Origin of the sequence: Brevibacterium sanguinis (genome assembly GCF_003315415.1) — a bacterium.
In the GTDB taxonomy this organism is placed as follows: domain Bacteria; phylum Actinomycetota; class Actinomycetes; order Actinomycetales; family Brevibacteriaceae; genus Brevibacterium; species Brevibacterium celere_A.
Genome location: NZ_QNSB01000012.1, coordinates 1 through 115,343 on the forward strand (window position 1 = coordinate 1; position 115,343 = coordinate 115,343).

Here is a 115,343-nt window from a genome sequence, read left to right on the forward strand (position 1 = left end):
CATTGTTTTCAAACAAACACGCTATTGGATTCTCAAACCACAAACACACACCCAAACCCACCACAGTGAACCTGCAGCTACCCGGGGGTGTCGGTCATCATTGGTGTTCCCTCCCCGCAACCGGTGGTGACCGGTGTTTACCCTGGTCACACCTGGTGGAAACGATCCGTGACCGGCCCGTTTCCTGCGAGGCGAACGAGATATAACTCTAGACCAGCCCAACCCCACCACGCAACTCCAAACCGACAATTCCACCGTGACCCCCACCACAGGTCGGATTCGACCCTGCTCGAGGGCCCACGACGGCCGCCGGCGAGCCGCCTCCCGTCCCCTCAGGAACTGGTGATGGCCAGTTCGGGAGCCGCCTCGGCGAGGCCCCGTGACTGCACGCAGTCGGGGCAGAGTGGCTGGCGGCCGTTGGCCGTGCACTCCTCACAGCGCAGATACTGCTTTCGGCACTCCGCGTTCTCGCAGTTGACGAAGAGCGGAGTGTTCGCGTCGCAGGAGGCGCAATGGCCGATCGATTCGACGCCGTCCCCGAATTCGACGTGCATGCGCTTGTCGAAGACGTAGAGGGAACCGTCCCAGTACCCGGAGCTGCCGAAGGTCTCTCCGTAGCGGACGATCCCGCCGTCGAGTTGGTAGACCTCTTCGAACCCCCGGTTCTTCATGAGAACGGAGAGGACCTCGCAGCGGATGCCTCCGGTGCAGTAGGTGACGACCGGTTTGTCCTTGAGGTCGTCGTACTTGCCCGATTCGATCTCGGCGATGAAGTCCCTGGTCGTCTCGGTGTCGGGAACGATGGCGTTGCGGAACTTTCCGATCTGGGCCTCCATCGCGTTGCGTCCGTCGAAGAAGACGACGTCGTCGCCGCGTTCGTCGAGGAGCTTGTGGAGGGCGCCGGGCTTGAGATGGGTGCCGCCGCCTTCGACGCCGTTCTCGGTGACCGTGATCTCGTCGGGCGTTCCGAACGTGACGAGTTCGGGGCGGACCTTGACGCTCAGGCGGGGAAAGTCGTCGCCCTCGCCGTTCGACCACTTGATGTCGGCCTTCTTGAACGGCGCGTACGATTTGGTCGCGCGCACGTACTGCTTGACGTCGTCGATGTCTCCGCCGATCGTCGCGTTGATGCCGTCCTTGGAGATGATCACGCGTCCTTTGAGACCAAGACTGTCGGCGAGGGTGTGCTGCCAGAGTCTGATCGCCTCGGGATCGGGCAATGGGGTGAAGACATAGAAGAGAACGATCTTGGGAGTTGCCATGCCCGCATTCTAATCAGCGGGCCTCCACCCCTCCCCCAGGAACCCGGCACCGTCCCCCTCGCCCGCCGACCGAGGCGGATGCACGCACCGCGGCGCAGGTCCGTCGGGTGACCCCGGCTAAGATTGGTTCCGACTGCCATGTCTTGAGAAAGGGCCGCCAGAGGATATGTCGAGCAACTCCGTGCAGGATGCCACCGCGAATTCGAAAAAGGTCAAGGAGACCGTCGAATACGCCGCCGCGAATCCCGATGTGGACCAGCCCTACGCCGAACTCGGACTGAAGGCCGACGAGTACACGCGCATCCGGGAGATCCTCGGGCGCCGCCCCACCTCGGCGGAGTTGGCGATGTACTCGGTCATGTGGTCCGAGCACTGCTCCTACAAGTCCTCGAAGGTCCACCTGCGCAAGTTCGGTGAGAAGGTCACCGAGGACATGAAGAAGCACCTGCTGGTGGGAATCGGCGAGAATGCCGGAGTCGTCGACATCGGCGACGGCTGGGCCGTGACCTTCAAGGTGGAGTCCCACAACCACCCCAGCTACGTCGAGCCCCACCAAGGAGCGGCCACCGGTGTGGGCGGAATCGTGCGCGACATCATCTCCATGGGAGCACGTCCCGTCGCCGTCATGGATCAGCTGCGCTTCGGCGCGGTCGATCATCCGGACACCTCGCGCGTGCTCCACGGCGTCGTCTCCGGCATCAGCCAGTACGGCAACTCGCTCGGCCTGCCCAACATCGGCGGCGAGACCGTCTTCGACTCGGTCTACCAGGGCAATCCGCTGGTCAACGCGCTGGCCGTGGGCGTCCTCCGCCACGAGGACATTCGGCTGGCCAATGCGTCGGGCAAGGGCAACAAGGTCGTGCTCTTCGGCGCCCGGACCGGTGGGGACGGGATCGGCGGAGCGTCGATCCTCGCCTCGGAGTCCTTCGACGACACGAAACCCTCGAAGCGCCCCGCCGTGCAGGTCGGCGACCCATTCGCGGAGAAGGTCCTCATCGAATGCTGCCTCGAGCTCTTCCACGCCGGCGTCGTCGAGGGCATCCAGGACCTCGGCGCGGCCGGCATCAGCTGCGCCACGAGCGAGCTCGCCTCCAACGGTGACGGCGGGATGCACATCGCCCTCGACGACGTGCTCCTGCGCGATGAGACCCTGACCCCTGAGGAGATCCTCATGTCGGAGTCGCAGGAACGGATGATGGCCGTGGTCCGCCCGGATCGCCTCGACGACTTCTTGGCGATCGTCGGCAAGTGGGACGTGGAGACCTCGGTCCTCGGTGAGGTCACCGACACCGGGCGCCTGATCATCGAATGGCACGGCGATGTCATCGTCGACGTGCCGCCGCGGTCGGTCGCCCACGACGGTCCCGTCTACGAGCGTCCGATGGTCGTGCCGTCATGGACCACCGAGGTGGCTGCCAACACCGTCGACCATGCGGGCCTGGTCAAGCCCAAGGACGACCTCGAGCTGCGGGCCACGGTGCTCCAACTCGCGGGATCGGCGAACCTCGCCTCGAAGGAATGGATCACCTCCCAGTACGACAAGTACGTCCAGGGCAACACGGCGATGGGGTTCCCCGACGACGCCGGAGTCGTCCGCGTCGACGAGGAGACCGGGCTCGGAGTCGCCATCGCCACCGACGCCAACGGCCGCTACTGCTACCTCGATCCCGCCCGCGGCGCCCAGCTGGCGCTGGCCGAGGCCTACCGCAACGTCGCCGCCTCGGGCGCGATCCCCCGTGCCGTCACCGACTGCCTCAACTTCGGCTCGCCGGAGGACCCGGAGATCATGTGGCAGTTCGCGCGTGCCGTCGAAGGCCTCGCCGAGGCGTGCCAGGACCTCGGCGTGCCCGTGACCGGCGGCAATGTGTCCCTCTACAACCAGACCGGCGGAGTGGCCATCCACCCGACGCCGGTCGTCGGGGTCCTCGGCGTCTTCGACGACGTCACCCGCGCCACCCCGAGCGGCTGGAAGGAGCCCGGGCAGACGATCTACCTCCTCGGCACCACGGACGACGAGCTCGACGGCTCGGCGTGGGCCGATGTCTCGGCCGGTCACCTCGGCGGGGTTCCTCCCCAGTACAAGCCGGAGGCCGAGAAGGAGCTGGCCGAGATCCTCATCAACGCCTCCCGCGACGGCATGGTCGACGCCGCTCACGACCTGTCCGAAGGCGGACTGTCCCAGGCGCTCGTCGAGTCGTGCCTGCGCTATGGCACCGGTGCACGTGTGTGGCTGAGCGAACTGTGCGAGCGCGATGGCGTCGATGTGTTCACGGCCCTGTTCTCCGAGTCGACGGCACGGGCGATCGTGGCCGTGCCCCGGTCGGAGGAGGTCCGCTTCAAGGACATGTGCACCGCGCGGAACTTCCCGTTCATCCGCATCGGCATGACCGACACCGGCGAGGACGAGGCGAGCCTCGAGATCGTCGACCACTTCCGCCTCCCGCTGAGCGAACTCGCCGAGGTGCATCAGGGCACCCTGCCCAAGCACTTCGGCTGAGCTGCGGTATCGGCTGAGCCCCGGCATCGGCCGAGGCGCGGCACGGCTGAGCTGCGGCATCAGCTGAGTGTCGTTGCAGCCGAGGCGCCGCTTCAGCCGAGCCCCGCCATCGCATGAAAGGGCCGCCTCTTCACTCGAAGGGGCGGCCCTTTCTGCTGCGTGCGGCGTGTCACCCTCTGCCACGCACGGCGCCGGATTCTGCCGCACGCGGCCGCTGCCGCGAAAAGTCTCAGCCCGGCCCGAACCTCGTCGCGGCGGGTGCTCCGGGGTCGGAGGCGGAGACCGCTACGGCGGCACCGGGACGCGAGCCGAGCAGATGGAGCAGGCCGAGCGCGGCGAAGACGAGGAGCAGGGACAGGATCTGCGTGACCGGGACCATGGCCGGATAGAGGACGTGGATCGTGGTGAAGGCGAACTGCGTGAGCACCACGATCCCGGCGGAGACGATCGCCGCGCCGACCGCGATGAGGTGGAGCCACCACTTCCGGTTGCGGGTGACGTTCCAGGCGATGAGCACGCCGGAGACGATGACGATCGAGTTGACGACCTGGACGATCTGCTGCGCCCGCACGGCGAATTCGACGTCGAAGGTGGATCCGTAGAGCAGGCCGGGGATGAGCATCGGAACGACCAGGGCGTAGATGCTGGTCACAGCGAACACTGCCCCTCCGACGATCCGTCGTGTCCATGAGGTGCCCTTGACCAGCAGCAGCCCCGCGATGCCGAGGAGCAGCGCGACGAGTCCCACCGACATGGAGACGGCCCCGACGATCGACGAGCCGGCGGCTCCGAGCGAGGTGTAGAGGAGCGGGACCATGACCAGGCCCGGAATCGCACCGATGACCTGGGAACTCCAGAAGAGCGCCCGCGCGGGCCATCCCGGATGCGGGGACCTCCGCCGAGGCGGGTGGCCGGGATTCCACTCGTGCGGCCGAGGCGGCTGGGAGGGATTCCAGTCCTGCCCCCGAGACGCGTGGGCCGGATGCTGCTCCTGCCTCCGCGGCGGGTGGGGCGGATTCCACTCCTGACCGTACTGCTGCTGGTGGGGCGACCGGTTCTGATCGTCCGGCCGTCCAGGTCCGCGCTGACCCGATGGCTGCTGGTAGCTCATCGGCCCACTCTATCCAGATTCGACCGAGCCGCCCATCCCCACGCACCATGACCCTCGATGACGATCGTGACCCGGGATGACACGCCTCGGACCCGCGGAAGAGCCGATGTGATTGCCTGAAGGTCGGCCCCAGGCCGAATCGGCCCTCCCGGGTCGGCCTTTCCCGGGCCGCACCGACCCACGAACCGAAGGAGTCCTCCTTGGCAACGATCCGCACCTCGCACGCCGGTTCCCTGCCCCGCACGCCCGAGCTCATCGCCGCCAACAAGGCCAAGCAGGCGCAGAACACCGCGAGACTCGCCGGGCAGACCGTCACCGAGGCGGACTCGAAGGAGTACGACGACCTCCTCCGGGCCAGCGTCGTCGACCTCGTCCAGCGGCAGAAGGACCTCGGCATCTCGCTCCCCAACGATGGTGAATACGGCCATGCCATGGCCTCCGACTTCGACTACGGCGCGTGGTGGCACTACTCCTTCGCCCGCACCGGCGGGCTCGAGCTCCACGACGTCAACCTCTGGGAGATCCCCGCCAACCGATCGACGCCCGGCAGCATCGTCCTCACGAGCTTCCCCGATCGGCGTGACCGCAACCTGTTCCCCGGCGTCTACGCCGATCCGCACGCCGGCGCGGACACCGGTCATCAGCCCCAGTTCCCCAAGGCGACCGGCCCCATCAGCTACACCGGCCACGACCAGGTCGCGGCCGACATCGCCAACCTCAAGGCCGGGCTCGCGGCAGCCGGCTACGACGAGCGCGACGGCTACATCAACGCCCTGTCCCCCGGCTCGGCCTCCCGCATCGCCAACGAGCACTACGCCACGGAGGAGGAGTTCATCTGGGCCTGGGCGGACGTCCTCCGCGAGGAGTACCTCGCCATCACCGAGGCGGGTCTGACCGTCCAGGTCGACGACCCATCATTGGCGGAGAACTTCGATCAGATCAATCCCGAACCCTCGTTCGACGACTACCGGGCATTCACGCAGATCCGCATCGACGCCCTCAACCACGCCCTGCGCGGCATCGACCCCGCTCAGGTCCGGATCCACACGTGCTGGGGCTCCTGGCACGGACCGCACGTCACCGACCTGCCGTTCAAGGAGATCGTCGACCAGGTCCTCACGATCAACGCCGCCGGAATCACCTTCGAGGCGGCCAACGTCCGACACGAACACGAATGGCGGATCTGGGAGGACACGACCCTGCCCGAGGGCAAGTACCTCATCCCCGGCATCGTCTCCCATGCGACGAACGTCGTCGAGCATCCGGAGCTCGTCGCGGACAGGATCGAACGGTTCGCGAATCTCGTCGGTCCCGAGAACGTCGTCGCCTCCACCGACTGCGGCCTGGGCGGCCGGGTCCATCCGGAGATCGCCGTGGCGAAGCTGCAGTCACTGATTCAGGGCGCCGAGATCGCCGGCCGCCGACTCTGACGTCGCTCGCTTCCACGCCGCCCACTCCCGCGTCCCAGATCTCCGCGCCTGAGAATCCCGCGTCTCACACGCCTGGTCCGAGAATGCCGCGTCTCACACGCCTGGTCCGAGCTCCTCCTCGAAGCAGTCGGCCAGTGTCGGGTGGGCGAACTGGTATCCGGTCTCCTCGAGCCTCTCGGGGCGCACCGACTGGTCGGCGAGCGCGAGTTCGCGGGTGCCGTCGCGGCCGAGCACCAGATCGGAGACGAACCCGGGGGTCGGGATCCTCGCCGGTCGGTGGAGGTAGTCGGCGAGCGCCTCGGAGAACTCCCTCTGCGTGACCAGGTGGGGAGCGACGACGTTGACCGGTCCGCGGACGTAGTCGGTGAGGACGGCGTGGACGTAGGCCCGGGCCGCATCGTCGAGGGACACCCACGCGAGATTCTGGTCGTCACTGCCCAGGCGTCCTCCCGCCCCCGCCAGGTGCAGGGGCGCCTGTATCCGGAGGAACCCGCCGAGCGTGGTGAGGACGATGCCCGAGCGCATCGACACGCGCCGGACGCCGAACTCCTCCGCTCTCGAGGCGACGGCCTCCCACTCCCGGCAGAGGTCGGCGAGGAACCCGGTTCCCGGCGGAGCGGTCTCGTCGAGGGGCTGTTCCGAGCGTTCGCCGTAGATGCCCACCGTCGAGGCGCACACGAACACCTTCGGCCGCTTCTCCTCGGGCAGCTGGCGCATCGTCTCCACGAGCAGCGTCGTCGAGTCGATGCGTGAGGACCAGATCTCCTCCTTCGCCTTCTTCGTGAACCGTGTGGAGAACGATCGCCCGCCGAGGTGGACGACGGCATCCGCCCACGCGAGGTCGCGCGGGTTGATGATCCCGAGATCCGGCTTCCACGGGGCCTCGTAGTCGTGCTTCTTGCCCGTGCGGACGAGGAGGCGGACGAAGTGCCCCGCGGAGGAGAACAGGGCGGCGACCTGCCGGCCGACCAGTCCGCTCGCTCCCGCGATGAGGATGTGCAGCCCCTTCTTCCGCGTGACCAGCGGGGCGTTCATGCGCTCGAGGAACGCGAAGTCCATGAGCATCCGCTTCTCCCTGGCGTCGAACATCGCCTCGAGGTAGCGGACCATGGTCCGGTCGACCGAGTCGAAGCCCTGCGGGACCATCGAGAACTCGATGCGATCGTCGATCCTCGTGCCTCCGGCCATGGAGGAGAACTCATGCGTGTGCTTCCACTGGCTGACCGGGCCCTTCCGCAGCTCGTCGACGAACGAGAACCGGGTCGGGCCCTCGGAGTGGACCGCGGTGAAGGGCCGGCGGATGAGACCGTAGCTGCCGGGCAGGCTGGCCTTCACCTCGGCGACGGATCCCGGGGAGATCGGCGGGTAGCTCTCCTCGACGACCTCCTGGGCCCAATGCGGGGACAGACGGGTGAGCGCGCCGGGCTGCGAATGCCATTGGAACGTGGTCTCGGCGGAGAGCGGGACCTCCGACGTCCTCTCGAACACTGTCATGATTCAACTGTAGATCCCTTTGTGACCCGTGGCACCCTCGTTTCACCCTCGAGCCCCAGGTCGCCGCGACAATTCATCTTGCCGCCTCGGCGCCCCGGGTCGAGTGAGGCTGGCACCCGCGGATCGCCCGGCGCACGTGCACCGGTCCGCCGCCTCGGCGCCCGTGGTCCGAGTGCTCGGAACAGTCCTCAGTTGAGCAGGGCCCGGTCGCCGAGCGAGGCGCCCTTGAGCTTGGAGAACTCGCCGAGGAGCGTCTTCACCGTGAGATTCTGCTTCTCCTGGGCGGTCGCCTCGTAGATGATCCGTCCCTCGTGCATCATGATGAGCCGGTTGCCCAGGGCGATCGCCTGTTCCATGTTGTGGGTGACCATGAGGGTGGTCAGTCCGCCGGTGGCGACGATCTTCTCCGTGAGCGAGGTGACGAGTGCGGCTCGCTGCGGGTCGAGGGCGGCGGTGTGCTCGTCGAGGAGGAGGATCCGCGGCTGGGTGAAGCCGGCCATGAGCAGGCTCAGCGCCTGGCGCTGCCCGCCCGAGAGCAGACCGACCTTCGTCTTCAGCCGGTTCTCCAGGCCGAGCTCCAGGGTCGCGAGCTCCTCGCGGAAGTGCTCCCTGCGCACCGAGGTGGTCCCCCGGCCCAGCCCGCGCGACTTCCCGCGGCGCAGCGCCAGGGACAGGTTCTGCTCGATCGTCAGGTCCGGCGCGGTCCCGGCCATGGGGTCCTGGAACACCCGGCCGAGGTAGCGGGCGCGCTTGTGCTCGGGCATCCGCGACACCTCGGCGCCGTCGATCGCGATCGATCCGGAGTCGATGCCCAGGCGCCCGGAGATCGTGTTGAGCAGGGTCGACTTGCCTGCCCCGTTCGAGCCGATGACGGTGACGAAGTCGGATTCGTCGAGTTCGAGCGAGAGGTCCTGCAGCGCCTTGCGTTCGTTGACGGTGCCGGGGAAGAAGGTCTTGGAGATGGAGTCGATTCTCAGCATGGCCCTCAGCCCTTCGCCGTCGGAGTCGAGGCCTGCGTCCCCGCGGGGACGCTCGGCACGTGGTCGGGGACGTCCGTCGTGCCGTCGGGCACCTGCGCCGGTGCCCGGTTGCCCCGGCCGCGCAGGGACGGGATCCGTCTGAGGAATCCCCACCGCGGCAGGAGCAGGGCGATGACGACGAGGAGCGCGGTCGTCAGCTTCATGTCATTGGTGTCCAGCCCTGCCCGGAGGGCGAGGAAGATGATGAACCGGTAGATGACGGACCCGAGCAGGGCGCCGAGGCTGGCCATGACGATGTTGCGGTCGCCGAACACCGCCTGCCCGAGGATCACCGAGGCGAGGCCGACGAGGATGAGTCCGATGCCCATGCTGATGTCGGAGAACCCCTGGTACTGGGCGACGAGGGCGCCGCACAGGGCGACGAACCCGTTCGACAGGGCCAGGGTGAGCATCGTCGTGTTGTCCGTGTTGACGCCGAGGCTGCGGATCATCTGCCGGTTGTTGCCCGTCGCCTGGATCGACAGGCCCAGATCGGTGGTGAGGAACCAGTCGATCGCGAACTTCAGCGCCAGGGTGAAGGCGAGGAGGATCGCGATCGACACCCAGGTTCCCAGGAGCATGTTCTCCCGCAGCGGGGTGAACACGGTCTCCTCCCGCAGCAGCGGCAGGTTCGCCTTGCCCATGATCCGCAGGTTGATCGACCACAGGCCGATCATCGTGAGGATCCCGGCGAGCAGTCCGTCGATGCCGCCCTTGGTGTGGAGCAGCCCGGTGATGTACCCGGCGATGAGGCCCGCGCCGATGGCCGCCAGGGTCGCGACGAAGGGATTGGCCCCGGCGATGATGAGGGACGCCGCGGTGGCCCCTCCGGTCGTGAAGCTTCCGTCGACGGTGAGGTCGGGGAAGTTGAGGACCTTGAAGGTCAGGTAGACCCCGAGGGCCATCGCGGCGTAGATGAGACCGAGCTCGAGCGCTCCGAACATGGGTTTCCGATCAGGTGGTGGGTGAGCTGTTCAGTCGAGCCTGCGTCACTCGATGACGGTGTCGGCCTCGTCGAGGATCTCCTGCGGGATCTCGACGCCCTGGCGCTTCGCCGCTTCCGGGTTGACGACGAGCTCGAGCTCGGAGCTCGTCTCGACGGGCATGTCGGCCGGCTTCTCCCCGTCCTGGAGGATGCGCAGGGCCATCTCGGCGGTCTGCTCGCCGAGCTTCGTGTAGTTGATGCCGCGGGTGATCGCCGCACCCTGTTCGACCTGGCCGGCCTCCGAGCCGACGAGCAGTGCCTTGTTCTTCTCCGCCGCCTGCACCATCGTCGACACGGCCGAGACGACGTTGTTGTCGGTGGGCACGTAGTAGGCGTCGACGTCGCCGAGGGAGTTGACCGCCTGACCGAGCTCACCGGAGTTGGCGATCGTCGCCTCCTTGATCTCCACGCCGAGGCCCTTCGCCGCCTCCTTGGCCAGGTCGACCTGGACCTGCGAGTTGACCTCGCCGGAGCTGTAGACGATGCCGACGGTCTTCGCGTCGGGGCGCAGGTCCTTGACCAGCTGCAGCTGATCGGCGACGGGGTTGAGGTCGGAGGTGCCGGTGACGTTGCCGCCGGGCGCGTCGTTGGAGGCGACGAGTCCGGCCTCCTCGGCGTCGGTGACGGCGGTGAAGAGAACCGGGATGTTCGTGATCGCCTGGGCCGCGGCCTGCGCGGCGGGGGTGGCGACGGCGAGGACGAGGTCGAGGTCCTGGTTCGCGAAGTTCTGCGCGATCGAGGTCGCGTTGGCCTGCTCGCCCTGGGCGTTCTGCACGTCCCATTCGACGGTCACGCCCTCGTCCTCGAACTTCTTCTGGAATCCGGCAGCGGCGGCGTCGAGCGCGGGGTGCTGGACGAGCTGGGAGACGCCGATCGCGTAGGAATCGCCTCCCTCGCCACCGCCGCTCCCACCCGAGCCACCCGAGCAGGCCGAGACCGCCACCACCGAGCTGATGGCCACGACTGCCGTGGCCAGATTCTTCAGACGCATGATTCTCCCTTGAAAGGACTCCGGGCCCGACCAGTCCGTTCTGGATTTCGTGACCTGGACGACAACGATCGTTATGCTATCCCACTGTATGCGGCGGCACTCAAAGCTGTGAGCAACCGCACGTTTTGGGGACAGCCGTCCTTTCTGCCCTGATCACGCGGACGAGCGTCCGCTCAGGGTTCGACCTCGACCTCCGACCGTCCGAGGACGTCGAGGATCCAGGCGAAGTCGAACGCCGTCTCCCGCCACGAGTCGTAGCGTCCCGAGACTCCTCCGTGGCCGGCGCTCATCTCGGTCCTCAGCAGCGCCTCGGCGCCGACCTCACGCAGCCTCGCGACCCATTTCGCGGGTTCGACGTAGAGGACCCGGGTGTCGTTGAGCGAGGTCACGGCAAGGATCTTCGGGTGGTCCGCCTCGGCGACGTTCTCGTACGGGGAGTACGAGCACATGTACTCGTACACCTCGGCGTCGTGGAGGGGGTCGCCCCACTCCTCCCATTCGATGACCGTCAGCGGCAGCTCCGGCATGAGGATCGAGGTGAGCGCGTCGACGAAGGGCACGTGGGCGCTGATCCCGGCGAACAGATCCGGGGCCATGTTCGCCACCGCGCCCATGAGCAGTCCGCCGGCCGACCCACCGGTCGCGACGAGCCGGTCGGGCCGGGTCCAGTCCTCGTCGACGAGATGGCGGGCGGCGGCGATGAAATCGGTGAAGGTGTTGCGCTTGGCCAGCGTCTTGCCCTGGTCGTACCAGTGCCGGCCCATCTCCCCTCCCCCGCGCACGTGGGCGATCGCGAAGACGACCCCGCGGTCGAGCAGGGAGAGGCGGGAGACGGAGAAGTGCGGGTCCATGCTCATCTCGTAGGAGCCGTAGCCGTAGAGCACGAGCGGGGCGGGCCGGCCAGGGGTGACGAGGTCGGAGCGGTGGACGAGCGAGATCGGGATCCGCGTCCCGTCCTCGGCGCTCGCCCATTCGAGGGTCTCGGTGTAGCGGCCGAGGTCGACGGATCCGAGCACGGGCTGGCGCTTGAGGACGGTGTCGGTGCCGTCGGCGACGCTGTGCTGATAGATCACCGACGGCGTCGACATCGAGGTGAAGAGGACCCGGATGCCGGTCTGCTCGAACTCCGGGTTCCCGGCCAGGGACAGTGTGCCGGTCTCGCGGTCGAACGGGAGCTCGTGGAGCACGGAGAAGGGTGCGGAGGGGGCCCGGTGGTCGAGTTCGACGACGCCGACCCGGGCGAAGCCGCCGCGGCGGTAGCTCAGGGCGAGGAACCCGGCGAAGGCGTCGATGTCCTCGATCCGCAGTCCCTCGACCTGGGCGAGGACCGAGCGGCCGCCGGGTCCGCTCGGGTTCGCGGCCGGCACGTCGACGAGGTCGAAGTCGGGCCGGGTGCGGTTGTGGACGATGAGGAACCGGTCCTCCCCGGCGATGACGGCGTGCTCGACGGAGTACTCGACGCCGTCGACGCGCGGCCACACCTCCTGCGGTTCGGCCTCGAGGTCGCTCGCGTCGATGTTCCAGAAGCCCGTGGTCGTCTTGGAGCCGGTGACGATGAAGAGGAACCTGTCCGAGCGGGAGAAGCCGGCGCCGACGAAGAACCGTTCGTCGGGCTCGTGGAAGACGCACACGTCCTCGCCGCTGTCGGTGCCGACGACGTGGCGCCACACCTTCTCCGGCCGCCAGGCCTCGTCGATCGTCGTGTAGAAGACGTACCGGCCGCTCGGGTCGAGGCTCGCCCCGGCGAACGTGTTCTCGATCGTGTCGGGGAGGTCCTCGCCCGTGCTCAGGTCCCGCAGCCGCAGCGTGTAGCGTTCGTCGCCGGCGTGGTCGACGCCGTAGAGGAGGTAGCGGCCGTCGGCGGACAGGGAGAACGAGCCGAGTGAGAAGAAGTCGTGGCCGGCCGCGGCGGCATTGGAGTCGAAGACGACCTCCTCGCCGGGCAGCTCCTCCTCGCCGATCTCCGGCGGGGTCCAGTCGTCATCGCCCCGGATCGGCACGCGCACGCTGATGCCGTAGTCGAGTCCCGCCTTCGTCCGGGAGAAGTACCAGTAGTCCCCGCGCCGGTTCGGCACCGACATGTCGGTCTCCTTGATGCGGGTCCTGATCTCGGTGAAGATCGCCGTGCGCAGCTCCTCGAGGTGGGCCGTCCGCGCCTCGGTCCAGGCGTTCTCCGCCTCAAGGTGGGCGATGACCTCCGGGGACTCCTTGTCGCGCATCCACTCGTAGTCGTCGATGAACGTGTGCCCGTGGTGGGTGCGCTCGTGCGGGATCTTCTTCGCCACCGGCGCCGAGGTGGTCGCCTCGGCGGTGTCCGGGGTCGGGGAGTCAGCGGGATTCCGGGGAGCAGTCATGGTCCCAGATTAGTCACGATCCTCCCCGCGGGGCGGGTGGCACCGGTGGGAGGACGGCGGTGACGAGTACTGTGTGGGCATCGGGAGGCAGCCTGTCGAGGAGGGTCGGGTGGGTTCTCGAATGGCCGATGCGCACCCGCCCCAGCGTGCACAGAATGCGCAGAAGTCGCAGAATGGGCAGAACGCACTCAGTGCGCACAATTGCGCGCCGTGACGCGGACCACCATAGAGTTGAACGGATACCACGTTTGTCTTCGATGGCGAAGGAAGGAAGTTTGGTCAATGACGAACCACTCCTCTGATCACACACATGACTCGAGCGGCCAGGATCCGGGAATGTCGCGGCGGCTGTTCGGCAAGGTCGCGTACGGCGTGGTCGCGGTGGCCGCGATCGGCGCCGCGACCGGCTTCTCCATCCGCTCCGCCTCGGCGAAGGGCGACCTGGCGACCAACCTGACGATCATCGCCCCGGCCGGCGCCGGCGGCGGCTGGGACGGGTTCGCCCGCGAGACCCAGCAGGCCATGCGCGTCAACCGCTTCGCCAACAACGCGCAGGTCGTCAACATCCCCGGCGCCGGCGGGACCATCGGCCTGGGCAAGTTCTCGACGATGGGCGGCCAGCCTGACAACATCCTCGCCACCGGCACCGCGATGGTCGGCGGGATCGCGCTCAACAAGTCGCCCGTCGGGTTCTCCGACACGACACTGCTGGCACGGGTGGCCGAGGACTACGACGTCCTCATCGCCGACGCCGACTCCCCGTACGACACGCTCGAGGACGTCATGACGGCGTGGAAGAAGGATCCGGAGGGCTTCGTGTGGACGGGAGGTTCGGCCGGGTCGGTCGATCACCTCGTCATCGCGCAGCTCGCCCAGCAGGCGGGCATCCCGGGATCGTCGATCACCTACATCCCGAAGTCGGGCGGCGGCGAGGCGATCCAGACCCTGCTCTCGGGCACGACGGACTTCGCGTCGACCGGCTACAACGAGGTCTCCGACCAGATCGAGGCGGGACGCGTCAAGGCCATCGGCGTGGCCGCCCCCAACCGCATCGAGGGCACCGACATCCCGACGATGTCCGAGCAGGGCTACGAGGTGACGCTGACGAACTGGCGCGGCTACCTCGGCGTCCCCGGGCTGAGCGAGGAGGACACGGCGACGCTCATCGATCTGCTGAAGAAGACCCGGGACAGCGCGGAGTGGAAGGACGCGCTCTCGCGCAACAACTGGACCGATGTGTGGCTGACCGGGCCGGAGTTCGCCGATTTCGTCGACGAGGACACCGCCCGCATCGAGGCACTGCTGAAGGAGCTGGGACTATGAGCACGCCGGTGAAGGCACACAATCCGAACCGCCCCGATCACCTCGGCGCGGGAACCTGGTGGCAGGGACGGTCCGGTCTGCTGGTGCCGCTGATCATGGCGGCGTTCTCCACCTATCTCCTCGTCGGGCTGCTGACGATGGAGGTCCCCGAGGACGTCGACCGTCCGGGTCCGCAGTTCTTCCCGGCGATCATCATGGTCGCCGGGTACGTGCTCGCGATCCTGCTCGCGATCGCCTATGCCCGCAATCCCGAGCCCGTCCACGTCGACGATCCCATCCCCGCCGAGGTGGAGGAGGACGTCGCGTTCTCCACCCCGGCGACCGCTGTGGTGTCGTCGTCGCGGCTGGCCCCGCACGAGGAGGACGAACCGCCGGCCGATCGGCAGGCGATCGCCGAGGCGCGCGCCGAGGACGTCCACCACAAGACGCACAGCGACTTCGTGTCCCTGGCGTGGGGTGCCGGCGGATTCGCCGCCTTCGCCCTGATCCTCGAGTTCGCCGGCTGGATCATCGCCGCCGCACTCCTGTTCTGGTGCGTGGCCCGGTCGATGGGCTCGACCAAGCCGCTGTTCGACCTCACCCTGGCGCTGACGTTCTCATCGGTCGTCTACCTCGCGTTCGCGGTGCTGCTCGGGCTCAACCTGCCCTCGGGAATCCTGGGAGGTGGATTCTGACATGGATGCTCTCCTGTCCCTCTTCGAGGGCTTCACTCATGCCGTGACGCCGATGAACCTGCTGTGGGTCGTCGTCGGCTGCTTCCTCGGCACCGCGGTCGGCGTGCTGCCGGGCCTCGGATCGTCGATGGCCGTGGCCCTGCTGCTGCCGATGACGTTCGCCCTCGACCCCACGGCGGCGTTCATCATGTTCGCCGGCGTCTACTTCGGCGGTCTCTTCGGTGACTCGACGATGGCGATCCTCATGAACACGCCGGGCCAGGCCTCGGCGATCGCCTCGACGTTCGAGGGCCACAAGATGGCGCGCAACGGGCGGGCCCCGCAAGCCCTGGCCACGGCGGCGATCGGCGCGTTCATCGGCGGGTTCATCTCGTGCTTCCTCGTCGTCTTCGTCGCTCCGGCGCTGGCCGACCTGTCGGCGAACTTCGGCCCGGCCGAGTTCTTCGCCCTGGCGGTCTTCGCGTTCGTCGCGACCTCCTCGGTGGTCGCCGACTCCGTGCTCAAGGGCCTCGTCGCCCTCGTGCTCGGGATCGGGATCTCGGTCATCGGCATCGACTCGGTGTCGGGCACCGAACGGTTCACCTTCGGTGCGCCCGAGCTCTTCGACGGCGTCTCGCTGGTCACCGTGACTGTGGGCCTGCTGGCCCTGGGCGAGGTGTTCTTCATCGCCTCGCGCATCCGCCGTGAGGCTCAGGACAACACGATCAGCGCCTCGGGCCGCCCGTACCTCAGCGGCAGGGAGTTCCGCGAGGCGCTGCCGGCGTGGCTGCGCGGCACCGCGATCGGTCTGCCCTTCGGCGTCATCCCGGTCGGCGGTGCGGACGTCCCGACGTTCATGTCGTACGGTCTCGAGCGCCGGCTCGACGCCAAGCGCAAGGATCCGCAGTTCGGCAAGGGCGCGATCCGCGGTCTGGCCGGCCCCGAGTCCGCGGGCAGCGCGACGACGGGCATCGCGATGGGGGCGCTGCTGGCGCTGGGTCTGCCGATCTCGGCGACCGCGGCGATCATGCTCGCGGCGTTCCGCCAGTACGGTCTGCAGCCGGGACCGCTGCTCTTCGACCGGTCCCCCGAGCTCGTCTGGGGTCTGCTGGCGAGCTTCTTCCTCGCGATGATCGTCCTGCTGGCGATCAACCTGCCGTTCGCTCCCCTGTGGGCGAAGCTGCTGAAGATCCCCGAGCCGTACCTCTACGGCGGCATCGCCGTGTTCTGCGGACTGGGCATCTACGCGACGTCGGCATCCCAGTTCGAGCTGTTCATCCTGCTCGGCATCGGCATCATGAGCTTCGTGCTCAAGCGCTACGGGGTGCCGCTGGCGCCGCTGATGATCGGCATGGTCCTCGGACCCCTGGCCGAGACGAGTCTGCGCGATGCGCTCATCGCCAACGACGGGAACTGGCTGACGCTAGTGTCCTCGCCGATCACGATCGTGCTCTACCTGCTGCTCATCGGCGCCCTGGTCTACACGGGCATCGGCCGTGTGCTGGCCCGGCGTCGGCAGCGCGACGAGTTCGCGACCCGGCCCCGTGAGTCGAGCCTCCCGAAGCCGTGAGCGAGGGTCTGAGGTTCAAGCTGAGGTTCAAAGGTTCTCGGGTTCAGACCGAGGTTCTGAAGTCCAGGCTGAGGTTCTGGCTGAACTTCTGACAGGGCACGACAGCGATCGCCGAGGCGGTCCCGGAGATTCCGGGGTCCGCCTCGGCGATCGTCGTATTCGGCTCGACTTGCTCTGAATGGCTCGAGTAGTACCCGGCGTGGCTCGACCTGCTCTGGACGGCACGGTTTGCAGAACGCATGGCTGGAGTGTCGTCAATTGGCAAACTGTGGAAACTGAGCCAGTTGACGAAGCTCCAGCCACTTCTCCGGGCGCCGACGCCACGACCGGTCTCAGAGGATTGAGCCGGCTGTCGCGGCGTTGCGTGTCCCCGTCAGCGGACTCCGCCGGCGACGTCGAGGATCGTTCCGTTGACGTAGCTCGCCTCGGTGCTCACAAGCCACTCGACGGCGGCCGCGATCTCGTCCGGCTCGGCCGGCCGGCCCATCGGCGAGCGCCGTCCGGCCTCCTCGGCACGATTCGGTCGTCCTGCCCGGGTGTGGATCGTCGTGTTCGTCGTTCCCGGATTGACCGCGTTGACCCGGATGCCCAGCGGCGCAGCCTCCACAGCCAGTCCGGTCGTCAGTGCATTCACTCCGGCCTTGGCCGCCGCGTACCACACGTACTCGCCCGGCGACCCGATCTTCGCGGCCACGGAGGAGACGTTGACGATGCTGCGAGGCAGCCCGTCGGCCTCCTGCCACCGGCACATCGCCTCCCGGCACAGGCGGATCGTCGCGGTGAGGTTGACGTCGATGACCGTGCGGATCGTCTCGTCGCTGGCCTCGCTCAGGGGGCTGATCGCCCCCGTGGTTCCGGCATTGTTGACGAGGGTGGTGGGAGTGCCGAGTCGGGCCGCCGCATCGAAGATCCCGGCCGGGGCATCGTCGGCCGTGATGTCGCACTTCAGCGGTTCGACGGCGACGTCCGCAGTCGCGCACCGCGTAGCAGTCTCCTCGGCGCCGCGGTCGTCCGCACTGTAGACGAGCAAGACGTGGTGGCCGGCCCGCGCAAGCCTGCGGACGATGTCGGCGCCGATCCCCCGGCTGCCGCCCGTGACGATGGCTGTCGATCCCATGGTGCTCCTCTGCTCGGTCACTGCACTCCCCTGTCCATTCACTGCGCTCCTCTGTCCATTCACTGCGCCTCTCCGCACTGCCCACTTCAGCATCGGCCCCATCGTAGGCGTCGGCCATCGTAGGCGCTGGCCCATCGTGGGCGCCGGTCTCCTCGACCGGGCCTCTCGACAGTCGACCACGCCCGAGTCCGACTCGTCGCGATCCACTTCGCGAAAGTGGATCCCCGTTCCGCCCGCGTCGGGTGTCGGCCGAACCTCGAGCCTACGGCCAGCGATCGCGCTCCCGCGACCAGCAACTGTCACAACTGCGACCGGCAATCGTCCTGCGACCGGCAATCGTCCCGCGACCGGCAACCGTCACTTCCGCAACCGGCAATCATCCCTCCCGCGACAAGCGTTCTTCCTTCCCGCTCAGACCACCTCGAGCCCACGCGGTTCCGTGTGGCCGACGGCACCACTTCCGGTCAGCTGTGCCCATGTCGCCGCCAGGGTGCGCACACCCTCGTCGAGGTCGGCGATCGGGGAGGTGAAGGGCAGGCGGATGAACCTCTCGAAGGCTCCGTCGATCGAGAACTTCGGCCCCGCGACCAGCGACAGTCCGTGTGCCTCGCACAGGCTGGTCAGTGCCGAGCTCAGTGGGCGATCGAGCTGAGCCCACAGTGACAGCCCGCCTGTCGGCAAGGGCACCGTCCATTGCGACAGATTCTCGGCAAGCAGCCGACTGAGCGCGGTGCGGTGAGCGAGGAGGAGCTCGCGGCGCTGATCGAGCAGCCGGGGCAGGACGGCGAGGATCTGCTCCGCGAGCAGCTGCTCCATCTGCGGGGTGCCGAGGTCGCCGGCCGGTCGGGCCTGGATGAGCTGCCGGATCACCGAGGTGCTCGCCCGGATCCACCCGAGCCGCAGCCCGCCCCAGATCGATTTGCTCAGCGAGCCGAGAGTGACCACTCCGGCACCGCTCGTCGGCGATCGCCGCAGCGCATGACGGGCGAAGGGTCCGTCGTCCCAACCCCGGTCGATGTCGAGATCGGCGGTGGTCTCATCGATGATCAGGGTCGTGCCGACGCCATGAGCCGCCTCGGCGATGGCTCTCCGCTCCTCTGCGGGCATGGACGAGCCGGTGGGGTTGTGGAAGTCGGGTGCCAGGTAGGCCACGGCAGGGCGCGTCGTCTTCAGGAGATCGAGGAGGTGGTCGACGTCCCACCCGGCGCTGGTCACGGGGGTCGTGACGAGTCTTGCTCCCGCCCGCCGGAGCGCATCGCACGCGTGCGGGTAGGTGGGGGCTTCGATGAGCGCGAGGTCACCGCGCGAGATGAGCGTATGGGCGAGCAGCGCGATGGCATGCTGGCCGCCCATCGTCACCATGATCTGCTCGGGCGTCGTGGGGAGTCCACGTGCGGAGTACCTGGCGGCGAGCGCGCTGCGCAGTGCGAGTCGCCCCTGCAGGTCGAATCCCGGACCGTCGAGGGCCGCGGCGAACGGCACCGAGGCGAAGAGGTCCTTGAGTCCCTCGACCGGCGGCGGCACGGCCCGGGCGAAGTCGATCATCCGGCCGGCTCTCCCACTGCCGGTCGCCTCGGGGAGCGAGGCGATGCTGCCGGAGCCCTGGCGGCTGACGAGGAAGCCTGCTTCGCGCAGACTCTGGTAGGCGGCGACGACGGTCGTCCGGCTCCGCGCCGACTGTGCCGCGAGTTCCCGTTCGGACGGCAGTCGGGTTCCCACGGGAATCCTGCCGTCGAGGATGAGCAGTCGGATGCGCTCGGCGATGACCCGGTAGACGGGCCGATCGGGGTCGAGTTCCCCGATGAGGCCGAGGAGGGTGCGAGCAGAGAGGCGGGAGCTGCCCATGAGTCCAATGTAACCGAAGTGGCCCTGTACCACGCCGCCGTCTTCGCGATTGGATTGCCTCCACCGCACAGCGAACGAGTGAGCGCGGCATGACGAGGAGTGAGAGCAGCATGGGGACGAATCAGAGCCGGATGAGACCGGCGACCGGCACCGTGAGCCCCGGGACCGCGACCCCGACGGTCGGGTTCATCGGCTTGGGGCTCATGGGCTCGGCGATGGCGGCGAACCTTGCGCGGTCCGTTCCGCTCATGGTGTGGAATCGGTCCCCGTCTCCCGCCGAGGCGCTCGCACAGATGGGTGCGCATGTGGCCCCGACTGCGGGCGCTGTCATCGAGTCCTGCCGCGTCGTCTTCCTCATGCTCTCCGACGAGGCCGCCGTCGACGCGGTGCTCCCCCGCGACGGGTCCCTCGACCTGCGCGGCCGCATCATCGTGCTCATGAGCACCGTGTCCCATGAGTACTCGCGGATCCTGGGGGCAGAGGTCGAGCGCCGAGGCGGTTCCTACGTCGAGGCTCCCGTCTCCGGATCCCGGGAACCGGCCGAACGCGGTGACCTCATCGCCATGGCAGCGGGAGACCGCCCAGTCCTCGACGAGGTCGAGCCTCATCTGCGCGCGATGTGTCGTTCCGTGGTCCGCTGCGGGCAGGTCCCGGGAGCGCTGGCGATGAAGCTGGCGGTCAACACGTTCCTCATCACCGTCGTCACCGGTCTGGCCGAAGCCTTCCACTTCGCCGAGGAGAACGGCCTCGACACCGGGCTGCTGCGCGAGATCCTCGACGCCGGTCCGATGTCCTCGGTCGTGTCGAGGGCCAAGAGCGAGAAGCTCGTGCACGGCGATTGGACTGCCCAAGCCGCGATTCCGGACGTGCGCAAGAACTGTCGACTCATCGTCGACCAGGCCCGGCGGTCCGGGCACGCTTCTCCGCTCATGGACGTATGCGAGCGACTGTTCGCGGAGACCGAGGCGTCCGGCCACGGCGGGGACGACATGGCCGCGGTGATCACAGCCATCCGGGCACGCACCCACCACGCTTCCCCGGCCCCTGGTTCCGGCAAGGGAAGCTTGGGACGATGAGCACAGCAGCGGCGAGACGGGCGATGGGGCAGGGATGATGGACGAGCAGTCGACAAAGCATTCAACCGGGGCAGAGGGAACACTCGTCCCAGCGGGAGGTGTGGGGCTCGTCACTGGAGAGGGCCGAGCTGCCCTCCATCACGTCGGCGCGGCAGTCGCCTCGACGCTCGCGCTCACCGCCGACGAGCTCGCACGCATCGCACCGCCCACGGGGCTGCCCATCTGGACGTCGAACCTGAGGGTGGGCGAACTCGCCGTCGACAGCGTCGCCCTCGCGTCCCTGGCGATGACTCTCGTGGCCGAGGACCGAAAAGCCACCGGCGGCCGTGATCACCGCGTCCGCGTCGACGCCTCGCGGGTCCAGGCGTCGTTCGGCAGTCACTTGGTCCTGCGCATCGACGGTGAACCGCCCGCGGTGTGGGCTCCGCTGTCCGGGTTCTGGCAGGCATCGGATGGCTGGGTGCGCACGCACGGGAACTATCCGCACCATGCGCGCCGAATCCTGATCCTGCTCGGGCTTCCCGACGATGCCGAGAAGTTCGCCGTTGCCGACGCCATCCGCGCGTGGCCGGCGCTGGAGCTGGAAGAGCAGGCCGCGCGCTCGGGAGCTCTGGCACTCGCGGTCCGCGACATCGAGGAATGGCACCGACACCCGCAGTTCGCGCACATCGGGTCGGCCCCCGTGCTGGGGTTCGCCACCCACGCGGGTGCCGAACCTCGGTCCTGGAAGAACGAAGGGCCGCGACCATGGAAGAGAGGCAGACCGCAACCGTGGAGGACCACCGGGTCGCTTCCCCTGTCCGGGGTTCGCGTCCTCGATCTCACCCGGGTCATCGCCGGTCCCGTCGCGACGCGGGATCTCGCTCTGGCCGGAGCCGAGGTACTGCGCATCGACAGTCCGGATCTCCCGGAGCCCGAGTGGCAGCACTTCGACACCGGGCAGGGCAAGAGTACGACGTTGCTCGATCTGCGCGACCGCGGTAACAGGGAGGTGTTCGAGCGTCTGCTCGAGGACGCGGATGTCGTCGTCCATGGTTACCGACCCTCTACACTGGCGGCGTTCGGACTCGACCCGGAGGAGCTCCTCGAGAGGCATCCCGGTCTGGTCGTCGCTCAGCTCTCGGCGTGGGGCACCGAGGGCCCGTGGGGCCGACGCCGAGGGTTCGACAGCCTCGTCCAGGCCGCGTGCGGGATCGCCGTGGCCGAGAGCGACGACGGCGGCCAAACCCCGGGTGCGCTGCCCGTCCAGGCTCTCGACCACTCGTCCGGACACTTCCTCGCCGCGGCCATCGCCACGGCGCTGCGCCGACAGCGAGCCCACGGTGGATCGTTCGCCGTGAGCATCAGCCTCGCCCGCATCGGCCACGAGCTCCTGGCGGCCGGATCCGCTGTTGCCTGGTCAGGTCCGGACCACCCGAACGAGCCGGGACAGCCCACCGCTCTCCCGAGCACGGTGGTCCCGGTGGCAACGACCGCCGGGACCACGGTGTCGGTCGAATGTGCCCCTCCGGTCCTCGACTTCCCGGGCGCTCCCACCGACTATCCGACGCCGCTCCACCCCTGGGGTTCCGACCCCGCGGCGTGGAGCGACGACGGTCTGGACTGAGGGCTCAGGAACGGGTGACCTCGGCCTCACGGTCGACCGCCTCGGCGACGGCATCCGTCTTCGACGCACGCCCCGCACCCTTGAGCCCGAACGCGGTGAGGATCGCGGCGAGGAGGACGACTCCGGTCGCGACTCCGGCAGAGACCTGCACGCCGTGCTCGAAGGCGACGGTCGCGGCATCGGCGATCCTCGTCGCCGCCGCGGAGCCCAGTGTCTGCGTGTGCTCGAGGGCGGCGCCGAGGGTCTCGAACTCGCTCTTCTGGGCATCGGACCCGATGAGCGAGGTGAGGTGCCCGCGGTAGGTCATGGTCGCCAGTCCGCCGAGGACGGCGGTGCCGATGACCGAACCCACCTCGTAGGCGGTCTCCGAGATCGCCGAGGCGGCTCCCGCCTTCTCCCGTGGGACCGCGGCGATGATGAGGTCGTTGGTGATCACCTCGGCAGTGCCGATGCCCGCTCCGAGGAGGACGAACGAGACCGCCATCCCGATCACCGAGTGCTCGGGGTTGAAGGCGACGATGCCGAGGCCGATCGCGTTGAGCACGAGGGCGCACGGGACGACCACGCGCGGCCGCAGGCGGGCGACGATCGGGACGGCCAGGTAGCCGGAGACGACGGAGACGACGAGCCCGGGGACCAGGACGAGGGCGGCCTCGACCGGGGACAGACCGAGCACCAGCTGGAGCATCTGGGTGCCGAAGTAGAGGAACCCGGCCATGCCCATGACGCTGAGCAGGTTCGAGGTCACCGCCGAGGTGAAGACCTTGTTCGCGAACAGCCGGACGTCGAGCATCGGGGTCGCCGAGGCGAGCTGGCGCAGCGCGAAGCTTGCTCCCGCGACGACGGCGACGCTGATCGATGCCCAGAAGAGGAGGTCGGCGCCGTCGGCCATCGCGTGCTTGATCGCGAACACGAAGGGGGCCAGGGTCAGCATCGAGAGCACGATGGAGGCGGGGTCGACCGGGCCCGGGTTCGGGTCGCGGGACTCCGGGAGGAGCAGCATGGCCGCGGGGATGAACACGGCGATGAGCGGGAGATTGATGAAGAAGACCGAGCTCCAGTGGAAGTGCTCGAGCAGCAGTCCCCCGACGATGGGGCCCAGCGCCGCGCCGCCGCTGAACATCGCCGCCCAGGTCGCGATCGCGATCTGCCGGTCCTTGGCGTCGTGGAAGATGTTGCGGATGAGCGAGAGCGTCGAGGGCATGAGCGTCGCGCCAAAGATGCCGAGCAGCGCGCGGGCGAGGATGAGCATCTCCGCCGAGGTGGAGAACGCCGCGAGCAGGGACGCGAGCCCGAAGCCGACCGCTCCGATGATGAGGAGCTTGCGGCGTCCGAAGCGGTCGCCGATGCTGCCCATCGCGACGAGGAGACCCGCCAGCATGAGCGCGTAGATGTCGACGATCCAGAGGAGTTGGGTTCCGGTGGGATGCAGCCCGGTGCTGATTGCCGGTATTGCGAATCCCAAGACGGTGTTGTCGATCGAAATCAGCAGAACAGGAATCATCAGCACAGCCAGGCCAGCCCATTCGCGCCGGCCGGCGCGCAGTCGTGGTGTCTGTGTTGTGTGCATGCCGATTACTATACCGTCTAGACGGTACAGTTGGGAAGTCCGGGTGGGCTTCCCGCGTGATTGCCCAGGGAAGTTTCAGCTAGGCTCTGCGATATGGTCCGCAAGTCCACCGACACCAAAGAGAAGCTCCTCGACGCGTTCGAGACCCTGCTCGAACAGCACGGCACCACGGGGGCGACTCTCGACGCGGTGGCGGCGGAGGCGGGAGTGTCCAAAGGTGGACTCCTCTACCATTTCGGCTCGAAGGCCGAACTCGTCAAGGGCAGCCTCGACCGGCTCCGGGTCCTCGTCGATGAGGACATCGAGAAGATGAAGGCCGCCGAGGCGGGCCCGCACATCTTCTACCTCGAGACCTCGGCGGAGATCGGCACTCCCCTCGACCGCAGCCTGGTCGCCGCGAGCCGGCTGTCGCATGAGTACGAGGAGGCGCGCGAGACGCTTCGGGACACGAGAAATGCATGGCTCGAAGTCCTCAACGACCACCTCGACGACATCGACCTGGCTCAGACCATCCAGCTCATCGGCGATGGCCTCTACACCAAGGAGAGCGTGGGCCTGTCCGCCGAGGAGGCCCTGACCCACGCGAAGAAAGTGCTGGCCCGGCTGGGGCTGTAGGGGCGTTCGCCGACAAGGGCTTGACAATCAGTGTGACGTTTGTTTCGATTCTTCGCTCAAAATCGAAACAAACGCCACACGAATTGGTTAACCGTCGTGGGCCGACAGGCTCAACGCCTCAGTACTCGATGACGCTGCTGATGCTTCGGTCCGACGGGACGTCCTAGTGGATGCTGATCACGCACCGACTCGGTCGGAGATGCCGGCCAGGGTGTCCGTATAGGCACCCGGCGCTGTGATCAGGGGGTCGAATCCGCGGTCGATGTACGCCTGGTGCTCGACCCCGAGCTGCGCAGCAGGGATCCAGTCGTGCCAGAGGTGGGCGGACACGTGCAGCAGGTCCGACGGTTTGGCATCGAGCTGGTCGAACAGATACCTGAATGCCGCCTTATGAGGCTTGTATGCCTGCGCCTGCTCGGCGGTGAGGACGCGGTACAGCTCCACGCCCAGCCTATCCGAGTTCTTTCTCACCAGACGATCGCAGTGATTCGTGAGCACCACCAGGGGGTACTTGGCGGCGAGCCTCTGCAGCGGCTCGACGACGTCATCGTGTGGTCCCCACGAGCTCAGCGCGTCGATGAGCCTGTCGACATCGGACTGCCTGAACTCGATGCGCCACTCATTGCAGGACAGCTGCCAGGCGTCGCGGATGATGACGGGGTAGTCCCGGTATCGTCCGATGATCTCGTTCTCGCGGTGGTTCCGGAAGGTCACGACGAATTTCTCGGCGTCCTCGGACGACAGCCGATCAGCGACCAGATTCAGCGCTTCGGCCGTCCATTCCAGTTTGATGAGCGTCCCCATCATGTCGAAGGTGATGAATTTGGGTGTCAGGGTCTCAGTCATGTGCCTGCTCCATTCGTGGGTGGGTGCGGGAGTCAATCGGGGAGAAGATGATCGATTTCGGCGCGCTCAGCTCCTGCATCGCGAACTTCACACCTTCGCGTCCGACTCCGGAGCGACCGAAGCTGCCGAAGGGCATCGAGTCGATGCGGAAGTCCGAGGACTCGTTGATGAGGACCGTCCCGACCCTGAGCCTGTCGGCCAGGGACAGGCAGAGGCCGATGTCGGCGCTGAACACACCGACCTGCATCGGCTGTCCCCCGGAGTGGATGCGATCGGGCAGAGTCCTCCAGTCGTCGAAGGCCCCGATGGTCATGACGGGAGCGAAGCACTCCTCCCGGAACACGGACATGGTCTCGTCGACGGAAGTGAGAATCGTGGGGTCGACGAACCTCCCTCTGGCCACTCCCCCGGTTCGCACCTCTGCCCCCTGCCGTTCCGCCTCGGCGATTCGCTCGAGGAAGGAACGCACCGCGGCGTCACTGACCATCGGTCCCACCTCGGTGCGGGGGTTGAACTTTGTCCCCACCTTCAGCCGTTCGGTCTGGCGCAGCGCCAGCGGGATCACGGCGTCGATGATCGACTCGTGCACGTAGACCCGTTGGACGGAGATGCAGTTCTGTCCCGCCGCGCTGAAGGCGCCGGCGACGCAGGCCCTGACGGCGGCGTCGATGTCCGCATCCGCGGCGACGACCACAGCATTGTTGCCGCCGAGTTCCAGCAGCACCTTCCGCCCGTTCGCCTGGGCTGAGATCGAATTTCCGACTTTCTCCCCGCCGGTGAATGTCAGCACGTCGACTCCGTCGTGCTCGACCAGGGCCCGGCCGGTCGTCGAGTCGCCGGGAAGGACGGCCAACCTACCTTCCGGCACCCCCGATCTGTGCAGGATCATGGCGAGCAGGAGTGCGCTGAAGGGCGTCTGTTCGGCGGGTTTGACGATCACGGAGTTCCCGGCCGCCAGGGCCGGCCCGATCTTGTGGGCGACAAGGTTGAGCGGATCGTTGAAGGGGGTGATGGCGGCGACGACTCCCAGCGGGTAGCGTTCGAAGTACCCGCTGCGTCGGCTGCCTCGTGCCGTCGAGGACAGGTTGAGCGTCTCCCCCGTGTGGGTGTCGATGGCGCGCGCCGACAGTTTCAGTGTGTGCACCGCCCGCTGCACCTCTTGGCGAGCCTCGGTGATCGTCTTGATCCCCTCGGCCGCGAGAATGAGTGCCGCGTCGTCATTGAGTGCCTCGAGCTCCGACGCCGCATCGAGCAGCGCCTCCTGCCTCTGCCAAGGCTCCCACGGGGAGTCGAGGGACTGTCGCGCGCGCTCCACCGCGGAGGCGACCCCGGCAGACGAGACGTTGTCGACCGTGCCGATGAGCTGTCCGGTCTCGACCTCGCGGACGTGGAGCGGGGAGGTGACCTGGGTGATGTCTCCGCCGATGAAGGCCCCGCCCGGGATCAGACTGCTGATGGAGTCCGCAACCGCACGGACGACCTCTGTGCCCGCGTCGAGTTCTGCTGTCAACATCGTCATCCATCCTTATCTGACCGTGTCGATGACCTTGGCGGCGCCACCGATGAACGGCAGGAACCAGGGCCAGCCGAAGTGGCCCGGCACGGCCGGGAACGCGAGATCGTCCCAGAGATTGCGGTCGGTCTCCCCGAGGATCAGGCGGGCCATCTCCCGTCCGTTGTGAGCGGCCATCTGGACCCCGTGGCCGCTGTAGCCGATCGAGTAGTGGATTCCGTCCCGCTTCCCCGAATGGACCATCTGATCCATCATGAGATCAACCAGACCTCCCCAGCAGTAGTCGATCCGGGCCTGGCGGAGGTACGGGAAGACCTCGGAGATCGCCTGCTTGAGGATCTGGGCGCTCTTGACATCCGAGCGAGGATTGGACATCGCGAACCGCGCCCGACCTCCGAACAGCAGCCGGTCGTCCGGGGTGATCCTGAAGTAATAGGTGAGCATCTTCGAATCGGAAGCCTGGCGCCTGTTCGGCAGGATCCGGTTGACCTGGTCCTCGCTGAGGGGTTCGGTCACGACGATGAAGCTGCCGACGGGAATCACCCGGCGCTGAAGCCAGCCGAAGGGCTGCTGCGTGTAGCCGCTGGTGCCGACGAGCACCTCTGTGGCCGAAACCTTTCCCCGTGTCGTCTGGATGATCCTCTGCGGGGAGTTCTTCCCCTCGATGCTGACGACCTCGGCGTCCTCGCACACGACCACCCCGGCTGCCACGGCGGCGTGGAGGAGACCGTTGACGAACTTCTGCGGATGCAGTCCGGCTCCGCGCGGGTCGACCATGCCGCCCTGGTAGGCGGTCGATCCGAGTTCGGTCTGGATCGAGTCCTTGTCGAGGACCGTCAGCTCTGGGTAGCCGGGGATCTCTCTCAGCAGCTCCGCCGTCTTCTCGAGACTCGCCTGGTGGGAGGGACGGTAGGCCAGTGACAGCTTTCCGTGGCGTTCGAAGTCGCAGTCGATCGAGTACTCGTCGACGAGTTCTTCGATCGTGTTGATGGCGCGGTCGTATTCGAGGAACATCTCGAAGGCGCGGTCCTTGCCGTACCTCTGGACCGCCGAGCCCAGGCCGACGGCCAGTCCCGTGGTCGCCATCCCGCCGTTGCGTCCCGATGCTCCCCAGCCGATGGTGTTCTTCTCGAGAAGAGCGACGGACGCCCCCTTCTTCGCCAGTTCCAGCGCGGCCGACAGGCCGGTGAAGCCCCCGCCGACGACAGCGATGTCAACCCTCGGCGGCACTGGCGTACGGCGGAAGTCGTCGACCGCCGTCGCTGTGTCATGCCAGTAGCTGATGAGCTTCATCAGATGCCCAGCATCGAGTTGACCTCGTCCAGCGAGGACACGGTGTGGTAGTTGTAGGCGCGCGCATGCGGGTCGAATCCGCGGTCGAGATAGACCTTGTTGACGAAGCCGAGATCTTCTGCCGGCATCAGGTCGTACCTGGTGTGGGAGGACACGTGGAGGAAGTCCTCCGGTCGGGCGCCGAGGGTGTCGAGCATGTATTCGAAAGCCTGGTACCGCGGCTTGTAAGCCTGTGCCTGCTCCGCGGTCAGCACCGCGTGGAAGTCGGCACCGAGGTGCTGAACAGACTTATCGAGGTGGTAGTCGTCGGCATTGGAGAGGATGACCAGCCGATAGTTCTTGCCCATCGACGTCAGAGGTTCGACGATTCCGTCATTGGCGCCCCAGGAGGCGACTGCCTCACCGAGCTTCTCCCCGGCCCCGGGAGTGGATTCGATCCCGAATCGTCGGCACGCCCGGTCGTAGGAGTTCTGCAGAAGGGTGTTGTACGGAAGGTAGTCCCCGAGGACCGCGTCATACCGGTACTTGCTGAAGTAGTACGTGAACCTGGAGAACTGCTCGTCGTCGAGCTGCCCTGCGGTGAGCTCCCGGGCGGTGTCATTCATCTGCCAGTTGATCAGGGTGCCGTAGTTGTCGAACGAGACGAATTCGGGACGGATCTGGAACTGAGCCACTTCTTCCTCCATGGATGAGCGCCGTCAATGAGTGATCTGGCTCACTGAAAACCAGTGATTGTGGTGAGCGTAGCAGCGGATTCCCAGGATGTCGACCGTCGCCGGTCGCCTGTTGACATGTGGTCTGCGTCACTTTAGGCTGACTCCATCGCCCGTCACGAGGAATGGTGGAACCCACGATGTTCGAAGCCGAGCTCAATCGCGAAACGGTTGGACAACAGGTCGTCCAATCTCTGCGCAATGCGATCATCACCGGAGCCCTGGGTGAAGGGGAGACGCTGACGGAATCGGCGCTGTCGAAGCAGCTGGGAACCTCCCGCTCGCCGATCCGGGAGGCGATGCAGCAGCTGCGCAGGGAGGGACTCATCGTCTCCGGCCCGAACCGCACCATGGTCGTCGTCTCACTCGACGCCGAGGATGTGGAGGAGCTCTACGAGTACCGCCTCGTGCTCGAGCGCTTCGCCATCGGGAAGGTCTGCCGGATGAGTCCGGACGATCGCGGAGAGGTCGTGACCCGGCTGGAGAAGGTCCTCGAGGAGATGCGCTCGGCGATCGCCGCCGGCGACGACTTCGCTATCTCCACGGTGGACCTCGCCTTCCACAACACGTTGATCGAGGCCGGACGAAACCGGCGACTGAGCCAGACCTATCGCGGTCTCAGCGTCGAGTTCAAGATGCTCATCAATCGCCTCGAGACCTACCGACCGTCGGGCGAAGAGCTCATCGATGACCACCGGGCGTTCGTGGACGCGATCAGGGACGGTGACGAAGTCCGTGCCGCAGCTCTCATCGAAGCGCACCTTCGCTCGGCCGCCGACAACCTCAGGCAGTCGAGCGTCGACGCTACCGTCACGAGCTGACTACTCGCAGTCAAGTCAAGGAGGAACACAATGAAGTGCAGGACTCTGCTGATCGGTGCCATCTCGCTCGGATTGGTCGCTGGTCTCACGGCATGCGATCCCGAGGCCGATGCGACCAAGAAGGACAACGGGGACTCCCAGCAGCTCGCCGACGACGCGATGGACGAGTCTGATGTCGAAGTTGATGAGGAAGCGGTAGCCCTGCTCCCCGACGAAGTCAAGGAACGCGGGACGCTGAGATCCGCCCTTGACCTCCACTACCCTCCGACGAGCTTCAAGAATGCGGGAAGCAATGAGGCGCTGGGCTTCAACCCCGACTTCACCCGCCTGCTCGGTGCTCGGCTCGGACTCGACGTGGAGTTCAGCAACGTCACCTTCGACACCATCATCACCGGTATCGAGGCAGGCAGATACGACATCAGTGCGCACAACTTCACCGCGACCCCCGAACGCCTGGAAGCAGTCGACATGGTGAGCTACTGGAATTCCGGGTCCTCGCTGGTGGTGCTAGCCGGCAATCCCGAGAACCTTGACGCCAACGACCTCTCGCTGTGCGGGAAGACGGTGGCCGTGCATAAGGGCAGCACCCAGGCCGACAAGCATCTGCCCGACATCAATGACAAATGCGAAGAGGCCGGTGAACCACCGGTCGACGATGTGCTCCTGCCCGAGGTCCAGAGCTCGCTGACCCAGCTGGTGTCCAAGCGAATCGATGCGGTGTTCGCAGACACGCCCCAGCTCGCCTGGGCGGCCGCTGAGCAGCCCGATGAGTTCGAGCTCCTCAACCCGCAGTACAAGAAGAAGGACGGGAACAACGTCGTCTCCCTCGCGCTGCCCAAGGATTCGGAGCTCACCGAGGCGGTCGAAGTCGCTACCCGCAACCTCGTGGGCACCGAGGACTACACCGAAGCGCTGTCGAGGTGGGGGCTGGAATCAGGAGCGATCGACCCCTCCGAAGTCGCGAAGCAGTGATTCCCGATGCCGACTCAACAGGTGAACTCCATGGCCCAGCATCCCGCTGACCTCGCGGAGTCGATCAACAAACCGAGAATCACGCGCAAGACCAAGACCGAGAAGACCGCGTGGGTCGTCCTCGCCGTCGTCGCGGTCGTGATCGCGCACACCCTGATCTCCAACCCGAACTTCGAATGGGCCACGGTAGGGCGCTACTTCTTCGGCTTCCCCGTCCTCAAAGGCCTTCTCCTCACCATCATCCTGACCATCGTCTCGATGGCACTAGGCACGCTGATCGGTCTGGTGCTCGCGGTGCTCAAGATCATGAACATCACCCCGATCACGATTCTCGTCGACCTTTATCTGACGTTCTTCCGCGGGACCCCGATTCTGGTCCAGCTTATCTTCTGGTTCAACATCGCCGCACTGTTCCCCGACCTGTTCCTGGGGATTCCGTTCACGGGCATCGGCTGGGAGATCAACGTCAATGCGATTATGACTCCCCTGGTCGCCGCGGTGATCGGGTTGTCGCTCAACGAAGGGGCCTACACCGCGGAGAACATCCGCGGTGGCTTCCTCTCGGTGGGCAAGGGTCAGCTCGAGGCGGCCGACTCCCTCGGCTTCAGCGAATGGACCAAGATCACCCGGATCATCATTCCGCAGTCGCTGCCGACCATCATCCCGGCCACGGGCAACCGACTGATCGGGATGTTCAAGGAGACGACCCTGGTCAGCGTGCTCGGTGTGGCGGACCTGCTGCAGAGCGTGCAGCTCATCTATTCGCGCAACTACGAAACCATTCCCCTGCTCATCGTCGCCTGCCTGTGGTACCTCATCATCACACTCGCCCTGAGCTATCCCCAGAAGAAGATCGAGGACCGGTATTCGAAGCACAAGAACTCCGGCGGCAAAGTGACAGCGACCAGCGAAGGGGTGAAGCTCGGATGATCAGCGACACGGCAGTGGAGGGTGACACGGCAGTGGAGACTCAGAGGGGCCTGGTCGAGATCTACTCGACGACCAAGTCCTTCCACGGCAACACCGTGCTCAAGGATGTCTCGATGTACGTGAAGCCCGGTAGCGTCACCGCGCTCATCGGTCCCAGCGGGTCGGGGAAGTCGACGCTGCTGCGATGCATCAATGGACTCGAGCCGATCGACTCCGGAGTTCTCAAGGTCAATGGGGAGCATGTGGGCGTGGTCGAGCGCAGCGATGGCTTCTACTCGCTCAACCGGAAGAAGCGCGCGCTCCAACGGGTCACCGTCGGACTGGTGTTCCAACACTTCAACCTCTTCGATAACTTCACGGCACTGGAGAACGTCGCTATTGCTCCGATACAGGTGCTCAAGCGGTCGAAGTCCGAGGCATACAAGACGGCTCGCAGTTATCTGGATCGCGTCGGCATGCTTGAGCGGGCAGACCACTACCCTTCGCAACTCTCCGGCGGTCAGCAGCAGCGGGTCGCAATCGCCCGGTGCATGACGATGAAGCCCGATGTGCTGCTCTTCGATGAGCCGACCAGCGCTCTCGATCCGGAGCTCGTCGGCGAGGTGCTCGATGTGATCCGCAAGGTCTCGGCTTCGGGGAAGACCATGGTCCTGTCAACCCACGAGATCGGATTCGCCCGACAGATCGCCGATCAGGTGGTGTTCCTCGACGAGGGTCGGGTCTGCGAGGCGGGTCCGGTCGAGCAGGTCCTCGACGATCCACGGGAGCCGCGGACGCAGAAGTTTCTGGAGAGGGTGTTCGGATGAGCGGGGACGCGGACATCGTCGTCATCGGCGGCGGGACGATGGGGGCGATGATCACCTGGCGGCTGAGCGCCCGCGGATTCGATGTGACCTGCCTCGAGGCCCACGGCATCGCCCATTCCCGCAGTGCGGTCGCTGGTGACTCCCGGCTGTTCAGGAGATCGTATCGAGGAACGACGCCGCTGTCTCCGGTCCTCGCCGCCGCCGAGGAGCAATGGACGATGCTCAACGCCGAGGCCGGCGAAGAGGTCTTCGTTCAGAACGGTGGGCTCTATCTCGGTCAAGCGGACGGACTCTACCTGCGGGAGCTGAGGGACTGCTGCGAGCGCGACGGGCTCGACTACGTGATGCTCACGCCGACCGAGATCCGGCGGCGCTACCCACAGCATCGGGTCGGTGACCATGAGGCTGCACTCCTCGAGCCCACCGCCGGGTTCATCCGGACGGAGAGAGCGGTCCATTCGGCAGTCCGGGTGGCTCGCGCGAACGGGGCATCGGTCGTTGTCAACTCAGCGGTGCTCGAGATCGAGGAGACCACATCGGGAGTCAGAGTCATCCTCCAGAATGGTGAGATCCGAGCCGGGAGAGCAGTGATCGCGGCGGGAGTCGGCTCGAGCCCACTGCTGCCCGAGGATCTGCGCGAGTCGCTCCACATCCGCCGCATCTTCCTCAGCTGGTTCCCGGTGGTCGACCCCGAGGCCTACCGGCCGTCGAACTTCCCGATCTTCGTCCACATCGACGGCAACTACACGGCCTATGGGGCACCCTCGCTTGACGGTTCGATGTTCAAGGCGACTCTCGACGACCGCGGAGCACCGGTCGAGGATTTCCCCGATCACCGGTACACGATGACCGCGCAGGAGATTGCGGACTCCGAGGTCACAGCGGCCCGGTTCTTCAACGGAATCCACCCCCAGGTCTCGCGACAGGAATGTCTGGCCGATCTCTACACGGCCGACAGGCAGGCCATCGTCGGACGTGTGCCCGGCGCCTCACGCACCCATGTCGCCACCGGCTTCTCGGGAACCGGATTCAAGATGTCGGCCGGGGTCGGAGAGCTCCTGGCGCGGTCGATCGAGGAGGACGCGGACGATGTCCTTCCGGATTTCTGGAGCCCGGCGCGCTTCGGCCCGGAAGCCGGGCATCAGCTCGCTCCGCAGTAACGGCCTGATCCGCGTGTTCGGAACGCCTCAGTACTCAATGACACTGCGGATACCTCGGCCCTGACGCATCTCCTCGAAGGCCTCGTTGACCTCGTCGACGGCGATCCTATCGGTGATCATCGAGTCGAGGTCGATGAGGCCTTCCATGTAGAGGTCGATGATCTTCGGGAAGTCGATCGACTGGCGGCTCGACCCGTAATTGGAGCCGATGAGGCGCTTCTCCTGGTCGCTCATGACGAAGGGGTCGATCGAGATCTTCACTCCGTCGGCCACCTGCCCCACGACCACCGCCGTGCCGCCACGGCGAACCGCTTCGTAGCAGGCTTCGATCGTGAACGGCAGCCCGATCGCTTCGAACGCGTAGTCGACTCCGCGTCCACCCGTGAGCCAGCGGACCGCGTCGACGAGGTCGTTCTCCTTGCTGTTGATGGTGTGGGTGGCACCGAACTTCTGCCCGAGTTCGAGCTTGTCCTCGCTGATGTCGGCGACGATGATCTGTCTCGCCCCGGCCAGGCGCGCGCCCTGGACGACGTTGAGGCCCACTCCCCCGCATCCGACGACTAGCACGGTGCTGCCCGGTTCCACCTGGGCGGTGTTCACCACTGCGCCGATCCCGGTGGTCACCGCGCAACCGACGAGGGCAGCCTGGGCTAGCGGGGCGTCCTTGCGGATCTTGATCGCGGCCGATGCGGGCACCATCGCATGGTCACCGAACGAGCCGACCGCGAGGAAGCTCTTGACCTCCTCGTCACCGGAACTCAGTCGAGGCTTGCCATCGAAGAACACGTGCTTGTATGCCGTTTCATTCGCCAACTGGCACAGGACGGGGCGGCCGGAGACGCAGAATTCGCATCTCTGGCAGGAGGGAGTCCACGACAGGATGACGTGATCGTCAACTTCGAGGTCACTGACCTCCGAACCGACAGCGGTGATGGTTCCGGCTCCTTCATGCCCGAGTACCAGCGGCGCGGGGGTGTCCCACTCGCCGTCGAGGGCGTGAAGATCACTGTGGCAGACTCCCGATGCAGCGAGCCTGACGAGGACCTCGTTCGGGCCAGGCGCGGCCGGGATGCTCAGGTCCTGGATCTCCAGAGGCTGGTTGGGCCCGGTGAAGACGGCGGCCCTGACGTCGACGGTTCTCATGTATGTGGTCCTTTCGAGGTTTCAGCGGAGGTGAACTCATGGAATGCCCGGACGAGGCTCAGGATGCGGTCGACCTCTCCGGGCGGAAACGCGGTCGCTTTGAAGACGGGCGGGATCAGCACCCAGACGAACGACCCTCCCATCGGCGTGAGGTGGAGGACCCGGCGGCCCGCCTCGGCGACGACTTGGGCGGAGAGCAGATCGATCCCGCGCAGGTGATCCCGAACGATGGAGTTGAGGTCTGCGAGAGCCGTAGGGTCCATCGCCGAGGTGGAGGCACCGGTCGAAGTCGTCACGAAACCAGGTCCATCCTTTCCTCTGTAAGAGACTTCAATCCCTGCGGGGACCGCGCTTCCGGCCGGGAGATTGGTCGTGATCCTCAGGTTGTAGACGCGGGAGAAGATGTAGTTTCCGCTCTCGTATTCGAAGACGAGTTCGGTGTCGTCGGCAGTGGCGACTCTCATCCGGGCCCGGCCTCGGTCTGTGATCTCCCCGAACTGACCGGCGACGAGGGCGAGCGCCTGCCGTGCCCGTTCGACGATCGGCCCGTCGCCATCGAGTGTGTTCCTGCATCTCGAATTCTTCATGACCGGGCCTCTCCACGGTCGCGGGTGGCCGGCGGTGTCGGTGCGGGCGGGTACTCGCCCTCGAGATCTTCGGAGCGTTCGACGATGTTGGATTGAGTCTGGTCGAGATCAGTGGGAGTGAACAGCGGCAGCCGGTTGAGCTTGAGCCACACGATCCCGAACAGGGCGATCGCGGCGATGATCACGGCGGCAGTTCCCCAGACGACGAGGCGTGCTTCGAGCTCGGGGACGATGAAGACGATGAGGTAGACGCAGGAGAGGATGCCGATGACCTGCGGCACCGGGTAGAGGGGCGTTCTGAAGGGCCTCTTCGCGTCAGGGTACCGGCGGCGCAGGACGAGGACATCGACCTGGGCGATGATGTAGCTGAGCAGCCAGGTGGTGCAGGCGATGCTGACGAGCTGAATGATGAGTTCGATGCCGCCCTCGGAGATGGTCGAGTACACCAGGACGGCTGCCATACATCCGGCGGTGACGAGCATTCCCGTCCATGGAACCCGCGACCTCTTGCTCACCTTCGCCAGCCACTTCGGCAGCAGACCTTCGTTGGCCAGACCGTAGAGCATGCGCGGGATCGCCGCGAGATAGGAATTGCCGGTGGAGAACGATGCGAGGATTGTCACGACCGTCATGATGAAGCCTCCGGCGGCGCCGAAGATCGCGGTCGCGCCGACGACATGAGGGATGGAGGACGCGGCCATCTCGCCGAGGTCGGCGTAGTGTGTCGCACCCCAGCCGAAGAGGACATCGACGACGAAGATCGTGGCGACTCCGACGACCATCGCCAGCGGGATGTTCTTCCAAGGGCGGTGCACCTCTTCGGCGAGGGGTGCGACGAACTCCATGCCGATGTAGAGCCAGATGGCCACGGCCCCCATCGATGCGAGGGTTCCCCAGTCGGTGTTGAGGATCGGATTGTCAACGGTCGGCTGGTGCGAGAGACCGAGGAGCCCGGCGATGCCCATGATCGCAAGGATTCCCATCATGCCGAACACGATAGGGATCTGGACTCGAGCGAAGATGTCGACGCCGGAGATGTTGAGGACGAGCAGGATGATGAGCAGCCCGAAGGAGAACGCCGGCGCAGGGAATCCGGTGAGGGATTCGAAGGAATCTCCAGCGACGAGGAGCTGCGTCCCGCCATCCGCGGAGACGAGGACGAGGTAACCGCCGAGGACCGCGATGATCGCCATCAGGCGGCCCAGTGCCGGAAGAGTGTACTCGCCGACCATTCCACCTCCGGGCAGCATGGAGGCGAGCTCGCCATAGGAGATCGCGACCATGGTGATGATGACCAGTCCGACGAAGGCGGGGATCGCGAATGCGAGACCCCCAATGCCGAATCCGTTCCCGAGGGACACCATCGCCGTGCCCGACACGACCAGACCGGTCGAGGCGGCATAGGCGGCTCCGAAGCCGAGGCTTCGCTTCAATTTCGTCATCGTTGTGCTCCTTTGCCCGTGATGCGCAATTGCGCCGAAGTCGAATCTAATCCCGGGAGCCGTACACCGAACAGCGACAGATTGTCCGAATCAGCACTCTCGCCCGACACTTTGTCAAGCCACAGCTGTTGCGACCCTCTCGTTCTGTCGAACCAGAGGGTCGAACATGGACAAAGCGTCGACGTTGCACTCCAGTCAGGCGCCTGCTCAGTGTCGACCCGCGTTCAGAGCCGCGGGTTAGTGCCGTCGCTGCGATCCGACGATTCAGGCCGGTGGTAGCGCAGGGCGAGGACCAGATCGGCGCGGACTTGGAAGTCGTCGAGGTCCGACCCCGTCAGCTGGGCGATCTTCTCAAGCCGTGACATCAGAGTGTGCCGGTGCACCCCGAGCGCCCGAGCCGCAGTCTGGAGGCGGCCGTGGTTCTCCAACCACACTCGCAGGGTGGTGATCAGTTCGCTATTGCCGGTTCGGTCGAAACGCTCCAGCGGCGCGAGGACCCGCCGTGCGACATGAGTGGCGTCGGTGGCGTCGATGAGGTCGGCGACACCGTCCTGCCAGATACCAGAGAAGGGGATGGACCCTGTCCGGCCGGTTCTGATCCCGAACTCCGCTGCCTTCTTCGCCTCCTCGAGTGCGAGTTCGAGCCCGTCCCATCGATCGCATCTCGACCGGCCGATGACCAGATCAAAGGGTTCCAGCTGTGCGATGACGTGTTCGACGCTATCGGCCTGGACGAGGATCGCGAGATCGTTCTGGTACTGGGCGTAGAACACGGGCACCTCGTCGTCGGCGCTCATCGATTCGAGCCTTGGCAGGATCCGCGTCACCTCGTACTGCCGCGAGATTCCGACCATGGCGACCATCGGAGGAACCGGGAGCGGGCCCCACACGCTTTCGAGGATGTGCCGGGTCATGCCGATATTGCCCGAGAGCAGCAGCTGGAGCAGCGCCTGTCGGAGGGTGGTGTGGAGGGAAGCGAGCGCCTGGTTCTGCTCGAGGGACACGCTCACCAACGCGAGCACGCTGGAGAGCACATTGCGGGATACGTCGTCGAAGCCCTCACTCAAGGTGAGGACGAGAACTCCCGTCGGGTCGGTCGATTCGCCGAGCATCTGGACGATCGCCTCGACTTCATCGCTCACCTGTGCGGTGCAGAAGCGGAGCTGCTCGTGTAGGGCCTTCCTCACGACCGGGGCGATGTCGCCTTCTCCCACCCGCGGGCCCCTCGGAGCTTCGACGGTGATCACCGCGTGACCGAGCGAATCGAAGAGCGACACTCCGCATCCGAGTTGCCGGGCCGTCTCGCGCAGGGTCGCGTTGAGCCCGTCACGCCGGGTTGCGGCATGAGCGATCGCCTTCTGGGCGCGCAGGGAGCGCGTCTGCCGCTCGCTCTGGTCACGTTGGACGAGCCGGGCCGCTTCCTGGAGAAGGTCCATGAACGAGATCTCGTAGGGTACGTCGAAGAGGATCAGGCCGTGCTTGCTGCAGGCCTTCACGAGAGGACGGGGCACACCGCGGTGGACGACGTCGCTGCCGAATCCGATCCCGATGACCCCGTGGGCGGCAACGAGTGCCGCGTAGTCGTCATAGATCCTCTCGAGCTTGTCGGCCGGGACGCGCACCTCGGACATGGACGGCTTGACGGGGTCGGTGAGCGGGAACTGCCAACCGAGAGTGAGGATGACTTCGGCCGGGCCGAGGAAGGGCGTCGGGTCGATCAGGTCGGTCGCGTGCAGCCACTCGAATTCGTGATCGAGGGCGGCTTCGGCCGCAGACTCCTCGCCGGGATCGACGACGAGTCGAAGATCGAGCGAGGGGTTCTCGAGAAGTTTCCGGAGGCTGAGGCTCACAGCTCGATGGTACCGCCGTGGTGAGGCCGGCCCCGATCGATGTCATTCCGGTTCACCCCTCCGCAGGAATCACAGTCCCAGCATCGCGTTGACCTCGTCGAGGGACTTAACCGTGAGGTAGTTGTAGGCGCGGGCATGCGGGTCGAAACCGCGGTCGAGGTACACCTTGTTGACGAAACCGAGGTCATCGGCCGGCATGACGTCGTAACGGGTGTGCGAGGAGACGTGGAGGAAATCCTCCGGCCGCGCACCCAGCGTGTCGAGCATGTACTCGAACGCCTGGTAGCGCGGCTTGTACGCCTGCGCCTGCTCGGCCGTGAGGACAGCGTGGAATTCGGCGCCGAGGCGCGGGACCGAACTGTTCAAGTGCCGGTCGTCCCCGTTGGACAAGATGACCAACTTGTAGTTCTTCCCCATCGTCGTCAGCGGCTCGACGATCCCGTCGTGGGCACCCCAGGAGGCGACCGCCTCGCCGAGGATGGCGCCGGCATCCGTCCTCGATTCGATCCCGTGACGCTGACACGCGCGATCGAAGGAGTTCTGCAGGATGTCGTCGTACGGCAGGTAGTCACCCAGAACCGCGTCGTAACGATACTTGCGGAAGGTGGCGGTGAACGCGGCGAACTGCGCGTCGTCGAGCTGTCCACGCGTCAGCTCCCGAGCCGTGTCGTTCATGTGCCAGCTGATGAGAGTCCCGTAGTTGTCGAAGGACACGTACTCCGGTCGGATCTGGAACTGAGCCATCTCTTCTCCTCTGTGAGCTGCTCTTCGCTCGTCGGTGCAGGACTGAGGGTATGAGAATCTCATACTCATCACGCCTCGGCGGCTGCTCCCGCAAGCTGAGACCGCAAGCTCCCCTCGCCAGCTGGCGTCCCGATAGTTCGATCACTCGAACTCCTTTAACGCAGCGTGCCCCACCGGTTCTCCGGTGGGGCACGCTGCGATCGCCGTCCGGTCAGCGACTGTCACTCACTGCAATCCACGATTGATTCTCACTCGCCGTGGGGTACGACGACGGCCCGGCCGGAGAGTTCGCCGGCTTGCAGCTTGCGGTAGGCCTCCAGCCCGTCGTCGAGGCTGTAGCGCTCGATCTCCGGCATGATCTGCCCGGCCTTGTACATGTCGACGACCTCGTGGAGATCCTCGATGGTTCCCCAGTACGTGTTCGTCAGGGTCGATTCGTACGGGGTGGTGAAGAATGACCACTCGTAGCTGCCGCCGGCGATGCCGACGATGGTGCACCGGCCCATCCGCCCCATCGATCCGGCGGCCACTGCAACAGTGGGACCGGCTCCGACGAAGTCGAATGCTGCGTCCACGCCCTTTCCGCCGGTGATCTCACGGATGCGCTCAACCTGGCCGGCCCCTCCCTCGACGGTGATCGCGCCGAGCTCGGCGGCCTTGGCCATCGCCTCGGGCTTCATGTCGGTGGCGATGATCGTCGCACCGGTCAGGGCGCGCAGGATCTGCACGGCGATCTGCCCAAGTCCGCCGAGGCCGATGACCAGTGCATAGCGGCCGCCGCCGTTGAGGTTCGGCAGAGAGTTCTTGATCGCGTGATAGGGCGTCAGCGCGGCATCGGACAATGGTGCGGCCGCGATCGGGTCGGCGTCGCCGAGCGGGACGAGATTGCGCACGGGCACGGTGACGTATTCGGCCATCCCACCGTCGCGGCCCAGCCCGATGCCCAAGTAGGGGTTGGTGGCCGCGTTCTCGCAGTAGGTGTCCTGACCGCGAGAACAGGCGCGGCACTTGCCACAGCCGATCGGACCGTAGACGAGGTAGGCGCCGCCCTTCTCGAATCCGGTGACGCCGGGTCCGACGTCCTCGATCCATCCGGAATTCTCGTGCCCGAGGATGAATGGCGGCGGAATAGCTCCCGGCCCGTCCTTGTCGAACTCGTTGTAGACGGCGACGTCGGAATGGCAGGCCCCCGCGCCGGCGACCTTGAGCAGGACTTCCCCTGGACCCGGAGTCGGTTTCTCGACCTCTTTGAGGGTGGGGAACGTCTTGAAGTCTTCGAACACGATCGCTTTCATGAAGTGATCTCCTCTCGTGGAAATCTGCGGCGGGCAAACCCCGTCGCTCACTTCAGGCTAGTCCTCTGCGATCCATGCGTCACGGCGAATATGACACGTTCCACACCGCCGCGGCCTCATCACCCCGACCGCCGCCGCGGCACCGAACTACTCCGACGGCCCGCCCGTCAGTCCAGCAGGTCGTGGCACACGATCGACTGCTCGCGGTCGGGCCCGACGCCGATGACCGACATCCGGCAGCCGGAGATCTCCTCGAGAGCCTTGACGTACTTCTGCGCGTTCTCCGGCAGGTCCTCGAAGGTCCGGGCGCCGGTGATGTCCTCGTCCCAGCCCTCGAAGTACTCGTAGATCGGCTTGGCGTGGTGGAACCCGGTCTGGCTGACCGGCATCTCATCGTGGCGGGTGCCGTCAACGTCGTAGGCGACGCAGACCGGGATCTCCTTGATGCCGGTGAGCACGTCGAGCTTCGTGAGCACGTAGTCGGTGAAGCCGTTGACACGCGAGGCGTAGCGGGCGATGACCGCGTCGTACCAGCCGCAGCGGCGGGGGCGTCCGGTGTTGACGCCGAACTCGCCGCCGGCCTTCTGCAGGTACTCGCCCATGTCGTCGAAGAGTTCGGTGGGGAACGGACCGGCGCCCACGCGGGTCGTGTAAGCCTTGACGATGCCGATCACGCGGTTGATACGGGTGGGTCCGATGCCCGAGCCCACACAGGCGCCGCCGGCTGTCGGGTTCGACGAGGTGACGAACGGGTAGGTGCCGTGGTCGACGTCGAGCATCGTCGCCTGACCGCCCTCCATGACGACGACCTCTCCACGATCGAGCGCGTCGTTGAGCAGCAGCTCGGTCTCGGCGACATAGGGCCGGAGGCGATCGACGAAGGGCATGAAGTACTCGACAATCTCATCGACGGTCACCGCGCGGCGGTTGTAGACCTTGACGAGCAACTCGTTCTTCTGTCGCAGCGAGCCCTCGATCTTCTGCCGCAGGATGGATTCGTCGAAGACGTCCTGGACGCGGATGCCGAGGCGTCCCACCTTGTCCATGTACGTGGGGCCGATGCCGCGGCCCGTGGTGCCGATGGCCCGCTTGCCGAGGAACCGTTCGGTGACCTTGTCGATCGTCTGATGGTAGGGAGCGACGAGGTGGGCGTTGGCCGAGATCCGCAGCTTCGAGGTGTCGGCGCCGCGCGACTCGAGGGCGTCGATCTCCTCGAACAGCGCTTCGAGGTTGACGACCACTCCGTTGCCGATGACCGGCACGACGTTCGGCGAGAGGATGCCAGCAGGCAGCAGCTTGAGTTCGTACTTCTCCCCAGCGACGACAACCGTGTGGCCCGCGTTGTTTCCCCCGTTCGGCTTGACCACGTAGTCGACACTGGTGCCGAGGATGTCCGTGGTCTTGCCTTTACCTTCGTCGCCCCACTGAGCGCCGACCACAACGATTGCTGGCATGAGTTAAGTTCACCTCGAAGTGAAGAGAGGGAGTCAGTACCGGAACAGTCTACTGGGTCACGCTGACGCGACACTCCTGCAGATCACTCACGGTGCCCCCGCGTAGACGCGGGAACCTGCCGTCTGGCGGACATTTCGGCCAGGAACGTTGCCGTCCCGCGGGGACTTCCGGCGCCGCGGGAACCTGCATAGACTCAAGAAGATGAAGCCCCCGTGGAAGCACTTCGCAGTCCCCACCGCCATCTGTGCCGGAGCAGCTGTCGCCGGTGTCCTCGGCACCAAGGTCGATTCGCGTTGGTACAAGGGCCTGCGGAAACCCGCGTGGCAACCTCCCGGCTGGGTGTTCGGGCCGGCATGGACGACGCTGTACTCCCTGACCGCGATCGCCTCCGGCCGCGTCCTCGATCGTCTGCCCGATCATCGCTCGCGCACCGGTTTCACCGGCGAGCTCGCGACGAACATGACCCTCAACGTCGCGTGGAGCTGGCTGTTCTTCACGGCGCAGCGTCCGCGCGCGTCACTCATCGATTCCGCAGCCCTCGAAGTCTCGACGCTGCGACTGATGAAGAAGGCCGCCGAGGTGGACCGCACGTCAGCGCTCATGCTCGCTCCCTACGCCGGCTGGGTGGGCTTCGCGACCGTGCTCAATGGCGAGATCATCCGCCTCAACCCCGCCCGCACGGCGAAGCACTGAGCTGGGCTGCCCCGCCTCCTGAGTTGCTTCACTTGGGCTGGCTTTCGGTGCTCGGCGGTCAATGTCCCTGGCCGACGCCACCACATGACCAGGCCCGACAGCATCCGGGTCCTCGACGAATTCGGTGCGCACCCGAAGTACCTCAGCGCCTTCTCCCGCTTCCGCTAACGCCTCAATGCCGGGTCAGGAAGTCACGTTTGATCTTGAGGTTCCTGCTGTCCGAAAGGCCGATGATTCTGCTCGACAATGAACTTGAACTCTTCGCTCAGGTCCTGCTCCAGAACCAATTGCGATCCGAGCTCACCGATCGCTGGGGACGTCTTGAATCCCTTCCCCGAGAACCCAGCCATGACAACGACATTGTCCATCGACGGAAGCCAGCCCACATACTCGACGCGAGAACGAGTATATGACTCAAAGTACGAGTTGATTCGCATTGGATACGACTCCAGCTGCGGCAAGAGATCTTCTACCAGTTCGCGCACTGCCGTCAGATCCGCTTCGACAACGCGACTGTCCGCACTATCAGGAGATTCTATTACCTTGTGATTAGCAAATCCCAGTCCGAGTTTCATGGACGAGCCGTCAGCAGTCGGAAGCCCGTATGAATAGTTTGGATCTGCCCTGATGTAGGGCTTCACACCGGACAGGCTCGTTCCCGGACGCGGAAGATACCAGGTCGACAGCAATCGCCGAGGAGCCAGCAATGGTGCCATTTCGGGCATCAAGGTCGATGTCCACGCTCCAGCCGCGACAACCACCCTGTCGAACAAGTCGTCCCCGCGATCTGTTCTCACCAGGACTTGGGATCCGCGTTGAATAATGTCGGTCACCCTGGACTCGGTGCGAAGCGATGCCCCTTGAGCAATTGCTGCGCTCGATGCTGCTTGGATTGCGCGATCGGGGTAGATCGTTCCGGCGTCCTTGTCGAGGATCCCGTATTCGTTCTCGTGAAGCCTGAAATAGGGGTGCTGCCTTCTCATTTCGTCGCGGGAGAGTACGACTGCTCGGTCAGAGAGCAGCTCTACCGATTTTAAAGCGGTCAATGAAGCGTTGCTTCCCTCTTCGGCGATTGTCAGAGCTCCATCAAGGTAACGAAGTCGGACCTGTGACCACTCCTGCAACTCGTTCCAGAGCTGGTTGGCTCGCTGAACTACCGGAAAGTAGCGCATGTCTTCTAGTTCGATATACCTGAACAGCCGCGATTCGCCGCCTGCGGCTCCTCGCGGATGGCCAGGGCTGTACAGCTCGTAGCCGACGGCGTCGACACCCTGCCGGGCAAGCTGCCACAGGACCTGTGAGCCGATTGTTCCCGTTCCGACGACGGCAATCCGAGGGGTGTTCATCCGATCCACCTTCTTTGAGTCCTATGTTCAGTCCAACCCGGCGTACAGGTTTCGCTGCAACGGTTTACGCACGAGCAGAAGGATCAGGCCAACAAGAACTGCCACGGTGCCGATCCCAGCGAAATAGACATTGTTCGGTATCGCCGCGAATAGCTGCCCAAGCAGTCCCGATAATGACGATCCGAGTGCCAGCGTCAAGAAGTTCACAGCGACCATTTGAGCGGTGAACGCCTTGGGTGCGATCTGGGTGGCCAGAGCAAGTCCGATGGGGCCGACGAAGTTCTCGGAACTGCCGACAATCACCATGAACAGCAGAACCAGGAGAACTGGGATTTCATCCCGGTAGACCAGGGCGGAGATGAGCAGGATGAAGAAGAAGCCCACGCCGATTTGGATCATTCCCAGCGAGAACTTCGCACCGGCTCGAGGCTGTCTGGCCCCCAGTCTCTTCCACAAGGATGCGATCAGGGGTGCGGCCAGGACCCCGGCCAGCGGGCTGACCATTGCAACCCAGCCGACGGGGAACGACCAGTTCCCGATATCACGGTCCACTCGCTCCTGGACAAGAATCGAAACGGCTGTGAACTTCTGGAAAAGGAACCCGAAATACAGGCCGGCCGCGAGGAAGAGCGGAACGTACGCCCCTACACGTCGCTTTTCTGAACGTGTGACCTTCTTGGACGAAAGCATCACTCCGAAGTAGATCGCAGCCGCCACAAGCGCCACCACGGTGGCAACTGTCGAGAGGCTCTCTGCAACCAACAGGCCAGTCCAGGCAGCACCGATGATGACGGCGAACGCGCCGACAGTCACGGCTACGGCGAGGCGTGCACCGGCGCGAGAAAGAGGTCGAGTGATCTGCCCAGCTCGTTCAGGGAGATTCCGCGATGAGAACAGATACTGGATAAGAGCGACGACCATGCCGACCGCGGCGAGAGCAAAACCGGGATGAAACCCCCAGTTCTCCTGCACGAAACCCGTAGTAAGCGGGCCCATGACAGCCCCGGTGTTGATCGCCATGTAAAAGTACGAGAATCCGGCATCTCGCCTGGCTTCAGTCTCGTTTTCGAGCACGAACCCGACGATTGACGTGATATTCGTCTTCAATGCGCCCGTTCCCAGAATGATGAGGACGAGCCCGGCGGAGAGTCCGGGCACCCCAGGGACCACCGCAAGAGAGATGTGGCCAAGGGCAATGACAATTCCGCCGAGGAGCACCAGGCGCTTCGGGCTGAGAACTCGCTCTCCCAGCCACGCCCCCACCAGCTGAGCGATGTAGACCGCTCCCCCATAGGCGCCGACGATGCCCGCCGAGGCGGCCGACCCCATAGCAAGTCCGCCCTTGTCGAGCTCGTAAAGGAGATAGAACGCCAGGATGCTCTGAAGCCCATAAAAGGAGAAACGTTCCCACAGTTCGGTGAACGCCATGCCTCCGACACTTCTGGCTCGCGCGCGGCGTACATTCGGCTTTACGTCAGAGTCGATAGTGGTCAACGTATTCCTTCTTCCATGGGAGCAGCTTCAATGGTGCAAGTCATCAGACTCAGTAGGTTGGCGGTGCCATCATCCACACCACCCGCGCGATTCGGGTACCGGTGGCCTCGGCGACCCTATGCGGCTGGTCGCTTTTGTAATGAAATGAATCCATTTCCTTCAGGCGATTCGTCGTCCCGTTGACGGTGACTTCGACTTCGCCCTCGATCACGAGCAAAATCTCCTCCGACGCCCCGTGGGTGTACGGCTTCACCCCTGTATCGCCACCGGGTTCGAACTGCCCAAGAAGCACTTCGAGATGATCGAAGTGTGAAGGCGAGATTTTGATCTTCGAAGCGCCGTTTCCGAATCGTTTGCGAGCAGCATCTGCGTATCGCAGCACTGGGCTTCTTTCTACGTTCGGTTCGTTGAAGAGTTCGCCGACATTGAGCCGAATGACTGAGCAGACGCTCTGGAGGGTTGCCACACTTCCCATCGCAATGCCGCGCTCCAGCTGGGAGAGGTAGCCCGTGGTAATGCCGGCTTCTTCAGCGACATCCTTCAGGGTCATCTGCAATGCCTGCCGGCGCTTCCTCAGCCGATCCCCGAGAACATTATTGTTCTGTGATTCAGATCGCATTCACTCAGAGTACAATATTTTTTACTCACACGTCAATCGATTTGCTTCACCTGGGCCCATGTCAACTCTCTACCGGCAATTCGACAAGAGTCTGAGCTGGAGGGAGACCTTCGCGTCTTCGAACGATGTCAACGACTCGATCACCGAGTTCTGAATCGCCCCGCGTCACGTCCCCGACCGCGGCAACCGCCTGGCGGCCTTCTCGATGTTCTTCGCCATCTGCGGGAAGATCAGCCGGTGAAACGGGGAGACGAACGCCCAGTAGAGCTGGCCCCGCAGCCCCCGCGGGATGAACAGCGCCCGCTGCCGGTACCGGCACCCGGCGCGACCGCGGAGACCGCCCGCCCTGCCCCGCACCGAGTCGGATCCGCCCGCGCGACCGCCGTCACCGTCCTCCTCCAGAGTGAACTCCAGCCACGCGTCTCCCGAGACCTTCATCTCGGCGCGCAGCAGCAGCCGAGACCCTGGCTCCAGCGCCTCGACGCGCCACCAGTCGACGGGATCACCGATCCGCAAGGAATCGGGCAGGCGGCGACCGCGGTTGAGTCCGGCCCCGCCGACGACCTTGTCCCAGACCCCGCGCACCTTCCACGCCAGCGGCCATGAGTACCAGCCGTTCGCCCCGCCGATCCCGACGACGACCGACCACAGCTGCGCGGCGCTGACGCGAGGGAAGAAGTACGTCCGGTCGTCGGTGTACACCCGCTGGCCCGCCCACTCGGGATCGTTCGGCAGGGGTTGGGCCGCCTCGGCGAGGACACCGGCATCCGCGTCCCAGTTCGTGTCGACGGCGCCCTCGGTCTCGCGCTGCAGCGCCAACCGCACGGCCTGTTCGTAGTCGAGCAGACCGGTCGACGGTGGTGGGATGACGGCGTCGATGTCGTGCTCGCCGGCGACGGCGTCCTCCTGGAGGGACTGGACGAGCGGCAGCGTCAGGGAGAACGGCAGCGGCGTCACCAGTCCCACCCACATGCCCGAGAGCGTCGGCGCGGGCAGCGGCAGGGAGATGACGTGGCGGGGTTTGAGCCCGGCGATCCGGGCGAAGGCGCGCATCACCTCGGCGTAGGTGAGAACGTCACGCGAACCGATGTCGAAGGTGCGGTTGAGCGGCTCGGTGACGTCGACGGCGGAGATGAGGTAGTAGAGGACGTCGCGCACGGACAGGGGCTCGACCCGGTTGGAGACCCAGTTCGGGGCCGGCATCCAGCGCAGGGTGAGCGCGAGGTGGCGGATCATCTCGAATGAGGCCGACCCGGAGCCGATGATGATCCCGGCCTGGAACACGATCGTGTCGACTCCGGAGTCGAGGAAGATCTGCCCGACCTGCGCCCGGGAGCGCATGTGCGTCGACAGGGCCTCGGTCTCGGGGTGGAGTCCGCCGAGGTAGACGATCCGAGAGACTCCCGCCTCCTCCGCGGCCGCGGCGACCCGGGAGGCGGCGCGGGCCTCGCGGGTCTCGAAGTCGGTGCCCGAGCCCATCGAGTGGACGAGGTGGTGGACGACGTCGATGCCGGCCATCGCCTCGGCGAGCCCCTGGCCGTCGTCGAGGTCGACCTGGTGGACCTCGACGTCACCGGCCCACGGCACCCCGTCGAGCTTCTCCGGCGAGCGCACGGCGACGCTGACCTCGTGCCCGGCCTGGAGGAGGCGGGGCACGAGCCGCCCGCCGATGTACCCGGTGGCCCCGAGCACGAGCACCCGCCGTGGGCGCTCGGTCCGGCGGATGGTCTCAGTGCTCAGGTCCATGTCGCCTCCGCCGCTCGGTCGGCTTGCCCGTTGGCAAGCCCTCTTGCTCAGCGTAGCGTCACTCGCCTGCGGCGATCTCGTCGATCGCGCTCGGGTCCGAGGACCTCAGGAACTCCTCGATGCGGGCCGCTTCCTCGGCTTCGCCGATCCCCGCCGAGGCGCGTCCCAGGGCGTAGAGGGAGCGGAGGAATCCGCGGTTGATCGTATGCGACCACGGGATCGGCCCGGCGCCGCGCCATCCGGCGGCGCGCAGGGCGTCGAGGCCGCGGTGGTAGCCGACGCGGGCGTAGGCGTAGGAGTCGACGAGGCGGCCTTCGCCGTGGGCTTCGTCGGCGAGCACCGACCACGCCAGCGACGAGGCGGGGAGGTCGGCGACGATGTCGAGGGCCTCCTCGCCGGCGTCGAGTCGCTTGGCGGCTTCGACGTCGGGGTGGTCCTCGGGCAGGTAGGTGGGTTGGGGGCCCAGCTGCCCGGCGTTGAGGTTGCCGATGTGCGAGGGGTTTCCGATGGGCTGGCTCATGTGCGTCTCCTTCGTGTCGGTGGGTGGGGCGTCTGGTTCCAGTATGACCGTCGCCGAGGCGGTCGCCGACCTCAGCGGATCAGTCCGTCTTCACGGCCGAGGGTTGGATGGCGTACGGGTTGGTGCTCAGGGCGCCGAAGACTCCGGCTTCCGCGAGCTCGTCGAGCTGCTTCTTGTCCTTGACGCCGGTCGCCCAGACCTTGAGGTCGGTGCCGGTCCACTTCGCGGCGTGGGAGGCGTCGATGGCGATCATGGTGAATCCCTCGGAACCGAAGTTCCCGTCCGGAGTCGAAGCGGTGGCGTCGCCGGTGAACAGCGCCGCGACTCCCGCCTCGGCGGCCGCATCGGCGACCTCCGGGTTCGAGGTCCGCACGATCGTCGACTTCTCGGCCCCCGCCTCGGCGATGGTGGCCAGGGCCGGGTCCGCCACCTCGGCGGTCTCGATGAGCGGCATGAGCACGGTGCTGCCGGCGAAGGCCTCGACGGTCTCGTCCCAGGTGATCGTCTCCCCCGCGGCATTGCCCTCACGCGGTGCCGTGATCGTCCGTTCGAGGAACGCCTCGCGGTCGAGTGTGTCGAGTCCCCCGTCCAGTCCCATGAGCTTCGGTGCGGTCTTCGGGTCGGCGGCGACGATGGTGCCGTCGCCGAGTTCGGCCAGCGTCGGGGCGGGCAGGTAGCCGAACTTCGCGTTCTCGGTGAAGGCGAGCTTCGAGTTGGCGGGGTAGACGGCCGATCCCCCGTCGAGGGCGGCGACGGCGGGGCTGTTGAGGTCGTCGACGGTGAGCTTCTCCCGCGAGCCGAAGACGTTGATGAGGAGCACGACGATGAGGCCGACGGCGACGACGGCTCCGGCGAGCAGCGGGGCGTTGAACTTCTTCGGCTCGGGACGGTCGGGGACGGGGACGCGGTTGCTCATCGGCTGCCGTCCTTCGTCGATCCGGCGCCGGTGACGAGCCCCTTGAGGAAGCCCGCGCCCCAGCACAGGTGCATGGTGGGCAGGACGAGGCCGAACCACAGGCGTTCACGGCGGCCGCAGTCCTTCGCGGCGCTCGCGGTGGCGAGGATGCCGGCGATGTAGGCGAAGCTCGGGACGTGGACGAGGGAGGTGAAGCGGCGGAGGAACTTCGGCCAGCGCTTCGTCCTCCCGGTCAGCTGCAGGAGGGCCTCGACGATGCTCGCGGTCATCCCGAGCACGAGCAGCGGGGGCGCGAAGTAGCGGATCGAGTTCTTCGATCCGTAGCGGCGGATGAGCTCGGCGCGCCAGATGCCGGTCGCCCAGAACTGCTTGGCGATGTTCGACCACTGCGCGCGCGGCCAGTAGGACACGTGCATGTCCGGATCGAACCGGATCCTCCCGCCGAGGCCGCGGATGCGGAGGTTGAGCTCCCAGTCCTGACCGCGGCGCAGTCCTTCGTCGAAGCCGCCGAGGTGGTCGAAGACCTCCCGACGGAAGACGCCGAGGTATGCCGATTCCGAGTCCTGCGCCGCGTCGCCGGAGTGGTAGGCGGGCCCGCCGAGGCCGACGGGTGACATGTAGGCCCGGGCGACGGCTTTCTGGAAGGCGGTCCGTCCGCGGGCGTGCATGAGCCCGCCGCAGTTGGCCGCGCGGGTCTCCCGGAGGACCTCGACGCCTCGGCGCGTGTAGTTCGGGGCGAGGCCGGAGTGCGCGTCGACGCGGATGATCACCGGGTGGGTGGTCTGGGCGATCGCGAGGTTGAGGCCGATGGGCGTGGCCGCATCGGGATTGTCGACGGTCTTGATCCGCGGGTCGCGGGAAGCCATGTCGGCGACGATCCGGTTCGTGTCGTCGGTCGAGGGCCCGAGGGCGATGACGATCTCCTTGTCGCCGTCGTACTCCTGGGCGAGGATCGTCGTGATCGCCTTGGCGATGTGCTCCTCTTCGTTGAGCACCGGCATGATGTAGGAGACTCCGGGGCGCTCGGCCAGCGGCGGGAGGCCTTCCGGGGTCAGGGATTGAGATGGTTTCGGCACGCCCTCAATCCTCCCATATCGCGCCTGAGGGTCTGCTCACCGGAGGTTGTGCCTCACCGCACCTTCTCGTACCCGAACCGCTCCAGGATCCGCTCGACGATACCGGGTCTGGCCGCCGTGACGATCAGAGGGGCCTCGGGCACAACACCTTCCACCGGAGCATCCTCTTCCGTGTGCATCCAGTAGTCCTCGCTCTTCGGGATCGAGGAGATGTCCGGCTTGTAGGGTGGGGCGACAAAAGACAGGTGAGGCCGCTCCCATGCGATATGTCGGCGGACGACCTTCGCCGGAGTCCCCACCGCGATGCAGTTGTTCGGGATCCTCCGTGTGACGACGCTGCGGAATCCGATGACGGACCCATCGCCCACGACGGCGCCGCCCAGTGCCGCAGCCTGAGCGCCGAACCACACATGGCTGCCGATCCGGATGTCCTTGACCGGATTGACCCGCAGCCCGGTGTCGACTTCGAAGATAGGATGACCGTCGTCGGCGCGAAACTCGTTGTCGCTGGCAATCATCACGTCGTCGCCGAATTCGACCGTTGCCCCTTCAACGGCACTGACGATGCACGTCGTCGTGGTGGTGACGTCCGCACCGATCTTCACCGTGGAGTCCTGACCGATGCGGATGTTCATCGCGAACCCGTGCCGCGCGTTGGGGCCGATCACCAGGGTGCCGTTGTCGCAATCGAAGACGACGAGCAGCCGTTTGATCCGGGCGCGGGGGTCGACGACGATCCGGTTGTTCCTGCCGCGAATCGTGATCGCGATGTTCTTGTCGAACACTGTCGGCGATTCAACAACGTTGCCATCGTCGTCAGAGAAAGTGTCCAGTCGCGTGAGCTTCTTCACGGACGGCAGGCTACCCGCCTTTCGCGCTCGTCCGCGACTTCGATCAGGTCCTGGACGGGGAAGATCCCAGCTCAAGCACGCCATCGCAAGACAGACACCTTGCCATTCCATACGCCTCTGATCTCCCCTGATATCTCCACATTCAGGAGCTTCACCACAGCGGAAGTTACCCCTCAGCATGTAGCATCGCCCTGGACTCTTGTCACGCCGAGGTGACCGCAGGCCGTCGGACCCCTGGTGAACGAGGCCCTGGAAACCGGCCCCTGGCCGAGAAATGCCGCCACACGACCACGGATGAGGACTACATGGCCGTTCAGGAGCATCTGCTCACTGTCGTCATCGAGGCCACCGAGCCTTTGGACCGCGAATCGACCACCTACCGCCGCCTGATGTCGGCACGTCTGCTTTGGGAATCGGACTTCACGATTCGCGTCGTCGAGGAACCATTGACCACCGCCCGGCTCACGGAGCTCTGCGCGAGCGTCGACAGTAAGTACATCCTCTTCATCCGCCAGACCCATCAGGTCTCCCCCGCCTTCCTCCCGACGGTTCTCAAGTTCCTCAGCACGAAGACCGTCTACCTCGCGGAGCCGTACAAGTACACCGGAAACATTCCCAAGCAGATCGCGTCGACATCGATTGACCGGAACTACCACTACACTCGCGACACGGACATCTATGGGGTCGCCTTCAATGTCGGTCGTCTCGGCGACGTTCTCGACGCGATCGGTGATGTCGACCGCACAGGTGTGTACCTGGCGTACCGCCTGTATTGGTCGATCAACTCGGTCACTCCTCTCGAAGAGGGCTACTCCGTCTCATCCAACACCAGCACGGCCATCGGCATCAGTCCGCGGCCAGAAGTCTCGCGACTCGTCCCGCTGATTCCGACTGCGTCGAGCTCCATGCGGCTGCATCTGCTGCGACTCCTGGTGCTGTTCCTCCGGGGTCTGCGCGAAACGGAGCGCACCGATATCACGCTCGATCACCTCCGCGGCCTGGTCAGTACCTTCGGTCTGACGAAGGACCTCGACCTGGCCGAGCACATGCACGCCTTCGAATGCGCCTGGATCCGTTGGCTGGACCGGCCGGACATGAACGCGCATCTGTTCAAGCAACTGTCGGGCCAGGACGCCTACCTGGTGTTCGATGACGCACCACACGATCACGGCGACGACTCCGCAGCACAGAACCATCTCGTCGAGGGTCCTGACGTCATCCTCCACCGGGTCGAACTCGGCGATGAGACGATGACGGTCACGAAGTCCTATCTCCCCCGCGACCTGCGGCCTGAACTCGAGTCACCGGACCACTATGACTTCTACCGGCGACCGATCACGGAGGACTCGGTCATCCTGTTCTTCGACCGCCCGATGCAGGCCGACGACAATGCCGAGCACCTCTACGCTCACTTCACCGCTGAGCACCCCGAGTTCGCACAGGCGTACTTCGCTCTCAATCCCAAGTCCCCCGATTGGGACAGGTTGTCCGCCCGCGGGTTCAAGCTCGTGTCGATCTTCACCCCCGAGTTCTACGAGCTCTTCCTTCGCTCCGACCTCGTGGTGTCGTCCCAGATCTTCAACCTTCGTCATCAGGGCAAGACACTTGCCAATTCGCGCTTCGTCTACCTTCAGCACGGCGTCCAGCTCAATGACATGTCGAACTGGGTGGCGTCGAAGTTCTTCGACGTCTTCGTCGCCACCGGCAAGGTCGAAGCCGACTACCTGCGGACAGTGGCGCCGGTGGAGACGCTCAACTCCGGGCTCCCCCGGCTGCAGACTCTACGACGGGACTCGGAAGGTTCACGCGACCTGCTGTTCATGCCGACCTGGCGGTTCAACCTCCATCAGGCCTCGCCTGAGCACTTCCGCAGTTCCCAGTACTTCCGGGCCATCAATTCCGTGCTCACGGACAGGGAACTGCTGGGTCATCTCGAACGCACCGATCGGACCCTCCACGTCAAGCTGCACCCCAACATCGAGAAACGGGCCGCGCAGTTCTCGTTCTCCCGCCGCGTGGTGCGCTCGGAGCTCAGCTACCGCGAGGCGATCTCTATGGCAGAGTTCGTCTTCACCGACTACAGCTCTGCAGTGCTCGACGCCGCTTTCGTCGGCATCCCGATCGCCTACTACCAGTGGGACGCCGACGACTTCTTCCACGAACAGCCTTACGAGAGCCGTCTCGACTACCACTCCGAGGGACTCGGGCCGGTATTCACCGCCCATGCGGAACTCATCGAACACGTCACTTCCGAACGTTACAGTCAACCTGATCCGGAATTCGCTCGCCGCAGCGCACGGTTCTTCGAAGGCGTCAACACCGACCGGATCAACGAGACCATCATCGAGAGGATGCTGAGCCTATGACGAAGCCCGCAGCCAAGCTCCGCCGCACACTTGCGAACCAGGCGAAACGAGTGGCGTACTCGCCGACGGTCCGCAACCTCGCCCGGACGGCGATCACTTCCGAGAAGGCAGAGCCTCTGCGCAGGAAACTCGCCGACAGAGGGCTTGAAGGCCACGTCCGCCGCTTCACCTCGGAGTGCCTGCCAGAGGGCATGTACTTCGCCAAGCTCACCATTGACAACTGGCAGGAGTTCAACGGCCAGTCGTTCCAGCTCCTCCAGGGATCGTCCGTCGTCTACGGAAACGAGATCGAACCACCTCCCAAGGGGTTCCCGCTCGAGTACCGGAATATCATCGTGACTTCGACCGATGTCTCGAAGTTCCGTCTCTCGATCGATTCCTCCTTCAGTCTGCAGATCGGGCACGGGGCGTTCACCACCCCGCAGCAGGTGTCCTACGACAAGCAGTACGGAGTCGAGCAGCACGGTGACGTGTTCTACTCGCTGCGCGGCAACACCACCGCACCGTCGAAGCTGCTCATCACCTTCCCCGGTTTCGGGCCCTCGACTTCGCGCATCTCCTATGCCGTGAGCTACCTCAAGGCTCTCACCGACGCCGATCTCAGCGACACCCTCATGGTCTGCTTCCAGGACCGCTACCTGGCCGCTGGTTCCTACATGCTCGTCGACAACGGTGGCCGGTCCCTCATCCAGAGAGTCAATGACGTCATCGCGGAATTCGTCGACCGCTATGGGATCGCCGAGGACCAGATGCTTTTCTTCGGCGCGTCCAAGGGCGGCAGCATCGCCATCCAGTACGCAGAGAATTTTCCCGCGGCCCGCCTGCTGGTCGCTGTTCCGCAGATGAACCTGCGCTACTACCTCGACAAACCGTTCTTCAAGGACAACATCTTCGCCCAAGAGGGCATGCACTCGGTCCCGCAGCCGGAACGGCTCATCCGCACCTACTTCACCGAAGGCCGGACGATCGACTACTTCTACACGAACACCGATGAGCAAAGCAACCACTCGCTCATCGAACTTGTCGAGGACATTCCGGGACTGTCGAAGTACCGTGTCGACGGTCAGCACGGAGAGGTGGCGCGCAAAGCACTACCGACGATGCTCTCGATCATGCGACGATTCCTCTCCGATCGGACAGGCTCGTCAACCACCTCCGTCGACGAGGTCCACTGCTTCGATCATGAGGGAGCCCGGGCCGTGCAGGTTCGCGTCGATCCCGACCGGACGCCGGAGAGCGCGGCGAACTGGTACCTCGAAGGTTCGCTGGGGCGTACCCGGTTCCTTCAGTTCCTCTCCGATCATGATCTGCCGTTCGTCAAGTACACCAATGAACAGCAGAGGCTGCACCCGGAGATCGACGATCTTCGCGGACTGCACAGTGTCGTCGCCTACGACGAGTCCGGCGGAGAGTGGGTCGCACCGCTGCCGCAGACGGACGAGCTCACCGAGAACGCCCCGCCCCGGCACAAATACTCGACCGACACCCTGCGCCTCGACGCAGAAGGAGCGGCAGAGTACGTCATCGTCCGTGACAGCATCGTCAATCGCTTCTCCTACGACTGCCGCCGTGGCACCGGAAATGAGGAGAAGATCGATGTGCATATCGTCCCCGACATCAACGCTTTCGACCTCGCCGAGGTGCGACATCGTACCGATGCACGCTTCGTCGCCGCCGTCGAAGCGCTCGCGACCGACGAGCTCATCGATCTCATGGTCAATCGCCTGTTCCTCGTCTCCGTGTGCGAATCGATGTCCGTGATCGTCCACGACCACGCCCTCAGCGAGTCTGCAGAACAGGCTCTCACCGGGTACTCGGCGACCCGCGCCAGCGTGGCGCTCGATAAGCCGGCCGAGGCCACCACGAGTGTCTTCACCCTGCTGGACCTCGATCCCGCAGAGGCGTTGACCCAGCGGGTGTGAACCCGGCCGCCTATGTTTCCGCGGTTCTCTCCTTGCGCAGGATGAGCACGGTGGCGCTGCTTGCCGACAGGTCGATGTCAAACTCGGTCATCTTCGGGTCATCACTGGGCCGAGCCGGTCCGCTGTAGGGCACTGTCTCCGGAAGGGGCGTCGAGGGGTGAACCGCTGTGGCATTCTTGGCCTCATTCGATGGAGCGTGGACCTGCGCGGCCTCAGCAACCCGGTATCCTTGGGGAGCCGTGAGGGTGACCGGATTACCTCCGGAGCTCTTCGCATCATTGGCATTGACGATCGTCGTCACCAAGGTGTTCCCCTCATCCTTGCTCACCGTGTAGGCGCTGATGTTACCCCCGCCCTTGACCGTGGTGTGGAGGAAGCTGCCGCCGGTGCTGGGAACCAGCAGGCGCAGAGCCGAGTAGTGCGGTCGCCCAGAGAACGTGGATGATCTGCTCCCATGGTCCGCGGGATCGCAAACGAGGGACATTGGGGCCCCGCCGAGGCAGGCACCGAGCATGGAGTGCATCGCCATGCGTTCGACACCGAGCGTCGCCGCGAACAGGGAGTAGTCAACGGCCCACAGTGCGGTGGCGTGAGTCCGTGATGTGTCGTTGGTACCGGGACAGCTGGTGGTGCCCGTCTCCTCGAGCCAGAGCGGGATGCCGGCCCCTTCGGCTTTGGACAGACCGATGTCGAGGATCTTCTCTGCACTGTCCTTGGCCAGGGGGTCGATGAGGTTCTGCGCCTGCGGACCGCGTCCAGGGACCTCCGTCGACGAACATTCGTAGAGCTGGTACCAATGCTGAGACAATGCTGCCGTGTTCTTCACGTCAGAATCGAGGAAGGCATCCATCCACTCCCCGTCGTAGACGTCCGGTCCGATGATGGGCGCGTCGGGCCGCTTGGCGTGAATTGCCGAGACGTAGCCGTCGAGCTGTTTCCTGTACTCAGCGGTGTTCCACCCTGAGCCGCGAACTGCGCCATTGGGGACCGATGTGATCGCGTACCCGTTCGGTTCGTTGCCGATGGCCAGTCCGACCAGGGAATCGCCGAGGATGTCGACTGCGTGAGTTGCCATGTCGGCTCCGCGTTGCGGATCGTAGGTGCCCAGCGGAATGCCGATGGTGACGGTCGAGCCGGTCGCGTCCACGAGCTTCTTCAGGCGTCGGAGATCGTCCGGAGTGACAACGACCTGCTCGGGCTTCGTCGCCTTCTCCCCCGCCGACGTCCAGAACACCCGCCGGTCGAGCTCGTTCCCGCCGAACCGCAGTGCAGGATCGCCGAGGTGGTTGAGCAGCTCGTCGAGGTTTGAAGCGGCAGGATCGATCCTGGGATCGGCGAGCTCCGTCGATTCGAAGGAGAGGCCAATATTGTCCCGACGGAACGTCTTGCTCGTGAGCTTGTCGGAGATCTCAATCGTCACTGCATCGCCGTCGATCGGGCCGGTGAACGATTGGGTGAAGTACTCCGAGGTGGGCGAAACAGCCGACTCAGTTGCCCCATCGGAATCATAGTCAGGAGCACAGGCCGATATCAGCAGAACAAATGCCGCCATGAACAACGAACCAGGACGAGGACACGTCAGAGAAAATCTCATATCACTACCCCCACGAAGAAAGCACGCAAGCGCCGACAGTCACCAAAACCAGTTCGTCGTGAAAGCAGGCAGAACCGAGATCAACATGCGAGTTCAAACGCAAACCAAGGACACGACCCACCGACCAGAAGAGTGATTCATCGCTACGCTCCCCAATAATAGAGGTCAAGACGAACATGAGAACGTTCATCAAAAACACTAGCTCAAGACTTGAGGAAAAGTCCTCGAAAAAAGCTGTCGAACTTCACCGAGTTCACTCCAGTCCCGCTCGGTATAAGGTACGATTCCGGCAGCGGTGGCACGATCCATCAACCCACCCCAGAGCTCAGCCGGAAATTTCAGCATGTTGGTAGTATTCAGCCGCTCGAAAAAATCAAGGCTTAGCAAATCCACGACTCTGTACACCTCATCCGGAACATCCCTAAGCATGGTGTCGAAAACCTCTCTCCCAGCATGCTTAAGTATGTACAAACTCGCGAAATCAGTCGTAAAGTGATGCCCCCATTTCGCAGGTGAGGAAGGAGGGACAGCGGGGTCGATGTTAAAATCCAAACCGAGGCGTTCAGCTGCAATAGTGGCAAGCCAAGTCTTTCGATACTTCTTTGCGCTTCCATCCGCTGCCAATGAAACCAACGAGTCACACAGCAACTCAGGCATGTGGTGAGCGATCAACATAGCAGTACCAGCCTCCGAAATACCCACAACGTAAGCAGCGTTCCGATAACCCGAATAGGCAAAGGGCGGAAACGTTGGAGCATACGACGCAACGGAATGCATGCGAATCGTATCCGGCGTGTTACCGGCAATTCCGCCAAAAGTCATGTACTTCGAACGATATACGGGAGATGCGAGTATCGCGGCGATTCCCATCATCGCCCAGCTGTTCATCTGGAACTCAGTGCCGACGATGTTTGTTTTAATAGTAGTGGTTTCGAAATTGGAAAAGAAACGCTCCTCGCGCTGGAACGGGCCGCCGAAATCCATAGAGACCAGCTTGGTTCCCGAGGGCATCAGTTGCAAAGCAGCGAGTGAATCAAACCCTCCCGAAAAATTGAGCAGGTTACCCGACCTCGGTACATTCCTCTCGCTGCCGGACTCAGAAAGAAACGAAGTTGCAGGCGACACGTACCTTCTAAACATCTCAGCGGTGTCACGCGATACATTCAAATCGATACTTATGTCGTCATAAGCTTTACCAATCAGAGTGTACAGAACACGAGCAACACTATTCGGGTCGAATGGCAGCGGCTCGGAAGACTCGAAAAACAACTCACCAGATTCAGAACCTTCATTCTTCGAGTATTCAAAACTCAGACGCTGAGCATCGACAACCTGGAAACCAGAAAATCTAATCGAATTCATCTAGAGCTCCTCAACTAAACTAGCAACAAATTACCCTCAACGGCAATTGGCCATACAATCACTCACCGACGGAAGCGCTGTCAGAAGTAAATCGCAACACGGCAGATTTCGACAAGCTGTCTTCCACCTCGATACGCCCTATATCGCTAGGAATATCCTGCCAAAGTTTCAGAATGCCCTTCTCTTCGACTCTGATCGTGTCGTCCAAAACTATCATCGAGCCGTCTCGAAGGCGAGGAGCCAGTATTTCAAGAGCAGGCAAGCGTGAAAACTCATGGGCGTGACCGGGCGGCCCATCAACAAATACAATGTCGAAATCGACGTCAGGTATACTGGAGGTCGCATACCACCGATCAGGCATATGGTCCGATGAAACCGGGTAATTGAAACTCGGCTTCCACGGGACAAGTGGTGCGTGAACTACCTCAGCCCACTGTCCTAAGCCGTGAGCTTCCAGGACGGAGTTCATTCTGTCGACGTATATTTCATCATGTTCCAATGCGAAGCACTTTCCGTACCCGCGTTCGCGAAAAGCCAAAGCTGACCAAAAAGTAGAAGTACCAGAACCCACATCCAGCACAGTACGGACTTGATCATTTCTCACTATTTCACCCACGATTGTGCGAATAGCTGGCACAGTGGCCGCCCAGCCGCCGACTCGTGGGGTCGAAGTCGAGTCAACTTCGAATTGCTTCAGAAGAGCTGCAAAGTCGCTAACCTCCTTAGGCATTTCTTCGGCTGCGACCCTAAGCTGATTCAGCTTGCTTTGAGTAGCATTGAACAAGTTCTGGGTGCGAGAGGACAACGATTCGAAATCTTCTTGTATAGACTTCTGCAGATCGACTATTCGACTATTCGTTGCAATCTCCGTCATCGCTTCATCCAGCCTTGAGTTCAACACCTCGCGAAGGTGCCGTAATTCCGCTGGCCTAGCTTCAGATAACGAAATCAGTTGACGATCAATGCGCTCAATCCCATCGGAAACTCGGGTGTATGCCTCCTGCGCGGAAGACTGAGCATTTACCCCCTCGCGTCGCACCTTATCCAGAAGAAGAGGCAACTCACCGATCGCACGATTTGCCTCATCGATCCGCTCCGCAACCGAATCAACAGACTCGTTCATACGAAGGCTGGTCCTTTTGGCACCCGAGTCAATCTTGTCTGCAAGAAAATCGCCTACGGCAGAAATCTTCTTACCGATCTTGTTCTCCGTATTCGCGATTCGGTCCGCCGCACTGCCGGTCGAACGCTCAATACCTGTATTTGCTTTCCGAACCAGGCTCTCCAGACGGTCAGCTGATGAGTTGACAAGCTCGTTGAGTTTGGCAAGATCAGCGCGGGACACAGCCAGTGATTCCATGCGCAAGTTGACGTCTTCCAGCGCTCGCTCGTAACGGGACAGCCGTTGGTCCAATCTAGTCGAACGTTTGGATCCGTCTTCCATCGCCGAAGACATCTCGCTCGCGATTTCATTCAGTTGAGACTTCAACGATTGGATATCTTCACGGATCAGATTGTACTCCGTTGAGCGTCTCTCGGCTTCAGACCGAACAAGAAAGAGTTGCTCGCTCTGATCCGTGAAGCGTCTTGATATCTCTGCTAACAACAGGCTTGAACGAGCCTCGTCAAAACTGTCGTTCGCAATGATTTCGCGCTCAACTTCGGCAATTCTACGCATCACCACGGACGTAGATGCATCGGGACTGGTGTCCAGCTTCTGGTCTAACGAAGTGAGCGTGGTTTCTAAGGTTGACCCTTGTGCCGCCAGACTAACCAGCATGCTATCCATACGGGAGGTTCTGTTACTCAATGTAGAGAAAGTCAGACGCATCCGAAGATGCCCCACTGCGAGAATACAAAATAGAGAAAGCAGTGCCAATAGCAGCGATACGGCCTGCCAAAGGCCTGTGCCAGATTCGCTTATGTCCATCAGACCAGTAGCTAGCGAAGCGCTTGCGCACACTACCGCGAGCACAAGAAACATCTTGTAAAATTGTGAATCCCTCATTGCGTTGCCACCATCGCTTTCAGGGCTCGGAGCATATCCTCTACACTATCCACACGACTTTTGAGATCACAATGCTCACGACTAAGTACGCTGCCTGGCTCATAGAGCGCCCAGATCTTGGCTCCCGTTCCTCTATAGTCGCTGAGCTTGGATGGCAGGTAAGGATTAAGCCGGTGCCCGGTACTAGCTGTATCAGCATCTGCCACTATGAGATACTCCATTGAAGCCGCCGCCCGCAGATAGTCCAAATAGGGAAGCGGGTGGTTCACTTGGACTACCTCTTCGAGTTCGTACTCACCGACTTCCCGTGCTAAATCAATGTGATTCGGCGAGAACACGTTCAGCCTTACGCGTTCCAACTCGTTCTTCTCTAAGAGCATCAGCGCGCGAAGAATCTTTCCCGCACCACGATTTGGGTAGAAGCTGCCAAACAATCCTAAGTTAATCTTCTTCTGGATTCCGACATCGGCGGACTTATCAGACGCTGACAGTAGTCGCGAGCCTGGTGGAGGTTGCGGCTCTACTGCAGCAACCATCCTGGCGCGCCTTTTCAACGATGCGTCGTCGAGATAGGAAAGCATGTAGCTCATTTGGTGGGGATTGGTGAAGATTACACGATCAGCCAGCGCGTACGCGATTTTCTCACAGTTCGCGAACAAGCTTTGCGTTGCCTCTATTTGAAAACCATTGGCTTTCAGCCGTTCCTGGAGTTCTGCCCATACTTCGTCATCTTCGACCTTCCCTACCCGTTCGTGACCAAGCACATCTTTTCGCAGGGGGTCCGAAAACTCTGCAGTCCAACTAACCCCCGGGTTCCTACCTTTATGGAGTGCAGCTAGATAGTGAGACGCCGGCCACATCGAACGACTATAGACTACCGATTGAGAGCCGTGAACTGATTCGATTTCTCGTATCGCTTCGAGTCCCGAAATGCAAAAGTCTCGAACCCCTTTCCACCCTCCAAAGACAGGTGGATTTCTGATCGTCTTTTGCGTGGAGATGTATGGCAACACCTTCTCGTGCAGTTTGCCATCAACTTCTCTAATTTTCGACATATCGTTGTTTACAACGTTCCACTGACTGCCGCTATTCAGAATCCTCTTCGCCGCGACCACCGCGCTTGCGTCGGCGTATGGCAAAAAATTGTACAAGATGGCAAGGTTGCCAGTCTTTGCTCCCAGCATGTTCCAGGGAGTGTAGTTCAAACTTGCGTCGTCGTATTCGGTAATAACATCTTCCAGCGATTCCGGATGCGCATCGAGGTAGCGTTTGCTGAAGAGGGCTTGAGATCGCATCATGCTGTGCATCAGATTGCGCATACCAGCTTCGGCGGTCAAGGCTGCCTCGTCAAGGTGCTTCATTACAGCCAGTCTCTGCGCGACCGAAAAGTTAAAGTTGGCCGTCTGCCTTGACATAGATCCGGCCCTTACCAGGCGAAAGTACGTTGCTCCCGCGTGGGCGGGAGAATTATCAATTTTGAGATTGTGTTCTGAATAGAAGGGCGCAAAGTATGCTACATCTTCACCACTGCGCAGGTTCAGATCGAACTCTCGCAGACGCGCTTGCGCTGTTGGCAGAAGTTTACAGGCCGCAAATCCAAGCGCGCGCCAGAGATCGATGGGATCGTGAGTTCCGGGACCCAGTCCCAGTATCTGCTCGGTGATAACGGAACTTGTTTCTTGCAGATTTGATTCCTGAACGTCAATTACTTGAGCGACTGGAGTGACACCGCTTTTAGCGGCGCGGAGTAGCTCTCCCAGGTAGTTTGGAGAAAGCCAGTCGTCCACGTCTACCCAGGTGACCCAAGTTCCCTTTGCGTAGCGAATTCCAACGTTTCGCGCGTGGGATAGCGAGGCAAGTTCTTCGTATAGGATCGAGTAATTCATTTTCGCGTCGTGCGCGAAAACGTCTTTGATGATTCGCGGGGAATCATCTACCTCGCCGTTAATCACCACCAGAACTTCAAAGCGAGACCTTTCCAGCGTCTGCGTCCTGATTGACTCTAGGCACTTCCTTATGTGCTCTGCGCCTTTATAACATGGCACGACGAGCGTGACCTCGACACTCATATTCTTGTCCAGATTTTCTGTGGAGTTATTCTGCTGAAAGAATGGCTGATAGTCCGTGTGGTACCCGCTGCCCTAGTGACGGTACAGTCCTTTCTGTAAGTTGCTGCCGAGAAAGTTCGGAGCCTTTGTGCTCTACTCGAGCTGCTCGTTCCGCCATCTGCGAGTGCCACAATGGTTTCGCCCAGTCAATTAGTGTCTGCACCTCGGTTGGCTCTCCGTTGGGGAGTACGGGCTGAACTCAGATTTAATGTCATCATTTTTCGTCTTTTTCGGTCCACGACGTCATTATCGTGTTTAGGTTGTTAACTATGGAGCGGTAGTCCTCTTCTCTGTAGTGGAAGGGTTGAGGTCCCCACTTATGTGTAGGCTCAATGCGAACTGTTGCGCTTGAGCGGGTCACGCGTGCGGTCACCGCTGCTGATACGATCTTACGGTATCTGACGTACAGTTCGTTTGCTTTTTTTGCTCGTTCAGCGAACTCTTCTGCGTCGGTTGGTTTCACGTTCAGGACTTGTCGCAGGGCCTCGTTGAGGCCACTGCCCTGAGCCAGTCGCCGTACTGCTTCCCGTGTGCCGCGTTGCGTCCTGCGCCAGCGGCGACCAATTTTGGAGTACGTATCCCCGCGCGGATGGTGGGAACCCGCTATCGCGCAGGCCCACTCTATGTCGAGGAACACCGTCTTATCTAGTAGATCGTGTATCCGCAGTTTCTGGATCAGAATCTCAAAACCACGTCTCCAGCCCAAGAAATGTTCATCGGTGCCAAACTCAATCAATCTCGCGCCCTGATCCTCAGCGATCGCTCCCGCACCGCAGGCTTCGACTTCAAGAGAATTCGTCATCGTCGTTCCGTCCGGCCATAACCAGTATCCGCGCCGCTCATCCACGAGATCGATGAGGACAAGGTCCAGTTCAGCGGCGTTTTGCGTGATCCGCAGAAGTCCATCTCCTTTGAGATCGCTGAGCACCATGCGGCGTTGAAACGGCGAACTCAACCCGCTCACGTTCACTCCCTGCGTCCCATGTGGAGAGTCGAGGCTGGTCACCGACTGCCGTGCGACATAGGATACGACCTCCGAATTCGGGATGAACTCGCAAGTATCGCGACTGACGCAGGAGCCGAAGATCGCTATCTTCATGCGTCCCGATGCCTTTGAGTCGAATTGGGTGTTCCTGCGGCCGTCGTCGGCAGTGTTTCATTGGGCGAATCAGCGAATTCACCGCGCATCTGCTGCCGCAGACGATATCTCTCCTCAGCAGCACGATGCGCTGTGGAAGCCAAACGCTTACTCGTGAGGTCATTCGACTCTGCCACCGCTGAAGCTCGATCTCTGGGGTCGGCAGCGCGCAGCATCACTCGTTTCTCGCGGGGGCGGTACCTGAGCGGCGGCGGCTCATCGTATGCTCGCTGAATGCTGACTGCTTCCACAGCCGGCTTCGGCAATACAGGGAAAGTCGCCTGAGCGAAGTTCCCCTCAATCTTCTCCGGCCAGACCGTCGGGGTGGACGCGCTCAACGGCAACTCGGCCGCTTCCTCCACCTCTTCGATGACTTCGCGTCGCTTCACGTGCCGAGCGGCAATCGGTTTCCTGCCCTTGGTCGGTCGTTTGGCATGGCGCGGAATTGGGTTCTTCACCAGTTCCGGCTCGAGGATGTTGATCTCTTCTTTCTGTGCACTGCGAACGACATCATGCAGCAGTTTGTCAGCGACATCTTCCTTGCCTTTGGCAACGTTCCACGCCCACCAGCGATATTTCTCAGCAACTGGTTCGGCCGGTCCGTCCATGATGATCTCGCCATGGTGCATCCACACCGCGCGAGTGCACAGCTCCTGGATGACCTTCGCGGCGTGGTTGACCAAGAGAACAGTGCCGGCTTCGGCGAGAAGCTCATCCATGGCTCGCTCGCTGCGTTCCGCGAAGCTGGCATCCCCCGTGGACAGAGCTTCGTCAATGAGAAGGATCTTCGGCCGGGCAGCCAGTGCGATAGCGAATCGGAGTCGCGCCCCCATTCCCGAGGAATAGGTGCCCATCGGACGATGGATCGCTTTGCCCAAGGCCGAGAGGTCGACGACGTACTCGTATGCCTCAGCGGCTTCTTCCGGGGTCAGTCCCATTGCGAGACAGCCCAGCCGAACGTTCTCGCTTCCTGACAGAGAGGGCTGCAGTGCTGCTTGGACGCCGAGAAGCAGGGGCTGATACCGCACCAGGATGCGGCCTCGATCAGGCTGTTCCACACCTGCGACGTTGCGAAGGAATGTTGATTTTCCCGACCCATTCGCTCCGACGATGCCAACCATCTCACCTTCTCTGGCGACGAGATTGACTCCGCGCAGGGCGCGCACAGTGGTCTGCCCCTGTCTCCCCAGCGCGACATCGGCGAGGCGGTGCAGGCCCTTCGAGCGGTGGGTCGGATCCTTGGTGCCCACCGTATACCTGACCTGAACATCCTCAGCGATGATGTTGGCAGGGCTGTGTTCAAGAGCGTCCATAGCTCTCCTCCCCACGCCAGAAGAACAGGAACCCGAGAATGAGCAGACCGAACGCCCAGCACGCCGCAGATGCCCACATCCACCACGGCGAATCCACCCCATAGAGCAACGAATTGCGTGTCAGTTCGAGGTAGGAGTACATCGGGTTGATGCGCATGATGGTGAGCAGACCGGGATAGTCTGCAAGTTGGTCGTCGATGACGAAGAACACCCCGGACCCGTAGAGCCAGAACCGCGAGAGAATCGACATGAGGTTGCCAAGGTCCGGAATCATGTGCCCAGCCCTGGCCAACAGACAGGCCAAGCCGACATTGAAGATCGTCTGCAATGCGACGACAGGGACGATGAGCCCCACGCGCCAACTCAGATGTTCTGCCGGAGGGATGATGGCAATGAGTATTACCATCACCGCCAGGCTCGGTACGAAGTCCAGGAAGTTGCGCAGGACGGTCGATACCGGCAGGGCCGCTCGCGGAAACTGGAACGCTTTGATCATCGCAGCACCCGAACGAATCGAACTGGTGCCCCCGGTCATGCACTTGGCGGTGTACTGAAAGAAGAAGACGCCGATGACCAGGTATCCAATGAAGTTCTCAACGCCGTCCGAAGTCTCCAGGATGAATCCGAAGATGAACCAGAAGGCGAGCACCGACAGCAGCGGATTGAGGAAAAGCCAGCCGGACCCCAGCAGGTTCTTGCGAGTCGAACCGCTGACTTTCGCCCTGGACTCCGCAATGATGAAATGCCGTCGATCCCACAGCCCTCGCAGGTAGCTGCGCAGGCTGGTGCGTCTGCCCACCGGGACCAGCCCCTCACTCGATACCGAAGGTATCGAGGTCAGGCCAAGCGGGTTCGTGGTTTCGCTCATTTCACTCCAGTCCCGACAAGCCGAGAATAGACGTGGCCGTATCGCTGACCGATGTCCTTCCACCTCCGTGTTTCGAGCACATGTGCCCGCCCTGCTGATCCCATTCGCAGTCGCGCACTCTCATCAAGAGCGAGTTCAGACAGCGTGTCGGCAAGCGATTGCGGGTCCTCTGCTGCGACGGAGCGTCCGGCAGAGTCCGGCACGAGTTCGCGCAGGGCCGGAAGATCGGAGATTATCACAGGACGGGCCAGGCCCATGGCTTCGATGGGTTTAATGGGGGTGACCAAACGACAGACGGGTTCGTTCTTCCGTGGGACCGCGATCATGTCCAGCCCGAGCTGATACTCGATCGCCTGCGTTTGAGAGACTCGTCCACTGAACACGGCATTGTCCCCCAGCACTGCGGCGCGCTCACGCAACGCAGGCAGTGCCACTCCGTCTCCAGCGATGAACAGCCGTATATCTGTGCCGGCGTTCCGAGCCAGACTGACCGCATCGATGAGGTCATCGAGGCCCTCGTATCCGACGATCGATGCAGCGGTACCCACCCACACTCCCTCAGCAGGCAGTCCGAGTGAAGCGCGCACTTCGGAGGGTTCAGGATCGACGTTCGCTTTGACGACGGACTCGGAGACAGAGTTCGGGATGAGAGTGATCGATTCCCTCGGCACCCCCTGGGAGACCAGGTGTTCGCGCATCGTTTCGCCAAGAGTGATGACAGCGTCAGCAGCGGACGCCACCTCGACTTCCTTCGCTCTCATTGAGGCGAACCGCTGACTGGAACGACGCGCATCTCGCTCTGCCGGGGTGTTTCCACCCGCAGCCCACGTCTCTTCGAGCACTCCCCTGACTTCATACACCCAGGGCAGACCAATCGCCCGAGCGGCTGATCCGGTTGCCAGTCCGTTCATGTAGTGAGTCGTGGTGTGGAGAACGTCGACATTGCGCTCCTCGGCCAACTCCGCGATTCGCTCCGCCTGTTCCTCCAGTCGCAGAGTCGGTGTTGGTCTGGGCAACAGTGGAACGTGTCGCAGGTAATCGACTCCGTCCACCCGTTCTTGACGACCAGTACTCAACCGGCCGATCGTCACTGGGTAGGACGAACGAGTCACAGCGACCGCTGAGTGCCCGGCATCCTGCAGCGTTCTGAGAATGAGATGAGACCGGTAGGCGTAGCCGGACCGGGTGTGGGGAAGGGAGTTCGTGAGCACGTGCAGGGAGGAAGCCGCAGGCCTCGATCCGGAAGCGGATTGCTTCCTGGCCGTTGAGCGCGGTCTCGACGCAGACCGTGCAACGGCGTGTTCGCTGACATCAGGCCACCAGCCAGCCCGCAATACCTCGCGCTCGGAGCGCAGACGTTCCGATTTGCGACTGGCGGGCAGCACATCAATGGCCTCATCGATGTGTCCTTCACTCCACAGGATCCGGGAACGCAATGCCGCGGCCTCAGGCACAGCTTCGGCGATCACCGTCGCCTGTTCCGTCAGACCCAGGTTCAATGCGATCTCGCCGAGGAGACGCGAGTACGAATCCCGAGTCGCGGTGGAGATGATCTCCCTGGCCTTCGTCTCCTGGCCGAGCAGCCACGCTGCGGCGGCTTGCGCTGCCGCACGGGGAACTCGGCTCAACACGCGGCCGACCCCCTTGGAGGCAGTCGCCGGGAGCCGCCTGGCCGCCTGCATGGCGAAGAAGACACGGTCCTCGCTCATGTGGCCAGCGGTGGTCGTGACGATACTGGCAAGTTGTCGCGACAGGAATATCGGGTTCATCGGCACACCTGCTCGAGGATTCGTTCGTAGGCTCTGCCCATCGCCTGGGCAGAAGCATGTTCGATGACCCAGTCGCGCGGCTTGCAACCGATAGCGGCGTGAGCTCCGGAGGATTGATCTCGGTCCAAGCGGTCTCGCATGCGATGCATTGCTTCAACCACGGCCTCGACAACTCCAGGCGCTGCCACCTCGCCTGCGTCGGTGGTGGCGATGATCTCCGCCGCTTCTCCGGCAACGACTCCGACAACAGGGATCTCCCTGGCCATGAGCGAATAGAGCTTCGACGGCACGGTGAATCTGTAGGAATCCAAGTTGCTCAGGCTGACCAGACCGGCATCGGCCCACTCCCAATGGCCAGCGAGATCGACACCCGCCTGCTGCGGGAAGAAGTCGACATCGATGTCGAGTTCGACGGCCAGATGCTGAAGCGCCGACTTGTCGACGCCATCTCCGACGATGCGCAGTCGCACGCCTTCCGTTTGTCGGACCGCGCGAATAGCGGTGCTCAGGTCCTGTGATCGGCCGACCGTGCCGACGTAGAGCAGATTGAGTCCGTGCGAAGTGCCCGCCTTCTCATCCCGGTCCTCGCGGTCCGGGGCCACCACGGGAATCTGCCCGGTCCGCGGTGCCGGGACGACCGGGATCGCGCCGGTTGCGGTAAGTCCCGAGACTCCGGCAAGCTCGGCCGGGGTGACCCCGCTGCGGACGACCTCGGCATTGATCCCGCGAGCCTGCAGTCGGTGTCGGAAACCCTCGGTCGTGACAACGACGACAGCTGCCCGTCGTTGGGCGCGCGTAAGCAACCCAGGCAGCACTGAGCACTCAAGGAGGGAGGACAGAGCTTGAGGCAGGCGCTTGCCCGCGGCATTGCTGACGAGACGCATCTCGGAGATGAGATCAGGCCATGCGTCACGCACCTCGGCGATGTGCGGGACCCCGAGCAGGCGGGAGACGGTGTCGCCAGCGAGCAGAAAGGGCAGTGCAGGAGTCGTGGAGATGACGACATCGGGGGCCGCAGTCCCCCGCAGGCGCAGACAGGCAGCGCTGATCGCTCCGGCCGCCGACACGGTCTGATCGAGGACCTGCCGGGCCATCGAGCTTCCGCTGTGCAGATAAGGCACTCGAAGGATGCGCTCTCCGTCAACGCCTGTGTCCCAGGTACCACCGAGGCTGATGTCCACTCGTCGACGCCCCCGCCCCACCGAGGAGTTGAAGAACTCATCCCGGTTGGGGTGCGGATAGTGCGAGTGCGGAGCGACGGTGATGACCTGATGGCCCGCGGCCCGAAGATGGTCGACGAGGATTCGCCACCGCCTCTGTGGGGCACCGACCTCCGGGTAGTAGTAGTGAGTGAGAAGCAGGATTCTCATGCGGTGACCACCTCGACGGAATTGCGTTTCGTCAGCCAGATCGGCAGTACGACGTAGAATCCCAGCAGCACGACCCAGAACACGTGGCTCGGATAGGTGCCGAGGGAGTTGCCATCCACAAGGGTCGGAACAGCCAGGACGCAGGCGATGACGGTCAGGCAGGCGTGTAGCAGGGAAACTCGCTCGTGGGACCAGCCCGCCTGCTGGATCCGCTGATAGATGTGGGTGCGGTGCGGGAGGAAGATGTTCTCGCCTTGGAACAGACGCCGCACCAATGTCATTCCGACGTCGAAGAGGATGAAGATCATGGGTGCGACAATGACGACGATCGGCACGCCGAGGATGAACATCCACACGGCGATGACGAACACCGCCCCGCCGATCCCGTAGCTGCCGGTGTCGCCGAGAAACGCTTTCGCGCGACCGAGGTTGAAGGGCAGGAAGCCGAGAGCCGCCCCGGCGAGCGCCAGGGAGACGACCACGATGTCGGCGTCGTCGATCGTCAGCCCCACCACGGCGTACCAGCCCCCGGTGACGATCGTCCAGGAGCAGAGGAACCCATTGAGCCCGTCGACGAAGTTGACCGCATTGACCAGTCCGACGCCGATGACGGCGAAGGCGAGGACATGGGCGATGCCGTGAGTCGAGAACAGAGCGATGCACGCACTGAATACCACGGCGATGACCACCTGGCCGAAGAGCCTGCCCAGCGGCTGGAGTGAATCGAGATCATCGGCCATTCCGATGGCGGAGTAGCACCAGGTGAGGACCAGGAAGGCCAAGGGCATGAGGTTGCTGCCGAGGCCGAGGACCCCGTGTTCGGCGAAGACCGTGATCGCGGCGAAGACGGTGGCGACGGTGATTCCGGCCCCGATCGCCACTCCGCCCCCTCGCACCGTGGCCTCGGAATGCGAGGACCGATGGGAGGGGACGTCGACGATCCCGCCCTTGCGGAGCAGCGGGAACACGACGAACGCGCTGACCGCGGTGGCAGCAGCGGCGATGAGCACGACGAGGCCGGCGGTGCCCGCCATCAGCCGGCCGCCTCAGGGTCCCGGCTCACCGAGCTCTTCGGCTGCGGCGTGAGATCACGCCCGGCCGGTGCGGTGAGTTCCTCGTCGGCGACGGACACCGACGAGGAGTGATCGACGATGGTGTTGAGATCAGTGACGAGCTCGGTTCGACGTTCGTAGATCTCTGCCGATCGTGATCGTCCGACGAGTTCCCGCAGCGATGCGACGTCGATTGGAGCGATCGGCACCTGAGTGATGAGCGGATGGTTGGGACGTTTGTCGGTCTCTGTCGGTGACAGGAGCACCTCGTCGAGCTTCTCACCGTCGCGCAGTCCGGTGTAGACGATCTGCGCATCGGTGCGACCACTCAGTGCAATGACGCGGCGAGCCAAGTCATCGATCTTGATGGCCTCTCCCATGTCGAGGACGAGCGTCTCTCCAGGGTTTCCGATCGCCGCTGCCTGGAGGACCAGTTCGCAGGCTTCGTCGGCGGTCATGAAATAGCGCTTGACCTCAGGGTCGGTGACGGTCACGGGGTCGCCTGCGGCAACTTGAGCGACGAATGTCTCCAGCACGGAACCGCGCGAGCCGAGGACATTGCCGAATCGTACCGACATGTACCTCCGGCCGGTCTCGGCCGCCACGGAGGCAATCGCGCGTTCGACGGCGAACTTCGTCCTGCCGAGCACCGAGGTGGCATCGGCGGCCTTGTCGGTGGAGATGTTGACGAACGAGTCGACATCGTTGGCGACCGCCGCATCAAGCAGGTCAAGGCTCGCGCCGATGTTCGTGCGCACCGCCTGCTCGGGGAATCGTTCGAGGAATGTCAGGTGCTTGAGCGCCGCGGCATGGAAGATGATGTCCGGTTCCACCCCGGCGACGAGAGAGTGGACGAATGCCGAGTCGCGCAGGTCGCCGAGCACGAGATCCTCGCTGGTGAGCAGCGCTGAGCCTTCGAGGCCGAGTTGGGTGGCGTGAAGCCCGGACTCATCGCGGTCCGTCATGACGAGGCGTGCAGGCCCGAAGCGTGCGACCTGTCGGCACAACTGGGAGCCGATCGACCCGCCCGCGCCAGTGACGAGGACGACCCGGCCGGCGATCGCCGCGGCGATGTCGTCGATGTTCGTCGAGATCGGCTGCCGGCCGATGAGGTCTTCGAGGGAGACGTCGCGGAAATTGCGATGACGGAGATCCGCGACGCTGGCGGTCTCGATGTCCTGGCGCGTGTAATCGGCTTCACGCAGCGCGGGGAGGACCTTGAGCTCGACCGGACGGGACTCGAGGTCGGAGGCGATGCGCTCGAGCTCTTGCGGCGGAAGGTCGGGAACCGCGATGATCACGACCGCGGCGCCAGTCTTGTCGACCTGTTCGGCGATGTCTGCCGTCGTGCCGAGCACGCGAATCCCCGAGTGGCGCAGGTGCCGGTTGGCGGGGTCGTCATCGAGGATGCCGACGGCGACGAATTCTCCACGAGGGTCCTCGGCGATCATGTCGAGAGCAACCATCCCGTGCGGCCCGGCACCGATGACCAACGTCGACTTCGACGAGCCCGACCAGGAGAGGGTGCGCTGGCGAAGATTGCGCCGCACCCAATTGCCCATGCTCTTGACCACGATCATCATCGCCCCCGCGGCGATGGGGACACTGGTCGGGATGAGGAGCTGAGATGCGAAAGCGAACTCGGCGACCCACATGAGGCCGACGCCGAGTGCCACTGTTCCCGCGATGGCAGCGAACTGGTCGGTCGACCCATTGTGATACCGGCCGCGGTAGATGGACCAGGGGCCGCAGACGAGGAAGACGACGAGTCCGATCAGGGCGCAGACGTACATCCCGAGGACATTCACCCGCTCGATGTGGAAGTCGTAGCGGACGAACGTCATGGCACAGACGAGGAGGGCGAAGACGACTCCGTCGATCAGCGACAACCCGAATGCGGCAATGCGCCGGGCCATTCGGGGTCGAGAGGCAAGGGGCTCAGTCCTTCGTCCCACGTTCCTCATTTCGCTCCAACGACACCTGCGTTCAGCACGACACCGTCGCTTCACCGGCTGTCACTGCGGCCTGCACCGATCCGATAGTTCTCGTTCGGCGATGCCAACCAGACGATTGTACTATTGTCACAACCTGGAATCATTTCTGCGTCATTTCTGTCGTCGCCGACGCCCACGGAATCGATCTGCCTTCCGTCGCCTCGTCGTGGACGACCGGCGTCGAGCGGTCCCGGGTCGGCCCTGCGAACGTTGCTCCGACGAGCGAACGAGAGGAACTCACCATGGCCGAATCTCCGATTCGCACCGCGCGTACGGCACTGTGGCATTTCCGCAACGGCGGGATCGACGCCGTGTCGAAGTGGAGGAAGCGTCGGTCGATCCAGCAGGCGACCGCCGCCGTCTCCGAGAAGGTGACCGCGGGACGTCTGGCGGACCAGGTTCTCACCGAGCTCTTCCCCGCGCTCCCCCTGCCTCAGCGTCGGCCGGTGTTCGCCGACGTCAGGGTTGGAGTCATTCTCGACGAGTTCTCCGCCATGAGCTTCGGATTCGAGTGGACCGCGGTGCCGCTGACCCGGACCGGGTGGAGAGAGGAACTCGAGTCCGTGGACTTCGTCTTCGTCGAATCGGCGTGGAACGGGAACTCGGGTGATTGGAAGTACCAGCTCACAAGCACCAGAGGACCGAGCGCCGAGGTCGTCGAGCTCCTGTCCGACTGCAGGTCCCGCGGCATTCGCACCGTGTTCTGGAACAAGGAGGATCCGCCTCACTTCGACGATTTCCTGCCCGTTGCCCGACTCTGCGATGTCGTGTTCACGAGCGATGAGCGTCTGCTGCCCGACTATCGGAGGGAACTCGGTCACGCCAACGTCGCCGTGCTCCCGTTCGCGGCACAGCCGGCCATCCACTCCCCCGCCCGCCCCGCCAAGGGAGCCGCGGCGCGCGACATCGCGTTCGCCGGAATGTACTTCGCCCACAAGTACCCGGAACGCCGCGAACAGATGGATCTGCTTCTCGGAGCTGCCGAGGCGGTGTCCGGGCGGATGGAGCATGGACTGGAGATCTTCTCCCGATTCCTCGGTGACGACGCCCGCTACCAGTTTCCCGACTCCCTGGCGGATCGTGTAGTCGGGTCCCTGCCCTACTCCCACCTGCTCACCGCCTACAAGCACTACAAAGTCTTCCTCAACGTCAACTCGGTCGTCGACTCCCCCAGCATGTGTGCCCGCCGGATCTTCGAGATCACGGCAGCCGGCACTTCGGTCGTCACCACCCCGAGCGCCGCGACGAGCGAGTTCTTCCCCACCGATGAGGTCGCCCAGCCGGAGACCCGTGAGGACGCGGAGTGGACGCTGCGCGCACTAGTCCGCAGCAAGGAGCTGCGCGATCGAATGGTGCACAAGGCTCAACGCCGGATCTGGCAGCAGCACACGTACTCACATCGGGCCATGACGGTGATGGATGCGCTCGACATCGAGTACGCCCCTCCCTTCCCGACCTCCGTGTCCGCAGTCGTCTCCACCAACCGTCCCGACCACCTCGGCGGGATCCTCTCCACACATGCCCGTCAGGTGCATCCCGACCGCGAGCTCGTGCTGGTGGCCCACGGTTTCGATGTCCCTGCCGACCTCGAGGCCCGAGCGAAGGACGCCGGAGTCGAGAACCTCACCGTGGTCACGGTCGACGCCGAGCAGCCGCTTGGGGAGTGTCTCAACAGGGGAATCGCCATTGCTTCTGGTGAAGTCATCGCGAAGATGGATGACGACGACATCTATGGCGACCAGTATCTCTCCGACCAACTGGCGGCGATGAGATACTCGAACGCGGATCTGGTCGGCAAACAAGCTCATTATCTGCACCTCCAGGCCCATGACGTCGTTATCTGCCGGTTCCCCGAACGCGAGCACCGCTACACAGACTTGGTGATGGGTCCGACGCTGATGGCGAGGAAGGAGACATTGGAGGAGTTCCCGTTCGCGGCAAGGACCCTCGGTGAGGACACCGAGCTCCAACAGCGTCTCGTCACCTCGGGGGCTCGGATCTATTCAGCAGATCGATTCAATTTCGTCCAGGTCAGGGCGGGCCATTCTCACACCTGGTCTGTCGACGACCACCTGCTTCTGGCCAACGGAGATGTCCACTCATTCGGGTTCGCGCCGAGCCACTACTGCTTCTGAGCTCCTCCCAGGAACTCTTTGAGCAACGCCACACAGCGGCCGGCCGACAAACCGTCTCCATAAGGGTTCACGGCATTCGCCATCACTTTGTAAGCAGCTGGGTCATCGAGCAGTTCGCTGACTTCGGAAACAATGCGATCCGTCGCAGTTCCGATGAGCTTCACTGTGCCGGCATCGACAGCTTCAGGTCGTTCGGTGTTCTCACGAAGTACCAGGACCGGCTTTCCGAGGCTGGGGGCCTCCTCCTGGATTCCACCGGAGTCGGTCAGGATAACCGTTGCGCGCGCAATGAGCTGGGAGAACTCGCCGTACTCGACGGGCTCGATCGAGATGATGTTCGAGAGCCCCTCGATCTCGGGTTCGATCGAAGCCCGCACCTTCGGATTCTTGTGCGCAGGCCAGACGATGACGAGATCGGGATACCGAGTCGCAAGCGCATGGAGCGCCTTGCCGATATTGACCATATTCTCGCCGAGGTTCTCCCTGCGATGCGTCGTCACGAGGAGCACCCGGCGCTCGTCGTTCGATAGTTCCGCCAGTTGCGGCAGGCTAAAGTCCACTGGCCGCGCCACTGCCCACTTGAGCGCGTCGATCACTGTATTTCCCGTGACGTGGACGAGGTCATCCGCCACACCTTCCGTGAGCAGGTTGGCCCGCGAGACTTCTGTCGGAGCGAAGTGGAGCTTGGCGATCTGGGAAACCAGTTTCCGATTGGCCTCCTCGGGGAAAGGAGAATCGATGTCGCCGCTGCGTAGCCCCGCTTCCAAATGAACAACGGGGATCTCTCGGTTGAAGGCCGCGATCGCAGTCGCCATCACGGTGGTCGTATCGCCTTGGACTAGCACTGCATCAGGGCTGTGCTCCTCGAGTACTTTGTCCATCTCCACGATGACACGACCCGCGATGCCGTTGAGCGTCTGGCCGTGAGCCATGAGATTGAGGTCGACATCAGGCACGATATCGAAGACCTCGTTGACCTGATCGAGCATCTCCCTGTGCTGAGCAGTGATCACCACGATCGGGGTGAGATCCGCGTCCGACTCCAATGCCTTGATTACGGGAGCTACCTTGATCGCCTCTGGACGCGTCCCATACACCACCATCACACGCGGGCTGTCACTGCTGTGGTCCATGTTCAATCTCAATCCTTCGTAGCTGCTGTCGGCAGCGTTCTAGTGGTGACTGCCAGATTTCAAGGTCAGATCGCGTCACTACGCCGCGCGTACTCGAACAACATAGCATCGCGTAATTTCGGTCGAGGAAACTGTCCTCGCGGCATACGGACCTGCTTTTCGCAAGAGCCAAAAACTTCACTATCATTCAAATGTGATCCGACACGGCCGTTGGCTGCAGATCGATCGTCGGCCGGCCTCACAACCGATTCGAACGCCTTCAAGCCACTGGAGCCCTGCGCTATGGTCAATCCAACCACGACTCTCCGCCCGTCCGTCGCCGTCATCGGTCTCGGATACATCGGGCTCCCTACCGCCGCAGTGCTCGCCAGTTCGGGAGCAGACGTGGTCGGCGTCGACATCAATCAGCGCACGGTTGATGTCATCAACGCAGGAGAAGTGCCCTTCGTCGAACCCGATATGGCCACGGTCGTTGCCGGTGTCGTCTCTCAGGGTCACCTCAGAGCGACGACCGAGACCCCTCACGCGGACAACTACATCGTCGCGGTGCCGACGCCGTTCAAAGACGGGATGAAGCCGGACCTGTCGTACATCGAGACGGCCGGACGACAGATCGCTCCCCTGCTTCAGGGCAATGAACTCGTCATCCTCGAGTCGACCTCGCCTCCCGGTGCCACCGAGTTCCTCGCTGAAACAGTGCTGTCTGAGCGTCCCGACCTCACCTTGACTCCGGGCAACCCGCATTCGATCTACTTCGCCCACTGCCCGGAGCGAGTGCTGCCGGGACGGATCATGATCGAGCTGCGCACCAACGACCGCATCGTCGGCACCCTCAACGGGGAGGCCGGCGAGCGAGCCCGGGAACTCTATGAGCTCTTCTGCGAAGGAGAGTTCCTCATGACTGATGCTCGGACGGCCGAGATGGCAAAGCTGACGGAGAACGCCTACCGCGACGTGAACATCGCGTTCGCCAATGAGCTGTCAGTGATCGCCGACAACCTCGACATCAACGTCTGGGAACTCATCGAGCTTGCCAACCACCATCCGCGCGTCAACATCCTGCAGCCGGGGCCAGGCGTTGGCGGACACTGCATCGCCGTCGATCCGTGGTTCATCGTCGCCAGCGACGAGAAGAACTCGTCGCTGATCAGAACCGCGCGCGAGGTCAATGACGCCAAACCGCAGTTCGTGCTCGACAAGGTCCTCCCTCAGGCTCGGCGGATCAACGATGTGCAGATCGCAGCCCTAGGCCTCGCATTCAAGCCCAACATCGACGACCTGCGCGAGAGCCCTGCCCGTCATATCGTCAACCAGCTGGCCGATGAACTGCCCGGTGCGAACATCATGGCCGTCGAGCCCAATATCGACGCACTGCCTGCGGAGCTCGAGACCCGTGAGAATGTCACGCTCTCTGAGCTCAACTCCGCAGTCAAGGTCGCGGACATCGTTCTGCTGCTCGTCGACCACCACGAGTTCGTCCGCCTCGACCCGGCGTCGCTGGCGCAGAAGATCGTTCACGATACGCGGGGCGTGTGGCGGTGACCCTAGCGTTACACCATTGTGATCGATTACCGCGTGCTTTAACACTGCTAGCACTAGACCGGATAGATCAAACTCGATCTGCCTACTCACGGGCGATCAACTTGTCAAGCTTTGCTGAAGCCGAGAGCGCCGCGGTAACACCGGCGGCGATACCTCCAAGCACCGCTTCCGGGACCTCAGTGCCCAAGTCGGAGAGTACGAAAAAGCTGCTGGCTGCGACGATCAGTCCAATAATCGCGGCCGTTGAAACAATCCCAGCCGCGCGCAGACTAATCAACCCTTCACTGGACCGCGGCGAACGAATCTTTCGAACCATTGTTTGGCCCTCCCTTCTCGGTTTGATGTTCCCATCGTGACGCTCCGAGGCCTTGCCACTCAACAACCGATCGAGGTAACATCAACACGCCAGTCGATTTAGCTACAAGTAAGTCGTTGCGAAGTTGCAACTGGCGGGTTGGGTTCTACAGGTTGAGGTGATTTTTTGGCTTCTGAAACGCCGATCTCAGTCCAATCTCCCCTCGCTGGACCAACCTCAAAGCGTGAACTGCAGGCCTGGCGAAAACGGTCTCGCTCGTTCGCCGAAATCTCGGATTCCGCGGCAAGAGTTACGCAGATCCTGAACGGAATCAATGTTCCGCGAAGTGAACCTCTCGTTTTGAGACGTGGGTTTTCTTACTCGGAGACCCCGATAGCGGAATACGCAGGCGATGATCGTAAAACTCCGCCGAGGGAGGTACGACCGCCTGCCACCCGGCTAATGAATGGACAGGGGCCTGCACTGCGATTAGTATTAACTGCGATTTCGCTCGCGCAGGCTCAGGACAGACGGCCTGGGACTACCTTTAGAAACCGGTGGCCGGTCTTTCCCGATAGCCCGAGAGAGTACGGCTGGTGCGATTTCATTGCATCGCCTGCAACCACTACAAGTAACCAAACTAAGCATTACATTACGGACAGACGGAAGCGAAAAGGGCAAGTCAACCGTGCTCTGAAAACAATTCAGAACGCGAAACTCATTCAGTTGCCCTCCGACAAATCTGGACGGTTTCAACTCCTAGACGAGACGGCTGGAGCTTCTCGCCCACACGCTGAACTAATGCCCTACTCGATCCCAAGCAAGAGTGAACCGACGCTGGTTCTACCTGAGGGATTCATCGCTAACGGGTGGCTGCACATCCTACGAGACAGCGAGATCGCACTGATACTAATGCTTTCCTGCGGCGAAGGAAAGCTCGAAGGAGAGGATCCCGGACTGATAGCGATACCCAGCGATACTCGCTTACGCCATTACGGACTCGGCCGCGAATCGTTTAGTGCCGCACATCCCATTCTCCGCGCCCTGGGATTGCTCAAGCAGTCAGGACAACCTCGCAATTCCGCCGGCCGAATTGTCGGTTTCGATCCAGAGGATACTCATCAACTCCACCGACTGCAGCTCATCCCTGAGGGGTTCAAATCGGACGCAGTCGAAGTCGCACGCGAAGTTTTTGGTCGCAAAGTTCTTGATAGTTCCTCTAGACATGCTGGCAACTTCGATTGAGCTGTTTCATATTGTTTTGCTACTTTTCCTAGCGACTTCGCCTAGCAACCCGCTCCAACTCCCGCGCAAGACCCAGCTCCCTCCACAACGCCGGATCGTGAGTGACGTTGTGGCTCCAATACGGCTCGTCGATGTGCTTCACGGTGACGTTTGGGGCGCTGGGCAGGCGCTGGGCGGCTCGGGCCAATGCAAGCACGAGGTCGAACTTCAGCCGGATGTCGACGACTCGGTCGACCTTGCCCAGCATCTGCGTCAGCGGTGGGTGCACCGGAGCGCTGAGGAACACCACCTCGTCGATCGCAGCTCCGGCATTCACTGCGCGGGCGACGAGCTCACTTCCGTAACTGAACGCGAACAACGTGTGCAGACCATTGCCGCCGCTCGCTGATTCGGTCCAGCGGAGGAAGCGCTGACCGCCGATCACTCTCTGCTCCGCGCTCAACGCACCCGACCACGAGAACTCCTGACCGCCGTCATAGAGGTCAGGCCTGACCTCCTCCTTCACATACGTGTGGAAATCGCCTCCTGGATACCACCAGGCGTCCTTCCAACCCCACGTCCCATGGACCATCGTCGACATCGCACCGGAGCCAGGCCCTCGCGTTACTGCCGATACCCGTCGTGTGCCTGCCTCATCTCCGGACGTGGTCGGAACCGTCGGTTGGTAGAGGAAGGGCGCCATCGCGAACTCTCGCACGATCGGGTCCGCCGATGCCTGCCCCTGACTCACTCGCTGTCGAGCCAACCCTCGGATGTCCTCCACCACCTGTTGATGGTCGGACGGCTGAGCACCAGACCGGTGCAGAGTCCGGTCGAGGGCGGCCGTGCAGTGGCTCTGCCAGTCCTCCCCTGACCAGTCCGGCAAATAATGTGCCGCACCGACCAGAGGCACGGAGGTGAGGATCGCCGCGGCCGCAGCGACCGATTCCCGTTCCAGATCGCTGGCGAGGCCCGCAACGAGGAACGCCAAGCGCGCCCGCGGCGTCCGAGTGTCGTGGAGGTCGGCGAAGGCTCGATCTCGCAGCTGCGAACAGCTGCCTTCATAGGCGTCAAGCAGGTACTGCGTCTCGCCGGCCCGCTGATCCTGAGCGTTCAGGGACTGGCGCTGCTCGAGCAGCTCAGGGGGAAGCCCGAATCTCGGAAGCGTCTCGGGCGGGATTACGGCGGCTGCTGGAGCTCCATGGGAGTTCGGTCCCGGACCCAGGGCGGCCATGACGGCGAACCGGGCGGCGTTGGTGCCTTCATTCTCCAGGGCGGACTCGATCGAGCCGCGCTCACTGCGGATCGAAAAGGTCTCCACCGCCTCGGCGCCCTTCTACTTGAAGTTCTCGTACTCCTTGACGACGTCCTCGGTGGGACCGTCAGCACGGAGCACGCCCTTCTCGATCCAGATCGTCCGGTTGCACGTGTCTTTGATCGAGCGCATCGAGTGCGAGACGAGGAAGACGGTGCCGGCATTCTCGCGGATCTCGCGGATCTTGCCCTCACTGCGCTTCTGGAACTGCTTGTCGCCGACGGCAAGCGCCTCGTCGACGATGAGGATCTCGTGCTGGACGGCCGTGGCGATGCCGAACTTCAGGCGCTGGGACATGCCCGAGGAGTACGTGCGCATCGGCATGTCGATGAAGTCGGCGAGCCCGGTGAATTCGACGATGTCGTCGTACTTGGCCGCAACCTCTTCGCGGCTCATGCCCAGGGCCAGGCCGCCGAGGATGATGTTGCGCCCACCGGACAGGTCTCCGATGAGGGCGGCCCCGACGCCGAGGAGGTTGGGCCGAGCGCTGGCGTAGACGGCACCTGATGAGGTCGGTGTCAGTCCGGTGATCGTGCGCATGAGGGTCGATTTGCCCGACCCGTTGCTGCCGATGATCCCGATCGACTCATTGGCGTGGGCGACGAAGCTGACGCCCTTGAGGGCATGCACCTCACGCAGCTCACGCTTGCGCTGGAGGAAGCCGCTCGCGGTCCCCAGTGCCAGCTTCTTGCCCGTTGCCAGAGTCTTGTACTTGACGTGGACGTCGTCGCAGATGACGACGGGCGGATCGGTCTGCTCGTCGGTCTCGGGTGCAGTCATCTCTGCCTCACTCATCGCGACCATACCTTTCCTCGGCCTGCCAGAAGAACACGAAGCCGAAGACGAACACCACCACGGCCCAGACGGAGAGGTTGAAGAAGTACTCGTAGGGGATCTCCATGCGCTCCATGAGGATTCCGCGGCTGATGGCGAGGACGTTGTTGAGGGGGTGCCAGTCCGCGAACGCCTGCCAGCCCGGCGCGACCTTCTGGATCATGTCGTTGAGGTCGAAGAACACTCCCGAGGTGTAGAAGATCATGCGAGAGATGAAGGGGATGACCTGGCTGAGGTCCCGGAAGTGGACCGTGATGCGGGCGAAGATGAACGCGACGCCCTGGTTGAACACCCAGAAGATGAGCACCAGCGGGATGAAGAGCAGCCATTCCCAATTGGGGCGGGCACCCCAGATCGTCGCGAGGATGATCATCAACGCCAGCGTCGGCATGAAGTTGAGCAGGTTCTGCATCACCGTGGCGATCGGCAGCACGATGCGCGGGAACGGCAGCGATTGGACCAGGGACGCGTTCTGGATGATCGACTTCGCTCCGCCGTTCATCGACGAGTTGAAGAATTCGAGGGAGAAGACGCCGATGATGACGAAGGGCACGAAGTCCTGAGGCCGAGCGCCGACGCCGGCCATGATGACGCCGAAGACCGTGCCGTAGATCAGAGCCGAGAATGCCGGCCGGAGGACGACCCAGAGCATGCCGAGGCGATTGCGTTCGTTCTCGCTCTGGATCCGATAGCGCGCCAGCGTCAGCGTGAAGTCGCTGCGCTGCCACAGCTCCTTGATGTATTCGGGCAAAGACGGCCGCCCACCCACTCGTTCGAGCCCGTGCTCGGCAGCAAGCTTGGCCATATCCATGAAAAGAAGGTCTCTCGTCGGCGACTGTTTACGAACAAAGGAAGTCTATGCGATCGTCCACACCGACGCTCACAGTCGGCTGTGAGCCTTGAGGTCGAAGTCGGGGTCCTCGATCTGCGCCCGGGTCGGAATGTGGTTACCATCCAGTACGCGTCGGGCGGCTGCCTGCATGGGAGGCCATCCGAGGGTCTCGACGCCGATGAGAAGCGCCTCAGGCTCCGGGCCGGCGAAGTGGAAAACCTGCATCTTCTTGCCGTCCGGGTGCGGCTTCGTCAGTGTTCCTTCGACGTCCGGCCTGGTCAGACCGGCGGTGAAGACCTTCTCCGGCCCTTGGAAGCTCCAATGCCAGGGCACGTCCGACCACGGCTCGTCGGTCTCGCCCATGAGGTGCTGCGCCAGGTATCGTCCGTGGGTCTCGGCTACGGGCTTGCACGCCCAGGGATGGTCGAGGGCGTAGGGGCCCGCGCTCACTCGTGCGCAGTCGCCGGCCGCCCAGACGCCCGGGTGCGATGTTGCCAATTTCTCATCGACGTCCCACGCGAATTCGGGCATCTGGCCGTTGATCGGGATGAGCTCGGGACGCGCGCCGACGCTTGTCACCATGAGATCGTGGACCCCGGCGGGGATGTCCGCCGGGTCCGTGAGGCCGGTGACGAACCGGACGCCGGCGTCGCGGTGCCTGGCGACGAGGGCGTCCCTGACCGGCTTCGACAGCTGTCGGCGCAGCGGTTCGGTCCCCCGGAGGTAGACGGTGGCCAGGTGTCCGGCGGCCACGGCCGAGGTCGCGACCTCCATGCCGAGATACCCCGAACCGAGCACCCCGACATCGAGCTGGTCCGTCGCCGCATCGACCTGTGCCCGGATCCATTCCGCCTCGCCGAGGTTGTAGACCGGCAGTGCGTCCGGATACCCGGGCACGTGCGGGGCATTGGCCTCCATCCCCGTGGCGAGGATGCAGTGGGTGAACGCGATGGACTCCCCCGTGTCAAGGTCGACGGTGCCGACGACCTCCGGGTGGCCCGCCTCGGCGAGCGACCGATCACCGGGCGGGGAGGGAACGGTCTGCTGGGAGCTGTGAGCCGCCTCGGCGAGGGTGATCTGCAGGGCGCGAGCCCGCACGAGTGTCACCAGGTCCGAGGACCCGAGGTGGTAGGGCAGGTGGTAGCGCCCACCGTCGAAGAGGTGCTTGGACAGGGGCGGACGCTCGTAGGTCTCCCCCGCTCGCGGATCGATGAGGGTCACGGCCTGACCGCGGTCGCCGAATTCGCGTGCGGCAGTCGTGCCGGCCAGTCCTGCTCCGATGATGACGATGCGTCTGCCCATGTCCCCATCGTATGGGTGCGGCACTCACCGACGGTGCTTAGACTGGATTCATGAGTGATGAGACTTCGGTTCAGGTGACAGAGATCCCCGAGGGCGCGCCCATCCTCGATGTGCGCGAGGACGACGAGTGGGAAGCCGGCCACATCGAAGGTGCCCTGCACATTCCGCTCGCCGATCTTCCCGCCCGGTACGACGAGGTGCCCCTCGATGAGGATGTGTACGTGATCTGCCGCACCGGCGGGCGCTCCCGCCGCGCGGTGGCGTGGCTCAACGGCAACGGCTTCGACGCGATCAACGTCACCGGCGGCATGGGGGCATGGAACCTCGACCACGGCAAGCCGATCGTGTCGGAGACCGGGGACGAACCCTGGGTGAAATAGGGCGGGCCCGGACCACGAGGACGCTGCGCCGCCTCGGCGTCGCGATCCTCCTGCCCTGCGCAGCCCTGTGCGCACTCCTCATCCTGTTCCCCTCCGGGAAAGTCGTCTCCTATGCCAACTTCAAGGTGTGGGAGGCGTTCCAGGCCGCGTTCGGCTGGCTGCCCCACGCCGAGCTGTTCACGACCGGGCGCCTGGAGAGGGTGTGGAACGTCGTCATGTTCATCCCCCTGGGATTCGGACTGGTCCTCCTGTGGCCGCACTGGTGGTGGGCCTCGGTGCTGCTGCTCGCCAGCATCGCCATCGAAGGCGTCCAGTATGTCTTCTACCGAGGCGTGCGCCTGCCCGAGGCCTGGGACATCGTGACGAACGCCCTCGGCGGACTCATCGGTGTCGCCGCGGGATTCGTCGTCCTGTGGCTGTGCCGATCGGGCGATGATGGGGCGTCGACGGACGATGCTCCGGGTCGGGACGACGACGCGGGCTCGGACAGTGGGGCGGGTCGGGAGCGGACCTGATCCGGTGGGCCGGGATGCGAGCGGGACTGCGGTGAACGCGACGGGAGCAAGCCCGAGGTGAGCTGTGATCGTCCACCATTCAAGACCTCGGGGTCGGGGACTGTGTGGCGGGGCGGGGATTTGGCAAGGTAGGGACATGACTACTCGCGCCGGCCAACTCGCCCAGGATCGGGACCTCGTCGACATCCCCGCCCTTCTCGACTCGTACTACGATCTCGTGCCCGACCCCTCGGTGCCGGCGCAAGCCGTGAGCTTCGGCACCTCCGGACACCGCGGTTCGAGCTTCAATCGCGCATTCAACGAGGCCCACATCGCCGCGATCACCGCCGCGATCGTCGACTTCCGCCGCGACCACGGCACCCGCGGGCCGATCTTCCTCGGCCGCGACACCCACGCGCTCAGCGAACCGGCGTTCCTCACCGTCCTCGAGGTCCTCGCCGCCGCCGACGTCCCCGCGCTCATCGACGAGCGCGACGGCTTCACCCCCACCCCGGCGGTCTCCCACGCGGTCCTCGGGTTCAACGCCGGCAAGAGCCGCACCGAGGCGCAGGCCGACGCGATCATCGTCACCCCCAGCCACAACCCGCCCTCCGACGGCGGCATCAAGTACAACCCGCCCCACGGCGGGCCGGCCGGCACGGACACGACGAAGTGGATCGCCGACCGCGCGAACTCCTACCTCGAAGCCGGGTGGGAGAAGATCCCGCGCAAGTCCTTCCAGCGCGCCTTCCACCTGGAGAACACCGAGAACTTCGACTTCGTCTCCAACTACGTCGGCGACCTGCCCTCGGTCATCGACATCGATGCCATCCGCGGCTCCGACATCAGGATCGGCGCCGACCCCCTCGGCGGGGCCAGCGTCGACTACTGGGCGGCGATCGCCGAGGACTACGACCTCAACCTCACCGTCGTCCACCCCGAGGTCGATCCCGCGTGGAGCTTCATGACCCTCGACTGGGACGAGAAGATCCGCATGGACTGCTCCTCCCCCTACGCGATGGCCGGCCTCATCGCCTCCCGCGGCGACTACGACATCGCCACGGGCAATGACGCCGACGCCGACCGGCACGGGATCGTCACCCCCGACGCCGGCCTGATGAACCCCAACCACTACCTGGCGACCGCGATCGACTACCTCCTCGAGACGCGGACCGGGTGGCCCGCCTCGGCGGCGATCGGCAAGACCCTGGTCACCTCGTCGATCGTCGATCGCGTCGTCGCCGCCCGCGGCCGGAAGCTGTTCGAGGTCCCGGTCGGGTTCAAGTGGTTCGTCCCCGGGCTGCTCGACGCGAGCATCGCCTTCGGCGGTGAGGAGTCGGCCGGCGCGTCGTTCCTCCGCCGCGACGGCAAGGTGTGGTCGACGGACAAGGACGGGATCATCCTCGCCCTGCTCGCCGCGGAGATGACCGCGAAGACGGGGAAGTCGCCGTCCCAGCGCTACGCGGAGCTCGCCGCGAAGCACGGCACGAGCGCCTATGCGCGGCAGGACGCCCCGGCCACCCGGGAGCAGAAGTCGCGGCTCGGCTCGCTCAAGGCCGACGAGGTGGGCGCCTCGACCATCGCCGGCGAGCAGGTCGAGGCGGTGCTCACTTCGGCGCCGGGCAACGACGCCCCCATCGGCGGGCTCAAGGTGACGACGGAGAACGCATGGTTCGCGGTCCGGCCCTCGGGCACGGAGGACGTCTACAAGATCTACGCGGAGTCACTGCGCGACAAGGACCACCTCAAGCAGGTGCAGAAGGACGCGCGGACGCTCGTCGACTCCGTGCTGGGGTGAGGCGACCGGCGGCTCCCTTCGGAAGGAAGGGAGCCGCCGGTCTCGTCTCTGATCAGGCCGCTCTCGGCGGCCGAGCGCTCAGAGGTGCTGCTCGGGAGCGGTCTCGACGTAGTCGGCGAGGGTGTCGTTCTTGAACGCCTCGCGGACCTTCTCGAGCTCCGCCTCGTCGACCTTGATGATCGACTGCCCGTCGGACGAGCGGCCCACACCGGCGGTCGGCGCGGTGAAGAACTGGATGTCGCCGGGGCGCACGTCCCGCATCTCGAATGCGGTCGCGGAGATGTACTGGGCGGTGAGCTCGCTGTCGACGTACATGTACGGGGCGAAGTCGGTGACCATGTCGGCGATCTTCTTCGGGTTCGACAGGGTGTCGGCCGAGATCATCGTGGAGATCAGTCCCTTGATGAAGGCCTGCTGATTGCGTGCGCGCTGGAAGTCGCCGTCGGAGAACTGCTTGCGCTCGCGGACGAAGGCCAGCGCCTCCTCGCCGTTGAGGTGGTTCTCGCCCTGCTGGAACTCGTAGCCGTTGGTGCTGAAGGCCTGCTCGGAGTTGACGGTCACCCCGCCGAGGCTGTCGGTGAGTCCCTTGAAGCCCTCGAAGTCGATGACGGCGACATGGTCGAGCTCGGTGCCGATGAAGTCGGAGACGGTGGACACGGCCAGGGGCAGACCGCCGTAGGACAGCGCGGCGTTGATCTTCGCCTTGCCGTGGCCCTCGATGTCGACCCAGGTGTCACGCGGGATCGACATCACCTGGACATTCGACCCGGACTCGGGCAGGTGCATGACCATCATCGAGTCGGAGCGCAGTCCTCGGCTGTCGTTCATGTCGACGTCGCTCATCGGCTCGTCGGAGCCGAGCAGCAGGATGTTCGTCCCGCCGGCCTTGTCGTCCTTCTTCTCCCCGCGTACCTTGCCGAATACTTGCTCGTCGGTTAGCTGGTTGGCCGCCTCGTTGAAGTTGCGGCCGATGCTCCACACATAGGCGCCGACCCCGAGGACCGCGAGAACGACGACGACGATCGCTCCGACGAGGACCTTGCGCCACACCCGCCGCTTCTTGCGGGGTGGTTCCTGCTGCTGTTGGTCTGCCTGTTCGCCGAAGAGATCGTCGAAACTGCTGTTGTCCGTCATCGGCACTCCAGTCGTGTCAAGAGGGGTGGTGCTGCGCTGTCATCCGGCGCGTCAAGGGAAAAGATGATCGCACTCATTGTATAGTCAGGCGGCTTTCACTATTTTCCGGTCAGTGCTGGGTGGCTGGGCGGCGGGGTGGACCGGTGCTGGTAATGGTTCTGGAGCTGGTGACGGTCCTGGAGCTGGTGACTGGACTCACCGAAGATTCGGCGACCGACTACTGTACCGACCGGACGGTTATAGATAGACTTTCCTGGTGTTCAACAACTATCGGGAGATCCTGTCACTTCCCGGTGCCCTCAAGTTCTCCTTGGCCGGTCTTGTTGCACGTATGCCCATCGCGGTTCTGGGCCTCGGCATCGTCCTGTTCATCCAGGGTGTCAGCGGCTCCTACGGTCTGGCGGGCATCGTCACCGCCGTGTACATGATCGTCCAAGCACTTGCCGGCCCGGTCATCGCACGTCTGGTCGACCGCCGCGGACAGGCGAAGGTCATGGTGCCGATCGTCGTCACCCACCTCGTCGCCCTGCTCCTGCTCATCTTCTCCGTCTACGGGGGCTGGTGGGTCGGCTTCGTCTTCCTCTTCGCCGGCATCGGCGGTGCCACCGTCGGTTCCGTCGGTTCGCTCGTGCGCTCCCGCTGGTCCCACCTCGTCGGCTCCCCCAAGCAGCTGCAGACCGCATTCTCCTGGGAGTCGGTGGCCGATGAGCTCCTCTTCGTCACCGGCCCGGTCCTCGCGACCGTCCTGGCCACGGCCGTGTGGCCGCCTGCCGGTGTCATCTTCTCGATGATCACCACCGCCGTGGGCTCAACTCTCCTCTACATCCAGAAGTCGACGGAACCGCCGCCCATCGAGCGCAGCACCGAGCCCAAGGGCCATGTGTTCTCCAACCCGGGCATCTTCACGATCATCATCGTCAACGTGTTCCTCGGCGTGAACTTCGGCGCCATCGACGTCATCGCCGTCGCGTTCTCCGACGAACTCGGGCTCAAGCCCCTGTCCGGGGTCCTGCTCAGCGCGTTCGCCCTCGGCTCCCTCATCTCCGGTGCCCTCTACGGCGCCCGGAACTGGTCCTCACCGACTCATCACCGCTTCGGCTTCACCGTCTCGCTGCTCGCCATCGGCACGTGCGTCATGCTGCTGGCCCAGGGCATGGTGTCGTTCGGGATCATCCTCTTCTGCGTCGGCTTCTCGATCGCCCCGAGCCTCATCGGCGCCAACTCCGTCATCGAGCAGCTCGCCCCGCCGAGGCGACTGACCGAGGCATTCGCCTGGCTCGGCACCTCGCTGGGCTTCGGCGTCGCCTTCGGATCCGCGATCGCCGGCAACATCATCGACGCCTATGGGGCACAGACCGCGATGCTCCTGCCCGCCGGGTGCGCGCTCATGGGCGCGATCCTCGCCCTCTGCCTGCTCAAGCTCCTCAACCCCAAGCGCTCGAGCCACGAGGTCCGGCTCAACCGCAAGGTCCAGCTCAAGGACTGAGCCCTGGCGGGGCCGAGTGGTTCTGTGGCCCGTCGAGCCGGCAGTGCTCCTCCTGCGCACGCCGGGCGGCGCTGCAACGTCGAAGGGCGGGATGGACGGATGCGCTGGGTGGTATATCCGCCGGGCGTCGTCTACTCCGCGTCGTCCGCGAGGAAGATGTTTTCAGGCGTTGAGTATGTCGAGCCGAATGAGAAAACTCGCCATTCGTGTTCGGGGCTCAATCTCGCAAGTGTCAGTGCGATCATCCCAGTTTGAGAACCGGAGTTCATCGCTCTGAGCAGGGGGTCGTTTGAGCGAACAAGCTTCATATATGCGACCCTATCGGGATCGTCAATGGCAAACTCGACTCCCTCTGCAAGGCCATACCCCTCAAGCACCTTCGATAGTTGCCGTCGATTGGGAAAGTCGCTCGCCCGGTGACACAAACCACGAATATCCTTTCGCTGGCCCACCCCCAGAACTGCCGTATACCACCTCCAGGCGACGGTTCTCGGATTCATGAGATTGTCGATTCCATCGGGATAGAAGAGGTCTTCCTCGCTTACCGTTGTTGAGGATTCGGGAACGTACAGGAACGCCGTTTCGCCCAGTCCTGCCGGGTCCTCAAGTGCGGTGGAGGCGAACTGCGGAACTGGCCCTCGAAGCGCGATCAGCAAATCCTGAACAGTAGCAGGCGGACGAGACCGAGACCGAACTGTGTCGTGGAGTACCTGCAGAGTCTCCCGACCGAAGAGATCCAGCAGATCAAGAAGCAATTGGTCCGGATGGACGACTTCCACGTCGAAGACTGCGGCCGATTCCTGCGGGAAGTCTTTGAGGTTAGCTGTGACCAGCAGATCCGCCCCTCCACGTACTGCTCCTGCCAGTACGTGTCTGTTTTTCGCATCGCACTTCATAGCCTCAATCAGAGACTGGTAACCCTCGACTGACGCTTCTGGGAATGCTTCTTTCATCAATTGCACTCGCCGCGACGCTTTGCTGCTCGACAATCCGAATTTCATCGTCAGACATCGTTCAACTTCGCCCAGAACCTCATCGGTCCACAACGGATAGAACAGATCGGCTTCAGCCATTCGGAGGAGCAGATCGCACAGATTGATTGGCACCAGCACACAGGCGTCGACGAACACCCGCAAGCCGCTCATCGAGTCTCCGCGAAGCCTAAATCCCTGGCGGGGCGGAAGTCCTCTGCATCGTGGTCCATCTCGTCCAGAGCATGCCGTCGCTTTACCCGCCTCTGCTCCTGAAACTCCAACACATCCTTGAGCGCGAGACGTCGATGCCGTCCCCGCATCTCATACGCGATCTCACCATGATCCAGGTACTTGATCAGCGTGGGACGCGATACCCCGAGGATCTCCGCTGCCTGCTGCGTCGTCAACGACTGCTGCTTCGACGATATCGCGACAGCGTCGCCCCTTTCGAGAACAGCCAGGGCCTGGTCAAGGGCCTGCGCCACTTCTCGAGGAACATTTGCGCGCCGTGAGTCTGAGGCGCTCAGAGTCATCGGTCCATCTGACCGCAGGATTTCGCGCAACTGAGAGTACCCTGCTTGGTCCGCCGGGAACGTGACATCGTCGCGCGAAACGCTCATAAGGCAATGATATTCGCAATTAACGCAACCCGCTAGGGGTGCGGAGCTGAGAGACAGCGGCTGCTCTGGATACAATTCCCTGCCAGCCAGCTGCGCACCTCCCGGCTCAACCGGCCCTGTTTCTTCCGCGGCTACTTTTGGTGAGTCTCGTGCAGACCTTTTCATCCCGTGCCGACCGCGTAGTGTCGGTGATCCGAACAGTTGCAGTCGGATCCGACAAGCAGCAAGACGGCTTGTGGTCCGTCGACCTCTGTTCGCAGTCGCACACCGTCACCGGATGGAGGACTGATGATCACGAGAGGACACGTCGCCGACGTGTCGGCCCGCGATCTCCGATCGAGCGCTGCTCTCTGATCTGCTCCAGACCCCCGGCAATGAGCGGATCGCCCGATCACAGGCGAGACACCCGAACGAGGAGGAAGCGTGATGAGCAACCAGAATTTCCCTGAGGACCCCCTGTCAGGTCGCACCGAGAGAGACGATCCTCTGACGCGAGACACACGGACCGCAGTCACGGACCCAGTGACGGGGGCACCGCTTCCGTCGCGCTCGGAAGTCCATTCGCACCGCCGCTCGGACTCGCCGTCGACCACGACAGGGCAGAGCACCTCGGCGAGCGAGAACCCGACAGCGCAGGCGGCGAAGGACGAGGCCCGACAGGTCGGTCAGGAAGGCGCCGAGGCGGGCCGCCACGTCGCCGAGACCGCCAAGGGTGAGGCCAGGAACGTCGCCGAGGAGGCGAAAGGGCAGGCCAGGAGCCTGGTCCACACGTTGCGCGAAGACCTCAACGATCAGGCGAGCACCCAGCAGAAGCGCGCCGCCGAGGGACTGAAGTCCGTCAGCGACGAGCTGCGTTCGATGGCCGAGAACTCCGAGCAGGACGGCGTCGCCACCCAGTGGGTGAGGGAGGCCGCGGGCAGGCTGGGAGGAGTGGCCAGCTGGCTCGATGAGCGGGATCCCTCGTCGCTGCTCGAGGAGACCAAGCGCTTCGCCCGCAACCGCCCGGGCACGTTCCTGGCGATCGCGGCGGGAGCCGGCCTCATCGCCGGCCGCCTCGCCCGCAGCCTCAAGGAGAACAGCAGCGACGGCTCCGGCGGGGGTTCCTCGACGTCCGGCGGCTCCGGTGCGGGTTACGGGTCTCCCTCCTCCACCTCGGGTGCGGGTTACGGGTCCCGCTCATCCACCTCGGCGAGCGAGAGCACCGCCGGCTATGGCGGCGTGACCACGAGCGGACCGGCTCAGGCCGGTGTCGGCTCCGTGCCCGACGTTCCCACTCAGGCGCCCCGGCTTCCCGCGGATCCGCCGAGCTCGGCGCCGAGCCGCGTCCAGCCGACGTTCCCCGATGACACCGCTCGAGGACTGAGCTGAGGAGGCACGAAGCAATGACCGAACCACGGAATCATATGCCGGGCCACCCCGACGCCGGCGCTTGGCCGGCGGACGCACCCGCACCCGGACACGACCCGAGCCACGCGCAGGATCCCGAGGAGCGCGCCCGCAACGAATCGCTGGGCGACATGCTCAAGGAGGTCAGCCAGGATCTCTCCACGCTCATCCGCCAGGAGATCGAGCTGGCCAAGGCCGAGATGCGCGAATCCGCCACCAAGGCGGGCAAGGGCGCCGGGATGTTCACCGGTGCCGCCCTCAGCGGCTACATGGTGCTCCTCTTCCTCTCACTGGCCCTGTGGGCCGGCATCTCGAATCTCACCGGCCGGGTGTGGGCAGCGATCATCGTCGCCGTCATCTGGGCGATCGTCGCCGGCGTCCTCGCCATGGTGGGCAAGAAGGAGCTGAAGGACGTCGACGGCGTTCCTCAGACCACGGAGACCGTCAAAGAGATCCCAGAAGCATTCAAGTGAACAGGGGCGATGAATCATGAGTCAGTCACCAGAGGAAATCCGCCGACAGATCGAAGAGACCCGCGCAGAGCTGGGCGCAGACGTCGACGCCGTGCAGGAGAAGGTCAGCCCGTCGTCGATCGCCCACCGCAGCATGGACGGAGTCCGGGGCAGGGTCGGCGAGCTCAAGTCGAAGATCATGGGCGAGGCCGACCATGCCGGTCACGCTGCCGGGGACAAGGCCCAGCACGCCCAGCATGTCATGCAGGACAAGGCCCATGAAGCCGCCGAGGCGGTCCAGGGAGCTCCCCGGCAGGTGCGGCAGCAGACCCAGGGGAATCCCGTCGCCGCGGGCCTCATCGCCTTCGGCGCCGGCATGCTCGCCGCCGCCCTGCTGCCGGTCAGCGAGCGGGAGAAGGAGGCGACCGAGCGGATCAAGGAGAAGTCCGAGCCGCTGGTATCCGAGGTCAAGGAGGCAGCCCAGAACGTCGCTCAGGACATGAAGGAGCCGGCGCAGGAGGCTGTCGAGCAGGTCAAGGGCACGGCGCAGGATGCCGCGCAAAACGTCAAGAGCGAGGGGCAGGACGCTGCCGAGCAGGTGAAGGGACGGGCCGAAGAGGCGAAGACGCACGTCCGCGAATCCAGCGGCTCGGGCCAGTCGGGGCAGTCCGGCCAGTCAGGATCGTCCGGCCAGTCGGGGTCCGGTTACTCGGGCCAGTCGGGGCAGTCCGGGTCCGGGTACACCGGTCCCACGGGCACCCAGCCCTCCAGCCGTCCCGACGTCACCGGCACCACGGGCCTTCCCGGATCGACGGGCGAGGATCCGTTCTCGAGGCAGCCCGGCGGCTCCGGCTACCCCTCCGGCCGACCCGACACCCAGGGCGGCAAGCACCAGGCCTGACGGGCTCAACCGGGCGCTCAAGCAGTCGGGCGCCCGAACGGACAGCGGCTCCGGTGGATCGTCCACCGGAGCCGCTGGGCGTCCACCCGTCATTCCACGAGCTTGCCCTCCTGACTGACCTCCCGCATGAGAGCGGCGATCTCGGGATCGACCGGCGGGATGTCCTCGCGCACGACCCCGGTCTCGGGCGACCACACGAGGTTGACCTGCAGGCTCTCGTCGAGCTCCGGGAAGTCACTGCGATTGTGGCAGCCGCGGGTCTCCCGGCGCTCGAGCGCGCATTCGAGCGTCGCCCGGGCAGCGAGCACCGAGGACTTGAGGTCGAAGGCGTGCGCCAGATCGGCGTAGCCGGCGATGTCGGGATGGATGCCCACCCGCTCCAGCCGCTCCTCGATCTCGGCGAGCTTCTCGAGGCCGGCGAGCAGCCCCGCCTCGTCGCGGACGACTCCCGCGTGCTCGGTCATGAGGTTGCGGACCTCGCGCTGCAGCGCCCGGACGTTCTCCGGGCCATCGGAGGCGAGCAGGTCATCGATCTGGGCCCGCGCCTCGGCGAGGGAGTCCTGGGATCGCACCTGGGCCTCGAGCTCATCGGCGTACGAGACGGCGGATCGCCCGACGATCCGCCCGAAGACGAGGAGCTCGATGAGGGAGTTGCCGCCGAGGCGGTTGGCCCCGTGGAGCCCGGACGAGGCCTCGCCGATGGCCCACAAGCCTTCGACGTCGGTGCTGTGGTCGACCGGGTCGACCCACACCCCGCCCATCGAGTAGTGCGCGGTGGGCGCGATCTCGATGGGGCTGACGGTGATGTCGAGCATCTGCGTCTCCATGAGCGTCTGGTAGACGCGGGGCAGTCGGTTCATGATCGTCTGCCGCGGCAGGTGGGAGACGTCGAGCCAGACGCCGCCGTTGTCCGTCCCGCGCCCCTCGGCGATCTCCGTGTAGGCGGCGAGTGCCACCCGGTCCCGGGTCGAGAGCTCCATCCGCTCGGGATCGTAGCGTTCCATGAAGCGCTCGCCGAGGCGGTTGCGCAGGATCCCGCCCTCCCCGCGGGCGGCCTCGGAGACGAGGGTGCCGGCGGCGTTCTCGGGTTCGATGATGCCCGAGGGGTGGAACTGGACGAGCTCGGCGTCGCGGAGCCGGCCGCCGGCCTCGACGGCCAGGCGGAACGAGTCACCGGTGTTCTCATCCCGGCGTGAGCTGGTCCGCCTCCAGATCCGGTTGTGCCCGCCGGCGGCGAGGATGACGGCGTCGGCGTGGATACGGTACCGGGAGCCGTCGACGAGGTCGAAGCCGTAGGCGCCGAAGATCCGTCCGTCGGCGACGAGCAGCTTGGTGATGTAGACGGTGTCGAGGATGGGGATGTTCAGTGCTTCGCTGCGGGCGACGAGGGTGCGCTGGATCTCGAGCCCCGTGTAGTCACCGGCGAAGGCGGTGCGGCGGAAGGTGTGGGCGCCGAAGAAGCGCTGGGAGATCCGCCCGTCGTCCTCCTTCGCGAAGTCCATGCCGTAGCGCTCGAGGTCGGCGATGCCCTGGGCAGCGCCCTGGGTGACGATCTCGACGGTGCGCGGGTTGGCGAGGCCGTAGGACTCCCTGATCGTGTCCGCGGCGTGCTGCTGCCAGGAGTCGTCGGGGTCCATCGTGCCGAGGGCGGCGTTGATCCCGCCGGCGGCCAGCGAGGTGTGGGCGTCGTGCTTGGGCCGTTTGCCGACGGCGAGGACGTCGACGCCGGCCTCGGCGATCTCGATCGCGGCGCGCAGCCCCGAGCCGCCGGTGCCGATGACGAGCACCGAGGTGGTGAGGACGTGTTCGCGAGTGTCGCGGCGGACTGGCCGCGGTTGCTTGGATGTGGGCGTGGTGCGCTGTGGTGTGGGCATGCTTCCACGCTAGGAGCGCACCCATGATACGTCCAATGCATTGTTTCGCTCGACATGATAGCAGTACGCTATTGCCATGAATCTCGAGCAGCTCGCGAGCTTCGTCGAAGTCGCCGAGACCGGGCATTTCACGAAGGCCGCTGCCAACCTTCACCTGGCACAACCGTCGCTGAGCCGGCAGATCTCCACCCTGGAGAAGGAACTCGGCGCCACGTTGTTCACGCGCGCTCGTGGACACATCGGTCTCACCGACGCCGGCGAGACCCTCCTGCCGACGGCCCGCCGGATGCTCGCCGACGCGGAATCGGTCCGGCTCGACATGGCCGAGCTCGCGGGCCTGCGCCGCGGGCGCATCCGCCTCGGTGCCACTCCGACCCTGTGCGTGAGCCTCCTCGCCGAGGCGATCGCCCGGTTCCACGCCGAGCACCCGGGCATCGACCTCGTGCTCATGGAGAAGGGCTCGCGCGAGCTCATCGGCGCCCTCGGGGCCGGTCAGCTCGACCTGGCGCTCGTCACCCGGACCCTCGACGCGGGGACGCTCGGCCCGAGGCTGAGGACCCGGGGCCTGCTCGCCGAGGACCTCGTCGTGGTCTGTGCGACCTCCTCGGTGCTCATCGAGGGCGACGCCATCACCCTGGCGGACGTCGCCGCCCTCCCCCAGGTCGCCTTCCATCACGGGTACGACCTGCGGGCGGCCACCTCGGCGGCCTTCGAGGCGGCCGGGCTCGAGCCGGCGATCGTCGTCGAGGGGGCGGAGATGGATGCGGCGCTGCGTTTCGTCGAGCGCGGCATCGGCGTCGCGATCGTCCCGGCGATGGTGCTCGTCGACCGGCCGGGCCTGCGCTCCGCGCAGCTGCTGGCGCCGAGCCTGTCGCGGACGGTGAGTCTCGCCGCCCGCGCGGACGTGCGGGCGACGGCGGCCGCCTCGGCGATGGAGGACAAGATCCTCACGACCGCGCGGGCGCTCAGCTCGGAGGACGCGGGGTTGGCCGACTACGTGCGGCTGGTGCGGTAGGGGCTCGGGCTCAGGACTCGAGCGGCGAAGTCGTTCGCCGTGGCGACGCGATTCCCGGCGGCGGCATGAGTGGGGTCGATCGCGCCGCGCTGCCCCTGGACACACCCGGGCACCGTGCGTAGCGTTTGGGTATGGGTGATCAGAATCGTGAAGTCCACAACGACAGCATGGACGAGGACACCGTCGAGTCCCCGAGCAGCGAGACCGAGACTCGGCAGCGGCAGGACAAGCCGGGCGACAGCTCGACTCTGCGGGAGCCCGATGTCAACGACGAAGCCGTGAGGAACGAGCCCGGGACGGGCGGACCCGACGATGCCGGTGACGTCGACACCGACGACATCGAGTACCACCCGAAGGGCCGACCGGAGGAGTGAGGGTGTCGGCCCGGCGGGTGAGGGCTGTCGGGCCGGGAGACTGAGGTCGGCACCGCCAGATTCGGAAACACCGAAATCGGAAACTGCGAGGGCCCCGAGGAGATGAACTCTCCTCGGGGCCCTCGTGGCTTTGCGACAGCAGCCGCCGGACTTGATTCTCCGGTAGGTAAGTGTCGAAAACTGGCGCGCTTTTCGACCCTTAGCTCCCTGGAAATCCTGACGGTCAGCTGCCGGGCTTGTCTCCGCGGTCGCCGTCGGTGTCGGCACCGGCGGGGCCGTTCCCGGTGCCGGGCAGGCCCTGGGTCTTGCGGCGCATGAGGAGGACGACGATGATGATGATCGCCAGGCCGCCGACGGCGAGCAGCACGATCATCGGCGTCGACATCCCGGATTCGCCTCCGGTCGATTCGCCGATCTCTCCGCGGTCCTCGACCTCCTTGCCCGGTTCGTCGACGACCGCTCCACCGAGTCCGGCCTTCGTCGACTGCTCGACGGAGCCTCCGGCGCCCTCGGCGTCGTTGATGGTGAAGCCGTACTCGCCGGAGATCGGGTGCCCGTCGGAGGAGACGACCCGCCAGATCACGGTGTACTCGCCGGGCTTGAGGTTGTCGGGCAGGGCGACGGTGAGCTTGGTGCCGTCGACGGCGAGCTCACCTGCGGAGACGTCGGTCCCGTCGATCTCGACCTTGACCTCGCTGCCGACCTCCTGGACTTCGCCGGAGAACGTCATCTCGATCCACTCGGGCTGCTGATCGAGCTTCGCGCCGTCCTCGGGGTTCGAGGACACGAGCTGATCGTGGGCGCTCGCGGGGGCGAACGCGAGAACGCTCATGGCGGCGACGAGCAGGGCGACGAAGCCGAGCCTGAGAGCGGACCATTGGGTGCGAGTCATGGGGATTCTCCTTACGACGGTTGCCTCGAGTCTACGTTCACCAGTGCCGCGTGCCGCGGAGCACGCCGGGAGTGAACGGCATGATCTCAGTATCGCCGAGTTCCCACGCCCACCTGCCCGCGGGGCCTGTGATTCCCGGCACGACCCGTCCATTGTCCCAGGGATTTCTTCGAGTTCATTGAGCCGGTGAGGACCGGTTTCCGCCCCGCTCGCCGAGGCGGCCGCGATACTGTTGCACCATGACTTCCGAAACGACGAGCGCCCCCGCGCCCACGGCCCCGAGCACCACTTCGGCGTCGGCACCGACGCCGGCCCTCACCTCGGCGAGGCCTCAGGACGATCTCTACTGCCACGTCAACGGCGAGTGGATCGACACGTTCACCATCCCCGACGACCGTGCCGGCGACGGCGCGATGCGCGAGCTCTTCGACACCGCCGAGACCAAGGTCCGCGACATCATCACCTCCGTCTCCGAGACCGAGCAGGAGCCCGGCAGCGAGGGCCAGAAGGTCGCCGACCTCTACTCCTCATTCATGGACCTCGAGCGCATCAATGCGCTGGGCACCACTCCCCTCGACCCGATCTTCGAGGCCATCGACGCCGCCGAGGACAAGTCCGAGCTCGCCGCCCTCCTCGGCCGCCTCGAGACCGAGGGCATGGGCGGGCTGCTCGGCGGTTACGTCACCGCCGACGCGAAGAACTCCGAGATCTACGCCCTCTACCTCGTCCAGGCCGGCATCTCCCTGCCCGACGAGGACTACTACTTCAACGACGACCACGCCGAGGTGCGCGTGAAGTTCGTCGAGCACGTCAAGAAGATGTCGCGCCTCGGCGAGATCGGCGAGCGGGCGGGCATCCCCGACTCCGAGGTGGCCGCCAAGGTGATGGCGTTCGAGACCGCCCTGGCCCGCCACCACTGGGACCGAGTCGCCTGCCGCGATGCGGAGAAGACGTACAACAAGTACACGGTCGACGAGCTGCGCGAGCTCGGCCCCGAGTTCGACTTCGATTCCTGGTTCTCCACGCTCGCCGGCGACGTCGACGGCGGCCTCGACTCCCTCATCGTCTCCCAGCCCTCCTACGTCACCGGGATGGCGCAGGTGTGGGCCGAGACCGACATCGACACGATCAAGACGTGGCTGCGGTTCTCCGTCCTCTCCGACACCGCGACGCTGCTCACCGACGAGATCGTCGAGGAGAACTTCGACTTCAACTCCCGCACCCTCTCCGGCACGCCCGCACTGCGGGAGCGCTGGAAGCGCGGGGTCGGGCTCGTCGAGGGCCTCCTCGGCGAGGCGGTGGGCAAGCTCTACGTCGCGGCCGAGTTCCCGCCCGCGGCGAAGGCGGCGATCGACCACCTCGTCGACATGCTCATCAGGGCCTATGACAAGTCGATCACCGAGCTCGACTGGATGAGCGAGGAGACGAAGCAGCGGGCGCTGGTCAAGCTCTCGAAGTTCAACCCGAAGGTCGGCTACCCCGAGGTGTGGCGCGAGTACCCCGCCGAGATCTCCGCCGACGACCTCGTCGGGAATGTCCGTCGGTGCTCACGGGCCGAGCACGCCCGCCAGATCCGCCGGATCGGCAAGGAGATCGACCGCACCGAGTGGCTGATGACACCGCAGACGGTCAACGCCTACTACCACCCGGTGATGAACGAGATCGTGTTCCCCGCCGCGATCCTCCAGCCTCCCTTCTTCGACCCCGACGGTGACGTCGCGGCGAACTTCGGAGCGATCGGCGCTGTCATCGGCCACGAGATCGGCCACGGCTTCGACGACCAGGGGTCGCGCTACGACGGCGACGGCAACCTCGTCGACTGGTGGACGGCCGAGGACCGGGAGCGCTTCGACGAGCGCACGAAGGCGCTCATCGACCAGTACGAGGCACTCGTCCCGGTCGGGCTCGAGGCGCACCAGCACGTCAACGGAGCGCTGACCGTCGGTGAGAACATCGGCGACCTCGGCGGACTGTCGATCGCGTGGAAGGCGCTCGAGCTCGAGCTCGGCGGGACGCCGGACGCCGAACAGTCACGCTCCTTCTTCGAGGCGTGGGCGAAGGCGTGGCGGTCGACAATGCGCACCGAGGAGCGCGTGCGCCGGCTGAGCATCGACCCGCACGCGCCGGAGGAGTTCCGCTGCAATCAGGTCGTGAAGAACATGACCGCGTTCCACGACGCCTACGGGGTCACGGAGTCCGACGGCATGTACCTCGCCCCCGAGGCTCGCGTCACCATCTGGTAGCGGGCACAGCGGGCAGCCGCCTGGGCAGGCTGCGGGAGCTGCGGGCAGCCGCCTCGGCACGCCGGGCGGACTGCGGGCGCTGCCCCGCGAGCGCGCTGCTCCAACAACTTGGAGGCGGCCCGGCACCCTCGCGCGAGGGTGCCGGGCCGCCATCGTGTGTCTGGGGCGGGTTGACGGCGCGGGTCAGCGGTGGCGGCTGACGAGGGTCGCCACCCGGTAGGAGAACTCCTGCCAGCTCCTCACCTCGGCGCCGGAGGCCATGGCCGCCTCGAAGTCAGCGCTGTCGGTGAACTCCGAGTCCAGCGGCAGATCCTTGGGCAGCTCGAGGTAGCTCAGCCCGCTCTTGTCCGTGCGGACGACGTCGAACCCGGCCTCCGTCGGCGCGAGCTCCGAGCTCATGACGACGAGCAGCCGATCCTCGGGCACGTCGTGGACGGGTTCGACGCCATCGTGGTAGCCGAGGAGCTCCCGCACCTCCTTCTGGGCGGTGATGACGAAATCCGCGAACGCGCCGATCCCGACGACCGGGATCCGCGAGGTCAGCGCATCCGCCGAGACCCGGATCAGCCGGGAGCGCGCCTTGCGCCCCAGCGGGGTGAGCTCCCGGCCCGACAGGGCGAGGCCGTCGTAGCCGACCAGCGGCGGGTCGTCGTTGTCGCGGACCGGGTTGAGGACCCTCGCGTCGAGGCCGAACTCCTCGTACCAGTCCTCGGTCGGGTCCGGCGCCTGCTCGTCCCAGCACGTGTAGAGCAGGAACGGCGTGTTCACCCCGTTCTCAGAGAGGTAGAACGGCGGCCGCTGCTCGCCGGCGGTGACGGGGAACGGCACGACGTTGCCCTCGACCGGGGCCGGGCAGGTCGCGAACGCCGTGAAGGCGCAGGGATAGTTGACGGCGCGGTTGAAGTCGACGATGACCGACCCGTCATGTCCGGGGATCCCCAGGTCGACCGTGCGCCACGCCGAGGTGGTCCGCCCGTTCGTCGGATCGTGGAAGTTGATGTGCAGCCCGGTCTCGGGGTTGCCGGTGGCCAGCAGGCGCACCGGGCCGTGCTCGGTCTCGAAGCTCACCTCGCCGACGACCTCGGTGCGCAGCTTGACGTCGTCCTGCGCGGAGTCGATCGTGCGCTCCTCGGGCGAGTCGAAGGGCGTGAATGCGCCGAGGAAGACGAACGACCTGTCATGCTCGAAAACGGGAACCTCGAAGAACTTGCCGAGCAGCGGCGACTTCGCGTCGCGGATGCGGATGCCCAGACGCCCGCCGCGTTCGATGAGCTCGTAGAGGACATGGCCGACGGTGAACCAGTCGAGGGAGCCGCCCGGCGGCAGCTTCGCGCTGAAGCCGCGGGACTCGACCCGCACCTGGGGAAGCTCGATCGTCGAGGTGTCGCTCGCGGCGTCGGAGCCTCCGCGCGCATCGCCTCCGCGGGCCTCAGCGGCACTCGCCCCCGCCTCGGCGTCGGTGCCAGGGGAACCGGGAGTCGGCGTGGGGTTCGCGTCGCGGGTGCCGGCGGGACCACGGGTCTCGGGGGTCGCCTCGGCGGCGTGGCTGAGGAGGTCGAGCGTCGCGGCGGCGGGACCGGCGGTGGTGCCCGGTGTGAGGACGACGGTGACCCAGCCGTCCTCGACGGTGAACTCACCCGGCGCCCCCGGCCAGGTCGCGGCTTCGTCGAGCCAGTGGAGCCCGGTGACGGACAGCCATCCGAAGGGGGTGGCCAATGCGGAGTTCCGGGAATCTCGCCAGGTGTTCCATTCGGCTACGAACTGGTCCACGTCGAATCCTCCTTGCGCTCGGGCTCGGACTTGCGGGCTGGTGCAAACGATAGGCTGGGAAGATGAGTACAGCTTCCAAGAACTCGCAGTCGTCGGCACAGGCAGCTGCCGATCTGTCCGACTTCGTCAGCTCCTCGCCCAGTTCCTATCATGCCACCGCCACGGCGGTGGCCCGGCTGGACGCGGCGGGTTACACGGTACTCGACGAACGGGAGAAGTGGGCCATCGAACCAGGTGGCGGCTATTGCGTCATCCGCGACGGGGCGATCATCGCCTGGCGTGTCCCCCGCGAGATCGACCGCGCGTCCGGATTCCGCGTCTTCGGCTCCCACACCGACTCCCCCGCATTCAAGCTCAAGCCCGGCGGGGAGTTCGACGCCGAGGGCGTGCGGCAGGTCGGCGTCGAGATCTACGGCGGGCCGCTGCTCAACTCCTGGCTCGACCGTGAGCTCGCGTTCGCCGGGCGCCTCGCCCTCGCCGACGGCTCCGTGGTCCTCGCCCGCACGTCCGAGATCGCGCGCATCCCGCAGCTGGCCATCCACCTCGACCGGCAGGTCAACGACGGTCTGAGCCTCGACAAGCAGCGCCACACCGCGCCGATCATCGGGTTGTCCGACCTCGCCGAATCCGACATCATCGAGATCGTCGCCGCCTCCGCCGAGGTGGACCCCGAGCTCGTCGTCGGCCACGACGTCTACACGATCCCCGTCCAGGAGCCCGCGCTCTTCGGCGCCCATGAGGAGTTCTTCGCCGCGCCGAGGCTCGACAACCTGCTCTCGGTCCACGCCGGCGTCACCGCGATGGAGTCCCTCGATCCGGACGGGCTCGAGTCGATCGCGGTCTTCGCCGGATTCGACCATGAGGAGATCGGCTCGAACTCGCGCTCGGGCGCGTGCGGGCCGTTCCTCGCCGACATCACCGAGCGCATCCACGGCTCCGTGCACCCCGACGCGACGCGCAGTGACTACCTCGCGCTGCTCGCCGGGTCCGTGTGCGTGTCCTCCGACGCCGGTCATGCAGTCCACCCCAACTATCCGGAGCGGCACGACCCGCATGTCCGCCCCCGCCTCGGCGGAGGACCCCTGCTCAAGCTCAACGCCCAGCAGCGCTACGCCACCGATGCCGTGGGCACGGCCGTGTGGGCGCGGGCGTGCGCCGCGGCCGGGGTCGAGTCCCAGGACTTCGTGTCGAACAACGCGATGCCGTGCGGGTCGACGATCGGCCCGCTCACCGCGACCCGGCTGGGCATGACGACCGTCGACGTGGGACCGGCCCTGTACTCGATGCACTCGGCGCGGGAGATGTGCGCGATCAGCGACGTCGTCGCCCTCGGCGCCGCCGCGAAGGCGTTCCTCCAGGGGGCGTGAGCAGATCCGACGCGGGGCGGCGCCGCTGGGGCGGCGGAGACGTCATCTGAGTCTCGTCGAGCCATGGCCGCGCGGAGGTTCGATCGGTATGTTCGGACCCATGGAAGACAGGTCCCGCGAACCACTCGACTCAACTCGCATCAGCGATCAGCCGTCGCTTCGACGTTCGTCCGGTACTGTCTGGATTGTTGCCGGCGGGTTGTTCCTCGTCGTCGTTGCCGCCGTGCTGGCAGCGATCCTCGTGTCCGGTGGCCCAGCGGTGCCGTACGCGATCGCGACACTTGCCCTGGCAGCAATTCTGTATCTTGTCCTGCTCCTTGCCCGTTTCGCCATCAGGCCGGGAAGGGTCCGGCTGCAGGTCATGGCCGGCTCTATGATCTGCATGGCTGTCGTTTCGATCGTCGGGCTCCTGTTGTGCGTGGGAGCCGAATCGGGTGGGGCCTGAGACTCCCGGATGCCGATGGCGAACAGTTCGCCTCGAGCCCGTTGGTCCCCCTCGTCGGCGACCTGAATCGGCTGCGAGCTCTCCCGGTCAAGACTTCAGCGAATCAGCCATGTTCCCACGCATAGCTGTTTCACCGAAGTCTTGACCGAGATCGCAGCGCAGTTCGAGAGGGCGGCTCAGCGCCCTGCCCTTCTTGACGCTCTCGAGGCTGCTTACTTCTGCAGCTCCTCGAGGGCCTTCTGCGAGCCCGGGTGGAGGGTGATCGGGTCGGGCGCCTCGGCGGTGTCGACGTTGATCTCCTTCGCCGCGGCATGGACCTTCTCGAGCTCGGCCTTCTGGTCGAAGATGAGCTTCGTCAGCGCGCAGGCCGTGCCCTCGTCCATGTCGTTGCGGACCATGAGGACGTTGGGCGTGACGATGGTCTCGACCGCGCCGGCGCCCTTGTAGGTCTCGGCCGAGATCTCGGCGACCTCGTAGACCGGGTTGATCTCCTTCATCGGCGCCTCGAGATCGGAGATGTCGAGGAGCTCGACATCATTGCCGTTCGAGGTGAACAGGTCGGTGACGCCCGCGGTGGGCAGGCCGCCGGACCACACCATGCCGTCGATCGTGCCATCCTTCATCCCGTCGACGGTCTTCGACAGGTCGAGGCGCTGCGCCGTGACGTCGCCCTCTTTGAGCCCGGCGGACTCGATGAGCCGGTTGGCGATGACCTCGGTGCCGGACTTGGGCGAACCGGTCGAGATCGTCTTGCCCTTGAAGTCCTCGATCGAGTCGATGTTCGCGTCCTTGCGGACGATGACATGGGTGAAGTTGTCGTAGATCCTCGTCAGGGCGGAGAGCTCCTCCGGCTGCTCGAAGGAGCCGTTGCCACTCACGGCGTCGGCCGCGGTGTCCGCCAGGGAGAAGGCGATGTCGTAGTCGCCGCTGGCCAGCTGCTGGAGGTTCTGCACGGAGGCGCCGGTCTCGGCCGCGGTGGCCTTGAGCTCGGTGTTGCTCGAGATCACCTGCGCGAGACCGCCGCCGAGCACGTAGTACACGCCCGTCGAGTTGCCCGTCGCGATGGTGATCTGACCCGATGCCGCGGTGCAGCTGTCGCCGCCCTCGGCCGCCGGCGTGTTCTCCCGCTTCCCGCCGCACGAGCTCAGCGCCAATGTGGCGGCGAGCGCGATCGCCGCGGTCGTGAACATCCTTGTCCGTTTCATGTGCTTCGTCCCTTTCTCTCTCAGCCGGTGCTCCGGCCTCGCTCGTTGGTGGTTGAGGTGGTGGTCAGTGGTGTCGCGTCCGGTCGCGGGTCACGTCGTGGCCAGGGGTGTCGCGTTGGGCGCGGCCGGGTCGGGCTTGCGGCGCAGGATGAGGTGGACGATGACGGCGAGCACGAGCGCGCCGAACCCGATCATCATCGACAGGGGCTGCAGGTAGAGCAGAGCGCAGGCGGCGACGAAGCAGAGCACCCGCTCGGGCCAGCCCGCCCGGCGGATCATCCACCCTCCGGCGCCGGCGGCGAGAGCCGCCACGGCACAGGCGGAGACCGCCCCGGTCCACACCGCTCCGAGGAACCCGCCCTGGGCGACGAGGTTCGCGCCCTCCGGCGTGAAGGTGAACGCCAGCGGTACGAGGAATGCGGGGATCGCGTACTTGCACGCCTGCCACATCGTCGCGATGACGCGGCCCCCGGTGATCGCCGAGGCGGCGACCGCGGCCAGAGCCGTCGGGGGTGAGACCTCGGAGAGCACGGCGTAGTAGAAGATGAACATCGCCGCGGCCGCCTCGGGGACCCCGAGGGTGATGAGCGCGGGCCCGACGATCACCCAGCTGATGATGAACGAGGCGGTCACCGGCACCGCGAGACCGAGCACGGTGACCGCGACGGCCGCGAAGATGCAGGTGAAGACGATGACGGCGGTCGGGTTGTCGGAGATCGCCTGCGCCCCGCCGATGAGGATGTCGGAGATGACCTGGCCGAGGCCGGTCTTCGTGATGGTCGAGACGATGATTCCCGCGGCCGCACACACGCTGGTCACCGGCAGGGCCGAGCGGATGCCGGTCGACAGGGCGGAGAAGATGACGTCCCAGACCGTCGCGAGGATCGTGCCCGGCTCGTCTCGGCGGCTGAGGACGATCTCGATGATCCCGAAGCCGATGCCGACGAGGGAGGCGTAGACGACCGCTTTGAAGGGCGCCATGCCCATCGCGAGGAACACGACGATGATGCCGAGCGAGATGAAGTGGTAGAAGCCGTTCTTGAGGATCGGCCACGAGCGCAGACCGGCAGGAGGCTGGTAGTCGACCTCGATCTTGCGGGAGTCGATCTCGATGGCGAGGAAGATGCCGAGGTAGTAGAGGAGGGTGGGCACGACCGCCCAGAGCAGGACGAGCCCGTAGGAGACGTTGAGGAGCTCGGCGATGATGAAGGCCGCTGCGCCGAGTGTCGGCGGGGAGAGGATCGCGCCGATGCCCGAAGCGGCGAGCATGCCGCCGGCGTTCTCCTTCGGGTAGCCGGCCTTCTTGAGCACCGGCCACGTGACCGCGCCGAGCGAGACCGCGGTGGCCGTGCCCGATCCCGAGACCGTGCCGAGGAGGAACCCGGAGAGCGCGACCGTCCGGCCCGGAGCGGCCTTCGACTTCTTGAACAGGGAGAAGCTCAGTTCGATGAAGAAGTTCGCCGCCCCGGTCTTGTCGAGGACGGCCCCGTAGATCGTGAACAGGACGATGTAGGTGGCGGCGACGTCGAGGGGGATGCCGTAGAAGCCGCTCGCGTCGTTGTAGAGGGCGTTGACGATCTGGTCGAAGTTCTGGCCCGCATGGGAGCCGGGCCAGCCGATCGGGATGTACGCCCCGTAGTAGCTGTAGAGGAAGAAGAAGACGCAGAAGAGGGGAAGGATGATCCCGGTGGTGCGCCGCGTCGCCTCAAGGATGAGCAGCAGCAGGATCCCGCCCATCGTGACGTCCAGCGTCGTCAGGGAGCCCTGCCGGTTGAGGAACTCGTTGAAGCCGCCGGAGAAGAACGGCAGCACGGGGTAGGCGCAGGTGAGGAACGTGAGGACGACGAGGATCCAGTCGATGATCGACGGGTTGTCGTTCGCTCGCGCGTTGTCCACCGGCTTCCTGGAGAAGCCGGGCCGGTAGCAGATGAACACGAGCGGCAGGACGAGGGCGAGGAACCACATGAGGTAGTACTGATTACCCTGCTCGAGCGGGAAGAACACCTGGTTGAGCACGTAGAGCGAGATGAGGAAGCAGACGATGCTGACACCGAGGTCGAGGCGGCGGGTGAGGCTGCGCTGCGGCAGCTCCTCGTCGTACTGTGCGATCAGTTCGTCGACGTTCGCCTTCGGCAGCGGCGTGTCGGCGGACGCAGCTGGTGGTCGTGCAGACATCGGTGTCCCTTTCAGCGGCATTCTGTCCGGTCCCACGGCACTCGGGGCGAGCCCCGCACGGCGAGTCCTCAATCGATGTCACAGGGCCCGGACCGGGAGCTTCATCCCCGAAGCGCAGGGCCCGGGAGTGAACTCACTCACACTATAGCCATCTGCGGCACCGATCGAACTTCTGGTCGGTAAACCTGCCGAAAGTCCCGGAGAATGGGAGATCCCCCTCCTGACCGGTCGGAGTCGGACCGGTCAGGAAGGGGACCTCGCTCGCGTTCACTCGGCGACGCTCACCTCGGCGGGCGGGGCCGGCGGCGCTCACGTCGGCGAGCGGGCCACGATCGAAGCGGGCCACGATCGTTCCGGGGCCACGCTCGGTCCGGGGACGGACACTCACCTCGCGGCGCGGCGTTCGTACTGCACCCGCGCCCAGACGTAGCCGAGCACCCCGAGGCCCGCGCACCAGAGGAGGGAGACCCACCAGTCGGCGCCGATCTCGGTGCCCATGAGCAGTCCGCGGACGGTCTCGATGATCGGGGTGAAGGGCTGCACCTCGGCGAAGGTCTGCATCCACCCGGGCATCGTGTCCGTCGGCACGAAGCCCGACCCGACGAACGGGAACATCATGACGATCATCGGCAGGTTGGAGGCCGCCTCGACGGATTTGGCCTGCACGCCCATCGCCACGGCCGGCCAGCCGAGGGCGAGCAGCAGCACGAGGACGAAGCCGGCGAGCGCGAGGTAGTCGAGACCGTCGGCCGACGGGCGGAACCCGAGCGCGACTCCGACGAGGAGGATGACGACCACGGCGAGGAACTGCTGGATGCCGTTGCCGATGACGTGGCCGGCGAGGACCGAGCCGCGGGAGATCGGCATCGAGCGGAATCGGGAGACTATGCCCTCGTTCATGTCCTGGGAGACTGAGAGCGCGGTCAGCTGCATCCCGCCGGCGATCGTGAGCACGAGCAGTCCGGGCACGAGGTAGTCGAGGTAGTCGCCCGAGTCCCCGCCGATGCCGCGGCCCAGCGTTCCGCCGAACACGTAGACGAAGAGGAGCAGGAGGACCAGCGGCATGCCGACGATGTAGAAGAACACCGGGTAGCGCAGCCCGTGGACGAGCTGACGCTTGACCATGATCCAGGTGTCGGCGATCGTGGACGCCGATGTCTCGTGGTGGCCTCGGGTCGGTGCGTCCGCCGGTGGGCGGTCGTGGCGGGCAATGGTGGTCATCGTGAGATCTCCTTGTCGGTGCGAGCGTCGGGGATGGTCGCGTCGATTCCGGCTGCCGGCGCCGAGGCGGTTGCAGTGGCGGGTGCCTCGGTCTCCTCAGCGACGGTATGGGCGGTCGTGTCGTTTCCTGATTCCGGGCGGTGTCCCGTCAGCGCGAAGAAGACATCGTCGATGCCGGGCGAGACGACACTGAGATTGCGCGGTTCGATCCCCTCTCCCTCGAGGCGCGTGAGCAGATGCCGGATGTGCTTGACGCTGCCGTCGCCGGGGACGTCGAGGCTGAGCTCGGCCGCCTCGGCGGAGGCATCGGTCCAGAGGCGGCGAGCACGGTCGAGGTCGTCGCCGGTCGCGAACTCGAGGCGCACGTGCCCTCCCGGCATCTGCCGTTTGAGCTCGGCAGGCGTGCCCTCGGCGACGATCCCCCCGTTGTCGAGCATCGCGATCCGGTCGGCCAGGACATCGGCCTCCTCCAGGTACTGCGTGGTGAGGAAGATGCCGATGCCGTCGGCGACGAGTTCGCCGACGATGTCCCACATCGTTCTCCGGCTGCGCGGGTCGAGGCCGGTGGTCGGCTCGTCGAGGAACACGAGGCGGGGTCGGGCGATGAGCGTCATCGCGAGGTCGAGCTTCCGGCGCATCCCGCCCGAGTAGGTGGACGCGACCTTCTTCCCCGCCTCGGCGAGGTCGAAGCGGTCGAGCAGCTCATCGACTCGTGACCGCTGTTCGGCCTTCGGCACATGGGTGAAGGCGGCCATCATCGCCAGGTTCTCCCGGCCGGTAAGCAGGCCGTCGACCGCGGAGAACTGACCGGTGACGCCGATGAGCTCGCGCACCCGCGTCGCCTCGGTGACGATGTCATGGCCGAAGACGTGCGCCGAGCCGGAGTCCGGACGCTGCAGCGTGGACAGGATGTTCACCGTCGTGGTTTTCCCGGCACCATTGGGGCCGAGCAGGGCGAAGACCTGACCTCGGGGGATGCGCAGGTCGATCCCGCTGAGCACCTGCTTGGAGCGATAGGACTTGGTCAGTCCCGTGGTGTGAATCGCCAGTTCGGACATCGGATTCTCCTGATTCTCGACCACTGCGGGTCGGCTGGTCGCACTGCCCGGTCCCCGATTTTCGGGCGCACATGATCCAGGCCTGTGCTGTGGTGACTTGTGTCGACGGTTCGACATGCCGTCGGGGGTGACGTGTCGCCGCTTCAGCGCCCTGCGGAGTTCGGGCGCCGCGGGCGTTGGATTCGCCAGTCCGCGGCCTCAGACCGTGGGGTTCGGTTCGGGCGCCGCGGGCGGGCGCGGGTTACGTCCGACGCTGAGCCGGACCCGGCCGTTCGGCTCAGCCGGCGCGACTGATGATGATGTCGCCGAATTTCGTGGAGGCGTGGACTTCGACGGGCAGCTCGTCATCGGCGGGTCCTGCGCCCGATTCCAGATCGGTGCGCACGACGCCGTTCTTCGAGTCGGCGTCGACCCACACCGGCGCCCCCGAGGCGACGCCGACTTCGATCGTGCCGAACCCGGTGTCGAGGTGCACGATTCCGCCGCTGACCCTGCCCAGCCGCACCGCGCCGTGGCCGGTGCGGACTCGCATCTCGCCGCTCACCTCCCCGATGTGGACTCCACCGGTGGCCGTGACGAAGTGAGCGGTCCCTCGCAGGTGCCCGACGCGGATCGAGCCGTGACCGGACTTGATCCGTGCGCTGCCGCCGATGGCACCGAGTTGGATCTCGCCGCTCGACTGCTGCACCTCGACGTCACCCGTGACCTCCTCGGCGATGATGCTTCCGTGACTGACCTTCGCGGTGAGGGACGCAGTGGTGTCACTTCTGACATCACCCGCGGCGATCTTGACGTCGACGTCACCGAGGCGGTTCCTCAGGCTGAGCGAGCCTGCCGAGATGACCGCGCTCAGGTGCGTCCCCGCAGGGACCTCCATCTGCACATCCACCGATCCGGGGGTGCCGATGAGCAATCGCCGCTCACCGACGATGTCGAGGCCGCCCGAGGTGGGCGACACCGACACTCGCTCGGCGGCGTCCCGGTCGCCGGATCTGTTCGGGTTCGAGGGTTCGACGCTGATCGCCACGTCGTCGCGGTCTGCGGCGGTCACCTGCACGGTGGCTGCCTGGATGTCGATCGTGATCGTGGCATCGTCGCTGATCGGAAACTGTCTCATCTCATCCATCCTGAAATCGTGTTGGAGCGCTGTCGTGACTTGCTGCGAGGCTCGAGGCCGGCCGCGATCGCCCGGACCAGCCAGGCGTTGAGGGAGATCCCCTCGGCTTTCGCGGCTCTCTCCGCCTGAGCCTTGATCGAGTCGGGCAGCCGCAGCGTGGTGCGGGAGGTGCTGTCGTCGTCCATGCCGATCGGGACGGGGCTCGCGCCACGGTCCGTCTCGTCACCCGCCCCGGACCCTCCACCGTGGCCGTCCGGCCCGGCGTCGGCGCTGCGGCTCGACGCGTCGCCGACGGGCAGTCCGTCGACGACGAAGTCGATGTCGCGACCGCGGAGGCGAACGTCGATCGAGGCGGGAGCGATGGCCGTCGTCAGTTCCGCGCTCGACTCCGCGAGCACGTCGAGGATGACGACTCGCGCCGCCGGTTCCAGTGCGGTGACGAGGCGGTCGGCCACTTCGCGAGTGGCTTCGTCCCCGGCCGCCGCTGTCGCGGTCAGTTGGTTCTGCAGCTGTTCGACATGGTGCGTGATGTTCATGACACAACTATGACACCATAATGGTGTCATCCGCAAGGGGTGTGACGTCATTATTTTCGGAGTTCCATCTCCAGCGGGTGTGAGCCGCAGCAGTCCTGTTTCCACGCACGCGGGCCAAGCCCATACCGGATGAGGGGCCTGACCCGAAGCCCGACCAGTCCGGCTGACAGACCTTCGGGCGGAGACGGGTCGCGAACTCTCCTGCGCCGGGTCCGCTCCTGTCGCGTACCATTCCTGGGATGAGTTCCCCACAGTCACAGCTCGCATCGACGCTGCGCAACCTCGACGGCCGAAGCTATGGGAATTACAAGCAGCTCCGCGGTCGGTACCGGTTCGGCCCTGTCACCCTGGTCATCGACCGCGTCCAGGTCGACCCCTTCGCCTCCCCGTCGAAGATCCGCGTGAGAATCGGCCGCGACGATGCCGCGTTCCCCGCTGACCTCACGACCGGACGCGCCGACCGGATCGCCGTGTCCGACTTCCTCCTCCGGCTCGGCAACGACGTCCTGGCGCGCCTCGAGCAGCGTGCGATCATCCTCGGTCGGCCCGGGCAGGAGATCCTCGACCGCAGCAATGTCGTCATCGACGACGCCGGATTCGAGGCGCGGCTGCTGGTCAACCTGCCCGCCCGGGGTCGGCGGATCCTCGGCCGCCAGGCCGCCGACATCCTCACCCGCGACCTGCCCGAGCTGGCCCGGGCGATGTTCCTCCACGGCGAGTGGCCCAGCGACACCTCCGACCCGCTTCCGACCGCCCTCCGGAACCACGTGCAGCTCCACCGGGATCAGCTGGAACTGCGCGAGCGCCTCGGCGAGGCCGGACTGCTCGGTTTCATCGGCAACGGTGCGATCCTGCCCCGGCGCTCCGGCGATTCGGATCTGCCGATGGACGCCGCCGACGCAGTCCCCTTCCGCAGTCCCACATCGCTCGAGCGCACGTTCACCCTGTCGAGCGGTCGCGAGGTGACCGGGATGGCGGTCCCCCGTGGTGTCACCGTCATCGTCGGCGGCGGCTACCACGGGAAGTCGACGATCCTGCGCGCACTCGAACGCGGCGTCTACCCGCACATCGCCGGGGACGGACGCGAATGGGTGATCACGGAGCCGACCGCCACCACCATCCGCGCCGAGGACGGGCGCGCGGTGACCGGCGACGACATCTCCCCATTCATCACCAACCTGCCATCCCGCACCGACACGAGATCCTTCACGACGACGAACGCGAGCGGGTCGACGTCGCAGGCGGCCAGCCTCGTCGAGGCGCTCGAGGCCGGCGCGCGCACGCTGCTCATCGACGAGGACACCTCGGCGACGAACTTCATGATCCGCGACGATCGGATGCGCGCGCTCATCCCCGCCGACCGCGAACCCATCACGCCGTTCGTCGATCGGGTGCGCCCGCTCTTCGCCCGCCGAGGCGTCTCCACCGTACTCGTGGCCGGTGGGTCGAGCGCGTTCTTCGAGGTCGCCGACCGCGTCATCGCCCTCGACGCCTACGTGCCCCATGACGTCACGGAGCGGGCGCACGAGCTCGTCGGCATCAGCGCGGCGGACCTCGATCCGGTCGAAGGTGCCGAGGTGGCCGATGTGGGCGGTGGTGTCGATGTCGGCACTGCCGGGCTCTTCGCGGACGCGCGGGAGAGAGTGCCGACCGCTCAGGCGCTGCGACCTGCCTCGAAGACGAAGTCGGCGAAGGCCAAGGGACTCGGTCAGGTCCAGTTCGGCAAGGCCGTCATCGACCTCGGCGCGGTCGCCCAGCTCGTCGATCCGCAGCAGACGAGCGCAGTCGCCGAGGCGCTCGAGTACCTGGCGGAGATCTTCGACGGGCGGTCGAGTCTCACCGAGGCGCTCGACGAGATCGAGGGAATGCTCGACGCCCAGGGCATCGACGGCCTGACCGGTCACCGCGACCACCCCGGGCACCTGGCCCGCCCGCGGCCCCAGGAGATCGCCGCCGCGCTCAACCGCTTCCGCGGTCTGCGCCTCGTCGAGTGACGCGCGCCCTCGAAGCTTGTTCACATTTGATGCAGTCATTCAGATTCAAATCCGAACAGCTGCATCAGATGTGAATCGAAGTTACGGCCTCTCGTTCACGAATCGAGCAGCTTCGCCAGCTCCTCGGTCGTGGTCACCGGCAGCGAGCATTCGGTCCCGCGGCAGACGATCGCAGCCCCGTCCGGCACGGCGACCTCATCCCCGTGCTCGTCCCTCACCCCGGTGGAGCTCACGAGCAGTGTGACGGCGGGGTGACGAGCCGCCACGGCAAGAAGGTCGGCATCCCGAGTGGCCACCCTCACCGGGGCAAGTGCACGTTCGGCCTGCCACAGAGCATGGCCGCAGCCCCGTGGAGCCCTCCCGGCGAGCGCCCGGTAGACGCCGAGGAGCCTGTCGCGGATCTGCAGGACCTGGCTCGTCGTCAGCGGTCCGTCGCTCCCGAGTTCCCCGAGGAGCAGCATCGCCTCGGCGGCTGCGGCCCGGCCGGAGGGCAGCGCATTGTCGACAGGGTCGGCGGTGCGTACAGCGAGAATCTCATCGCCCTGGGAGTCGAAGACCTCGAAGGAGTCCGACGACTCCTCCGCCCCGGTGCCTGCCGCAGCCGCACCCGCGACGCCGGCGGAGGTCCCCGCGAGTCCGGATGTGAACGTGGCGACCACCTCGGCGGCGAGCCTGCCGAGCTCCTGTCCGTCGAACGCGTCCTCGTCGACGAACAGCCTGCCTTCGATCAGTCCGACCTCCTGCAGCTGCCGCACAGTGATCCCTGCGGTGAGGAACTGCGCCCAGTCCGCCAGCCCGGGGAGACCGGGGCCAGGGACGCCGTCGGTGGAGCTCCGCTGGAGCCCGTCCCTCTTGAATGCCGTGTACGCGGTCTCCCACACAGTCGCCGCCGCAGCCGCCCAGGCAACCGCCCGCGTGGTGGTGTCGGAGTCCGTGTCGACCCCACGTCTGAAGGCCGCGCCACCTGCCAGCCCACCCACGTACAGTGCCGCCTCGGCGAGGGCGGTGGTCGCCAGGGAGTTCCATTCGGTGATGGTCTTCTCGTCGCGGGCGGGTGCCGGTCGCTCATCGAGGAGCTCTTTCAGACTGCTTCTCTGGGCGATGGTCGCCGGAGTGTCCCACGGTGCGGGGTGGTCCGCGTCGAGTGGTGCCTTATCGTCTCGGAGCCAGTCGATGATTCCCGTCGCCGCGACCACCGCGCCGGAGAGCTCTGCGCCGGCAGGAGAGTTGACCAACCCGAGCACACCGCCGGCGTTCGCCGGAAACTCCTCGGGTCGCACCGCATAGGCCGCACCTTCTTCGAGGACGCCCTCGGCGTTGAGCGAATCCGCGTCGAGCGCCGCGATGAACCGGTCTCCGCCCGCCGTCATGTCCGCGATGAGGAAGTACGCCGTGTCCTCGACCTCACGCTCGGCCAGGGCCGTCCATTTGGAATCGGGGTTGAGCGAGCGCTCGACCTTCGTCCACTGCACGGCCGCGCGCAGGTAGAGCGCATTGTCGTAGAGCATCTTCTCGAAGTGGGGGACGAACCACTGCCGGTCGACGCTGTAGCGCGCGATGCCGCCCCGCACCTGGTCGCGCATCCCGCCGCTGGCGATCCGCGCGAAGGTGTTCCGGACGGCGATGAGGCAGTCGAGGGCGAGCTCGCCGGTCAGGTGCCCGTCCGCCCCGAGGCGGTCGACGGCATCGGGGGCCAGCGCCTCCCGCACGCGGTCGCTGCCGTCGGGGGCGAGGGCCTCCCGCACGCGATCGCTGCCGGACGTCTCTCGCGTCGAGGTTTCCAGCTCACTCGTCGAGGTTCCCGACTCGCTCGCCGAGGTGCCTGACCCGGCCACCTCCGGCGTCGGCACGCCTGACTCCACCGCCTCGGCGCCCCGGCGCAGACGCTCGAACGTCGCCATGAGCTGCAGGAGGTTCATCAGCGGCGGGAACTTCGGAGCGCCGCCGAATCCGCCCCACGCCGGATCGTAGGAGTCGAGCAGCGTCGCGGCCGCCTCGTCGAGCTCGTCCGCGCGCAGCGACTCGCGCGTCGCCTCGGCGGGCAGCGCCTTCGTCACCGCCGTCGCCATCTCGGCCAGACCCCGGTCCATCCTCCGGGTCATCTCGTCGACCTCGGCGCGGCGGTCGGCCCAGGTCTCCGACACGGCCGTGAGCACCTGGGTGAACGAGGGCAGGTTCCCCCGCGGCGCGGGTGGGAAGTAGGTGCCGGCGTAGAAGGGGCTGCCGCCGGGCGTGGCGAAGATCGTCATCGGCCAGCCGCCCTGGCCGCGCATCGCCTGAAGTGCGTTCATGTAGTAGGAGTCGATGTCGGGCAGCTCCTCGCGATCGATCTTGATCGGGAGGAACCGTTCGTTGACGATGCGGGCGACGGCTTCGTCCTCGAAGGACTCGTGGGCCATGACGTGGCACCAGTGGCACGTCGAGTAGCCGATCGAGATGAGGAGGGGGACATCGCGGCGGGCCGCCTCGGCGAGGTTCTCCTTCGTCCACATCCGCCAGTCGACGGGATTGTCGGCGTGGGCGCGGAGGTAGGGGCTGGTGGATGACGCGAGTTCATTGGCCATGCTTCCAGCGTCTCACGGGAGGCAAGGGGCGTTGACCCCCTGTTGACCCCTTTGCCGTCCCTCACCACGTCGTCTCACAAGCCTCTCCATTGGGCGGGAACAGCCTGCTCCGGACCCGACGACCCGGGATATCCTGGCTGTACGGCTACGGGTGTCGTGGACCTGCGATCCGTCGCCGTCCAAGAGAAGGGTGGAATGATGAACGCGCACAACCCCGAAGAGATCTCGGTGCTCTCCGTCGAGGACTGCTGGAACTGCCTGCGCAGCACGGACATCGGATGTCTCGCCGTGGTCATCGATGATGGTCCCGACATCTTCCCGATCAACTACGCCGTCGACCACTCGGCGATCGTGTTCCGGTCCGGTGAGGGGACGAAGGTCGACGCGGTCCTGGAGAACCCGCGCGTCGCGTTCGAGGTCGACGGCTTCGACCCCGAGAACGACACCGCGTGGAGCGTGGTGCTCAAGGGCCGGGCCGCACCGATCAAGGACACCGACGAACTCCTCGACACCGTGTCCCTCGACATCTCCCCTTGGCAGGCCGGGCCGAAGAACCGGTTCATCAGGATCGTCGCCGAGGTGGTCACCGGCAGACGCTTCCGCGTGGCGGATTCGATGCTCTGGGACTCCTCCCTCAACACCGCGAACCGGGCCCCGAAGGAGTAGGACTCCGCGAACCGGGCCCCGAAGGAGTAGGACTCCGCGAACCGGGCGCCGCAAGAGCAGGGCCCGCGAACCGGGCGCCGAAGGAGTAGGGCCCGGACCTGCGGGAGGAGGTCCCCGCGGGAGGAGGCTCAGAAGTCCGCGATCATCCCGACGAGCCGGTCGGGAACATTGGTGATGATCCCATCGGCGCCGAGGTCGATCGCCCGCTCCATGTCCGCGGCCTCGTCGACGGTCCAGACCAGGCTCGACATTCCCAGCTCGTGGACGGCGTGGAGGAACAGGGCGTCGGCTTCGCGACGCTCGGGGTTGATCTGGTCGACCCAGCCGGCGAACCCGCGCAGCTCGTCCAGGCCCGGGCGGCCGAGCAGCCCGACGGG

General features: G+C 64.9%; 93 protein-coding genes (1 of these 93 running past the window's edge). 32 read left to right on the plus strand and 61 right to left on the minus strand.

Features of this window, described 5'->3' with window-relative positions; translation table 11 throughout:
* Window positions 1-332: 332 nt before the first annotated feature.
* Window positions 333-1,262: an oxygen-dependent tRNA uridine(34) hydroxylase TrhO gene (gene trhO / locus DFO65_RS14440; protein WP_113905153.1), complete on the minus strand. Its 930-nt coding sequence runs from the start codon at window positions 1,260-1,262 to the stop codon at window positions 333-335.
* Between the two features lie 166 nt (window positions 1,263-1,428).
* Between trhO and purL the strand changes: the two genes are divergently transcribed.
* Entirely contained in the window at window positions 1,429-3,759 is a 2,331-nt protein-coding gene (gene purL, locus DFO65_RS14445) for a phosphoribosylformylglycinamidine synthase subunit PurL (protein WP_113905154.1), read from the plus strand.
* 229 nt (window positions 3,760-3,988) lie between these two features.
* On the opposite strand, the gene DFO65_RS14450 is transcribed toward purL, so the two are convergent.
* On the minus strand, window positions 3,989-4,870 hold the full coding sequence (locus DFO65_RS14450) for a hypothetical protein (protein ID WP_147233366.1): 882 nt from the start codon (window positions 4,868-4,870) through the stop codon (window positions 3,989-3,991).
* 200 nt (window positions 4,871-5,070) lie between these two features.
* Here DFO65_RS14450 and DFO65_RS14455 point away from each other — a divergent pair, with 200 nt between their 5' ends.
* Window positions 5,071-6,300 carry a cobalamin-independent methionine synthase II family protein gene (locus DFO65_RS14455; protein WP_113905156.1) on the plus strand — a complete coding sequence of 410 codons (1,230 nt, stop codon included), beginning with the start codon at window positions 5,071-5,073 and terminating at the stop codon, window positions 6,298-6,300.
* A 93-nt stretch (window positions 6,301-6,393) separates the two neighbouring features.
* On the opposite strand, the gene DFO65_RS14460 is transcribed toward DFO65_RS14455, so the two are convergent.
* The 5 genes from DFO65_RS14460 to DFO65_RS14480 all read right to left on the minus strand — a co-directional run bounded on the left by DFO65_RS14460 (window position 6,394) and on the right by DFO65_RS14480 (window position 13,143).
* Complete coding sequence (locus tag DFO65_RS14460; RefSeq protein ID WP_113905157.1) at window positions 6,394-7,794, minus strand: TIGR01777 family oxidoreductase; 1,401 nt, start codon at window positions 7,792-7,794, stop codon at window positions 6,394-6,396.
* Window positions 7,795-7,982: 188 nt separating this feature from the next.
* A complete protein-coding gene (locus DFO65_RS14465; protein WP_113905158.1) occupies window positions 7,983-8,774 on the minus strand; it encodes an ABC transporter ATP-binding protein in 792 nt (263 codons plus the stop codon).
* 5 nt (window positions 8,775-8,779) lie between these two features.
* Window positions 8,780-9,757 (minus strand): ABC transporter permease, encoded by a 978-nt coding sequence (locus DFO65_RS14470; protein ID WP_113905159.1) that lies wholly within the window; start codon window positions 9,755-9,757, stop codon window positions 8,780-8,782.
* Between the two features lie 45 nt (window positions 9,758-9,802).
* Entirely contained in the window at window positions 9,803-10,789 is a 987-nt protein-coding gene (locus DFO65_RS14475; RefSeq protein WP_113905160.1) for an ABC transporter substrate-binding protein, read from the minus strand.
* A gap of 173 nt (window positions 10,790-10,962) precedes the next feature.
* Window positions 10,963-13,143 carry a S9 family peptidase gene (locus tag DFO65_RS14480; protein WP_113905161.1) on the minus strand — a complete coding sequence of 727 codons (2,181 nt, stop codon included), beginning with the start codon at window positions 13,141-13,143 and terminating at the stop codon, window positions 10,963-10,965.
* A gap of 336 nt (window positions 13,144-13,479) precedes the next feature.
* Between DFO65_RS14480 and DFO65_RS14485 the strand changes: the two genes are divergently transcribed.
* The 3 genes from DFO65_RS14485 to DFO65_RS14495 are packed head-to-tail and all read left to right on the plus strand — an operon-like array spanning window position 13,480 to window position 16,689.
* A complete protein-coding gene (locus tag DFO65_RS14485) occupies window positions 13,480-14,466 on the plus strand; it encodes a Bug family tripartite tricarboxylate transporter substrate binding protein (protein WP_245940802.1) in 987 nt (328 codons plus the stop codon).
* Entirely contained in the window at window positions 14,463-15,140 is a 678-nt protein-coding gene (locus DFO65_RS14490) for a tripartite tricarboxylate transporter TctB family protein (RefSeq protein WP_113905163.1), read from the plus strand. The genes DFO65_RS14485 and DFO65_RS14490 overlap by 4 nt, the downstream gene beginning before the upstream one ends.
* 1 nt (window position 15,141) lies before the next feature.
* On the plus strand, window positions 15,142-16,689 hold the full coding sequence (locus tag DFO65_RS14495; RefSeq protein WP_113905164.1) for a tripartite tricarboxylate transporter permease: 1,548 nt from the start codon (window positions 15,142-15,144) through the stop codon (window positions 16,687-16,689).
* A 43-nt stretch (window positions 16,690-16,732) separates the two neighbouring features.
* Here DFO65_RS14495 and DFO65_RS14500 read toward each other — a convergent pair whose 3' ends face one another.
* From DFO65_RS14500 to yczR, 3 genes are all read right to left on the minus strand, one after another.
* Window positions 16,733-16,930, minus strand: coding sequence for a hypothetical protein (locus DFO65_RS14500; RefSeq protein WP_113905165.1), 198 nt, complete (start codon window positions 16,928-16,930; stop codon window positions 16,733-16,735).
* Window positions 16,931-17,062: 132 nt separating this feature from the next.
* Entirely contained in the window at window positions 17,063-17,806 is a 744-nt protein-coding gene (locus DFO65_RS14505; RefSeq protein ID WP_113905166.1) for an SDR family NAD(P)-dependent oxidoreductase, read from the minus strand.
* A gap of 411 nt (window positions 17,807-18,217) precedes the next feature.
* Complete coding sequence (gene yczR / locus DFO65_RS14510; protein WP_113905167.1) at window positions 18,218-19,651, minus strand: MocR-like transcription factor YczR; 1,434 nt, start codon at window positions 19,649-19,651, stop codon at window positions 18,218-18,220.
* 110 nt (window positions 19,652-19,761) lie between these two features.
* Here yczR and DFO65_RS14515 point away from each other — a divergent pair, with 110 nt between their 5' ends.
* Both DFO65_RS14515 and DFO65_RS14520 read left to right on the plus strand, forming a co-directional pair.
* The gene (locus tag DFO65_RS14515; RefSeq protein WP_245940803.1) at window positions 19,762-20,727 is read left to right on the plus strand and encodes an NAD(P)-dependent oxidoreductase; all 966 of its coding nucleotides are present in this window, start codon (window positions 19,762-19,764) and stop codon (window positions 20,725-20,727) included.
* A gap of 100 nt (window positions 20,728-20,827) precedes the next feature.
* Window positions 20,828-22,333, plus strand: coding sequence for a CoA transferase (locus DFO65_RS14520; RefSeq protein WP_113905169.1), 1,506 nt, complete (start codon window positions 20,828-20,830; stop codon window positions 22,331-22,333).
* Window positions 22,334-22,337: 4 nt separating this feature from the next.
* On the opposite strand, the gene DFO65_RS14525 is transcribed toward DFO65_RS14520, so the two are convergent.
* Complete coding sequence (locus tag DFO65_RS14525; RefSeq protein ID WP_113905170.1) at window positions 22,338-23,903, minus strand: MFS transporter; 1,566 nt, start codon at window positions 23,901-23,903, stop codon at window positions 22,338-22,340.
* A 93-nt stretch (window positions 23,904-23,996) separates the two neighbouring features.
* Here DFO65_RS14525 and DFO65_RS14530 point away from each other — a divergent pair, with 93 nt between their 5' ends.
* Window positions 23,997-24,518 (plus strand): TetR/AcrR family transcriptional regulator, encoded by a 522-nt coding sequence (locus DFO65_RS14530; protein ID WP_113905171.1) that lies wholly within the window; start codon window positions 23,997-23,999, stop codon window positions 24,516-24,518.
* Window positions 24,519-24,695: 177 nt separating this feature from the next.
* Here DFO65_RS14530 and DFO65_RS14535 read toward each other — a convergent pair whose 3' ends face one another.
* Genes DFO65_RS14535 through DFO65_RS14550 form a run of 4 tightly spaced genes read right to left on the minus strand, consistent with a single transcriptional unit; the run spans window position 24,696 to window position 28,844 of the window.
* Window positions 24,696-25,364: a haloacid dehalogenase type II gene (locus DFO65_RS14535; RefSeq protein WP_113905172.1), complete on the minus strand. Its 669-nt coding sequence runs from the start codon at window positions 25,362-25,364 to the stop codon at window positions 24,696-24,698.
* Window positions 25,357-26,877, minus strand: a complete 1,521-nt coding sequence (locus DFO65_RS14540) for an aldehyde dehydrogenase family protein (RefSeq protein WP_181778739.1) — start codon at window positions 26,875-26,877, stop codon at window positions 25,357-25,359. Before DFO65_RS14540 ends, DFO65_RS14535 begins: the two co-directional genes overlap by 8 nt.
* Window positions 26,878-26,889: 12 nt before the next feature.
* Complete coding sequence (locus tag DFO65_RS14545; protein ID WP_113905174.1) at window positions 26,890-28,170, minus strand: NAD(P)/FAD-dependent oxidoreductase; 1,281 nt, start codon at window positions 28,168-28,170, stop codon at window positions 26,890-26,892.
* The gene (locus DFO65_RS14550; RefSeq protein WP_220151304.1) at window positions 28,170-28,844 is read right to left on the minus strand and encodes a haloacid dehalogenase type II; all 675 of its coding nucleotides are present in this window, start codon (window positions 28,842-28,844) and stop codon (window positions 28,170-28,172) included. Before DFO65_RS14550 ends, DFO65_RS14545 begins: the two co-directional genes overlap by 1 nt.
* 179 nt (window positions 28,845-29,023) lie before the next feature.
* Between DFO65_RS14550 and DFO65_RS14555 the strand changes: the two genes are divergently transcribed.
* The 5 genes from DFO65_RS14555 to solA are packed head-to-tail and all read left to right on the plus strand — an operon-like array spanning window position 29,024 to window position 33,572.
* On the plus strand, window positions 29,024-29,704 hold the full coding sequence (locus DFO65_RS14555; protein ID WP_181778740.1) for a GntR family transcriptional regulator: 681 nt from the start codon (window positions 29,024-29,026) through the stop codon (window positions 29,702-29,704).
* A 30-nt stretch (window positions 29,705-29,734) separates the two neighbouring features.
* Window positions 29,735-30,676 (plus strand): ABC transporter substrate-binding protein, encoded by a 942-nt coding sequence (locus DFO65_RS14560; RefSeq protein WP_113905177.1) that lies wholly within the window; start codon window positions 29,735-29,737, stop codon window positions 30,674-30,676.
* Window positions 30,677-30,706: 30 nt separating this feature from the next.
* The gene (locus DFO65_RS14565; RefSeq protein WP_113905178.1) at window positions 30,707-31,606 is read left to right on the plus strand and encodes an amino acid ABC transporter permease; all 900 of its coding nucleotides are present in this window, start codon (window positions 30,707-30,709) and stop codon (window positions 31,604-31,606) included.
* Window positions 31,607-31,638: 32 nt separating this feature from the next.
* On the plus strand, window positions 31,639-32,412 hold the full coding sequence (locus DFO65_RS14570) for an amino acid ABC transporter ATP-binding protein (protein ID WP_281268760.1): 774 nt from the start codon (window positions 31,639-31,641) through the stop codon (window positions 32,410-32,412).
* Window positions 32,409-33,572 (plus strand): N-methyl-L-tryptophan oxidase, encoded by a 1,164-nt coding sequence (solA, locus tag DFO65_RS14575; RefSeq protein WP_113905180.1) that lies wholly within the window; start codon window positions 32,409-32,411, stop codon window positions 33,570-33,572. The genes DFO65_RS14570 and solA overlap by 4 nt, the downstream gene beginning before the upstream one ends.
* A gap of 27 nt (window positions 33,573-33,599) precedes the next feature.
* On the opposite strand, the gene DFO65_RS14580 is transcribed toward solA, so the two are convergent.
* The 7 genes from DFO65_RS14580 to DFO65_RS14610 form a co-directional block, all read right to left on the minus strand.
* Window positions 33,600-34,715, minus strand: a complete 1,116-nt coding sequence (locus DFO65_RS14580) for a Zn-dependent alcohol dehydrogenase (protein WP_113905181.1) — start codon at window positions 34,713-34,715, stop codon at window positions 33,600-33,602.
* Window positions 34,712-35,302, minus strand: a complete 591-nt coding sequence (locus DFO65_RS14585) for a DUF3156 family protein (protein ID WP_113905182.1) — start codon at window positions 35,300-35,302, stop codon at window positions 34,712-34,714. The genes DFO65_RS14580 and DFO65_RS14585 overlap by 4 nt, the downstream gene beginning before the upstream one ends.
* Window positions 35,299-36,744 (minus strand): APC family permease, encoded by a 1,446-nt coding sequence (locus DFO65_RS14590; protein ID WP_113905183.1) that lies wholly within the window; start codon window positions 36,742-36,744, stop codon window positions 35,299-35,301. Before DFO65_RS14590 ends, DFO65_RS14585 begins: the two co-directional genes overlap by 4 nt.
* A gap of 224 nt (window positions 36,745-36,968) precedes the next feature.
* Window positions 36,969-38,594 carry a helix-turn-helix domain-containing protein gene (locus DFO65_RS14595; RefSeq protein ID WP_113905184.1) on the minus strand — a complete coding sequence of 542 codons (1,626 nt, stop codon included), beginning with the start codon at window positions 38,592-38,594 and terminating at the stop codon, window positions 36,969-36,971.
* A 69-nt stretch (window positions 38,595-38,663) separates the two neighbouring features.
* Window positions 38,664-39,338 (minus strand): haloacid dehalogenase type II, encoded by a 675-nt coding sequence (locus DFO65_RS14600; RefSeq protein WP_113905185.1) that lies wholly within the window; start codon window positions 39,336-39,338, stop codon window positions 38,664-38,666.
* 248 nt (window positions 39,339-39,586) lie between these two features.
* A complete protein-coding gene (locus DFO65_RS14605; protein WP_113905186.1) occupies window positions 39,587-40,633 on the minus strand; it encodes an NAD(P)-dependent alcohol dehydrogenase in 1,047 nt (348 codons plus the stop codon).
* 167 nt (window positions 40,634-40,800) lie between these two features.
* On the minus strand, window positions 40,801-42,087 hold the full coding sequence (locus DFO65_RS14610; protein WP_113905187.1) for an adenylosuccinate synthase: 1,287 nt from the start codon (window positions 42,085-42,087) through the stop codon (window positions 40,801-40,803).
* A gap of 202 nt (window positions 42,088-42,289) precedes the next feature.
* On the opposite strand from DFO65_RS14610, the gene DFO65_RS14615 reads away from it, so the two are divergent.
* Entirely contained in the window at window positions 42,290-42,781 is a 492-nt protein-coding gene (locus tag DFO65_RS14615) for a TspO/MBR family protein (RefSeq protein ID WP_113905188.1), read from the plus strand.
* Between the two features lie 191 nt (window positions 42,782-42,972).
* On the opposite strand, the gene DFO65_RS14620 is transcribed toward DFO65_RS14615, so the two are convergent.
* The 8 genes from DFO65_RS14620 to DFO65_RS14655 form a co-directional block, all read right to left on the minus strand.
* Window positions 42,973-44,127: an FAD-dependent oxidoreductase gene (locus DFO65_RS14620; protein ID WP_113905189.1), complete on the minus strand. Its 1,155-nt coding sequence runs from the start codon at window positions 44,125-44,127 to the stop codon at window positions 42,973-42,975.
* 27 nt (window positions 44,128-44,154) lie between these two features.
* Window positions 44,155-45,555 carry a peptide MFS transporter gene (locus tag DFO65_RS14625; protein WP_113905190.1) on the minus strand — a complete coding sequence of 467 codons (1,401 nt, stop codon included), beginning with the start codon at window positions 45,553-45,555 and terminating at the stop codon, window positions 44,155-44,157.
* A 115-nt stretch (window positions 45,556-45,670) separates the two neighbouring features.
* Entirely contained in the window at window positions 45,671-46,240 is a 570-nt protein-coding gene (locus DFO65_RS14630) for a cupin domain-containing protein (RefSeq protein ID WP_113905191.1), read from the minus strand.
* 165 nt (window positions 46,241-46,405) lie between these two features.
* Window positions 46,406-47,986: an SDR family oxidoreductase gene (locus DFO65_RS14635; RefSeq protein ID WP_113905192.1), complete on the minus strand. Its 1,581-nt coding sequence runs from the start codon at window positions 47,984-47,986 to the stop codon at window positions 46,406-46,408.
* Window positions 47,987-48,044: 58 nt separating this feature from the next.
* Window positions 48,045-48,506 (minus strand): DUF3151 domain-containing protein, encoded by a 462-nt coding sequence (locus DFO65_RS14640; RefSeq protein WP_113905193.1) that lies wholly within the window; start codon window positions 48,504-48,506, stop codon window positions 48,045-48,047.
* A 79-nt stretch (window positions 48,507-48,585) separates the two neighbouring features.
* Window positions 48,586-49,422 (minus strand): hypothetical protein, encoded by an 837-nt coding sequence (locus tag DFO65_RS14645; RefSeq protein WP_113905194.1) that lies wholly within the window; start codon window positions 49,420-49,422, stop codon window positions 48,586-48,588.
* Window positions 49,419-50,423 carry a glycosyltransferase family 2 protein gene (locus tag DFO65_RS14650; RefSeq protein ID WP_113905234.1) on the minus strand — a complete coding sequence of 335 codons (1,005 nt, stop codon included), beginning with the start codon at window positions 50,421-50,423 and terminating at the stop codon, window positions 49,419-49,421. The genes DFO65_RS14645 and DFO65_RS14650 overlap by 4 nt, the downstream gene beginning before the upstream one ends.
* Window positions 50,424-50,551: 128 nt before the next feature.
* Entirely contained in the window at window positions 50,552-51,349 is a 798-nt protein-coding gene (locus tag DFO65_RS14655; protein WP_181778741.1) for an acyltransferase, read from the minus strand.
* A 305-nt stretch (window positions 51,350-51,654) separates the two neighbouring features.
* Between DFO65_RS14655 and DFO65_RS14660 the strand changes: the two genes are divergently transcribed.
* Both DFO65_RS14660 and DFO65_RS14665 read left to right on the plus strand, forming a co-directional pair.
* Window positions 51,655-53,715 (plus strand): CDP-glycerol glycerophosphotransferase family protein, encoded by a 2,061-nt coding sequence (locus DFO65_RS14660; RefSeq protein ID WP_113905196.1) that lies wholly within the window; start codon window positions 51,655-51,657, stop codon window positions 53,713-53,715.
* A complete protein-coding gene (locus DFO65_RS14665; RefSeq protein ID WP_113905197.1) occupies window positions 53,712-55,637 on the plus strand; it encodes a hypothetical protein in 1,926 nt (641 codons plus the stop codon). The genes DFO65_RS14660 and DFO65_RS14665 overlap by 4 nt, the downstream gene beginning before the upstream one ends.
* A gap of 10 nt (window positions 55,638-55,647) precedes the next feature.
* On the opposite strand, the gene DFO65_RS14670 is transcribed toward DFO65_RS14665, so the two are convergent.
* The 11 genes from DFO65_RS14670 to DFO65_RS14710 all read right to left on the minus strand — a co-directional run bounded on the left by DFO65_RS14670 (window position 55,648) and on the right by DFO65_RS14710 (window position 72,135).
* Complete coding sequence (locus DFO65_RS14670; RefSeq protein WP_245940810.1) at window positions 55,648-57,189, minus strand: hypothetical protein; 1,542 nt, start codon at window positions 57,187-57,189, stop codon at window positions 55,648-55,650.
* A gap of 240 nt (window positions 57,190-57,429) precedes the next feature.
* On the minus strand, window positions 57,430-58,593 hold the full coding sequence (locus DFO65_RS16975; RefSeq protein WP_147233368.1) for a hypothetical protein: 1,164 nt from the start codon (window positions 58,591-58,593) through the stop codon (window positions 57,430-57,432).
* A gap of 58 nt (window positions 58,594-58,651) precedes the next feature.
* Complete coding sequence (locus DFO65_RS14675) at window positions 58,652-60,382, minus strand: class I SAM-dependent methyltransferase (protein WP_181778742.1); 1,731 nt, start codon at window positions 60,380-60,382, stop codon at window positions 58,652-58,654.
* Window positions 60,383-60,597: 215 nt separating this feature from the next.
* Window positions 60,598-62,670, minus strand: a complete 2,073-nt coding sequence (locus DFO65_RS14680) for a glycosyltransferase family A protein (protein ID WP_113905199.1) — start codon at window positions 62,668-62,670, stop codon at window positions 60,598-60,600.
* 253 nt (window positions 62,671-62,923) lie between these two features.
* Window positions 62,924-63,808 (minus strand): DUF6270 domain-containing protein, encoded by an 885-nt coding sequence (locus DFO65_RS16980; protein ID WP_147233370.1) that lies wholly within the window; start codon window positions 63,806-63,808, stop codon window positions 62,924-62,926.
* A complete protein-coding gene (locus DFO65_RS14685) occupies window positions 63,805-65,160 on the minus strand; it encodes an ABC transporter ATP-binding protein (RefSeq protein WP_113905200.1) in 1,356 nt (451 codons plus the stop codon). Before DFO65_RS14685 ends, DFO65_RS16980 begins: the two co-directional genes overlap by 4 nt.
* Window positions 65,147-66,028, minus strand: coding sequence for an ABC transporter permease (locus tag DFO65_RS14690; RefSeq protein WP_113905201.1), 882 nt, complete (start codon window positions 66,026-66,028; stop codon window positions 65,147-65,149). The genes DFO65_RS14685 and DFO65_RS14690 overlap by 14 nt, the downstream gene beginning before the upstream one ends.
* The gene (locus DFO65_RS14695; protein WP_113905202.1) at window positions 66,025-67,797 is read right to left on the minus strand and encodes a glycosyltransferase family 4 protein; all 1,773 of its coding nucleotides are present in this window, start codon (window positions 67,795-67,797) and stop codon (window positions 66,025-66,027) included. Before DFO65_RS14695 ends, DFO65_RS14690 begins: the two co-directional genes overlap by 4 nt.
* Window positions 67,794-69,167, minus strand: a complete 1,374-nt coding sequence (locus tag DFO65_RS14700; protein WP_113905203.1) for a glycosyltransferase family 4 protein — start codon at window positions 69,165-69,167, stop codon at window positions 67,794-67,796. The genes DFO65_RS14695 and DFO65_RS14700 overlap by 4 nt, the downstream gene beginning before the upstream one ends.
* Window positions 69,164-70,201 carry an MraY family glycosyltransferase gene (locus tag DFO65_RS14705; protein WP_113905204.1) on the minus strand — a complete coding sequence of 346 codons (1,038 nt, stop codon included), beginning with the start codon at window positions 70,199-70,201 and terminating at the stop codon, window positions 69,164-69,166. The genes DFO65_RS14700 and DFO65_RS14705 overlap by 4 nt, the downstream gene beginning before the upstream one ends.
* Window positions 70,201-72,135, minus strand: a complete 1,935-nt coding sequence (locus DFO65_RS14710; RefSeq protein WP_181778744.1) for a polysaccharide biosynthesis protein — start codon at window positions 72,133-72,135, stop codon at window positions 70,201-70,203. Before DFO65_RS14710 ends, DFO65_RS14705 begins: the two co-directional genes overlap by 1 nt.
* Before the next feature lie 320 nt (window positions 72,136-72,455).
* On the opposite strand from DFO65_RS14710, the gene DFO65_RS14715 reads away from it, so the two are divergent.
* Window positions 72,456-74,348, plus strand: coding sequence for a glycosyltransferase family protein (locus DFO65_RS14715; RefSeq protein ID WP_181778745.1), 1,893 nt, complete (start codon window positions 72,456-72,458; stop codon window positions 74,346-74,348).
* Here the strand turns inward: DFO65_RS14715 and wecB are convergent.
* Complete coding sequence (gene wecB, locus DFO65_RS14720; RefSeq protein ID WP_245940804.1) at window positions 74,336-75,481, minus strand: non-hydrolyzing UDP-N-acetylglucosamine 2-epimerase; 1,146 nt, start codon at window positions 75,479-75,481, stop codon at window positions 74,336-74,338. The genes DFO65_RS14715 and wecB overlap by 13 nt on opposite strands.
* Window positions 75,482-75,763: 282 nt before the next feature.
* Here wecB and wecC point away from each other — a divergent pair, with 282 nt between their 5' ends.
* On the plus strand, window positions 75,764-77,023 hold the full coding sequence (gene wecC / locus DFO65_RS14725) for a UDP-N-acetyl-D-mannosamine dehydrogenase (RefSeq protein ID WP_113905206.1): 1,260 nt from the start codon (window positions 75,764-75,766) through the stop codon (window positions 77,021-77,023).
* 82 nt (window positions 77,024-77,105) lie between these two features.
* Here the strand turns inward: wecC and DFO65_RS16985 are convergent, their stop codons facing one another.
* The 5 genes from DFO65_RS16985 to DFO65_RS14745 all read right to left on the minus strand — a co-directional run bounded on the left by DFO65_RS16985 (window position 77,106) and on the right by DFO65_RS14745 (window position 82,825).
* On the minus strand, window positions 77,106-77,339 hold the full coding sequence (locus DFO65_RS16985) for a hypothetical protein (protein ID WP_147233372.1): 234 nt from the start codon (window positions 77,337-77,339) through the stop codon (window positions 77,106-77,108).
* A 1,252-nt stretch (window positions 77,340-78,591) separates the two neighbouring features.
* Window positions 78,592-79,863 (minus strand): hypothetical protein, encoded by a 1,272-nt coding sequence (locus tag DFO65_RS14730; protein WP_113905207.1) that lies wholly within the window; start codon window positions 79,861-79,863, stop codon window positions 78,592-78,594.
* 15 nt (window positions 79,864-79,878) lie between these two features.
* Window positions 79,879-80,652 carry an ABC transporter ATP-binding protein gene (locus DFO65_RS14735; protein WP_113905238.1) on the minus strand — a complete coding sequence of 258 codons (774 nt, stop codon included), beginning with the start codon at window positions 80,650-80,652 and terminating at the stop codon, window positions 79,879-79,881.
* Window positions 80,645-81,502 (minus strand): ABC transporter permease, encoded by an 858-nt coding sequence (locus DFO65_RS14740; protein WP_113905208.1) that lies wholly within the window; start codon window positions 81,500-81,502, stop codon window positions 80,645-80,647. The genes DFO65_RS14735 and DFO65_RS14740 overlap by 8 nt, the downstream gene beginning before the upstream one ends.
* A 69-nt stretch (window positions 81,503-81,571) precedes the next feature.
* Complete coding sequence (locus DFO65_RS14745; protein ID WP_113905209.1) at window positions 81,572-82,825, minus strand: FAD-dependent oxidoreductase; 1,254 nt, start codon at window positions 82,823-82,825, stop codon at window positions 81,572-81,574.
* Window positions 82,826-82,875: 50 nt separating this feature from the next.
* On the opposite strand from DFO65_RS14745, the gene DFO65_RS14750 reads away from it, so the two are divergent.
* The 3 genes from DFO65_RS14750 to pgm all read left to right on the plus strand — a co-directional run bounded on the left by DFO65_RS14750 (window position 82,876) and on the right by pgm (window position 85,497).
* Window positions 82,876-83,205 (plus strand): rhodanese-like domain-containing protein, encoded by a 330-nt coding sequence (locus DFO65_RS14750; RefSeq protein WP_113905210.1) that lies wholly within the window; start codon window positions 82,876-82,878, stop codon window positions 83,203-83,205.
* Window positions 83,142-83,720, plus strand: a complete 579-nt coding sequence (locus tag DFO65_RS14755; RefSeq protein ID WP_113905211.1) for a VanZ family protein — start codon at window positions 83,142-83,144, stop codon at window positions 83,718-83,720. Before DFO65_RS14750 ends, DFO65_RS14755 begins: the two co-directional genes overlap by 64 nt.
* Window positions 83,721-83,856: 136 nt before the next feature.
* Window positions 83,857-85,497: a phosphoglucomutase (alpha-D-glucose-1,6-bisphosphate-dependent) gene (gene pgm / locus DFO65_RS14760; RefSeq protein WP_113905212.1), complete on the plus strand. Its 1,641-nt coding sequence runs from the start codon at window positions 83,857-83,859 to the stop codon at window positions 85,495-85,497.
* 78 nt (window positions 85,498-85,575) lie between these two features.
* On the opposite strand, the gene DFO65_RS14765 is transcribed toward pgm, so the two are convergent.
* A complete protein-coding gene (locus tag DFO65_RS14765) occupies window positions 85,576-86,631 on the minus strand; it encodes an LCP family protein (protein WP_113905213.1) in 1,056 nt (351 codons plus the stop codon).
* Between the two features lie 256 nt (window positions 86,632-86,887).
* Here DFO65_RS14765 and DFO65_RS14770 point away from each other — a divergent pair, with 256 nt between their 5' ends.
* A complete protein-coding gene (locus DFO65_RS14770; protein ID WP_113905214.1) occupies window positions 86,888-88,117 on the plus strand; it encodes an MFS transporter in 1,230 nt (409 codons plus the stop codon).
* A 131-nt stretch (window positions 88,118-88,248) separates the two neighbouring features.
* Here DFO65_RS14770 and DFO65_RS14775 read toward each other — a convergent pair whose 3' ends face one another.
* The gene (locus DFO65_RS14775; RefSeq protein WP_113905215.1) at window positions 88,249-89,262 is read right to left on the minus strand and encodes a PIN domain-containing protein; all 1,014 of its coding nucleotides are present in this window, start codon (window positions 89,260-89,262) and stop codon (window positions 88,249-88,251) included.
* Window positions 89,259-89,711, minus strand: a complete 453-nt coding sequence (locus DFO65_RS14780; RefSeq protein ID WP_181778746.1) for a helix-turn-helix domain-containing protein — start codon at window positions 89,709-89,711, stop codon at window positions 89,259-89,261. Before DFO65_RS14780 ends, DFO65_RS14775 begins: the two co-directional genes overlap by 4 nt.
* Window positions 89,712-90,233: 522 nt before the next feature.
* Here DFO65_RS14780 and DFO65_RS14785 point away from each other — a divergent pair.
* Genes DFO65_RS14785 through DFO65_RS14795 form a run of 3 tightly spaced genes read left to right on the plus strand, consistent with a single transcriptional unit; the run spans window position 90,234 to window position 92,450 of the window.
* Entirely contained in the window at window positions 90,234-91,079 is an 846-nt protein-coding gene (locus tag DFO65_RS14785) for a hypothetical protein (protein WP_147233374.1), read from the plus strand.
* A 14-nt stretch (window positions 91,080-91,093) separates the two neighbouring features.
* Complete coding sequence (locus DFO65_RS14790; RefSeq protein ID WP_113905218.1) at window positions 91,094-91,570, plus strand: phage holin family protein; 477 nt, start codon at window positions 91,094-91,096, stop codon at window positions 91,568-91,570.
* Window positions 91,571-91,586: 16 nt separating this feature from the next.
* Window positions 91,587-92,450: a DUF3618 domain-containing protein gene (locus DFO65_RS14795; protein WP_113905219.1), complete on the plus strand. Its 864-nt coding sequence runs from the start codon at window positions 91,587-91,589 to the stop codon at window positions 92,448-92,450.
* 89 nt (window positions 92,451-92,539) lie between these two features.
* Here DFO65_RS14795 and DFO65_RS14800 read toward each other — a convergent pair whose 3' ends face one another.
* Window positions 92,540-94,324, minus strand: a complete 1,785-nt coding sequence (locus DFO65_RS14800) for an L-aspartate oxidase (RefSeq protein WP_245940806.1) — start codon at window positions 94,322-94,324, stop codon at window positions 92,540-92,542.
* Window positions 94,325-94,400: 76 nt separating this feature from the next.
* On the opposite strand from DFO65_RS14800, the gene DFO65_RS14805 reads away from it, so the two are divergent.
* A complete protein-coding gene (locus DFO65_RS14805) occupies window positions 94,401-95,339 on the plus strand; it encodes a LysR family transcriptional regulator (protein ID WP_113905221.1) in 939 nt (312 codons plus the stop codon).
* Window positions 95,340-95,470: 131 nt separating this feature from the next.
* Window positions 95,471-95,713, plus strand: a complete 243-nt coding sequence (locus DFO65_RS14810; protein ID WP_113905222.1) for a hypothetical protein — start codon at window positions 95,471-95,473, stop codon at window positions 95,711-95,713.
* A gap of 223 nt (window positions 95,714-95,936) precedes the next feature.
* On the opposite strand, the gene DFO65_RS14815 is transcribed toward DFO65_RS14810, so the two are convergent.
* Window positions 95,937-96,605, minus strand: coding sequence for a copper resistance CopC family protein (locus DFO65_RS14815; protein ID WP_113905223.1), 669 nt, complete (start codon window positions 96,603-96,605; stop codon window positions 95,937-95,939).
* A 239-nt stretch (window positions 96,606-96,844) separates the two neighbouring features.
* Here DFO65_RS14815 and DFO65_RS14820 point away from each other — a divergent pair, with 239 nt between their 5' ends.
* Complete coding sequence (locus DFO65_RS14820) at window positions 96,845-98,848, plus strand: M13 family metallopeptidase (protein ID WP_113905224.1); 2,004 nt, start codon at window positions 96,845-96,847, stop codon at window positions 98,846-98,848.
* A gap of 183 nt (window positions 98,849-99,031) precedes the next feature.
* Here the strand turns inward: DFO65_RS14820 and DFO65_RS14825 are convergent, their stop codons facing one another.
* Window positions 99,032-100,618 (minus strand): DUF1684 domain-containing protein, encoded by a 1,587-nt coding sequence (locus tag DFO65_RS14825; RefSeq protein WP_245940807.1) that lies wholly within the window; start codon window positions 100,616-100,618, stop codon window positions 99,032-99,034.
* 62 nt (window positions 100,619-100,680) lie between these two features.
* Here DFO65_RS14825 and DFO65_RS14830 point away from each other — a divergent pair, with 62 nt between their 5' ends.
* Together DFO65_RS14830 and DFO65_RS14835 are read left to right on the plus strand one after the other, a co-directional pair.
* Entirely contained in the window at window positions 100,681-101,985 is a 1,305-nt protein-coding gene (locus DFO65_RS14830; protein WP_113905240.1) for a M18 family aminopeptidase, read from the plus strand.
* A gap of 100 nt (window positions 101,986-102,085) precedes the next feature.
* Complete coding sequence (locus tag DFO65_RS14835) at window positions 102,086-102,430, plus strand: hypothetical protein (protein WP_147233376.1); 345 nt, start codon at window positions 102,086-102,088, stop codon at window positions 102,428-102,430.
* Window positions 102,431-102,642: 212 nt separating this feature from the next.
* Here DFO65_RS14835 and DFO65_RS14840 read toward each other — a convergent pair whose 3' ends face one another.
* The 6 genes from DFO65_RS14840 to DFO65_RS14865 form a co-directional block, all read right to left on the minus strand.
* Window positions 102,643-103,635: a TAXI family TRAP transporter solute-binding subunit gene (locus tag DFO65_RS14840; RefSeq protein WP_113905226.1), complete on the minus strand. Its 993-nt coding sequence runs from the start codon at window positions 103,633-103,635 to the stop codon at window positions 102,643-102,645.
* A gap of 90 nt (window positions 103,636-103,725) precedes the next feature.
* On the minus strand, window positions 103,726-105,810 hold the full coding sequence (locus DFO65_RS14845; protein ID WP_113905227.1) for a TRAP transporter permease: 2,085 nt from the start codon (window positions 105,808-105,810) through the stop codon (window positions 103,726-103,728).
* Window positions 105,811-106,194: 384 nt separating this feature from the next.
* The gene (locus tag DFO65_RS14850; protein WP_113905228.1) at window positions 106,195-107,031 is read right to left on the minus strand and encodes an ABC transporter permease; all 837 of its coding nucleotides are present in this window, start codon (window positions 107,029-107,031) and stop codon (window positions 106,195-106,197) included.
* The gene (locus DFO65_RS14855; protein WP_113905241.1) at window positions 107,028-108,089 is read right to left on the minus strand and encodes an ABC transporter ATP-binding protein; all 1,062 of its coding nucleotides are present in this window, start codon (window positions 108,087-108,089) and stop codon (window positions 107,028-107,030) included. Before DFO65_RS14855 ends, DFO65_RS14850 begins: the two co-directional genes overlap by 4 nt.
* Before the next feature lie 277 nt (window positions 108,090-108,366).
* Window positions 108,367-109,206, minus strand: coding sequence for a DUF4097 family beta strand repeat-containing protein (locus DFO65_RS14860; protein ID WP_181778747.1), 840 nt, complete (start codon window positions 109,204-109,206; stop codon window positions 108,367-108,369).
* A complete protein-coding gene (locus DFO65_RS14865; protein ID WP_181778748.1) occupies window positions 109,203-109,742 on the minus strand; it encodes a toxin-antitoxin system HicB family antitoxin in 540 nt (179 codons plus the stop codon). The genes DFO65_RS14860 and DFO65_RS14865 overlap by 4 nt, the downstream gene beginning before the upstream one ends.
* Window positions 109,743-109,981: 239 nt before the next feature.
* Between DFO65_RS14865 and DFO65_RS14870 the strand changes: the two genes are divergently transcribed.
* Window positions 109,982-111,736 (plus strand): ABC-ATPase domain-containing protein, encoded by a 1,755-nt coding sequence (locus DFO65_RS14870; protein WP_113905231.1) that lies wholly within the window; start codon window positions 109,982-109,984, stop codon window positions 111,734-111,736.
* Window positions 111,737-111,831: 95 nt separating this feature from the next.
* Here DFO65_RS14870 and DFO65_RS17330 read toward each other — a convergent pair whose 3' ends face one another.
* The gene (locus DFO65_RS17330) at window positions 111,832-114,300 is read right to left on the minus strand and encodes a thioredoxin domain-containing protein (RefSeq protein ID WP_245940808.1); all 2,469 of its coding nucleotides are present in this window, start codon (window positions 114,298-114,300) and stop codon (window positions 111,832-111,834) included.
* Window positions 114,301-114,495: 195 nt separating this feature from the next.
* On the opposite strand from DFO65_RS17330, the gene DFO65_RS14880 reads away from it, so the two are divergent.
* Window positions 114,496-114,966, plus strand: coding sequence for a pyridoxamine 5'-phosphate oxidase family protein (locus DFO65_RS14880; protein ID WP_113905232.1), 471 nt, complete (start codon window positions 114,496-114,498; stop codon window positions 114,964-114,966).
* Between the two features lie 128 nt (window positions 114,967-115,094).
* Here the strand turns inward: DFO65_RS14880 and DFO65_RS14885 are convergent, their stop codons facing one another.
* Window positions 115,095-115,343: the 3' portion of a glycerophosphodiester phosphodiesterase gene (locus tag DFO65_RS14885; RefSeq protein WP_113905233.1), read on the minus strand. It continues 600 nt past the right edge of the window; the window shows 249 of its 849 coding nt (coding positions 601-849); its start codon lies beyond the right edge, outside the window — the gene reads right to left on this strand; it ends in the stop codon at window positions 115,095-115,097.

Bases quoted from the DNA above. Each gene is read 5' to 3' on its own strand.
- DFO65_RS14645 (WP_113905194.1), bottom strand. From the start codon at position 49,422: ATGAGCAACCGCGTCCCCGTCCCCGACCGTCCCGAGCCGAAGAAGTTC.
- purL (WP_113905154.1), top strand. From the start codon at position 1,429: ATGTCGAGCAACTCCGTGCAGGATGCCACCGCGAATTCGAAAAAGGTC.
- DFO65_RS14735 (WP_113905238.1), bottom strand. From the start codon at position 80,652: ATGAGTGAGGCAGAGATGACTGCACCCGAGACCGACGAGCAGACCGAT.
- DFO65_RS14605 (WP_113905186.1), bottom strand. From the start codon at position 40,633: ATGAAAGCGATCGTGTTCGAAGACTTCAAGACGTTCCCCACCCTCAAA.
- DFO65_RS14865 (WP_181778748.1), bottom strand. From the start codon at position 109,742: ATGAACATCACGCACCATGTCGAACAGCTGCAGAACCAACTGACCGCG.
- DFO65_RS14820 (WP_113905224.1), top strand. From the start codon at position 96,845: ATGACTTCCGAAACGACGAGCGCCCCCGCGCCCACGGCCCCGAGCACC.
- DFO65_RS14485 (WP_245940802.1), top strand. From the start codon at position 13,480: ATGTCGCGGCGGCTGTTCGGCAAGGTCGCGTACGGCGTGGTCGCGGTG.
- DFO65_RS14490 (WP_113905163.1), top strand. From the start codon at position 14,463: ATGAGCACGCCGGTGAAGGCACACAATCCGAACCGCCCCGATCACCTC.
- DFO65_RS14610 (WP_113905187.1), bottom strand. From the start codon at position 42,087: ATGCCAGCAATCGTTGTGGTCGGCGCTCAGTGGGGCGACGAAGGTAAA.
- DFO65_RS14480 (WP_113905161.1), bottom strand. From the start codon at position 13,143: ATGACTGCTCCCCGGAATCCCGCTGACTCCCCGACCCCGGACACCGCC.
- DFO65_RS14750 (WP_113905210.1), top strand. From the start codon at position 82,876: ATGAGTGATGAGACTTCGGTTCAGGTGACAGAGATCCCCGAGGGCGCG.
- DFO65_RS14615 (WP_113905188.1), top strand. From the start codon at position 42,290: ATGAAGCCCCCGTGGAAGCACTTCGCAGTCCCCACCGCCATCTGTGCC.
- DFO65_RS14500 (WP_113905165.1), bottom strand. From the start codon at position 16,930: ATGCGTTCTGCAAACCGTGCCGTCCAGAGCAGGTCGAGCCACGCCGGG.
- DFO65_RS14685 (WP_113905200.1), bottom strand. From the start codon at position 65,160: ATGGACGCTCTTGAACACAGCCCTGCCAACATCATCGCTGAGGATGTT.
- DFO65_RS14835 (WP_147233376.1), top strand. From the start codon at position 102,086: ATGGAAGACAGGTCCCGCGAACCACTCGACTCAACTCGCATCAGCGAT.
- DFO65_RS14465 (WP_113905158.1), bottom strand. From the start codon at position 8,774: ATGCTGAGAATCGACTCCATCTCCAAGACCTTCTTCCCCGGCACCGTC.
- DFO65_RS14790 (WP_113905218.1), top strand. From the start codon at position 91,094: ATGACCGAACCACGGAATCATATGCCGGGCCACCCCGACGCCGGCGCT.
- DFO65_RS14565 (WP_113905178.1), top strand. From the start codon at position 30,707: ATGGCCCAGCATCCCGCTGACCTCGCGGAGTCGATCAACAAACCGAGA.
- DFO65_RS14635 (WP_113905192.1), bottom strand. From the start codon at position 47,986: ATGGACCTGAGCACTGAGACCATCCGCCGGACCGAGCGCCCACGGCGG.
- DFO65_RS14535 (WP_113905172.1), bottom strand. From the start codon at position 25,364: ATGACTGAGACCCTGACACCCAAATTCATCACCTTCGACATGATGGGG.
- DFO65_RS14755 (WP_113905211.1), top strand. From the start codon at position 83,142: ATGGAACCTCGACCACGGCAAGCCGATCGTGTCGGAGACCGGGGACGA.
- DFO65_RS14690 (WP_113905201.1), bottom strand. From the start codon at position 66,028: ATGAGCGAAACCACGAACCCGCTTGGCCTGACCTCGATACCTTCGGTA.
- DFO65_RS14580 (WP_113905181.1), bottom strand. From the start codon at position 34,715: ATGAGAACCGTCGACGTCAGGGCCGCCGTCTTCACCGGGCCCAACCAG.
- DFO65_RS16980 (WP_147233370.1), bottom strand. From the start codon at position 63,808: ATGAAGATAGCGATCTTCGGCTCCTGCGTCAGTCGCGATACTTGCGAG.
- DFO65_RS14710 (WP_181778744.1), bottom strand. From the start codon at position 72,135: ATGGCCCGGCGCATTGCCGCATTCGGGTTGTCGCTGATCGACGGAGTC.
- DFO65_RS14495 (WP_113905164.1), top strand. From the start codon at position 15,142: ATGGATGCTCTCCTGTCCCTCTTCGAGGGCTTCACTCATGCCGTGACG.
- DFO65_RS14870 (WP_113905231.1), top strand. From the start codon at position 109,982: ATGAGTTCCCCACAGTCACAGCTCGCATCGACGCTGCGCAACCTCGAC.
- DFO65_RS14600 (WP_113905185.1), bottom strand. From the start codon at position 39,338: ATGGCTCAGTTCCAGATCCGACCGGAGTACGTGTCCTTCGACAACTAC.
- DFO65_RS14540 (WP_181778739.1), bottom strand. From the start codon at position 26,877: ATGTTGACAGCAGAACTCGACGCGGGCACAGAGGTCGTCCGTGCGGTT.
- DFO65_RS14775 (WP_113905215.1), bottom strand. From the start codon at position 89,262: ATGAGCGGCTTGCGGGTGTTCGTCGACGCCTGTGTGCTGGTGCCAATC.
- DFO65_RS14650 (WP_113905234.1), bottom strand. From the start codon at position 50,423: ATGCCGGTGCTCAACGAAGAGGAGCACATCGCCAAGGCGATCACGACG.
- DFO65_RS14880 (WP_113905232.1), top strand. From the start codon at position 114,496: ATGATGAACGCGCACAACCCCGAAGAGATCTCGGTGCTCTCCGTCGAG.
- DFO65_RS17330 (WP_245940808.1), bottom strand. From the start codon at position 114,300: ATGGCCAATGAACTCGCGTCATCCACCAGCCCCTACCTCCGCGCCCAC.
- DFO65_RS14670 (WP_245940810.1), bottom strand. From the start codon at position 57,189: ATGGCGGCATTTGTTCTGCTGATATCGGCCTGTGCTCCTGACTATGAT.
- DFO65_RS14470 (WP_113905159.1), bottom strand. From the start codon at position 9,757: ATGTTCGGAGCGCTCGAGCTCGGTCTCATCTACGCCGCGATGGCCCTC.
- DFO65_RS14450 (WP_147233366.1), bottom strand. From the start codon at position 4,870: ATGAGCTACCAGCAGCCATCGGGTCAGCGCGGACCTGGACGGCCGGAC.
- DFO65_RS14780 (WP_181778746.1), bottom strand. From the start codon at position 89,711: ATGAGCGTTTCGCGCGACGATGTCACGTTCCCGGCGGACCAAGCAGGG.
- DFO65_RS14620 (WP_113905189.1), bottom strand. From the start codon at position 44,127: ATGAACACCCCTCGGATTGCCGTCGTCGGAACGGGAACAATCGGCTCA.
- pgm (WP_113905212.1), top strand. From the start codon at position 83,857: ATGACTACTCGCGCCGGCCAACTCGCCCAGGATCGGGACCTCGTCGAC.
- wecC (WP_113905206.1), top strand. From the start codon at position 75,764: ATGGTCAATCCAACCACGACTCTCCGCCCGTCCGTCGCCGTCATCGGT.
- DFO65_RS14590 (WP_113905183.1), bottom strand. From the start codon at position 36,744: ATGACGAAATTGAAGCGAAGCCTCGGCTTCGGAGCCGCCTATGCCGCC.
- DFO65_RS14740 (WP_113905208.1), bottom strand. From the start codon at position 81,502: ATGGATATGGCCAAGCTTGCTGCCGAGCACGGGCTCGAACGAGTGGGT.
- DFO65_RS16985 (WP_147233372.1), bottom strand. From the start codon at position 77,339: ATGGTTCGAAAGATTCGTTCGCCGCGGTCCAGTGAAGGGTTGATTAGT.
- DFO65_RS14840 (WP_113905226.1), bottom strand. From the start codon at position 103,635: ATGAAACGGACAAGGATGTTCACGACCGCGGCGATCGCGCTCGCCGCC.
- DFO65_RS14850 (WP_113905228.1), bottom strand. From the start codon at position 107,031: ATGACCACCATTGCCCGCCACGACCGCCCACCGGCGGACGCACCGACC.
- DFO65_RS14555 (WP_181778740.1), top strand. From the start codon at position 29,024: ATGTTCGAAGCCGAGCTCAATCGCGAAACGGTTGGACAACAGGTCGTC.
- DFO65_RS14855 (WP_113905241.1), bottom strand. From the start codon at position 108,089: ATGTCCGAACTGGCGATTCACACCACGGGACTGACCAAGTCCTATCGC.
- DFO65_RS14830 (WP_113905240.1), top strand. From the start codon at position 100,681: ATGAGTACAGCTTCCAAGAACTCGCAGTCGTCGGCACAGGCAGCTGCC.
- DFO65_RS14545 (WP_113905174.1), bottom strand. From the start codon at position 28,170: ATGAAGCTCATCAGCTACTGGCATGACACAGCGACGGCGGTCGACGAC.
- DFO65_RS14625 (WP_113905190.1), bottom strand. From the start codon at position 45,555: ATGGCGTTCACCGAACTGTGGGAACGTTTCTCCTTTTATGGGCTTCAG.
- DFO65_RS14705 (WP_113905204.1), bottom strand. From the start codon at position 70,201: ATGGCGGGCACCGCCGGCCTCGTCGTGCTCATCGCCGCTGCTGCCACC.
- DFO65_RS14765 (WP_113905213.1), bottom strand. From the start codon at position 86,631: ATGACGGACAACAGCAGTTTCGACGATCTCTTCGGCGAACAGGCAGAC.
- DFO65_RS14665 (WP_113905197.1), top strand. From the start codon at position 53,712: ATGACGAAGCCCGCAGCCAAGCTCCGCCGCACACTTGCGAACCAGGCG.
- DFO65_RS14660 (WP_113905196.1), top strand. From the start codon at position 51,655: ATGGCCGTTCAGGAGCATCTGCTCACTGTCGTCATCGAGGCCACCGAG.
- DFO65_RS14800 (WP_245940806.1), bottom strand. From the start codon at position 94,324: ATGCCCACACCACAGCGCACCACGCCCACATCCAAGCAACCGCGGCCA.
- DFO65_RS14525 (WP_113905170.1), bottom strand. From the start codon at position 23,903: ATGCACACAACACAGACACCACGACTGCGCGCCGGCCGGCGCGAATGG.
- yczR (WP_113905167.1), bottom strand. From the start codon at position 19,651: ATGGGCAGCTCCCGCCTCTCTGCTCGCACCCTCCTCGGCCTCATCGGG.
- wecB (WP_245940804.1), bottom strand. From the start codon at position 75,481: ATGGACCACAGCAGTGACAGCCCGCGTGTGATGGTGGTGTATGGGACG.
- trhO (WP_113905153.1), bottom strand. From the start codon at position 1,262: ATGGCAACTCCCAAGATCGTTCTCTTCTATGTCTTCACCCCATTGCCC.
- DFO65_RS14860 (WP_181778747.1), bottom strand. From the start codon at position 109,206: ATGAGACAGTTTCCGATCAGCGACGATGCCACGATCACGATCGACATC.
- DFO65_RS14795 (WP_113905219.1), top strand. From the start codon at position 91,587: ATGAGTCAGTCACCAGAGGAAATCCGCCGACAGATCGAAGAGACCCGC.
- DFO65_RS14675 (WP_181778742.1), bottom strand. From the start codon at position 60,382: ATGGATAGCATGCTGGTTAGTCTGGCGGCACAAGGGTCAACCTTAGAA.
- DFO65_RS14515 (WP_245940803.1), top strand. From the start codon at position 19,762: ATGGGGACGAATCAGAGCCGGATGAGACCGGCGACCGGCACCGTGAGC.
- DFO65_RS14805 (WP_113905221.1), top strand. From the start codon at position 94,401: ATGAATCTCGAGCAGCTCGCGAGCTTCGTCGAAGTCGCCGAGACCGGG.
- DFO65_RS14815 (WP_113905223.1), bottom strand. From the start codon at position 96,605: ATGACTCGCACCCAATGGTCCGCTCTCAGGCTCGGCTTCGTCGCCCTG.
- DFO65_RS14560 (WP_113905177.1), top strand. From the start codon at position 29,735: ATGAAGTGCAGGACTCTGCTGATCGGTGCCATCTCGCTCGGATTGGTC.
- DFO65_RS14505 (WP_113905166.1), bottom strand. From the start codon at position 17,806: ATGGGATCGACAGCCATCGTCACGGGCGGCAGCCGGGGGATCGGCGCC.
- DFO65_RS14695 (WP_113905202.1), bottom strand. From the start codon at position 67,797: ATGAACCCGATATTCCTGTCGCGACAACTTGCCAGTATCGTCACGACC.
- DFO65_RS14845 (WP_113905227.1), bottom strand. From the start codon at position 105,810: ATGTCTGCACGACCACCAGCTGCGTCCGCCGACACGCCGCTGCCGAAG.
- DFO65_RS14640 (WP_113905193.1), bottom strand. From the start codon at position 48,506: ATGAGCCAGCCCATCGGAAACCCCTCGCACATCGGCAACCTCAACGCC.
- DFO65_RS14630 (WP_113905191.1), bottom strand. From the start codon at position 46,240: ATGCGATCTGAATCACAGAACAATAATGTTCTCGGGGATCGGCTGAGG.
- DFO65_RS14460 (WP_113905157.1), bottom strand. From the start codon at position 7,794: ATGACAGTGTTCGAGAGGACGTCGGAGGTCCCGCTCTCCGCCGAGACC.
- DFO65_RS14810 (WP_113905222.1), top strand. From the start codon at position 95,471: ATGGGTGATCAGAATCGTGAAGTCCACAACGACAGCATGGACGAGGAC.
- DFO65_RS14715 (WP_181778745.1), top strand. From the start codon at position 72,456: ATGGCCGAATCTCCGATTCGCACCGCGCGTACGGCACTGTGGCATTTC.
- solA (WP_113905180.1), top strand. From the start codon at position 32,409: ATGAGCGGGGACGCGGACATCGTCGTCATCGGCGGCGGGACGATGGGG.
- DFO65_RS14745 (WP_113905209.1), bottom strand. From the start codon at position 82,825: ATGGGCAGACGCATCGTCATCATCGGAGCAGGACTGGCCGGCACGACT.
- DFO65_RS16975 (WP_147233368.1), bottom strand. From the start codon at position 58,593: ATGAATTCGATTAGATTTTCTGGTTTCCAGGTTGTCGATGCTCAGCGT.
- DFO65_RS14475 (WP_113905160.1), bottom strand. From the start codon at position 10,789: ATGCGTCTGAAGAATCTGGCCACGGCAGTCGTGGCCATCAGCTCGGTG.
- DFO65_RS14585 (WP_113905182.1), bottom strand. From the start codon at position 35,302: ATGAAGAATTCGAGATGCAGGAACACACTCGATGGCGACGGGCCGATC.
- DFO65_RS14700 (WP_113905203.1), bottom strand. From the start codon at position 69,167: ATGAGAATCCTGCTTCTCACTCACTACTACTACCCGGAGGTCGGTGCC.
- DFO65_RS14680 (WP_113905199.1), bottom strand. From the start codon at position 62,670: ATGAGTGTCGAGGTCACGCTCGTCGTGCCATGTTATAAAGGCGCAGAG.
- DFO65_RS14530 (WP_113905171.1), top strand. From the start codon at position 23,997: ATGGTCCGCAAGTCCACCGACACCAAAGAGAAGCTCCTCGACGCGTTC.